This is a genomic window from Agrococcus sp. AC640b (genome assembly GCF_979255995.1).
The window spans coordinates 137,613-249,357 of sequence record NZ_CEEDMM010000020.1; the positions used below are offsets into that span (position 1 = coordinate 137,613).

Sequence of the window (111,745 nt, forward strand, 5' to 3'; positions counted from 1 at the left end):
GACCTGCCACGCGCGTGCGACTGCGGGATGCGGGGCCCTCGACGCCGCCGGAGGACCAGGTCGGCGTCGACGATCGCGAGCGCGCGGCAGACGACGCCGCACGCGACGACCTCGGCGCGTCGACCTCGCGCCCTCAGGCCGTCGGCTCCGGCTCCCAGGCCGGCAGCGGGTCGGCGTAGCCGGTCCACGCGCCGGGCCCCGCTGCGAGCTCGTCGTCGTCGAGCGCCGCCGCGGCGAGCGTCGCGGCGATCGCGGCATGGTCGAGGTCGACGCCGATGATCGCGAGCTCCTGCCCGAGCGCGACGGGGTCGTGGGGGTCGACGTCGAGCGCATGGAGCGCGAACGAGCCCGCCGCCTGATCCCACCAGCCGATGCGTCCCGGGCGCGTGGCGAGCGTCACGAACCCCGCCGAGCGCACGACGGCGCCGTGCGTGCCGCCGCCGAGGGCCTCGAGCGCCCGCACCAGGCGTACGGGGTGCAGCGGGCGCACGTGCTCGAACCGCAGCGCCGAGACGCGCGGATCGGTCATGTGGGGGTCGTGGTCGCCGTTCAGCACGCACGTCCATCCGGGGTGATCGTGCACGGCCTGGATGCGCCGGCCGGCGGGTGGGTCGACGACGCCGCGCTCGAGTCGCAGCCGCGCGCGCGGCGCGACGTGGGCGACGAGCGCCATCGCGACGCTGAGCGTGGGCGTGTCGAGCGCATGCCATCCGACGATCGTCGCGACGGTCGCCTGCTCGAGCTGCTCGACGAGGCGCTGGGCACGGCCGCACCCGCACGGCGGCGTGCCCGCGAGGCCGAGCAGCCGCAGCAGCGTGCGAGCATCCACGACGCACTCGATGGCGCCGGGCTGCTCGGCGTCGGCGAGCATGCCGACGACGTGCATGGGCTGCACGCCCGCGGGCACGTCGACGACCACGCCGACGCCGGGCAGGAGCGCCTCGGCGATGCCGTCGACGGCGGCGTGCTCGATCGCCGCCGCGGGCACGAGCGGTGCGCTCGTGGCCGCCGCGAGGCGTCGCGCATGCAGCGAGCGCTCGTGGTCGCTCACGCCCAGGACCATCGTCGCCACGGCCATCGTCTCCTCCATCTGCTTTACTGAGAACCGTTCTCATCATTACATGCGGCGACGCATGCGGAAGCCAGGAGGTCGCCATGAAGGTCCGCGCATCGCTCAAGTCCCTCGCCCGTCAGCCAGGAGCGCAGGTCGTGCGGCGTCGAGGCACGGTGTTCGTGATCAACACGCGCAACCCGCGCATGAAGGGCAGGCAGGGCTGAATCGCGGTGGCGAGGCGGCGCACCGCGCCGAGGGCGCGAGGCGCCACGAGCCGGAGCGGGTGGCGCCGCCGCCGCGTCCCTGCGCCTCCACCGCCGCGCCGCGTGCCACGATGAGCACGTGACGACATCGGGGTCGCTGACCGACCGCTCCGTGCCCATCGTGGCGCTGCGCACCGTCGTGCTGCTCGCGGGCGTCTTCGCCGAGGTCTGGAACCTCGTGACCGTCGCGGGGCAGGGCGACCGCGTCAGCGAGCACCTCGGCTACTTCACCGTGCAGTCGAACATGCTCGTGCTCGTCGTCGTCGCGTGGATGCTGCTGCGGCCAGACGGCCGGCCCCGCTGGTTCGACGCGCTGCGCGGCGCCGCGACGGCGTACATCGTGCTGACGGGGCTCGTGTGGGCCGTGCTGCTCGCCTCCCCCGCCGAGGCGCTCGGCTTCGACGTCGCCTACCCGAGCTTCGCGCAGCACCGGCTCATCCCGGTGCTCATGGCCGTCGACTGGCTGCTCGTGCCGACCGACCGGCCGCTGCGCGTGGGCCGCTGCATCGCCGCATGGATGGCGTACCCGATCGCGTACCTCGCGCTGTCGTGGGTGCGCGGCGGCCTCGGCGACGGCTGGATCCCGTACCCGTTCCTCGACCCTGCCGTGCACGGCGGGGTCGGCGGGCTCGTCGTGCCCACGGGGCAGGTGCTGCTCGCGTTCGTCGTGGGCATCGCGCTGGTCACGATCGTGGGCCGGATCCGTTGGCGGCCTCGCGCCGGAGCGTCACGCCCGCGCGTGCGGATCGGCGTCGCCGCCGACTGAGCGCGTCGCGGCGTCGGGCTCCCCCGCGTCCGCGGCGTCCGACTCCCCGGCCTCCGCGCCGGCCGTCGACAGGTCGCGCTGCACCGGCGCCGCCTGCGGAGCCCGCGCATCACGACGCACGGCGTCGGCGCGCAGCCGCGCATCCGACCGCAACCGAGACCAGTAGGGCACGGCCACGAGGTGCGGGTCGGCGCGCGCGGCCGCCCACGGCGCACCCGAGACGGCCACGACGGCGGCCGTCGCGAAGCCGGCGGCGACGACGAGCACCGGCTGCGTCGCCAGCACCGCGGCGCCCGTGACGGCCAGCACCGCCACCGCCACCCACACGACCATCGCCGTCGGCCCGGGCGCGAACGACCGGCCAGCCAGCAGCAGCGCGCCCAGCACGGCCCCCGACGCCACTGCGAGCAGCACCTCGACCCAGACCATGCGCGCCTCCCCTCGGCGCGCCAAGGCTAGCGAGGCGCGCTGGGCGCGCGCAGCGTCAGCGCGTCACGGCGCGAGGCCGCCGGCGCGCTCCTGCGCCCGCAGCGCCGCGTCGCGCTCGCGCACCGCGAGCCGCAGCGCCCGCTCGGCATCGAGCCCGTGCGCGCTCGCCTGCTCGACGATCGCCAGCAGCGTCGCACCCAGCTGCTGCTCCGTCTCCGGCGCGCCCGCATCGACGGCGGGCGCGGCGACGAGACCGCCCTTCCTGGCGCGCTGCAGCGTCTTCTGCGCCAGCGCGAGCGCTGGCAGGCCGGGCGGGATGCCGTCGAGGGCGCTGTCGCGCTCCGACTTCTCGGCCCGCTTCAGCGCATCCCACGACGCCACGACGTCGTCGACGCCCGACACCTGCGCGTCGCCGAACACGTGCGGATGCCGCGAGCGCATCTTCGCCGCCGCGTCGCGTGCGACGTCGTCGATGTCGAAGCCCTCCTCGACCGCGGCGATGTCGGCGTGGAACAGCACCTGGTAGAGCACGTCGCCGAGCTCCTCGCGGATGCCGACGACGTCGCCCGTCTCGATCGCATCGACGAGCTCGTACGTCTCCTCGACGAGGTAGGTCACGAGGCTCTCGTGCGTCTGCTCCGCATCCCACGGGCACCCGCCGGGCCTGCGCAGTCGCGCGACGACGGCGACGAGGTCGTGGAGCCCATCGGCGCGCGCGGCCTCGCCGGTCATGCCGCGCCGCCGTTCGCTGCATCCGAGACGGGCTCGCCGTCGGCGTCGAGCGTGACGGACCGCTCGGCAGGCGGCGGCGGGAACATCGCCGTCAGCAGCTGCGACACCCACGCGATGAGCTCGACGTCGGGCAGCGGCTGCGCCTGGGTTCCCGCGAGCCGGCCACCGCCCGCGGTCGGCGCAGGCACGAGCAGCGTGCGCGCCTGCTGGTTCCACTTCGCAGTCGGGTACATGCGCCGCAGCCGCAGCTGCAGCGACTCCGACAGGTCCGCGGGCCCGACGCGCAGGTTCGGACCCACGGCGATGACCTCGGACAGCCGCGAGCGCATCGCCTGCCTCCGAAGCCGCGCCATGGCCAGCAGCGTCTCGACCTGCTGCGGCGGCGGGCCGTAGCGGTCCTGCAGCTCGTCGGCGACGGTGTCGATGGCCGTGTCCGACGGCGACGACGCCGCAGCGGAGAGCTTCTGGTAGGCCTCGAGGCGCAGTCGCTCGGCGTCGAGGTACGACTCGGGGATGACGGCGTCGACGGGCAGCTCGAGTCGCAGCTCGCGCGGCGCATCCTCCGCATCGCCGCGGAACGTCGACACCGCCTCGCCGACCATCCGCAGGTACAGGTCGAACCCGACGCCTGCGATGTGGCCCGACTGCTCGCCACCGAGCAGGTTGCCGGCGCCGCGGATCTCGAGGTCCTTCATCGCCACCTGCATGCCGGCGCCGAGCTCGTTGTGCACCGCGATCGTCTCGAGTCGGTCGTGCGCCGTCTCCGACAGCGGCGTCTCGCCGTCGTACAGGAAGTACGCGTACGCGCGCTCGCGCCCACGGCCGACGCGCCCGCGCAGCTGGTGCAGCTGGCTGAGCCCGTATCGCTCGGCGCGGTCGACGATGAGCGTGTTCGCGTTCGGGATGTCGAGCCCCGTCTCGACGATCGTCGTCGACACGAGCACGTCGAACCTGCGCTCCCAGAAGTCGACGATGACCTGCTCGAGCTGGTGCTCGTTCATCTTGCCGTGGGCGATGGCGACGCGCGCCTCCGGCACGAGCTCCGAGATGCGCGCCGCCGTGCGGGCGATCGACGACACGCGGTTGTGCACGAAGAACACCTGCCCCTCGCGCAGCAGCTCGCGGCGGATCGCCGCACCCACCTGCTGGTCGGAGTAGGCGCCGACGAACGTGAGGATCGGATGCCGCGCCTCGGGGGCCGTCGCGAGCGTCGACATCTCGCGGATGCCCGTCACCGCCATCTCGAGCGTGCGCGGGATGGGCGTCGCCGACATCGACAGCACGTCGACGTTCGTCTTCATCTGCATCAGCGCGTCCTTGTGCTCGACGCCGAAGCGCTGCTCCTCGTCGATGATCACCAGGCCGAGATCCTTGAACGCGACGCCCTCGGTGAGGATGCGGTGGGTGCCGATGACCATGTCGACGGTGCCGTCGGCGAGCCCCTGCCGCGTCGCCTTCGCCTCCGCGTTCGACTGGAAGCGGCTGAGCGCCGCGACCTGCACCGGGAACCCGGCGAAGCGTGCAGCGAACGTCTCGTGGTGCTGCCGCACGAGCAGCGTCGTCGGCACGAGCATCGCGACCTGCTTGCCGTCCTGGATGGCCTTGAACGCGGCGCGCACGGCGACCTCGGTCTTGCCGAAGCCGACGTCGCCGGAGAGCAGGCGATCCATGGGCACCTCGCGCTCCATGTCGCGCTTGACCTCGTCGATCGTCGTCAGCTGGTCGGGCGTCTCGGCGTACGGGAAGGCATCCTCGAGCTCGTGCTGCCACGGGGTGTCGGCGCCGAAGGCGTGCCCCTTCGACGACATGCGCGCGGCGTAGAGCCGCACGAGCTCGACGGCGATGTCGCGCACGGCCTTGCGCGCCTTCGACTTCGCCGCCTGCCATTCGCTGCCCCCCATGCGCGACAGGGTCGGGCTCTCGCCGCCGACGTATCGCGAGAGCTGGTCGAGCTGGTCGGTGGGGATCGACAGCCGGTCGCCTGGCTGCCCGCGCTTCGACGGCGCGTACTCGAGCACGAGGTACTCGCGCACCGTCTGCGTCGCGTTGCGTCCACCGGAGGAGACGGTGCGCTGGGTGAGCTCGACGAAGCGTCCGATGCCGTGCGTCTCGTGCACGACGAGGTCGCCGGGCTTCAGCTGCAGCGGGTCGACGACGGTGCCGCGGCGCGTGGCGAGCCTGCGCGGGGCGCGCGCGTCGACGCCGACGGCGCGACCGAACAGCTCCGCCTCGCTCACGAGGGCCACACGGGCCTGCTCGACGCGGAACCCCAGCTCGACGTTCGCCTTCGCGACATGCACGACGCCCGCCTCGAGCGTCGCGGGCAGGTCGTCGGCCTGGCGCGCTGCGACGCCGCGCTCGGCGAGCACCTCGGTCGCGCGCTCTCCCGTGCCGTGGCCTGCGGCGGTCACGACGACGCGCCAGCCGTCGCGTGCGAGCGCGACGACGGCGTCGACCGCCGCCTCCGCGCCGTGCCCGACGGGGTTGGGGATGCTGGAGATCAGCTCGGCGCCGTCGTCGAGGAGGTCGGTGCCGAACGACGACAGCGCGTACCAGGGGCCGTCGGCCGCGTCGCGCAGCTCCTCGAGCTCGAGGAACCCGCCGCTGGCGAGGTCGACGGGCACCTGCGCACCTGCTGCCGCCGCCGACCACGCGGCCTCGAGGAACTCGCGGTTCGTGTCGTCGAGGATCGCGACACGGTCGCGCACCCGCTCGGGTCCGATGACGGCGACGGCGGCATCGGGCAGGTGGTGCGTCACGGGCACGAGGCCGGGCAGCAGCAGCGGTGCGAGCGACTCCATGCCCTCGACGGCGATGCCGTTCGCGACCTTCTCGAGCATCCCCTCCATGGCGGGCAGCTCCTGCTGCAGCGCGGCCGCGCGCTCCCGCACGTCGTCGGTGAGCAGCAGCTCGCGCGCAGGGGGCAGCTCGATCGACGGCACCGGCTCGGGGTCGGAGCGCTGGTCTGCGACGCGGAACCATCGCAGCTGCTCGACCTCGTCGCCGAACAGGTCGACGCGGATCGGATGCTCCTCTGCGGGGCTGAAGACGTCGAGGATGCCGCCGCGCACCGCGAACTCGCCGCGACGCGTGACCATGTCGACGCGCTGGTACGCGTGCTGCACGAGCGATCGGGTGAGGCCCGAGAGGTCGACGCCGCGCTGCCCCGACTCGAGCACGATCGCCTCGGCGTCGCCGAGCCCCGTCGGCGTCGGCTGCAGCGCAGCGCGTGCGGACGCGACGATGATCGCGGGCGTGCCCGCCGCTCGCGTGCGCACGTCGTGCAGCGCACGCCACCGCTGCCCGACGGTCTCGGCGCTCGGGCTCAGCCGCTCATGGGGCAGCGTCTCCCAGGCGGGGAACGCGACGACGATCGCGTGGGGCAGCCACGCCTCGAGCTCGTGCACGAGGGCATCGGCCTCGCGCTTCGTCGACGTGACGACGAGCAGCGGTCGTTCCGAGGATGCGATGGCAGCGAGCAGCGGTGCCCGCATGCCCTCGGCGACCGTGAAGGTGCCGCCGACGGCGATGCGTCGACGTGCGTCCGCGAGCACCGTCTCCTCGAGGACGGCCAGCAGTGGCGCGAGGCTCACTGCTGCCAGACGACCGCGCCCGAGGCGTCCGTGATCGTGAAGCCGAGCTGCAGCGTCGACGGGTCGACGGGCGTGCCTGCGCCGACGTAGATGCCGACCCCGCCCGCCGGGGTGCCCTCGACGACCGACATGGGGATGGGCTGACCGTTGAAGGCCATCTCCGCTGCGGTGCCCTGCGGTCCGAGGAACACGACGAACGGGTCGACCGCGGCGTCGCCGAGCACGCAGATCGTGCCGCTGGAGCCCAGGCACACGCCCAGCGGCTGCGACTGGCCGGAGCGCTCGAGGATCACGTCGACCGTGCCGGTCGTCTCGCTGACGTCCCACCAGACGCTGACGTCGTCGCCGACCGTCGCGCCCAGCTCGTAGCCGTTCGGGCCCGTCGGACCCCGGTCGTCGTCGCCGCCGACGCAGCCGGCGAGGGCGAGGACCATCGCGCTCGCCGCCGCTCCTGCGGCGATCCCGCGCAGCGCGCGCTGTCGGACGTGCATCCGATCCCCTCCCGGTCGACGTCCCATGCTAGCCGCGCCTCGACGTGCACGGCGTCGTCGCCGCTGGTCTACGGCGCGTGGAGCGCCTGCTGCGCGGGCACGAGGCCGTCGCGCAGCACCTGCTCGACCGCGTCGGCCGCCGTGTCGACCATGAACGGCAGCTCCTGCTGCTCGGTGCCGCCGAAGCGCTTCAGCACGAAGTCGGCAGGGTCCTGCCTGCCTGGCGGGCGCCCGATGCCGATGCGCACGCGGATGAAGTCCGCGCCACGGGCTGCGATGACGTCGCGCAGGCCGTTGTGGCCACCCGCACCGCCGCCGCGCTTGAGGCGCACGGTGCCGAAGGGCAGGTCGAGCTCGTCGTGCACGACGACGACCTGCTCGATGGGCACGGAGTAGTAGTCCATGAGCGATGCGACGGGCCCGCCGGATCGGTTCATGTACGTCTCGGGAAAGGCGAAGACGACCTTCGGCCCGCCCACGATGCGACGCTCGCCCACGCTCGCGGCGGCCTTGCGGTGCCGGGAGCGCGTGACGCCCGCCCGCGAGCACAGCTCGTCGAGCACGTCGACGCCGACGTTGTGACGGGTGCGCTGGTAGTCGGGCCCGGGGTTGCCGAGCCCGACCACCAGCCACGCGTCGGTCATGCGCTGCGAGGAGCCGTGCGACTACTCGTCGTCGTCGCTGGACTCGTCGGCGCCCTCGGTGCCCTCGGCGTCCTCGACGGTCTCGTCGCCCTCTGCGGCGACGGCGTCCTCGTCCTCGAGCACGGGGGCCGGCGGCACGGAGATGCCGACGACGAGCGTCTCGGGGTCGGTCACGAGCGCCGCGCCCTTCGGCAGCGTCACCTCGGAGGCGAGCACCTGCGCACCCTCCTCGAGGTCCTCGATCGACACGACGACGCTCTCGGGGATGTGCAGCGCCTCGACCTCGAGCAGCAGGGTCGTGTTCTCGAGGTTGTGGATCGTGCCGGGAGCGCTCTCGCCCTCGACGTGCACGGGCACGTCGACCTGGACCTTCTCGCCGCGGCGCACGACGATGAGGTCGAGGTGCTCGAGCGCGGGGATGCCCTGGAGGACCGGGTTGCGCTGGATGTCCTTCACGAGCGCCAGCTGCGACTCGCCCTCGATCTGCAGGTCGAGCACGGCGTTCGCCTTGCGCACGAGGAGGAAGACCGAGTGGCCGTCGAGCGTCAGGTGACGCGGCTCGGTGCCGTGGCCGTAGAGGACCGCGGGGATCTTGCCGGCGGCGCGGAGGCGGCGGGCCGCTCCCTTGCCGAACTCGGATCGGATCTCGGTGGTGAGCGTGTTGTCGTCGCTGCTCATGGTGATGCTCCCTGTCAGGGCCGGATGGGCCCGGGTGGTCGTCTGGTCTCGACACGCACGCGGGAGGGAGCCTGAGGCTCGCCACCGCGTCGATCACGGGCGCGTCGCGCCCCTCGCCGAGGTCTCGACCGTCGACACTACCAGGCCTCGCACTCCGGGCGTGTCGCGGTCGAGCGGTCGAGCGCGCGGCGGCGGCGACTCGGGCGCTCAGGCGGCGAAGGTCTGCTCGATCGAGCGTGCCGGCCTGCCGGTGACGGCCTCGACGTCGGGCGAGACGGTCGCGAGGGATCCGTCGGCGATGGCCGTGTACGTCGACACCCAGGCGTCGAGCTGCCACTGCTCGGCGCCCCACTGCTCGCGGCGCCACGCGTAGGCCTCCTCGATCGTCTCGTCCTCGTACCGCAGCGGCCGACCGGTCGCGGCGCTCGCGCGGGCGACGACCTCCGCGATCGTGGGCGCGTCCGGGCCCGTGAGCGTGTACGTGCGCCCCGCGTGCGATGCGGGCTCGCGGAGCACGGCGGCTGCGACGTCGGCGACGTCGAGCTGCGAGACCGGCGCGAGCCTGCCGTCGCCCGCCGGGCCGCGCACGACGCCATCGGCGTCGGCGAAGCGCACGAGCGCCTCCTGGTAGAGGCCGTCGCGCAGGAACGTCCAGCGCATGCCCGAGGCACGCAGCGCCTCCTCGGCGGCGGCGTGGTCGCGGCCGAGCGTGAAGGTCGCGTCGCGGGCTGCACCCTGGAACGACGTGTAGACGACGTGCCCGACGCCGGCGGCGGCCGCCGCGGCGATGGCGCTCGCGTGCTCGTCGCGGCGCGTCGGCGACTCCGAGCCCGACACGAGCAGCAGCGTGTCGACGCCTGCGAACGCGGCGCGGCACGCGTCGCCGTCTGCGTACGTCGCCACGCGCGCCGCGAAGCCCGCCGGCGCTCGGGCGGCATCGCGCACGACGACGACCGGGTCGAGGTCCGCGAGCCGTGCGAGCACGAGGCCTCCGAGCGTGCCGGTGACGCCCGTGAGGGCGAGGGGGCTGCGGGGGTGGGTCATGTCGCCATCCTCTCCCCCGGCACGCCGCCTAGCCCAGCACCCCGCCGAGCATGTAGATCACGAGCGACAGGACGAAGCCGAGCACGGCCATGAGGCCCTGCAGCAGCGTCCACGTCGACAGGGTCTGCTTCATGTCCATGCCGAAGAAGCGGCTCACGAGCCAGAACCCGGAGTCGTTGACGTGGCTGAAGCCGACCGAGCCCGCGGCGGTCGCGAGCACGATCGCGGCGACCTCCACCGCGTTGTAGTCGCCCGCCGCGACGACGCCCGTCATGAGCGATGCCGCCGTCGTGAGCGCGACGGTCGCCGAGCCCTGCGCGAGGCGCACGATCTGGGCGATGAGGAAGGCGGCGACGATCGTGGGCAGACCGATGCCGTTCAGCGACTCCGCCACGGCGTCGCCGATGCCGGTCGCGCGCAGCACGCCGCCGAACATGCCGCCTGCGCCCGTGACGAGCACGACGGAGCAGATGGGGCCGAGCGCCGAGTCGGAGATCCTCTCGATGAGGGATCCCGACTTGCCCATGCCCCAGCCGAGCACGAACATCGACACCAAGACCGTGATGAGCAGCGCGACGGGCGTCTCGCCGAGCGATCGCAGGATCGCGACCCACGGCTCCGCCTTGAAGGCGTCGGGGTCGGGCTGGAACGACGCGGCCATGTTGAGGCCCGTGTTCAGCAGGATGAGCACGAGCGGCAGCACCAGCAGCGCGACGATGCGCCCGACCGACGGGTTCGAGCGGAACGCCTCGGCGTCGTCGTCGCCCTTGCCCGAGAGGATCGTGGGCACCGGGATGTCGAACCGACGCCCGATGCGGGAGCCCACGAGGTTGCCGGCGACGTACCAGACCGGCAGCGCCACGACGAGGCCGAGGACGAGCACGAGGCCGACGTCGGCACCGTAGATGGCGGAGGCGGAGACGGGGCCGGGGTGCGGCGGCACGAAGATGTGCATCGCGGAGAAGGCGATCGCGGCGGGGAAGGCGATCGAGAGGAACGACCCTCCGACGCGGCGCGAGACGGCGTAGATGATGGGCATCATCACGACGAGGCCTGCGTCGAAGAAGATGGGGAAGCCCATGAGCAGGCTCGCCATCGACAGCGCGAAGCCGGCGCGCTGCTCGCCGAAGCGCGCGATCATCGCGTCCGAGAGCACCTTCGCGCCACCGGATGCCTCGATCATGCGGCCGAGCATCGCGCCGAGCGCGACGAGCAGCATCACGCTCCCGAGCGTGGAGTTGAACCCGAACCCGAGCGCCTCGACGAGCCGCGAGAACGGGATGCCCGCTGCGATGGCCGTGAGGATGCTCGTGAGCATGAGGGCGAGGAAGGCGTGCACCTTGAACGCCATGATGAGCACGAGGAGCAGCGCGACGGCACCCGTCGCCAGCAGCAGGAGCCCTCCCGTGCCGAGGTCCCACTGCAGCACCAGATCTTCCATGACGTCCTCGTCTCGTTCGCGGTGTCGGTGTCGGGCCGGGCGGTCGCTACGCGCTGCGCGAGCGGCGCTGCAGCAGTCGTTGGAGCTCGTCGACGATCTGCTCGGGCGTGCGATGGATGTCGACCCGCACGCCAGCCTCCCATGCCGCGAGCGGCTCGAGCGTCTCGAGCTGGCTCTGCAGCAGCGTCGTGGGCATGTACTCGTGGTCGCGGCCCGCGAGCCGCTGCTCGAGCAGGTCCTGCTCGCCTGCGAGGTGCACGAACAGCAGGTCGGGCACGTTCGAGCGCAGCAGCTCGCGGTACCAGCGCTTCAGCGCCGAGCACGCGACGATCACGATGCGCCCCGCCTCGCGCTCCTGCGCGATGCGCTCGCCGATGACCTTGAGCCACGGCACGCGGTCCTCGTCGGTGAGCGGCGTGCCGCCCGCCATCTTCAGCTTGTTCGCGGCCGGGTGCAGGTCGTCGCCATCGATGAACGCGACGTTGAGCCGTGCGGCGAGCGCCGCGCCGATCGTCGACTTCCCCGTCCCCTGCGCGCCCATCATGATCATCGGCGGATACGTGACCGGCATCGCTCAGCCCCTCGTGTCGTCGGCATCGTCGGCGGCGCCGAAGCGCAGCAGCACCTTCGACGATACCGATGCGTCGCTCGCGATCCCCAGCGCCTCGAGGGCGTCGGCTGCGTCGAGCACGTGCGTCACGACCGGTGCGACGTGCAGCGACCCGTCGGCGAGGGCGACGACGACGTCGTCGATCTCGTCGCGGAAGCGGAACGAGCCCACGAGGCGCAGCTCGCGCGTGATGGCCGCCGCGATGGGCACCGCGACCTCGCCGGAGCGCTGCAGGCCGAGCATGACGACGGTGCCGCCTCGGCGTGCGGAGCGGATGGCCGTGGCGAGCCCTGGCAGCGTGCCGGAGGACTCGACGACGACGTCGGCCTCGACCGCCGCGAGCGCGTCGGCGTCGCGCGCGTCGATCGTGCGGTGCGCGCCGACCTCGCGGGCGACGCGCATCGGCAGCTCGTGGAGGTCGCTCGCCACGATCTCGGAGGCGCCGTGGTGGCGCAGCACGGCGACGGCGAGGGCTCCGATGGGGCCGGAGCCGATCACGAGCGCGCGCTGGCCGCGCACGTCGCCCGCCTGGCCGACGCCGTGCCATGCGACGGCGGCGGGCTCGGCGAGCGCCGCCCTGCGCAGGTCGAGCCCCGCCGGGAGCGCGCGCAGCATGCGCGACGGCAGGGCGACGCTCGTGGCGAAGGCGCCGTCCTGGTGCGGCTGGCGCGCCGCCGACCCGAGGTAGCTCTCGGGGGTCGCGGGATGCACCGTCACCGGCGTGCCCGCCGCGGGCCCCGAGCCGTCGGCGGCGGCGACGGCCACGACGCCGGAGACCTCATGGCCGAGCACCATGGGCTCCCGCAGGATCGACTCGCCTGCTGCGCCGTGGCTCCAGTAGTGCAGGTCGGAGCCGCAGATGCCGCCGTAGGCGATCGCGACGACGGCCTCGTCGGCCGCGGGCTGCGGGGTGGGCACGGGCTCGACGCGCACGTCGTGCGCCGCGTGGGCGACGACGGCGATGGATGCGTGGGTCACGGCGATGCTCCTGGAGTCGTGGATCGGTCGGGGCGGGTCGGCGGCGCCGCTCAGCGCAGCGGGGTCGTGAGGGTCATCGGGCCGATGCCGATCTCGACCACGTCGCCTGCGCGGGCGGGCGCGTTCGAGAACGGCGCACCCGTCATGACGACGTCGCCGGGACCGAGCGGCATCCAGTGCGCGACGTAGGCCACGGCCTCCGCGATCGACACGGGCAGCGCGTCGCTGGAGGTGTCGACGACGAGCTCGCCCGCCACGTGCATCGTCATGGGCACGTCGCCGATCGGGCCCGTCTCGATCCATGGCCCCAGCGGCGTGTAGCCGATGCCGCCCTTCGCCTCGAAGTTGCGCTGGTCGACCGCGCTGCGCTCGGGTTGCGACACGTCGTTCACGGCCGTGTAGCCGAGCACGTGCTGCATGATGCGCGAGGCGGGCACCTGGTAGGTGGGTGCGCCGATGACGATCGCCACCTCCGCCTCGACGACCGTGCCGCCCGCGTCGCGCCGCAGGGGCACGTCGGCGCCGCTCGGCACGACGGTGCGCGGCGACTTGAGCCATGCCTGCACGGGCAGGGGGTGGTCGTTCTGCCCGCGGTTCTGCGCGATGCCGGCGACGACGAGCGGCTCGCACGGCGCGAGCAGCACGGGGTCCGCGAGGGCCTCCCCCTCGACGGCGGGGTCGTCGCCGGTCGCGAACGCCGCGAACGGGTCGGCGATGGGATGCCAGGCGCCTGCGCCCTCGCCGGCACCCTCGTCGCCTGCGGCGACCCAGCCGATCCAGGTCGCGACGCCGTCGACGTCGGCGCGCGCGACGCGCATCAGACGACCGCCGTCATGCCGCCGTCGACGTGCAGCGTCTGCCCGTTGACGAACGCGGACGCGTCGGAGGCGAGGAAGACCGCGGCGCCGACGAGGTCGCGCACGTCGCCCCACCTGCCCGCTGGCGTGCGACCGCGCACCCACGCCGAGAACTGCTCGTCGGCGACGAGCGCAGCGGTGAGCTCGGTCGCGAAGTAGCCGGGGGCGATCGCGTTCGCCGTGATGCCGTGGGGCGCGAGGTCGGCGCACAGGCCCTTCGTGAGCATGACGATCGCGCCCTTCGTCGCCGAGTACGGCGCGATCGAGGGCCGCGCGAGCTGCGACTGCACCGATCCGATCGACACGATGCGTCCCGAGCCGCGCGCGATCATGCCGCGCGCGACGCGTCGCGACAGCAGGAACGCGCTCGTGAGGTTCGTGGCGAGCAGGTCGTGCCAGTCCTCGTCGGTGAACTCGGCGATCGCGCCTCGCCGCTGGATGCCCGCGTTGTTCACGAGCACGTCTGGGGTGCCGAGCTCATCCTCGAGCGCGCCGATGCCAGCGTCGACCGCGGCCGCGTCGGTGACGTCGAACGTCGACACGTGCGTCGCAGACCCGGTCGCCGCGGCGATCTCGCCCGCGGCTCGCTCGGCCTTCGCGCGGTCGCGGCCGTGCACGACGACCGTGGCGCCCGCGCCCGCGAGCCCCTCGGCGAGCGCGCGTCCGATGCCCTGGCTCGAGCCCGTCACGAGCGCGACGCGCCCCGTGAGGTCGAAGGCGGCGAGCCCGGCCGGTCGTGCGGAGTCGATGTCGGTCATGTGCGTGCCTCCGTGATGATGATGCCCGTGTGCTCCTCCTCGGTCGAGATGCGCACGGCATCCTCGGTGCGGAGGAGATCCCTGCCTCGAGTCTCGGGCACGAGGAAGGTCGCCGCGGTCGTGATGGCCGCGATGACGGCGACGTAGAGCCCCATGACCTGCCACGTGCCGTCGGTGAGCGTGAGCAGCCAGACGCCGAGCACACCGGCGAGGCCGCCAGCGAGCACCGCGGAGAGCTCGCGCGCCATCGCGACGCCGAGGTAGCGGTGCCGGTTGCCGAAGAGCTCGGGCAGCATGGCGCACTGCGGGCCCAGCATGGAGTTGACGGCGACGCCGATGCCGATCGCGATGACCGCGACGGCGAGCCAGCCGATGCCGAGCGACAGCGCGTACCAGGCGGGGAAGGCGTACGCCAGCATGAAGACGGCACCGAAGCGGTAGATCGCCTTGCGTCCGAAGCGGTCGGAGAGGTGACCGGACAGCGGCACGGAGAAGATGCCGATGAGCGAGCCGAGCGTGACGCCCCATGTGGCGACGCCGCGGTCGATGGGGCTCGCGATGAACGCGCCTGCACCTGCGGTCGCGACGAAGGCGAGCGTCACGTTCTGGAAGATGTACGACCCGCCGTTCTCCGCCATGCGCAGGCCGATGCCGGTGACGACGCCTGGCAGGCCGCGCGTGAAGATCTCGCGCAGCGGCCGCTCGGCGACCTGGTCGTGCTTCTCGAGCTCGACGAACGTGGGCGTCTCGCGCAGGCGAAGGCGGATGAAGAGGGCGACGAGGATGAGCACGAACGACGCGAGGAACGGCACGCGCCAGCCCCAGGAGAGCAGCTGGTCCTCCGGCAGCAGCGCGATGCCCGAGAAGACGAGCGCTGCGAGCAGCGTGCCGGCCTGGATGCCCACGAACGGCAGCGCCGAGAAGAAGCCGCGGCGCTGCACGGGGGCGTACTCGGCCATGAGCACCGTCGCGCCCGCCTGCTCGGCGCCGGCGCCGAAGCCCTGCAGGACGCGCATGAGCACGAGCAGCATGGGGGCGAGGATGCCGACCTGCTCGTACGTGGGCAGCAGGCCGATGGCGGTGGAGGCGCCGCCCATGAGCACGATCGTGACGACGAGCACCCACTTGCGGCCGAGGCGGTCGCCGAGCACGCCGAAGACGAGGCCGCCGATGGGACGGGCGACGAAGCCGACGCCGTAGATGGCGAAGGCGCCGACGAGGCCGATGGCGGGGTCGGACTGGTCGAAGAACAGCACGTTGAACACGAGTGCCGTCATGAGGCCGTAGAGCGCGAAGTCGAAGTACTCGAGTGCGCTGCCGACGCTGGATGCGAGCGTCGCCCTGCGCAGGTTGGCGGCGTACTCGGGGTCGTCGCTGGGGCGTGCGTTCGGGTTCGCCTGGACGTCGGTCACGGTCTCTCCTTCGAGCTGCGCTCGCGTCGTCGCGTGCGCTCGTGCAGGTCACGGTAGCAGCGTGTTGAACTGCGTTCAACCAGTTGAACGCATGACGGGTCCGTTCACGCGCGGGGATCGCGCCCGAGGGGATTCGTGAGCGCCACCGCGGCGTCCTGCAGCGCCGCACCGACCGCGGCGACGTGCTCGGCCGTCGCCACCTCGGCTGGCAGGGCGACGCCGATCGCGAGCGCGGGATCGCTCGGCGTCCAGGCGGGCAGCGGCACGGCCACGCCGACGATGCCGTCGAACGACTGCCCCTCGTCGAGCGCGAAGCCGCGCGTGCGCGTCTGCGCGAGGCGCTCGAGCACGGCGCCCGGATCGCCCGCCGAGCGAGCCGTGAGCCTCGGCGCCGGGTGCGCAGCCAGCAGCGCTCGCACCTCGTCGTCGTCGAGCGCCGACAGCAGCGCGTTGCCGGCGGCCGCGAGCGCCGCGTGCAGCCGCGATCCGATCGGCGTGCCGATGCGCCCGTGCGCGCGACCCTCGTGCCTGGCGAGGTACAGCGCATCCGCATCCGCGAGCATCGCGATCTGCACGACCTCACGGCGCAGGATCGGGGAGGCCTCGCAGACGGCGAAGAGCTCGCGCACCTGGTTGAACTGGAACGCGTACGCCGCACCGAGCTCCGCCGAGCGTCTGCCGAGGCGGAAGCCGAGCGGCACGCGCTCGACCATGCCGCCCGCCTCGAGCGCGAGGCACAGGTTCGACGCCGACGACTTCGCGATGCCGAGCGCCTTCGCGACCTCCGTGAGCGTCATGGGCCCGTCGGCATCGGCGAGCAGGCCGAGGATGCCGATGCCGCGCGTGACCGCGGGGGCCGGATCGCGCTGGTCGGCGCCGTTCGCGCCCGCCTGCGGCAGCTCGTGCCCTGCCATCAGTAGAACTCGACCGTGTCGACGACGTTGCGCAGCGGCTCGCCGTCGAGCAGCCTGCGCGCGTTGTCGGCGAAGAGCGCGACGATGCGGGCAGGCTCCTGCTCGTGCAGCGCAGCCGTGTGCGGGCTCAGCAGCACGCGCTCGTGGCTCCACAGCGGGCTCTGGGCAGGCAGCGGCTCGACGGCGGTGACGTCGAGCGCCGCGTAGCCGATGCGGCCGTCGTCGAGCGCGCGCAGCAGCGCATCCTCGTCGACGACCGTGCCACGGCCGACGTTGACGAGGATCGTGCCCTGGCGCGCGTCGGCGAGCACCGCGTCGTCGACGAGGCGCTCGGTGAGGGCCGTGCCCGGCAGGGTCAGCACGACGGCGTCGACGTGCGCGATGGCGGTCGCGAGCTCGTCGGCGGGCACGAGGCGGTCGACGTTGGCGACGGGCTGCCCTGTGCGCGTCGTGCCCCACACCGTGGCGCCGAGCGCCGAGAGCCTCGCGGCGACCTGCTGCCCGATGCCGCCGAGGCCGACGACGAGCACGGTCATGTCCTCCACGTGCCGCATGGCCCAGCCGTCGTCCCAGCTGCGCTCGCGCCGCTGCCGCTCGAGGCGGGGCACGTCCTTCGCGCCCGCGAGCACGCCGAGCACGGCCCACTCGGCCAGCGGCGCGCCGTGCACGCCCGCGCTCGTCGTGAACGTCACGCGCTCGAGGGTCTCGGCGTCGAGGCCCGCGGCCTTCACCTGGCCGCCGCCGCCCGCCGCCATCGTGTGCACCCAGCGGATGCGGCTCGATGCGCCGAGGATGCGGGCGAGCGTCGCGGGCGAGTCGGGGATGCCGAAGAGCGCGTCGGCATCGGCGTGCATGGCCTCCCACGCCTCCTGGTCGCTCGCGCTGCGCTGCGGCCAGCGCGGACGCGCCCACTCGGCGATCGAGGCTGCTGGCGGCGCGAGGCGCACGTCGCGGACGACGTCGATGCGCGGCTCGAGCTCGGTGAGGCGCTTGCACAGCGCGTCCGGCAGTCCGGTGGCGATCGCGACTCGCAGTCGTGCCATGGCCCATCTCCTTCGATCGGTGTCGGCAGCAGCCTAGCCGCCGATCCAGCAGGCTGGACCTGGTTCGACGGTGTGGACAGGCGCTAGCCTGACGCCATGAGCCAGCACGACGCCGTGATCGGCGTGATCGGGCTCGGCGCGATGGGGCGACCCATGGCCGAGCATCTCCTCCGCGCCCACGGCGCCCTGCACATCGCAGGGCGCACGCGCAGGCACGAGGACCTCGAGGCGCTCGGCGCCGTCTGGGCCGACACGCCTCGCGACCTCGCCGCCCGTACCGACGTCGTGCTCTCGATGCTGCCCGACCTCCCCCAGCTCGAGGCTGCGCTCGACGGGCCCGACGGCCTGCTCGCGGCCGAGCGCCCCCTGCTGCTGCTCATCGGCTCCACGTCGTCGTCCACGCAGGTGCGTGCGCTCGCCGAGCGGCTCGCCGCCGAGACCGACGGCCGCGTGCGCGTCGTCGACTGCCCCGTCTCCGGCGGCGTCGACGGTGCGAGCGCCGGCACGCTCTCGATCATGCTCGGCGGCACGGAGGCCGACGCCGCCGAGGCCTCCGCCGTGCTCGCGCCCTGCGGCACGCCCGTGCACCTCGGCCCCCTCGGCGCCGGCCAGGTCGCGAAGGCCGCCAACCAGCTCGTCGTCGGTGCGACGATGCTCGCGATCGCCGAGGCGACGGTGCTCGCCGAGCGCTCCGGCATCGACGTCGACCGCCTGTGGACCCTGCTGCAGGGCGGCTACGCGGGGTCGAACCTGCTGCGCTCGAACCACCGCAGGCTCGTCGAGGAGGACTACGCGCCGGGTGGCCTCGCCAGGTACATGGTGAAGGACCTCGGCTTCGCGACCGACGTCGCCGACGCGACGAGCACGAACGCGACGCTGCTGCCCGCGCTGCGCGCCGCGTACGTCGAGCTCGTCGACGCGGGCCTCGGCGACGACGACCTGTCGGTCGCGCGCCGCTTCGTCGCCGAGCGCTGAGCGGCCCGAGGTCCCCTCACCCGAGGGCGCGCAGGCGCGGCCCCAGCTCGTCGGCGAAGAACGCCATGAACGCGTCCGAGTCCTCGCTCGCATCCATGAGCGCGATGTGGTCGAACCCCGCCTCGACGTACGGCGTCACGACCTCGACGTGCCGTTCGACGTCGGGGCCGCACGCGAACGCCGACTCCATGTCCTCGACGCGGATCGACTGGGTGGCCTGGTCGAACGCCGCGGGATCCGGCAGCTCGGCGAGCACCTTCCACCCCAGGGCGCCGAACCGGAAGCGCCGGTGGGCGGCCTCGGCCCCGGCGCGCGCGTCGGGCGCGAAGGCCGTCGGCGCCTCGGCGTAGCGCGGCCCGCTGCCGCCCGCGGCCGTCCACGCCTCCACGAGCGACGCCTCGGGGTCCGTGGAGAAGATGCCGTCGCCGAGCTCTGCGGCGAGCGAGGCGGCCTGCGGCCCGCCCGCTGCCACGACGATCTCGGGCAGACGCTCCGGCAGGTCGTAGACGCGTGCGTCCTCGAGCCGCAGGTGCTCGCCACGATACGAGCGCGTGCCGCCCGACCACAGCAGCCGGATGATCTCGAGCGCCTCCCGCAGCCGTGCGTGGCGGTCGCCCACCTCCGGCCACCCCTGCCCCACGATCCGCTCGCTCAGCCGTTCGCCCGCGCCGACGCCGAGCGTGAAGCGGCCGTCGGAGAGGATCTGCAGCGTCGCCGCGGCCTGGGCGACGATCGCCGGGTGGTAGCGGATCGACGGGCACGTGACGCCCGTGGCGATGCGCAGCGACTCCGTCTTCGCCGCGATCGTCGCGAGCACCGCCCACGCGAACGACGAATGCGCATGCTCGGGCAGCCACGGGTGGAAGTGGTCGCTGATCTCGACGAAGTCGAATCCAGCGCGCTCGGCCTCGACGGCTCGGCGCACGAGCTCCTTCGGGCCGACGTCCTCTGCGAAGAGCTTGTATCCGATCTGCATGCCGCCACGGTGGCAGCGCCTGCGAGTGCGCGCGAGCGGGTGGACGCAGGCGCTCCCGCTCGCTACGCGGGGCGCGTCGCCGTGCGCACGCGGTAGACGCTCGTCGTCGCCGCGATCCACAGCCAGCCGTCGTCGCCGAACGTCACGTTCGCGACCGTCTCGGGCACCGGCACGAACGCGACGCGCTCGCCGTCCGGGGCGAAGACGTGCACGCCGTCGCCGCTCGACGACCACACGCGGCCGTCGACGTCGATCGCGACGCCATCCGGCGTGCCACCCTCGACGCGCACGAGACGACGACCGTCGACGGCGCGCGCCTCGGCGCCGGCGCCCTCGACCCGGTAGGCGCGGATCGTCGCGACCTCGTCGGTCACGTCGGCGTCGGCCGACTCGGTGACGTAGAGGGTCGCGTGGTCGGGGCTGAAGGCGATGCCGTTCGGCTTCGCCATGTCGGTCACGACCGGATGGATGCCGTCCGCCTCGCTCCACCGGAACACGAAGCAGCCGCCGTACTCCCGCTCGCCGGCGTGTCCCTCCTTCGGCTGCTCGATGCCGTACGGCGGATCCGTGAACCAGATCGAGCCGTCGGGATGCTCGACGAGGTCGTTCGGCGAGTTGAGGCGGTGCTCACCGAAGCGGTCGACGAGCACCGTCACCTCGCCGTCGCGCTCGAGCTCGACCGCTCGCCGGCCATGCGAGCACTGCACGACGCCGCCGCGCGAGTGGATGCGCGCGTTCGTGAACTCCACGCCCGTGCGGTGCACGCGCATCGCGCCCGCCTCGTCGACCTCGAGGATGCGGTCGCCGTGGATGTCCGACCATCGCAGCACGCGCGTCTCGGGCATCCACAGCGGTCCCTCGCTCCATCCTGCGCCGGTCGCCATGCGCTCGACGGCGGCGTCGGGGGCAAGGAGCCCGATGGGGTCGTGCACGGCTGCGTCGGACTGCGTCGTCATGCCTCGATGCAAGCAGAGCCGCGTGGCGGCTGCCAGGGCCTGCGCGCCGCATGCGCGACCGCATAGCCTGGGAGCGACCCGCAGTGTGTCGAGGAACTGGAGCCGCATGCCCACCGCCAACATCGCCGTCGTCGGACTCGCCGTCATGGGCTCGAACCTCGCGAGGAACCTCGCCAGCCGCGAAGGCAACACCGTCGCCGTCTACAACCGCACGACGGCGAAGACGGATGCGCTCATCGAGGCGCACCCCGAGGCCGGCTTCGTGAAGGCCGAGTCGTACGAGGAGCTCGCGGCGAGCCTGCAGACGCCGCGTGCCGCGATCATCATGGTCAAGGCCGGCCGCCCCACCGACGCCGTCATCGACGAGCTCGTGCGCGTGTTCGAGCCCGGCGACATCATCGTCGACGGCGGCAACGCCCTCTTCACCGACACGATCGCGCGCGAGGCGAAGGTGCGCGAGACCGGCATCCACTTCGTCGGCTGCGGCATCTCCGGCGGCGAGGAGGGCGCGCTCAACGGCCCCTCGCTCATGCCGGGCGGCACGAAGGAGTCGTACGCGACGCTCGGCCCGATCCTCGAGCGCATCGCCGCCGTCGCAGAGGGCGAGGCGTGCGTGACGCACGTCGGCGCCGACGGCGCCGGCCACTTCGTGAAGATGATCCACAACGGCATCGAGTACGCCGACATGCAGCTCATCGCCGAGGCCTACGACCTCATCCGCCACGCCACCGGCAAGAGCCCGGCCGAGATCGCCGACATCTTCACCGAGTGGAACGAGGGCGAGCTCGAGTCGTACCTCATCGAGATCACCGCCGAGGTGCTGCGCCAGGTGGATGCGAAGACGGGCCAGCCGCTCGTCGACGTCATCCTCGACGCCGCCGGCGCGAAGGGCACCGGCGCGTGGACGGTGCAGACCGCACTCGACCTCGGCGTGCCCGTCTCGGGCATCGCCGAGGCCGTCTTCGCCCGCTCGCTGTCGTCGAAGCCGCAGCAGCGCGCCGCGGGCGCCGCGCTGCCCGGGCCGACGTCGCCATGGTCGGTGCAGGACCCCGACGCGTTCGTCGAGGACGTGCGCCTCGCGCTCTACGCGTCGAAGGTCATCGCGTACTCGCAGGGCTTCGACGCGATCGTGCAGGGCGCGATCGACCACGACTGGCAGATCGACAAGGGCGAGGTCGCGAAGATCTGGCGTGGCGGCTGCATCATCCGCGCTCGCTTCCTCAACCGCATCACCGAGGCGTACGCGGCCGACCCGGGCCTCGTCGCCCTCGTCACGGCACCGTTCTTCAGCGACGTCATGGCAGCCGCGCAGGACTCGTGGCGTCGCATCGTCGCCGGCGCGGCGCAGTCGGGCATCCCCGTGCCCGCGTTCGCGTCGTCGCTCGCGTACTACGACGGCCTGCGCGCACCGCGCCTGCCCGCAGCGCTCGTGCAGGGCCAGCGCGACTTCTTCGGCGCGCACACGTACAAGCGCATCGACGCCGAGGGCACCTTCCACACCCTGTGGTCGGGCGACCGCTCGGAGATCGAGGCCGAGGACACGCACTGAGCGCCTGACGCTCGAGACGACGAACGGCGCGTCGCCCCTCGCGGGCGGCGCGCCGTTCGTCGTCGCGGGCGCGTGGCACGATCGAGGCATGAGCGCCTTCCACGCCGACGCATCCGACCTCGCGGAGCCCGACAAGGAGGTGCTCACGTGGCAGGGGTTCGGGGATGCCGGCCGCGAGCTCGCCACGACGATCGCCGCCGACGGCTACGAGCCCGAGATCGTCATCGCCATCGCACGCGGCGGCCTGCTGCCCGCCGGGCACCTCGCGTACGCGCTCGGTCTCAAGCTCGCCGACGCCATCAACGTGGAGTTCTACACCGACGTGCACGAGACGCTGCCCGACCCCGTGCTGCTCGCGCCCCTGCTCGACGGCGACGCCATCCACGGTCGCAGGCTGCTCGTCGTCGACGACGTGGCCGACTCGGGCCGCACGCTCGCGCTCGTGCTCGACCTGCTGCGCGGCATGGGCGCCGAGGCGCGCTCGGCCGTGCTCTACGCGAAGCCGACGTCGGTCGTCGACCCCGACTTCGTGTGGCGCCGCACCGACCGGTGGATCGTGTTCCCCTGGTCGGCGCAGCCGCCCGTCACCGCCGCGCCCGCCCTCTAGCGCCGGCGCGGGTCGTCGGGTGCGATGACGTCGATCGGATGCGTGAACGACTCGCGCCGCGCATCCGCCTCCGCGTCACCCGTGAACAGCCCTGGCGGCGTCGCGACGGGGCCCGTCGACTCCCGCGTCCGCGCCGCGCCCGTCGCGCGCGGTGCCCCCGCGTCGCCCATCTGCACGCGCTGCACGGGCAGCGCCTCCGGATGCTCGGTGCGCAGCCACGTCACGAGCCGCTCCCGCACCCCGTGCCGCAGATCCGCGAGCGTCGGCCCGTCCTCCGCCGTCACGAGCACCCGCACGCGCACGAATCCGCCGACCGCATCGGTGATCTGCAGCACCTGCACCCGCTCGTCCCAGATGGGGGTGTCGGCGAGGATCCGCTCGAGCTCGACCCGCATGGCATCGACGGGCACGCGCCAGTCGAGGTCGAGCTCGATCGAGCCCATGACCTCGCTCGACGTGCGCGTCCAGTTCTGGAACGGCGTCGTCGTGAAGTACGTCGAGGGCAGCACGAGCCTGCGCTCGTCCCAGACGCGCACGACGATGTACGTCAGCGTGATCTCCTCGATCGTGCCCCACTCGTCCTCGACGACGACGACGTCGTCGACGCGGATCGCGTCGGAGCCCACGAGCTGGATGCCCGCGAACACGTTGCCGAGCACCGACTGCGCCGCGAGGCCCGCGACGACGGATGCGACGCCCGCCGACGCCAGCAGGCCCGTGCCCGCCACGCGCGCCCCCTCGAACGTGAACAGCGCCGCGCCGCAGGCGATGACGACGATCACGACGACGAGCACGCGCCGCAGCACCGCCACCTGCGTGTGCACCTTGCGACGATGCCGATCGCCCTGCGTCGCGCCGTAGCGGTCGAGCACCGCGTCGCCCGCGACCCGCAGGATGCGCACCACGAGCCACGCACCCACGCCGATCTGCGCGATGAGCAGGGCGTGCGCGAGCATCGCCCCACCGTCGCCGAGGTCGCGCACGAGCCCGAGCGACGCGATGGCGATCGCGAACGCGATGAGGAAGGCGAGCACGAACACGGGCCAGCGCAGCGGCCTGCGCGCGGCGGCCAGGCGCGTCTTCGATCGCGTGATCGCGGCGACGACGGCGACGAGCACGACGCTCGCGACGATGCCGGCGCCCACGGCGATCGCGAGCGCGATGCCCGCGGTCATGAGCAGGTGGATCGGTTCGGGCACGGTGCTCCTCTCGGTCGGAGCGGGCCACGATACGGCGCGCACCTCTCCATCGCACGTCGCGTCGCCCTCACGCCGCCGGCGCCGCGTCGCCGGCGGCGGCGCGATGCGCCGTGACGCGCCGGGCAGCGCTCAGCCGCGCCTGCGGTACTCGAGCTCGGGGCGCCCGCGCGTGCCGTAGCGGGGACTGCGCTCGGCGACTCCCGAGTCGGCGAGGTGCTCGAGGTAGCGCCGTGCCGTGACGCGCGACAGGCCGAGGTCGCCACCCACCTCGGTCGCCGAGCGAGCGTCGCCGACCGCGAGCAGCGTCGAGACCGCCTCGAGCGTCTCGGCAGACAGCCCCTTCGCGAGGCCGGGCGTGTTCGTGGTGCGCAGCGCCGCGATCGCCCGATCGACCTCCTGCTGCGTGAGGCGCGAGGAGCCCTCGAGCTCGTCGCGGTACGCGCGGTACTGCCGCATCCGCTCGGCGAACACCGCGAAGCCGAAGGGCTTGATGAGGTACTGCACGACCCCGACCGCGACGGCCTCGCGCACGATGTCGAGCTCGCGCACGGCCGTGACGGCGACGACGTCGACGACGAGGCCCGCCGAACGCAGCTCGCGGCACACCTGCAGGCCGTGGCCGTCGGGCAGGTTCATGTCGAGCAGCAGCAGGTCGATGCGCTCCGAGCCCTGCTGCGCCTGCCGCAGCGCACGGATGGCGGCGGTCGCGGAGTGCGCGAGCCCCACCACCTCGAAGCCGTCGCAGCGCCCGACGTAGGCGGCGTGCGCGTCGGCGGTGCCAGGATCGTCCTCGACGACGAGCACGCGGATCACGACGCACCTCGCAGGTGCGCGTCGGCATCGGCTGGTGGCTCGCTCGCGGGCCTGGGCAGCACGACCGTCACGACCGCGCCGAGCTCCTGCCCCAGCTCGATCGTGCCCCCGAGGCGCTCGACGGCCTGGCGCACCAGCGCGAGCCCGAAGCCGCGACCTGCGACGCCGTGCTCCTTCGTCGTCCACCCCTGCTCGAACGCGAGCTCGCGCGCGTCGTCAGGCACGCCGTGGCCCGAGTCCGACACCTGCATCACGATCGCGCCATCGTCATCCGACCCGAGGTAGACGGCCACCCAGCGCTGCCCGAGCTCGCGCGACGTCGCGCCTGTGCGCGCCCTCGCGGTGGCGGCCGCGTCGATGGCGTTGTCGACGAGGTTGCCGAGGATCGTCACGAAGTCGATGGGGTCGACCCAATGCGTGCCGGGATCCAGGCGCGTCTCGAAGTGCAGCTCGACCGCGCGCTCGCGCGCCTGCGCCGTCTTGCCGAGCAGCAGCGCCGCGATGACCGGCTCCTCCCCCGCCCCGACGACCCGATCCGCGAGCCGCTGCTCCAGGTCGCGCTCCGACGCGGCGACCTCGAGCGCACGCTCGGGCTCGCCGAGCGACAGCAGCGAGGCGATCGTGTGCATGCGGTTGCCGAACTCGTGCGTCTGCGCCCGCAGCGCCGTCGCGAGCGTGCGCACGGCGTCGAGCTCGCGCGACACGCGCGACAGCTCGGTGCGGTCGCGGATCGTGAAGATCGTCGCGGCGCCCGTCGCGACCTCGACGCTCTCGCGCTCCACGACGAGCGACCGCGTGCCGACGAGCACGGGCGCGACGGCGTCGTCGGGCTGCTCGAGCACGCCTCGCACCGCTCGAGGCAGGACCGAGACGTCGAGGTCGAGCGGCAGCGCGACGTCGCCGATGCCCAGCAGCGTGCGCGCACGATCGTTCGCGAGGACCACGCGTCGACCCTCGACGAGCACCACGCCGTCGTCGACCGAGTGCAGCACCGCCTCGTGCGCTGCGAACAGGTGCGCGAGCTCCTCGACCCTGCGCCCACCCGTCGCTCGCCGCATGCTGCGCGCGAGCACTCCGGCTGCGAGCGCCGCGACCACGACGGCGCCGACGAGCACGAGCGCGACGACCACGAGACGAGCGACGACCTCGCTCGAGACCTTGCTGATCGCCACGCCGCCCGAGACGAGCCCCACGACCTCGCCCCCGACGACGACGGGGGCGACGGCGCGCGCCGACGGCCCCAGGGTGCCCTCGAACGTCTCGGTGACGATCTCGCCCGCGACGGCGGGCGCGATCGTGCCGAGGAACGGCTCGCCGATCTCGTCGGGGTCGGGATGCGTGTACCGGATGCCCGTGGGATGCATGATCGTGACGTAGTCGAGCCGCGTGCCATCGACGACCTCGATCGCGTACGGCTGCAGCGCCGCGGATGCAACCTCCACCGTCGCGTCCTCGTCGCCGTCGAACGTCGCGAACGCCTCGACGAGCGCTGCCTCGACCGTGGGATCCGACGCGAGCGTCATCACGACGTCGCGGCTCAGCACCGTCGCCTCGTGCTCGGCGTCGGCGCGCGCGTCCAACGCGAGCAGCACGAACGCGACGATCGCGCTCGCCACGAGCATCGCCGTCGACTGCACGAACAGCCGCGTCGCGATGCTCGCGTCGCGCCAGCGTCGACGCATGCGCTCCTCCTCGTCGCGGACCCCGCCCGCTGCGAACACTATGCACGAAACACGGCTTCGCTGCGTGCGAGCCGAGAGGCTCGCATCCGAAGCAGCGTCGCATCGTGGCGGCGCGCCCAGGAGGAAGCCCATGGCGACGACGCCCACCACCAGCACCCCGAAGCGCCGTTCGCGCTTCGCAACCCACGGACTCTACGTCGCGGTCATCATCGCGGTCGTGCTCGGCGCCGCGGTCGGCCTCATCTGGCCAGAGGTCGGCGTCGCCCTCAAGCCGATCGGCACCGCGTTCGTCGCGCTGATCAAGATGATGATCGCACCCGTCATCTTCTGCACGATCGTGCTCGGCATCGGCTCGATCGCGAAGGCCGCGACCGTCGGCAAGGTCGGCGGCCTCGCGCTGGGCTACTTCATCGTCATGTCGACGTTCGCGCTCGCGATCGGCCTCGTCGTCGGCAACTTCGTGCACCCCGGCGAGGGGCTCAACATCTCCAGCGCCGAGTACGAGGCGCCCGCGGAGGAGACCGGCGGCCCGCTGTTCGGCATCATCCCCACGACGCTCGTGTCGGCCTTCACCGGCCAGCACGTGCTGCCGGTGCTGTTCGTCGCCCTGCTCGTCGGCTTCGCGCTGCAGCGCATGGGCGCACGCGGCAAGCCGCTGCTCGAGGGCCTCGCGCTCGTGCAGACGCTCGTGTTCCGCATCCTCACGATGATCCTGTGGCTCGCACCCATCGGCGCGTTCGGTGCGATCGCCGGCGTCGTCGGCGAGACGGGCTGGGCGGCGATCGGCGCGCTCGCGACCCTCATGCTCGCGTTCTACGCCACGTGCGTCGTGTTCATCGTCGGCGTGCTCGGCACGCTCCTGTGGCTCGTCGCCCGCGTGAACATCTTCAAGCTCATGGCGTACCTGGGCAAGGAGTACCTGCTCATCGTCTCGACGTCGTCGTCCGAGTCGGCGCTGCCGCGTCTCATGGCGAAGCTCGAGCACCTCGGCGTCTCGAAGCCCGTCGTGGGCATCACGGTGCCGACGGGCTACTCGTTCAACCTCGACGGCACGGCGATCTACCTCACGATGGCGTCGCTGTTCATCGCGACCGGCATGGGCATGCCCATGTCGATCGGAGAGCAGATCGGTCTGCTCGCGTTCATGATCATCGCGTCGAAGGGCGCGGCGGGCGTCACGGGCGCCGGGCTCGCGACCCTCGCTGCCGGGCTGCAGACGTACCGCCCCGACCTCGTCGACGGCGTCGGCGTCATCGTCGGCATCGACCGCTTCATGTCCGAGGCGCGTGCGCTCACGAACTTCACCGGCAACGCCGTCGCGACCGTCCTCATCGGCACCTGGACCAAGCAGGTCGACCGCGGCCAGCTCACCGAGGTGCTCGCGAAGCGGCTGCCGTTCGACGAGGCCACGATGGAGGATCACCACGGCTCGGGCACCGATATCCCCGAGACGCACACGGAGGCCGTGCGCGTGAGCGCTGGGGTCAAGCGCTGACGCGACGGGCGTGACACGAGGGGCTCGGCGGGCGACCGCCGGGCCCCGTGCGCACGTCTGGCCTCGGCGGGCGACCGCCGCCTGCACCCCGAGGGGAATTGCGGGTGCGCGGAGCCGGTCGCCCGAAGGCATGACGGATGCGCCGACGGCTCCCGAGGATCGGCTGCTCGACGCTGCGTGGCGCGTCGAGGAGGCAGCGGCGCGCGATCTGCCAGCGGGCGCCGGCATGCGCGCCGTCGCCGCCGACGCGACGCTCGTCTATGCGCTCTCCGGCACCGTGCACGTGCGGCCGGACGCGGCCGCCGGAACGACGGCCGACCTCGCAGCCGGCGACCTGCTGCTCGTGCTCGGCGGCGCGGCAGGCATCCGCGCGGTCGACGACGCCCGCCTCGTCGTTGCCTCCGTCTCGACCGTGCGCGGCGCGCTCGGGCTCGCCGCGCTCCCCGCGACCATCGTCGTGCCCGCGTTCGCCTCGGTCGAGCCCGCGATCGCGCACCTCGCGGCCGCGCTCGGCTGCCACGACGCGGATCGCGCGCCCAGCCCCTCCGACGGGATCGTCTGCGCGCACATGGCGACGACGATCCTCGCCGCCGCCCTGCGCTCGTGGTCGCGGTGCGACGCGGCCGCACGCGACTGGCGCGCCCGCGCGGGCGACCCGTACCTCGGCCGGGCGCTCGACGCCATCCGCGACGATCCAGGTCGCGCGTGGACCGTCGGCGACCTCGCGACGCTCGCGACCATGAGCCGCTCGTCGTTCGCGCTGCGCTTCCGCGCCGCGGTGGGCATGCCGCCGCTGCAGTACCTGACGCAGGTGCGCATCGCCGCGGCGAAGCAGCACCTCGCGACCGACGGCCTCAGCGTCGCCCAGACGGCGAGGATGCTCGGCTACGCCTCCGAGGACGGCTTCTCGCGCGCGTTCCGCCGCGCCACGGGCGCGTCGCCGTCGTCGTGGCGGTCGACGGCGTCAGCGGGCGTCGCAGCCTAGAGGGATGCTCGCTGCGGTGCGACGCCCGGCACGCTCGCGCGGCGGGCCGTGCCGAACAGCACGAGCCCGACGACGACGACGGCGCCTGCCAGGCGCATCTCCGCCTCGATGCCGATCGTGTCGACGAGCAGCCCGCCGAGGCCCGCGCCGAGCGTGATCGCCAGCTGGAAGCCTGCGACGACGAGCCCGCCCGACTCCTCGAGCCGATCGGGCACCTGCCTGGCGGCCCAGGTGTTGAGCACCGTGAGCCAGCCGCCGAAGCCGAACCCCCACGCCGCGACGGCGATCCACGCCACCCACGCGACGTGCGGCCACAGCGCCAACGCGAGCACGGCGCCCGCGATGAGCCCCGGCACGACGAACCGCAGCGCATCGAGCATGCGGTCGGCGACCGCGCCGATCGCGAAGTTGCCGACGAAGCCCGCGATGCCGAACGCGAGCAGCATCGTCGCGATCGACGCCTCGTCAGCGCCCGGCATGCGCGCGAACGCGACGCTCGCGTACGCGTACACCGCCATGTGGCCGAGGACGACGAGCACATGGCCTGCGAGCCCCGGTCGCATGCCGACGCGCTGCAGCGTCGAGCCGAGCGAGCGCAGGCTCACCCCTTCGGAGGCGGGCACGCGCGGCAGCAGGAGCGCGAGCGCGATCGCCGTGAGCACGGTGAGCACGCTCGCGGCGACGAACACGGCTCGCCAGCCGACCGCTGCGGTCGCGAGCACGCCGAGCGGCACGCCCAGCACGGTCGCGAGCGTCGTGCCCGCGCCGACGAACATCAGCGAGCGCGCGATGCGGTCGCGGCCGCCGATGCGGGCGGCGACGGTGAGCGACATCGACCAGAAGCCGCTGAGGGCCGCTCCCAGCAGCACGCGGCCGAGCAGCAGCAGCCACAGCGACGGTGCGATCGCGACGACGAGGTTCGAGACCGTCGCGGCGAGCGCGAGCAGCACGAGCAGCGTGCGCCGGTCGAGGCCCGGCGTCAGCACGCCCGCGAGCGGCGCGACGACGAAGCCGACGAGCGCCGTGATCGTGACGGTCTGGCCCGCCTGGCCCGGCGTGACGCCGAGGTCGGCGGCGAGCGTCGTCACGATGCCGCCTGGCAGGAACTCGGCGGTCACGAGCGACAGGCTCGTGAGCATCATCGCGCCGAGCGCCGCGATCACCCTCCGGCGCGGCAGGGCGCCCTCGTCGGCCGATGCGCCGGGCGCGGTGGGGATGGAGGCGGTGTCGATCGTCACGCTCCGAGCATGGCCGCGTGCGAGGCGGCGCGGCCGACCGTGCGTCCCGGCGACCCGACCGCGCATCCACCGTGCGCGGCCGGCTCGGCGCGAGGGGAGCCGCGTCAGCCGCGTGCGCGACGCGCGCGGATGGCGCGCACGCCGAGGGCGACGCCGACCCACAGCGCCGAGGCGAGCACGCCGTACCAGGGCAGCGTCACCACGAGCAGCGCGCACAGCGCCAGGCCCAGCACCGACACCCACGCGGGCACCCACGCCTCGGAGCGCTCCGCGGACGGCAGCGTGCGCCGCATCCGCAGCGCCGCGACGTGCCCGATCGCGTAGTAGGCGAGCACCGACGTCGACGACAGCGCCACGAGCACCACGGGCGGCGCGACGAGCACGAGCACGATCGCCAGCACCGCCATCGCACCCTCCGCCACCGCGGGCGCCTTCGTGCGCGGCGAGATGCGAGCCAGGACGCCAGGCAGCTCGCCATCGCGCGCCATCGCGAGGCTCGTGCGCGACAGGCCGGCGAGGATGCCCATGAGCGAGCCGAGGCATGCGATCGCCGCGACGACGAGCAGCGCGACGTGCAGCACCGGCTGCCCCACGAGGTCGGCGACGGGCGTGTCCGGCCAGACGAGCGCATCGGCGTACGCGTGCTGCGTCGCCCACGCGAGCAGGCCGTAGAGCGCGAGCACGACGCCGAGCGCGACGAGGATCGCGATCGGCAGCGTGCGGCGAGGGTCGCGCACCTCCTCGCCGAGCGTCGCCATGCGCGCGTACCCTGCGAAGGCGAAGAACAGCAGGCCCGCGGCCTGCAGCACCGAGAGCGGGCCGGGCGGCGTCGCGAGCGCGCCGGTGTCGCCGCACGCGGCGGCCGCGGCCTGCTGCGAGCCACCGATGAACCCGAAGTCGCACGCCTCGCCGCTCGAGAGGAGCACGGTCTCCGACAGCGGAGCGACCGCGACGACGCTGCCCCACGTCGGCAGCCCCGCCGCCGTCCACACGAGGGCGAGCGCGATGCCCGCCAGGGCGAGCGACACGACCACCCACGTGACCCACGCCGTGGCCCGGATGCCCTGCGCGTTGACGAGCGCGAGCGCCACGATCGCGACGATCGCGACCGGCTGCTGCACGCCAGGCAGCAGATGGCTCGCCGCGACGAGCGCGATCGCAGCCGCCGAGCAGGTCTTGCCCGTGAGGAACAGCCAACCCGCCGCGAAGCCCGCGGTCGGCGACAGCTCGGCGCGCGCGTACGCGTACCCGCCGCCGGAGACGGGATGCCGCATCGACAGCTGCGCCGTCGACAGCGCGTTCGCGATCGCGACGACGGCTGCGACGAGCAGCGCGACCCACAGCCACTCCCCCGCGACGGCGACCGCGGGCGTCCACACGAAGAAGACGCCGGCGCCGAGCATGGCGCACAGGCCCACGACGATCGCGCCCGGCACCCCGAGGCGGCGGTCGAGGGCGGTCACGATGCGATCGGCGTGGTCGGCACGGGCGCACGGTACCAGGGTCGGGTGACGCGACGGCCACAGGCATCCGCGGGGGCACGGGGGGCTACCCCCACTCGTCCGGGAGGCGAACCGCATGTTGAGTCCATGGCACGAGCACTCCTCGGGCTTCGCAGCGGTCGACCTCGTCGTCGACGGCGACGTGACGCTCGAGCTCGCATCCGGCGAGCTCGACGTGCTGCTCGAGCACGCAGGCGACCTCGAGATCGACGTCGCCTCCGGCAGCCTCGAGGCCGAGCTCGACGGTGGGCCCTACGACGTCACGGTCGATGCAGCGCTCGGCGAGGCCCTCGTCGACGTGCCGCAGGCATCCGACGCCGAGCAGTCGATCGCGGTCGACGTCGCCGTGGGCTCCGTGCGGCTCAGCGAGCGCTGACGCGCTCGAGCAGCACGAGCACCTCGGCGTGATCGTTGTGCGGGAACATGTCGAGCATGCGCGCCCGCACGGGGCGCAGCGACGGCATGGCCTGCAGGTCGCGCGCGAGCGTCGCGGGGTTGCAGCTCGAGTACACGACGTGCCGAGCCCGCGACGTCTCGAGGCGCGCGGCGAGCGTGCCGATGCCGCGCCTCGGCGGATTCACGACCACGAGGTCGGCATCGACGGCCGTGTCGTCCACGGCGGTCGCGTCGCCGACGACGAAGCGGGCGCTCGACCCGATCGTCTCCGCCGTCCGGATCGCACCCGCGATGGCCTCCGCGCTCGTCTCGACGCCGACGACGTCGCGCCCCTCCCGCGCCGCGTGCAGCGCGAAGCCGCCCACGCCGCAGTACAGGTCGGCGACCGAGCGGGGGTCGACGTCGTCGATCCACGCCGACGCCTCGCGGTACAGCGCTGCGGCGACGGTCGAGTTCGTCTGGAAGAAGCCGCCGGGGCGCAGCGCGAGCGGGATGCCGTTCAGCCGCATCGTGAGCGTCTGCTCGTCGGTGAGCGGCAGCTCCACCTCGCCCTCGACGGCGGCACGGTGCTCCGGCAGGATGCTCGCCGACGCGACGACGAGGCCGGGGATGCGCTCGCGCAGCCACGGCAGCCGCTTCGCGATGCGCGGCACCGACTCCGTCGACCGCAGCACGAACCGCACCATGAGCTCGGCGTCGGGACTCGACGTCACGAGCACGTGCTTGAGCTCGCCACGCCGATCCGGCACCGAGTACGGCGGGATGCTCGCCTCGGCGACGAGCTCGGCGAGATGCGGCAGCGCGTCGCGGATGGGCTGCTCGTGCAGCGGGCACGCGCGCAGGTCGACGCCGCGGCGCTCGCCGTCGAGGATGCCGAGCGTCGGCGCGTCGAGCGTGCCGCCCGCGACCATCTTCGCCTTGTTGCGGAACCCCTCCACGGCCGAGCCCCTCGGCGGCAGCCACGCCGCGCCGGGCACCGCGGCGCGCGCGGCGGCATCCTTCGCCGCGAGCTGCTCGGCGTACGGCACGTCGATGCGCGTGCACGAGAAGCAGATGCCAGCCCGGTGGTAGCCGCAGTCGAGCGCGGCCGTCGAGCTCATCGGCGCGACCTCCCCGCGCGCTGCGGCGCTGCGACGACGCGGTCCAGGGGGTCGGCGTCGACGAGCGGGTGGATGCGCGATCGCCACGCCCGCGTCGCCAGCACGCCGGCGGTGCCCACGACGAGCGCGCCTGCCGACAGCGCAGCCACGAGCGGACCGAGCGCCACCCAGTCGCGGAGGCCGGCGACGACGCCGGGCTCGACGTCGAGGAAGTCGGTCGAGACGCCCGACGCGATCCACGGTGCGGCGACCACGGCCGCGGCCACGCCGAGCGCCCTGCCGAGCAGCTCGACCGAGCGCGGCTCGGCGAGCGCGCGATCGAGCCACGCGGTGCGCTCCAGCGGGCCGCGGCGGGCACGGACGAGCGTCGCGACCTCCAGCCCTGCGTGCACGAGCCAGGTCACGACCGCGCGCACGATCCACGCCGCCGCGGCGAGCATGACGAAGGCGAGTCCCACGGTGGCGACGCCGTCGACGACGGACTCGCCGAACGGGTCGTAGGCGACCGGCGCGCACGTGCGGCACTGCTGCCGCAGGAGCACGCCGGCGAAGGCGACGAGCACGGCTCCGACCGTCACGACCATCAACGCGCGATCGAGCCGCGACATGCGCCGCGCGGCCACGAGGCGCTCGTCGCGCGGTCGGCGGCCGGGCGTGCGCGTGCGGGCGACGCCGGTGGCGACGTCGCTCGCGCCGAATCGAGGCCACGCCGCACGCACGGTGCCGAGCCTGCCGCTCCACCACGACCGAGCGCGGCCCAGCCGGTGCGCGCCGACTGCGCACGCCGCGGCGACCGCGAGGGCCGCGAGCCCGCCGAGCGCCATCGCGCCCTCGCCCTCCGACAGTCCGGCGCCCCCGACGACGAGGCCGCACAGGCCCGTGACCGACGCGACGCCGACGAGCAGGCCGCGCAGCACCCCGATCGGGCCGCGCGCGAGCGCGTCGCGCTCCACGGCCGGTGGCATCGTCGCACCGTCGCGCGCGAGGGCGAGCGCGGTGCGCATGCGCAGCATGCGCTCGGCGGCGACGCGCAGCGCCTCGCCGGCGCCGCCGAGCGCTGCGAGCGCCACGAGACCCACGATCGTCGCCCGCACGGCCACGTCGACCCGGGCGCTGGGCGCCCCCAGCACCTCCTCGACGCCCACCGCGACGATGACGACTCCGACGACGCCCACGCCCGCGACCATGAGCGCCCCCTGCGTCAGCGCGGCGGCGCCCGCGACGAGCGCCGTCGCGGGACCGACGGGAGCCGGCGCGACCGGCGCGACCGGCGACGACGCGACGGTCGCGCTCGCCCTGCCCGGCTCGCTGCGGCTCATGCGGGCGCGGTGCCGCGCCTAGGCGGCGCCGTCGAACATCGACGTGACGGAGCCGTCCTCGAAGACCTCGCGGATCGCGCGCGCGAGCAACGGGGCGATCGAGAGCACCTCGAGGCACTCGAAGCGCTGCTCGTCTGCGAGCGGGATGGAGTCGGTGACGACGACCTTGTCGATGACGCCCGAGCCGAGCAGCTCGGCAGCGGGCTGGGAGAAGATCGCGTGCGTCGCAGCGACGATGACGTTCGTCGCGCCGTTGGCCTTGAGCGCCTCGGCGGCCTTGAGGATCGTGCGACCCGTGTCGATCATGTCGTCGACGAGCAGGCAGGTGCGGCCAGCGACGTTGCCCACGATCTCGTGCACCGACACCTGGTTCGGCACGAGCGGGTCGCGACGCTTGTGGATGATCGCGAGCGGCGCACCCAGCTTGTCGCTCCACACGTCGGCGACGCGCACGCGCCCCATGTCGGGCGAGACGACCGTGAGGTTCGACGCGTCGAGCGTGTCGCGGAAGTGCTCGAGCAGCACGGGCATCGCGAAGAGGTGGTCGAACGGGCCGTCGAAGAAGCCCTGGATCTGCGACGCGTGGATGTCGACCGACATGATGCGGTCGGCGCCCGCCGTCTTGAACAGGTCGGCCACGAGACGCGCCGAGATGGGCTCGCGGCCGCGACCCTTCTTGTCCTGCCTGGAGTACGGGTAGTACGGCATGACGACCGTGATGCGCTTCGCGGAGGCGCGCTTGAGCGCGTCGACCATGATGAGCTGCTCCATGAGCCACTCGTTCACCGGCTTGCCGTACGACTGCAGCACGAACACGTCGGCGCCGCGCACCGAGTCGAGCATGCGGGCGTAGATCTCGCCGTTCGCGAACGTCCTGGCATCCATGCCTGCGAGCTCGGTGCCGAGCTCGTGTGCGACCGCCTCCGCGAGAGCCGGGTGCGAGCGACCGGAGATGAGCACGAGGTGCTTCCGGTTCTTGGCGACGATCGAGGACACGGTGCTCCTACTGCTGGTGTGCGTCGGTGGGGTCGGCGGGATCTGCCGAGGTCTGCTGGGTCTGCTGCGCCTGATCGGACGGGTCGGACGCGTCTGCGAGGGCGCGCTCGGCGGCCGCGGCGGCTGCGGTGCCCGCCCTGCGCTCCTGCACCCATCCGCCGACGTTGCGCTGCGGCGCGACCGTCATGGCCAGGGCACCAGGCGGCACGTCCTTGCGCACGACGGCGCCCGCGCCGGTCTTGGCACCGGCGCCGAGGGTGACGGGGGCGACGAACACGTTGTGCGAGCCGGTGTGCACCTGGTCGCCGAAGACCGTGCGGTGCTTGTGCACGTCGTCGTAGTTCGCGGTGATGCCGCCTGCACCGATGTTGACGCCCTCGCCGATCTCGGCGTCGCCGATGTACGACAGGTGCGGCACCTTCGAGCCCGCACCGATGACGGCGTTCTTCGTCTCCACCGCGGTGCCGATCTTGCCGCCGGCGCCGAGGATCGTGCCCGGCCGCACGTACGCGAACGGGCCGACGCTCGCACCCGCACCGATGACGGCGAGCGTCACGTCGGCGCGGCGGATGACGGCGCCCTCGCCCACCTCGGTGTCGGCGACGGTCGTGTCGGGGCCGATGGTCGCGCCGCGGGCGATGCTCGTCGCGCCGTGCAGCTGCGTGCCGGGCAGGATCGTGACGTCCTCGTCGAGCGACACGTCGGCGTCGATCCACGTCGAGGCGGGGTCGACGATCGTCGCACCCGCGAGCTGCCACCTGCGCACGATGCGGCGGTTGAGCTCGAGGGAGATGTCGCTGAGCTGGGCGCGGTCGTTGACCCCTGCGACGAGCCAGTGGTCGTCGATCGGCACGGCCTCGATGCGGCCGCCCGTCGCCTGGATGCGCAGCGCGGCGTCGGTGAGGTACTTCTCGCCCTGGTCGTTGTCGGTGTCGAGCTCGGCGAGCGCGGTGCGCAGCTCGACGGCCCCGAAGACGTAGATGCCGCCGTTGACCTCGTCGATGGCGCGCGTGGCCTCGTCGGCGTCGCGATGCTCGACGATCGCCTCGAAGTGCCCGCCGCGGTTGCGGATGATGCGGCCGAACCCCGTGGGGTCGGGCAGCCTGGTCGACAGCACGGTCAGCGCGTTCTGCGCGCCCTCGTGCTCGGCGATGAGCTCGCGCAGCGTCGTGGCGTCGATGAGGGGCACGTCGCCGGAGAGCACGACGACGAGGCCGTCGAAGTCGTCGGGCAGCTGCGCGACCGCGACCTCGACGGCGCGGCCGGTGCCAGGCACGTCGTCCTGGTCGGCGATGCGGGCGCTGGGCGCGTGGTGCGCGATCTCCTCGACGAGGCGGTCGCGCTCGTGCCGCACGACGGCGACGAGGTGGGCGGGCTCGAGCTCGTGCGCGGTGTGGAGCACGTGCGCGATGAGCGAGCGTCCCGCGAGGGCGTGCAGCGGCTTCGGGGTGGCGCTGCGCATCCTCGTGCCTGCACCGGCCGCGAGCACGACGACGGCGATCTGGGGCATCGATACCTTCCCTCGACTGAGCGCTCCCACCGTACCGTCCCGACGCGCACCCGGCCGCACGCGGTGGGCGCCTGGTCGTTCGCCCTCGACTGGTCACCGTTCGCCCTCGACTGGTCACGGTTGCACCTGTCGAACGGATCTCAGGTGCAACCGTGACCAGTCCAACTCGCGGGAGGTGCAACCGTGACCAGTCCCACGCTCGGAGGTGGCCCCGCACGTCAGGCACCCCGCGGCGGATGCTCCAGCAGCTCGAGCTGGTCGGCGAGGTACGCGTCGAGCCGGGTGCGCTCGGCCGCCGTGCGACCCCATCGCACCCAGGCGACGCCGTCGCGGATGGCGAGGACGGCATCGGAGGGTGCGTCGACGAGGGACGCGTCGATCGGGATGGCCTCGGTCGCGTGGTTCACGACGTCGCCGATCGCGAATCCGCCTGCGAGCGCCGCAGCGCGCTCGGCGCGACGCAGCTCGACCGACGCCGTGAGCCCCTGCGGCCTGCCGGGGTCGGTGACGCGCGTGATCGTGCCGGTCGTCCGCACGGCGCCGTCGCGCGTGAGCAGCAGCGCGCCCACGCGCCACACGGTGCCGCGCCGGTCGATGCGCGGCGGTCGCCCCACCCCGAGCACGCGACGCGGGATCACGACCTCCCCGAGCCACTCCTCGCGCGCACCTGCGGAGGCGAGACGCTGTACGGCGCCGTCGATCGCCGCGCGCACGTGCGCGACGGGGTCGTCGCCCATCACGACCGCTGCGCCTGCGGAGCGACGGTCCCGGACTCCCCCACGATGCGCATGCAGCGAGGCTAGCGGGGCTGTGGATGGCTCGCGGCGCCCGATCCGCCGACGCGACAGAGTGATGCGAAGGAGGTGCGCATGAACTGGATGGAGATCCTGATCGGGTTGGCGTCGACGATCGTGGGGGGTGTGGTCGTGGCGTTGGTCACGTCGCGGCTCAGCCGGCCGACGACGGTGATCGACGTCGAACGCGGCGGCGCCGTCGACGCCCGCACCGACCAGTCGAGGCACGCCAACGTCACGGTGACGATCGTGCAGGGGGCTGCGGGCCGCTCGACCGAGCGACGCGCGGCGACGCCGACGTCCGACGGCGACGCGGGCGGGCAGATCGTGCTCATGGTGCTCGGCGTGCTGGTGGGCACGGCGGCGTTCTCGTATGTCGCTCCAGCAGCGGGCGCCGTCCTCGTGACGACCGCGCTCATCCTCGCGGTCGCGCTCGCGGCAGCGCTCGTGTCGCTGCGCCGGCGGGCCGTCTCGGCGCCGACCCTGCGCGCGACGATCGCGGCCGGCGTCGCGATCGTCGGGATCGCCGGCGTCGGCGTCGCCGTGCTCGTCGGCACCCCTGGCGGCATGACGCTCGCCGAGCGCGTCGCCGAGCTGCACGGCGCTGCTGCGGTCTCGGCGGGCCACGCGCCGAGCCTCGCCGACGTCGTCGCGGCCATGGTCGGCGGCGGACCTCGAGCGTGGATCGAGCTCGCGGGAGCGGGGCTCGCGTTCCTCGTGGCCCTCATGCTCGCCTGGCTCGCCGCCTCGCTCGTGGTCTCGTTCGTCGCGTTGCGGCTGCTCGCGTCGCACGCGTCGGCCTTCGTGTCCCGGCTCGCGACGCCCTCGGTGACGACGCCCTGGGCACTCGTCGTCGCGATCGCCGTCGTCGGCACGCTCGGCATCGTCCTCGGCGGAGCCGGCCTGGGCTGGATGCTGCCCGGCGACGATCTCTGAGCGGGGCACGAGCGCTCCGCCACCAGGATTCGAACCTGGACTGCACGGCACCAAAGGCCGGCGTGCTGCCGTTACACCATGGCGGATCGCGTCCTCCAGCCTACGAGGCCGCAGCACGCGATCGCGCCCACGTCAGCCGGTCGCGACGGCGAGGATGCCGGAGGCGAGGGCGACGATGAGCGTCGTCCACAGCACGATGGCGATCGCCTGCCACAGCAGCACCCAGCCCTTCGGCACGCCGGACGCGACGAACGTCGCCGCCGTGAGGTGCGTCGGCAGCGCGATGGGTGCGAGCAGGCTCGCGCCTGGCACGCCGAAGCGCGTCAGCCACCGCTGCACGCGCAGCCGTCCCTTCGAGGGCGCCTTCGCGGGCTCCTCGCCCGCCTCGTCCGCGACCGAGCCGTCGCCGACGAGGGAGGCGTCGCCGGCGCCGACGAGCGCATCCTCGCGCACCGCGGCGGTGCGACGGCGCCGAGCGACGGCGGCCTCGCGGATGCGCGAGCCCAGCAGCACGACGACGGTGACGGCGAGCATGTTGCCGATGGCACCCGCGAGCCCTGCGACCACGGGGTGCAGGCCGCCGATGACGCCGATGGCGCCCGACCCCTCCCCCTCGATGAACGGCACCGTGCCCGCGAGCGCGACGATGAGCGGCTGCACCGCGTCGGGCACCTGCGCGACGAGCGACTGGAAGCCTGCGACGAGGTCGTCGATGGGCGTGGACATGGATGCTCCTCCTGCTGCGGGGTGCGGTCGCACCCGATGCATCCATCACAGACCGTGCCCTCGGGGCACGGTCAAGCGGCCGTCGACGCTCGCGCATCTCAGCATCCACGCCGTCCGCGTGCGGCTGCTGCGGCGCCTCCGGCAGCCGCCCGCGCGAGGCGCTGAGCAGCGGCTCGCCGCCGTCGACGAACGGCAGCTCGTCGACGTGCAGCGCGTGCAGCAGCAGCCTCACGCCGAAGAAGCGCCTGCCGTCGATCGTCGTCGTGAGGCAGTCGCCGTCGTAGGCGTCGGAGATGGGCAGCACACGGCGCACGAGCCGCATCGCACGGCTGTCGGTCGGGTCGGAGTCGTGCGAGGCGAACGCCTGCCGCCATGCGACGAACAGCAGCAGCGCGCCGAAGACGGAGAAGATCCACGAGAGGTTCTCGATGAGCGCCGCGCCGATGGCGATGAACCCGCCGCGCAGCGCGAGCGCGATGACGATGCCGATGAGCAGCACCTTCTGCTGGGACTCCCTCGGCACCGCGAAGGCGCTCATGACGAGCAGGAGCACGAAGATGTCGTCGACCGACAGCGCCTTCTCGGTGAGGTGGCCCGCGAAGCACTCCCCGCCGAAGCCCACCCGGACACCATCCCGGCGCCGACGCCGAACAGCAGCGCGAGACCGATGGAGAACGCCGACCAGCGCGCGGCCTCCCCGATGGAGGGCTCGTGCGGCTTGCGCACGTGCGCGAAGAACGCGAACACGAACAACGCGATCGTGACGGCGATCGTGATGACGGCCATGGCAGCGGGCGACGCCGGCGCGGGGTGCGAGACTCGGGTGCATGCCAGCCCATGACGAGGTCGACGAGATCATCGCGCAGTGGGTGCGCGTGCGCCCCGACGCCGACGTCGCCCCGTTCGCGGTGCTGTCGAGGCTCACGCGCCTCGCGCGCAGGCTGCAGCGCGTGCGCGCCGCAGCGTTCGCCGACGCGGGCCTCGAGGCGTGGGAGTGGGACGTGCTGGCGGCGCTGCGCCGTGCCGACGCCGCGCTCACCCCGAAGGAGCTCATCGCGCAGACGATGGTGACGAGCGGCACGATGACGAACCGCATCGACGGCCTCGTGAGCCGCGGCCTCGTCGAGCGCATCGCGAACGACGCCGACCGCCGCTCGACGCGCATCCGCCTCACCGACGACGGGCTCGACCGCGTCGACTCGGCCCTCGACGCGCTGCTCGACGCCGAGCATCGGCTGCTGGGCGACATGAGCCACGACGACCGCAGCCGCCTCGCCGAGCTGCTGCGGGTCATCGGCGAGCGGCTCCAACCGGTCGCCGACGTGCCGTAGTGGAGCGCGCAGCGCGCAGGCTGCGACGGACGTCCGGCGACGGATGCGATGCTGGCGGCGTGGATCGTCCGGCATTCGAGGCCCGAGGCTCGTTCCGCGAGGTCTTCGCGTCGCGGTTCGCCTTCGTGCTCGCCATGCTCGGCGCCGTCGTGCTGGGCGTCGGCATCCTCGTCGGGCCCGTCGGCGCGGTCCTCGGCATCGGCAGCACGTGGGTGCTGACCTGGCAGTGGCTGCGCCTGCGTCGGCTGCGCCTCGTCGTCGACGCACCCGGACCCGCAGCGTGCCTGCGACACGGTCGCGACGGCACGCAGACGGTGCCGCTCGCCGACGTCGCCGGTGGCGTCGTGCATCGCACGGCCGGCACGACCCACCGCGGCATGCGCACGGGCGCCGACATCGAGCGCTGGCTCGTCGTCGATCACGACGGACGAGCGCTGCTCCACCTCGACGGGCGTGGGTTCTCGGCAGCAGACCTCGCCGCCGCGAGATCGAGCATCGGCGGCGCGTGGATGTCCGACCACGAGGCGCTCGCGCGCAGGCTGCTGCCCGACGACGCGCCCGGGTACATGCGACGTCCGCGGGCGGCCGCGACGGCCGCGCTCGTCGCCGTGCCCGTCACGATCGCCGTGCTCGTCGGGATCGGCGTGCTGCTGGCGCAGGTCGGCACGCCCGCCTTCGTCTGGCCGTGGTGGTGAGCGTCGCGAGGTGACGCAGAGCGGGCCGCCGAGGGAGCATTCCCCTCGACGGCCCGCTCTGCGTCATCCCGCGCCCGCGTGGCGCGCGTCAGTAGCGGTAGTGGTCGGGCTTGAACGGGCCCTCGACCGGCACGCCGATGTAGCGCGCCTGACGGTCGGTGAGCGTCGTCAGGCGCACGCCGAGCGCATCGAGGTGCAGTCGGGCGACCTCCTCGTCGAGCGCCTTCGGCAGCACGTGCACGTCGGTGGCGTACTCGGCGGAGCGCTGCGCGAGCTCGATCTGCGCGAGCACCTGGTTCGAGAACGAGTTCGACATCACGAACGACGGGTGGCCGGTCGCGTTGCCGAGGTTCATGAGGCGCCCCTCGGAGAGCACGAGGATCGACCTGCCGGTCGGCAGTCGCCACTCGTGCACCTGCGGCTTGATCTCGACGCGCTCGGCGCCCGTGGCCGCGAGGCCCGCGATGTCGATCTCGTTGTCGAAGTGGCCGACGTTGGAGACGATCGCGAGGTGCTTCATGCCGAGCATGTGGTCGGTGGTGAGCACGTGCTCGTTGCCGGTCGTCGTGACCCAGATGTCGACCTCGCCGAGCACGTCCTCGACGCGGGCGACCTGGTAGCCGTCCATCGCCGCCTGCAGCGCGCAGATCGGGTCGATCTCGCTCACGATCACGCGCGCGCCCTGGCCGCGCAGCGACTCCGCCGCACCCTTGCCGACGTCGCCGTAGCCGACGACGAAGGCGACCTTGCCGCCGATGAGCACGTCGGTGGCGCGGTTGAGGCCGTCCGGCAGCGAGTGGCGGATGCCGTAGCGGTTGTCGAACTTCGACTTCGTCACGGCGTCGTTGACGTTGATGGCGGGGAACAGCAGCTGCCCGTCGCGCGCGAGCTCGTACAGGCGGTGCACGCCCGTGGTGGTCTCCTCGGTGACGCCGAGCAGGCCGTCGGCGATGCGCGTCCAGCGTCGGTCGTCGGCGGTGATGGAGGCCGTGAGCACGGCGTCGACGACGCGCTCCTCGTCGCTCGCGTCGTCGGGCGTGACGGGCAGGCGTCCCTCCTGCTCGAGCGTGCGGCCGCGGTGCACGAGCAGCGTCGCGTCGCCGCCGTCGTCGAGGATGAGCGTCGGGCCGTCGTCGAAGGCGAAGATCTGCTGCGTGCAGGCCCAGTACTCCTCGAGCGTCTCGCCCTTCCAGGCGAACACGGGCACGCCTGCGGGCGCGTCGACCGTGCCGGTCGGGCCGACGACGACGGCGGCCGCCGCCTCGTCCTGCGTGGAGAAGATGTTGCACGACGCCCAGCGCACGTCGGCGCCGAGCGCGACGAGCGTCTCGATGAGCACCGCCGTCTGCACCGTCATGTGCAGGCTGCCCGCGATGCGCTGGCCCGCGAGGGGCTGCTCGGTGGCGTAGCGCTCGCGCAGCGCCATGAGGCCCGGCATCTCGTGCTCGGCGAGGCGGATCTGGTGACGTCCGGCCTCGGCGAGCGCGAGGTCGCGCACCTGGAAGTCGAGTCGGCTGGCTGCATCCACGGTCATGCACCCATCCTCCCACCGCGCCATCGTCCGCCACGACCCCGTGGCGGTGCGGGCGGACTCGTGCGTGGGTCGCGTGGCCTCGCCCTATGCGCGGATGATGCCCAGCGCCGCGTCGCGGACGCGCTCCATCGTCTCCGCCTCCTCCGCCTCGACGTTGAGCCGCAGCAGCGGCTCGGTGTTCGACGGGCGCACGGAGAGCCACCACGAGCGGTCGTGGGCGGTGATGCCGAGGCCGTCGAGCTCGTCGAGCTCGCCCTGGTGCGCGAACGCCTCGACAACGCGCGCGTACGCGGCGGGCACGTCGGCGACGGTCGAGTTGATCTCGCCGGAGGCGTGGTACGGCGTGAAGCGGCCGGCGAGGCTCGACATGGTCTCGCCGGACGCGCCGAGCTGGGCGAGCACGTGCATCGCAGCGAGCATGCCGTTGTCGGCGCCCCAGAAGTCGCGGAAGTAGTAGTGGGCGCTGTGCTCGCCGCCGAACACGGCGTTCGTGCGCGCCATCTCGGCCTTGATGAGGGAGTGCCCGACGCGCGTGCGCACCGGCGTCGCACCCGCGCCCGCGATCGTCTCGGGCACGATGCGCGACGAGATGAGGTTGTGCAGCACGACGACGTCGGTCTCGCCTGCCGCCTGGACGCGACGGATCTCGCGAAGCGCGACGATCGCGGAGATGGCAGACGGCGACACGGCGGCGCCGTGCTCGTCGACGACGAAGCAGCGATCGGCGTCGCCGTCGAACGCGAGACCGAGGTCGGCGTCGTGCTGCACGACGGCGGCCTGCAGATCGACGAGGTTCGCAGGCTCCAGCGGGTTCGCCTCGTGGTTCGGGAAGGTGCCGTCGAGCTCGAAGTACATCGGCACGATCTCGAGCGGCAGCGCCGCGAGCCCCGCGTCGGTGCCGAGCACGGCGGGCACGGTCATGCCTGCCATGCCGTTCGCGGCGTCGACGACGATCTTCAGCGGACGGATGCCCGAGAGGTCCACGAGCGAGCGCAGGTGGGCGGCGTAGTCGGCGAGCACGTCGCGTTCGACGAGCGAGCCCGGTGCGTCGACCTGCGCGATGCCGCCCTCGAGGAAGGCCGCGGCGCGGTCGCGCACGGCGGCGAGGCCCGTGTCGAGGCTCATGGACTGGGCACCCGCACGCGAGAGCTTGAGGCCGTTGTAGGCGGCGGGGTTGTGCGAGGCGGTGAACATGATCGCGGGCGCTGCGAGCGTGCCGGAGGCGAAGTACGACTCGTCGGTCGAGCACAGCCCGATGAGCACGACGTCGCCGCCGCGCGCACGGATGCCGTCGGCGGCGGCCGCAGCGAGCGCAGGCGACGATGGCCGCATGTCGTGGCCGACGACGATGGGGCTGCCGGTGCCGACCTCGTCGGCGAAGCCGGCGCCGAGGGCGCGAACGACGTCGGGCGTGAGCTGCCCGTCGACGAGCCCGCGCACGTCGTACGCCTTGACGATGCCGTGGAGGGTCGAAGCGTCGGTCATGATCGGTCCTTCGGGCGTCGTCGGGCTCGGGCGAGCAGGTGCGTCGCGGCGCTCACGCGTCGCTGCGGTGCTGCACGATCGTCCACCCGGCAGGCGGCTGGATGCGGGCCGCGTGCATGTCGCACAGGTCGTAGCCGCCGTCCTGACGCGCATCGAGCAACGGGCCGATCGCCATCATCCGGTCATCGTAGTCGTACGTGAGGGTGCGATCTGCGTAGCCCCGGCACGTGGGTCGCGAGCACAGCCTGCCGTCCATCCGGTCCACGCTACTCGTAGGATCGAGGCATGGCCCGACTCCGCTCCCGACGACGCCACGACCGCGGCCCACGGTCGTCGCTCGCTGGGCCGGTGCTGCCGCTGCTGGAGTCGCGGCAGACGCGGTTCGAGGACGTCGCGGCCGACGCGGCCGAGCATCTGCTGGGACTGTGGCCGGACGAGCTCGCCGGCGTGCGGTTCCGCTGGGCCGACATGCCGCCGTCGGAGACCGCACCCGTCGTGCAGGAGGTGCCGCAGTGGTCGGTCGACCACCGCGAGCGGACCATCACTGTGTTCCGGCTGCCGATCCAGCGACTCGTGCACCTGCACGTCGACGACGACTGGCATCGCAGGGTCGCGATCGAGTCGTGCGTGTTCCGGGCCGCCGCGGAGATCATCGGCCGCGAGCCGTGGGAGGTCGCGCCCGATCGGTACCGGCACCACTGAGGCGGCGGTCCGCGCGCGCATGGCGAGCGGTCAGAGCAGGACGTCGAGGCCGCTGCGGGCCGCTGCCGGTGGCGTGATGCCGTAGCCGGCGATGCCGTCGGACCCCGAGGAGGTGACGGCTGCGACGATCCCGTCGCCGACGATCGTCGTGATCCCCTCCTGCACGGGCAGCGTGCGCAGGCCGTTCGGCTCCAGCTCGATCTCCTCGCCGGCGACGACGACGGTCGCTGGCTCGTCGGTGACGTTGAGCACGTGGAGGCTGGTGCCCTGCCCGGGCGCGATCGCCACGGCCGTCTCCCCCTCCAGCGGCGTCGTCGCCGCGGCGACCCAGTCGAGGTCGACGGCGTCGCCGTCGACGCGCACCTGCCTGGCGCCTGCGACGATCGGCACGTCGGACTCGATGCGGAACGCGTAGGTGCCGGCTGCGAGGCCGGACAGGTCGATCTCCTGCACCTCGCCGCCGACGAGGTCGAGCGTGGAGTCGATCGGCTCGTCGCCGTCGGCGATGGTCGTGATGGTCGCCTGCGTCGACTCTCCTGCGAGCACCCGCAGCGACGGGACCGCGTCGGCGAAGCCCTCCTGCGTCTGCACCCCGGAGGGCTCGCCGACGACGACGCCGGGGATCGCGACGCTCGTCGCGGCCTGCGTGGGGTCGACGAGATCGACGCCACCGGGCTGCAGCGTGCGCACGACGGTGTGCTGGAGGTGCGCGGAGACGGGGCCGCCGGACGCGGCGACGTGCACGACGGGCGCGGCGATGCCGGGTGCGAGCGACGCGAGGTCGAGCGTCTCGACGCTGCCCGCCGCGATCGCGACGCCCGTGGAGCCGACGGCCTGCACCTCGCCGTCGACGCCGAAGATGCGCACGTCGACGGTCGTGGCGGCCCTGCCCGGGTTCGCGATGGTCAGCAGGGAGGTGCGACCCGTCGTCGTCGCGCCACCGACGAGCCACTGCGAGGTCGACGGCGCCGTGCACTCGCTGGCGGCGGCGCCGCGCGCGACGTCGCTCGCGACCGTGAGGGACTCGGCACCGGCGGCGTCGAGGCCGCGCAGCACGGTGGCCGCGGCGTCGACCGCGTCGACCGCGAGGTCCTCGCGCTCGTCGGCTGCGGTGACGAGCGTCGGCTCGGCGAGCACGCCCACGGCGGCCGCGTCGCCGCTCGCGTCGCCGATGCCCAGCAGCGGACCGGCGCAGATGCGCGTGTCGTCGGGCGCGTCCGGCACGACGGACTCGACGCGCGGCGACGCCGTCACGCCGGGCAACGACGGCCCCGCCAGCACGGCGAGCACCCCGATCGCGATCGTCGCGATGCCTGCTGCCGCACGGACGCCCCACAGCCCCACGGTGCGCGGCTGCAGCGCGCGAGCGCGTTCGGCGGCCTCGTTCGCCGCAGCCTCGCGGTCGGTGGCGGTGACGTCGGTGGCGAGGTCGACTGGCTCGGCGGTGGTCTCGTCGACGGGCTCGTGAGCCGAGGCAGCCGCATCCGTCGACGCCGGCTCCTGCGCGTCGATCTCGGGGTCGTGTGCCGTGCGATCGTCGTCGCGGTCGTCGCTCATGCCCAGTCCTTCACGATCTTCGCGCGCCGCGACCGCCCGCGCGCCCCGCGCCGCGCGGACGGCAGGGCGAGCACGATGGCGGTGGCGAGCGCGAGCAGCTGACCGCCGAGCAGCACCCATGCGGCGGGCGTCGTCGCGGCGGGCTCTGCGACGTCCGCGTCGCGCTGCCACAGCAGGCCGACGGTCGTCTCGCCGATCTCATCGAGCTCGTCGCGCTCGGCGAGGCTCGAGTCGGCGACGTCGGCGAGCGACGCGTCGCCGTCCGCCAGCAGCACGTAGCGCACCGACCAGTCGTCGAGCTCGGCGGCGACGTCGCCCCCGCCTGCCACGAGGTCCGCGGCGACGATCGCGAGCTCGGCGGCGCCGGGGCCGACGCCGGAGGTCGACACGAGGGTGGATGCGTCGGTGAGCGTCGCACCGCCTCCGCGCTCGATGCGCGCCGCGATGACATCCTCGCCGACCGGCGTCACGACGAGCGTGCCGACGCCGGGGTCGACGAGCGCGTCGGCGACGACGAACGCGGGCAGCGCCCGCTCCGGCGCTGCGACGAGCACGGGCGAGAGCATGCCGAGCACGACGAGCGGCGCGGCACCGAGCGCGGCCGCGAGCGTCACGAGCGACGTCGGCACGCCGGCGCGCACGTCGAGCACCGATGCGGTGCGGGTCGCGGCGGCGACGAGGCCGAGCAGCATGACGCTGACGCCCGAGCCCGCCCAGAGCGCCACGGCCGCGGCGCCCGACGAGGCCACGGCGACGTGCGACTGCCAGACGGCGGTCGCGAGGCCGAGGGCGGCGAGCGCGATCGGCACGAGCGCACGAAGACGCAGGAAGGGTGCCGCGACGGCCATGAGCAGCAGCGGCGCGGCGAGGCCGATCGCGAGCCACCGTGCCTCGATGCCGAGCGCGTCGCCGACGAACCCGATGCCGCCCAGGTCGCCGGAGGGCATGCCCAGCAGCAGCTGCAGCGGCGTCGGCTGATCGCTCGCCAGCGGCACGCCGGGGTCGGCGAGGGCGGCGAGGGGCGTGCCCGCGAGCCACTGCCACACGAGCGTCGGACCGGTGACGAGCAGCGTCGGCACGATCGCGGCGAGGATGCGCGGCGAGCGCCAGTCGCGGACCACGAGGGCGAACCAGCCCACGAGCACGACCGGCAGCAACGACGGCGCACCCGCGACGACCGCTGCGGTCGCGAGCGCCGCGCCGCCCGTCGCCCGCCAGGAGCCTGCGGCGCCGAGCGCGCACATGGCGGCGACCGGCAGCAGCACGTGCGCGACCACGGCACCGAGCCTGCCCTCGTGCACCGATGCGAGGAGCGTCGGCGCGAACGCCCACACGGCGGCCGCGACCGTTGGCATCCACCTGCTGGTCGTCAGCGACCGCACGAACGCCCAGCCCGCGACGGCCGACAGCGGCGCGGCCGCCAGCAGCAGCAGGATCACCGCGGTCGACGGCGCCCACGGCGTGAGCGATCCGAGCACCGCCAGCAGCAGCGTGAAGCCGTCTGCCGGGCCGACGACGTCGCCGACGCCGTCGCGCACGCCCCACGTCGCATCTGCCCAGAGCCCGGCGACCGACGCGTCGAGCGGCAGCAGCGCACCCCCGGCGAGGGCGCCGGACCCGATGAGCGGCGCGAGCACGAGCACCGAGACGACGGCTGCGAGCGCCGCGACCCACAGCGCGGCGCCCTCGACGAAGCCGACACGCTCGTCGGCGACGCGGGCGTTGTGGTCGACGTCGTCGCCGATGCGCTGGCGGTGCTCGCGCAGCGCCCGCCACGACACTCGCAAGCCTCGCAGGTCGCGCCACGAGGCCACCTTCGCCCGCCGGATCCGCGTGCGCGCACGTGCGACGCGGTCGACCCGCGCGGCGGCGGAGGCCGCGGCCACCCACTCGGCGGGGATGCTGCCGGGGCGCTTGGCGAGCACGTGGGCGATGGAGCGCACGAGCGCGAGCGGCAGCAACGCGAGCCAGTGCAGCGGCAGCAGCACCGGGCCCGCGTAGGCGAGCCTGCGGTGCAGCTGCGCCGAGCGGGCGATGCGGGTGCGGCGTGCGTCCGACACGCGACGCAGCCGGAAGTGCTCGGGGCCGCCTGCCCTGCGCACGCGAGCGGCGGGCTGCAGCGCGACGCGGTGGCCCGCGAGCCTGGCGCGGACGCCGAGGTCGAGGCCTGCGTCGATGCTCGGGAGGGCAGGCTCGAGGCCGCCGAGGGCGTCGTAGACGTCACGTCGCACGAGCACGCCGGACTCGGCCACGCCGAGCGCGTCGGCGTCGCCGTCGTGCTGGCCCTGGTCGAGCTCGCCGTCGTGCAGGCGCACGCTGCGGCCCAGCGGCGTCATGGTCTGCCCGTACTCGGCGAAGGTGTCGGGCTCGGCGGCGCGCATGACCTTCGGGCCGACGACCGCGACGCTCGGGCTCGTCTCGACCGTGCCCAGCAGCGCCTCGAGGGCGCCCGGGTGCGGCAGCGCGTCGTGCGCGAGCAGCCAGAGCCAGTCGCCCTCCTGCGCTGCCGGCAGCGCGCGCACGCCTGCGGCGATGGCCTCGCCGTACGACGCGGTGGCCGGGGCGTCGACGAGCTGCATGTCGGCGGCGGTCAGCAGGGTGCGCGACGCGTCGCCGCTGCGCGCGTCGACCGCCACGACGCAGTGGGGCGTCGTGCGCTGGGCCGCGAGGGCGTCGAGGGTCCGGGGAAGGTAGTCGGCCCCGTTCCTGACGGCGAGCACGACGAGGACACGCTGACGCACCCGGCAAGGCTAGGCACCGTCGGCGCATGTTGGCGGGAGGGCGTGCGGTGCGGCGCGAAGTCGGCCGCGACGGCCGGGCGCGGAGCGTCGTGGAGCGGGTGTCAGCCGCGACGCAGGGCGCGCGCTGCAGCGCGGCTCGCGCGCACGATGGGCTCGCGCTCGACGTCCTCGAGCCTGGCCTCGGCGGCCACGGCCCGCTCGTGCGCGCTGGCGGCCTGCTCCTGCGCGTCGGCCACGGCTCCGTCGAGCGCGAGCCGCTCCCGCCGCGCGTCCTCGCGCGCATCGTCGAGCGCCTCCTCGAGCTGCGCGATCCGCTGCTGCGCAGCGTAGAGGCGGGTGTTGCGGTCATCGACCTCGTCGCGCAGCGCCACGATGTCGTGCTGCGCCTCGACGTCGAGGGGCGAGAGCAGGGTCGCCGTCTCGCGCAGCCGTGCGATCTCCGCGTCGTCGAACGGCTCCGCGTCGGCGAGGGCGGCCGCGAGCAGCTCGGGTCGCACGGGGTCGATCGCGAGCGCGGTGGCGACGGCGTCGTCCGCGGTGAAGCCCTCGGCATCCAGGTCGGCGCTCGTCGGCATCCGCAGCGCGAGGAACGGCAGCAGCACGCCAGCGCGCAGACGCCGCCAGTCGCGCATGCCGTGGTGGTTGGCGCTGGGTCGCAGCTGCGGGTTCGCCTCGTAGCCGCGCCCCATGTTCTCGGTCTTGCGCACCGCCTGCGCCGCGGAGCGCCACGGCAGGTGCAGCACCTCGAGCGCGAGCCCCTCCGGCACCTCGCCCCGCTGCTCGATCGAGGTGAAGTGGTTGCCCTGCGCGACCTCGACGCCCGGGTCGCCGACGTGGATGGCGTTGGGTGTGGGATGCGCGAGCACGCCCGCCGCCTGCAGCGCCTCGAGCGTGCGCTCGTCGCGCAGCCGCAGCCTGCGGATGCCTGCGCCGGAGGCGGCGATGGGCCCGACCATGTTCACGACGGGCACGGTGAACGCGCCCAGCGACGTCGGCATCTCGGCGAGCACCTGGGCGACCGTCGCGGAGCGGTCGACGGGCAGCAGGAACTCGTCCGCGTCGCCGTTGACGACCCAGGTGGCGCCCATGCGTGCGGCATCGCGCGCCATGCCGGTGACGACGCTGGCCTGCTGCTTGCGGTGCTCGGGGTCGTGGCGCACCGTGATGGGTGCGTGCCGCGCGTACTCGTCGAGGATCTCGCGCGTGCCGTCGACCGAGGCGTTGTCGGTGACGATGAGGTGGTCGAACCCCTGGGCGAGGTGGTGCTCGATCGTGGCGGCGATGATGTCCGCCTCGTCGCGCACCATCATGGTCATGACGAGCATGCGCTCAGCCTAGAGCCGCGGATCGCTCCACGACGATCCGACGCCGCGTCACGCAGAGCGGCGCAGCTTGCGGCGCTCGCGCTCCGACAGCCCGCCCCAGATGCCGAAGCGCTCGTCGTTCTGCAGCGCGTACTCGAGGCACTGGGCGCGCACGTCGCAGCCCTCGCAGATGCGCTTGGCGTCGCGCGTCGAGCCACCCTTCTCAGGGAAGAAGGCCTCGGGGTCGGTCTGCGCGCACAGCGCGTCGACCTGCCACGACAGCTGCCCCTCGTCCTCGACCTCGATCGGTGCGGTGCGTCGCAGCGGGGATCCCGGGACGCCGAGCTCGACGGGATCGACGAACCAGTCGTCGGGAACGATGCGGCGGTTCGAGTCGCGCATGCGGTGCTCCAGTTCCCTGATGACGCCGCTCGGCCTGCGGCGCGTTGGGGACAATTACACCGTTGTGATTCGCTCGCGTCAAGTCGCGGACTCTACAACTCTCCACCCACGCTGGAGGGACGCCACGCTCACGGCGTGTCGCGCAGCTCCATCGCGAGCCATGCATCCACGCCCTCGACGCGGATCGCCTCGGGCGCGTCGGCGTACGCCGCCTCGCCGCGAGCGAGGGTCAGCCGCTCGCCTGCGACCTCGACGACGGTCGGTGCGGCGGCGAGCACGATCGCGCACGCCGCGGGGCCGGACTCGTGGGCACCCTCGACGTGCCGCAGCTCGAACGGCGCGGCAGGCCGGTACGCCGTCGCCCCCTGCAGGGCCAGCGGATGCAGCATCGGGTCGTCGACGGGCGTGACGTCGACGACGCGCAGCAGCTCGTCGACGTCGACGTGCTTCGGCGTGAGGCCGCCGCGCAGCACGTTGTCGCTCGCCTCCATGAGCTCGATGCCGAGACCGGAGAGGTAGGCGTGGAGGTTGCCTGCCGGCAGGAAGACGCCCTCGCCCGGCGCGAGCGAGACGCGGTGCAGCATGAGCGCCGTCGCGATGCCTGCGTCGCCCGGGTAGTCGGCGTGCAGGCGTGCGACGGTGTCGGCGGCGCCCGCGTGCTCCGGCGGCAGCGACCCCGCGGCGTCGACCACGCCTGCCACGACCGCGTCGACCGCCTCGCCGCCTGCGAGCAGCCACGCGAGCGCGTCGCGGGTGGAGCGGCGCACGAGCATCGCGAACGGGCCCACGCGCTGATCGATCGTGGCGAGGGCGTCGAGCACCGCGAGCGTGGCCTCGGTCGGACGGAAGCCGGAGAGCGCCTCGAAGGGCGTGACCGCGACGATGAGCTCGGGCTTCGAGCGCGGGTCCTTGTAGGAGCGGTGCGAGGCGTCGAGCGACACGCCCGCAGCCTCCTCCTGCGCGAAGCCCGCCTGCGCCTGCGCCGTCGACGGGTGCACCTGCAGCGACAGCGCATGGGCCGCCGCGAGCACCTTGAGCAGGATGCCGGGCTGCGCGGCGCCCGCTGCGGCGAGCGCGGCGTCGAGGGGCGTGCCGTCGTCGAGACGGGCGGGCCACGCGGGGTGGGCGCCGAGCCACAGCTCGGCCTCGGGCGCGCCAGAGGCCGCCGTGCCGAGGTAGTCGGCGAGGAGCGTCTCGCTGCCCCACGCGTAGTCGCGCACCACGTTGGCGATGCGCGCCAAACGGACCGTCGGCGTGCCGTCGCTCATGGGGCCGACGCTACAACACCACGGTGGACGCATGGCGGCGATGCGTAGGCTGCGATCCGTTCGTGCGCCGAAGGAGACCCATGACGCTCACCCCGCTGCCCAGCGACTTCTACGGGATGGAGGCCGACCTCACCCCGCAGGAGCAGTCCTCGATCGCGCATCTGCGCGAGACCGTGGAGGCGATGCGCCCCCTCATCGCCGAGCACTGGCATGAGGACCGCTTCCCGATGGAGGTCATCCCCGCGCTCGCCGAGACCGGCGTGCTCGGTCACTCGTGGCCCGAGACCCGCGGCTTCGAGAACTCCGCCGTCTACCGCGGCTGGGCCGCGCTGGAGATGAGCAGGGTCGACGCGTCCATCTCGACGTTCGTCGGCGTGCAGAACGGCCTGGCGTCCGGCTCGATCGCGGTGTGCGGCTCCGACGAGCAGCGCGCGCAGTGGCTGCCAAGGCTCGCCTCGGCCGAGGTGCTCGGCGCGTTCGGGCTCACCGAGCCACTCTCCGGCAGCGACTCGGCACGCGGGCTGCGCACGACGGCGCGGCGCGATGGCGACGAGTGGGTGCTCGACGGCGCCAAGCGGTGGATCGGCAACGCCACGTTCGCCGACATCGTGATCGTCTGGGCCAAGGACGTCGAGGACGGCCAGGTCAAGGGCTTCATCGTGCCCACCGACTCCGCCGGGTTCAGCGCGTCGAAGATCGAGCGGAAGATCGCGCTGCGCATGGTCGAGAACGCCGACATCGTGCTCGAGGGCGTCCGCGTCCCCGAGTCGCTGCGTCTGCAGCGGGCAGCGTCGTTCCGCGACACCGCGAAGGTGCTGCGCCTCACGCGAGCCGAGGTGGCATGGTCGGCCGTCGGCGTCATGGCAGGTGCCTACGAGGCGGCCGTCGCGTACACGCAGGAGCGCGAGCAGTTCGGCCAGCCCATCGCCGGCCACCAGCTCGTGCAGGATCTGCTCGCGAGGTCGCTCGGCGCCATCACCGCGTCGATCGCGCTGTGCGTGCAGGTGTCGAGGATGCTCGACGAGGAGCGGCAGGAGGATGCCCACTCCGCCCTCGCGAAGGCGTACACGACGGCACGCATGCGCGAGGTCGTCGGCTGGTGCCGCGAGGTGTGCGGCGGCAACGGCATCGTCACCGACTACGACGTCGCACGGTTCTTCGCAGACGCCGAGGCGCTGTACTCGTACGAGGGCACGTTCCAGATGAACCAGCTCATCGTGGGTCGGGCGATCACGGGGCGGGCCGCGTTCGCCTGAGCACGTAGGCTCGAACGCATGAGCGAGTCGGAGCTGGCGTCCCTGCGCGCCGAGAATGCGGCCCTGCGAGCCGAGCTGTCGCGCCTCGAGCGCGACCGGGCCACGGAGCGGGCGACGCTCCGCAGCGCGCAGGCGCGCACCCTCGCGCTCCAGGCCGATCTCGACGAGGCGCACGCGCACCTGGGTGCGCGCGTGCGCCTCCCGGTCCGCGTGTACCGCAAGGGACGCAGGACCGCCGGTGCCGTGCTGCGTCGCGTCGGCCTGCGGAGGGGTTGATGCGGCTGTCGAACGTCGACGCGGTGCGCCGCACCGGCGTCTTCTTCTTCTACGACGCCGACGGCGTCGCCGACGAGACGGTCTTCACGCTGCTCGACGGCGTCCTGCCGCACCTGACCAGGCTCGTCGTGGTCGTGAACGGCGCGCTCGGCGACGCCTCGCGCGCCAGGTTCGAGTCGCTCGGCGCCGACGTCGTCGTGCGCTCGAACGAGGGCTTCGACTCGTGGGCGTACAAGACGGCCATCGAGCACGTCGGCTGGGACGAGCTCGCCGAGACCGACGAGCTCGTGATGTTCAACTTCACGATCCTCGGCCCCGTCGCCTCGTTCGCCGACATGTTCGTCGACATGGATGCGCGCGACCTCGACTACTGGGGCATCACCGTGCATCACGGCGCCCCGTTCGACCCGTGGGGACTGCTCGACCAGCCGTTCCTGCCGTTGCATCTGCAGTCGCACTGGATCGCCGTGCGCCGGTCGATGCTCGCGTCGGAGGTGTTCCGGGCCTACTGGGACGACCTGCCCGCCATCCCCGACTACGCGCACGCCGTCGCGAAGCACGAGGCACGCTTCACGCAGCACTTCGAGCGCATCGGGTTCACGTGGGACGTGTTCGTCGACACGACCGACCTGCTGACCACGACGCTCTACCCGCTCAACTCGCTGCCGGTCGAGATGATCAGGCGCGGCTCGCCGATCGTGAAGCGCAAGACGCTCTTCGCGGGCGTCGCGAGCGTGCTCGACGAGCACGCGACGACGAACGCCCGCGAGCTCTACGACCATCTGCGCGCGACGGGCGCCTACGACGTCGCCGTGCTCGACGCGCACCTGGCGCGCTCCGCCGACCAGCGCGAGACCCTCGAGACGATGCACGACTGGATCGTGCTGCCCGATGCGCCGCCGTCGGCGTCGCGCACGGTCGCGATCGTCGAGATCGGCGACCGGCTGCCCGAGCGCATCGCGCTCGCGCGCGCGAGCGCACATCGCGTGGTCGTCGCCGGGTCGCGCGGTCGCGTCGAGCAGGTGCGGGGCCGCGCGGATGCCGCCGAGCTGCTCGACGGCGTCGACGTGCTGCGCGTCGTGCACCACCACGTCGAGGCCGTCGCGCTCGTCGACGAGCCGATCGTGCTGCTGCTCGGCGTCGACGGGTTCCCCATGGATGCGCCGCTGGGCATCGATGCGAGCTCGCGACGCGACGCGATCGCCGCCTCGCTCGCGCTCGGCCGCGGCGGCGCGCCCGCCGCGTTCGACGACGAGCCTGCGCTCGGCATGCTCGTCGCCCCGCCCGCGCTGCACCGCGGATGGTTCGGCAGGCTCGGCCACGAGGGCGCCGCGACCGGCGAGCAGCTCTTCGCGCTCGGCATCCGCAGCCGGTCGTCGGCGCCGGTGCGTCCGGAGGGGGCGACGGCGTGGGTGCGGCGCGACGGGCTCGCGACCCTCGCAGGCAGCATCGCGGGCTCGCGCGAGCGGCTCTCGATCGACGCGTGGGGCGACGCGATCGCCCTCGCGGTGCAGGATGCCGGGCTGCGTCCGCGCATCGCCACCACGACGGCGAGGGCGCAGACCGACCTCGCGGTCATGCACGCGACGCTGCGGCGCATCGTCGGCGCCCTCGGCGCCGGCGACGACGAGGCGCTCTCGCAGCTGCTCGCACGGCTCGCCGACTAGGGCAGCAGCGCTGCGAGCTCGCGCGACCACAGCGGTGCGAGCAGCGTCGACATCGTCGTGGTGAGGTGCGACGACGGCGAGTCCTGGTACACGACGACGTTGCCGAGCACGCTCGCGCACGCGTCGGCGTCGCAGAACGGCGCCGCGAGGTCGATCGTCGGCACGTCGTGCTCCGGCCCCCACGTCAGCTGCGTCGACGGCAGCGCGTCGAGCGCCTCGGCACGGGGCGTCGTGCACGCCGCCGCGGCGACGGGGTCGCCTGCGGAGGCGTCGACGCACGCGAACGTCGACGGCGGATGGAAGGGCACGTCGGCGGCGAGCACGAGCGGCAGGCCCGCATCGAGCATCGCCTGCCACGAGTCGGCCACCACGGCGGGCTCGAGGTACGTGTCGCGGAAGCCGGAGGCGACGACGAGGTCGTAGTCGCCTGCGACGAGGTCGGCGAGGATCTGCTCGCCACCCGTGCAGCCCTCCACGAGCACGGCGTCGCAGCTGCGCCCCACGAACGTCTCGACGCGCCACCCCTCCTGCTCCCCCGCCTCGACGATGCCGGGGATGAGGTGCGCGGCGTGGGAGTCGCCGACGACGGCGATGCGCACGTCGGCGTCGTCCGCGCCGTAGGTGCACGACCGCGGCCCCAGGTGCTCGTTGTCGAAGCAGTCGTACATGAGCGAGCGATCGTCGCCGCGGCCGGCGATGGTCGGCACGAGCGGCACGTCGGGGTCGGCGGGTGGGAGCGCGTCGAGCGCCGTGCCGTCGACGCCGCCCGCCGCGAGCGCGTCGTCCGCGGCCGCCGCTGCCTCGGCATCGGCCCTGTCGATCGCGACGAGGCTCGAGCCGGCGAGGCCGACGACCACGACGACGCACGCGGCCCCCAGCGCGAACGCCCGCCACGAGCTGACCCTCCACACGCGGCCGTGTCGGAAGGGACGCTCGACGAGCACGGCGCCGACCCCGGCGAGCGCGAGCGTCGCCGCCACGATCGCGACCTTCGTCGACGCCGTCAGCTCGGATCCGATCGCGAACGGCACGAGCACGATGAGCGGCCAGTGCCACAGGTAGATCCCGTACGAGACGTCGCCAGCCCACACGACAGGCCGCAGCCTGCCGAGCGCCGCAGGCGACCACCAGCGGTCGTGCTCGCCGCCCACGAGCCACAGCATCGCGGCGGCGACCGGGAGCACGGCGGCGACGCCGGGGAACGGCGTGCCCTCCGGCAGCCACAGCGTCGTCGCGACGACGATGAGGAGCGCCGCCCACGACGCCGCCGCGCGCCACGCACGCGCGCGGGTCGTCGCCGGCATCGCCCCGCCGTCGTACGCGACGACCGCGAGCGCAGCCCCGGCCGCGAGCTCCCACGCACGAGTCGTCGTCGCGAAGTACGCGGGCCCCGGCGCGAGCCAGGTCTGCAGGATGCTCGCGGCGAACGACGCGACGAGCACGACGGCGATCACGACGCGCACCGCGTCGCGCGCGACCAGCGGTCGGGCGCTCGCGCGTCGACCGCGGACGCGCGTCGCGATCGCCACGGCAGCGAGCAGCAGCAGCGGCCACGCGAGGTAGAACTGCTCCTCCACCGAGAGCGACCAGAAGTGCTGCGTCGGCAGCGGCTGCTGGTCGCGCGCGAGGTAGTCGACGGCATCGGATGCGAGCATCCAGTTCTCGACGGACAGGATCGATGCGATCGCGTGCCGCATCGCGGGCGCCACCTGCGACGCTGGCGCCCAGGCCAGCACCGCGAGGATCGTCGCGACCAGCACGACGACCGCGAGCGGCAGCAGCCGCCGCACGCGGTTCGCCCAGAACTCGACGGGGCGGATGCCCTCCGGCGACTCCGCCTGCCGCAGCAGGTGGGTCGTGATGAGCAGGCCGGAGACGACGAAGAACACGTCGACGCCCACGTAGCCGCCGGGGAAGCGGTTCGGCCACAGGTGGTAGAGCAGCACGACGCCGACGGCGACGGCGCGCAGCACCTGGATGTCCCGGCGCAGGGGCCGGGGCGCGTGGGACGTCACCGCCTCATGCTCTCATCGCGGCAGCGCCGGAGGCTGCGCGCGCCCACCGCCCGGCCGGGCCCGTCAGGCCCGCAGGATGCGGCGCACCCGAGCCATCGCACGGCCGACGCCCCACCCCGCGACCTTCGTGAAGGCCTCGCCGATGATCGCGCCCGACATCTTCGACACCCCGGCCTCACGCTCTCGGAACGCGATCGGCACCTCCACGATGCGCCCACCGACATCGAGCGCCTGCAGCGTCATCTCGACCTGGAAGCCGTAGCCCTGGCTCGCCACGTCGCCGAGGGGGATCCGGCGCAGCAGGTCGGCGCGGTAGGCGCGGAATCCGGCCGTCATGTCGCGCACGCCCGTGGCCAGCACGACACGCGCGTACAGGTTGGCGCCGCGGCTCAGCAGCTCGCGTCGCCACGGCCAGCCGACGACGGAGCCGCCGCGCATCCACCGCGAGCCGATCACGAGGTCGGCGCCCGACTCGATGTGCGCGAGCATCGCGAGCAGCCGCTCCGGCGGGTGGGAGCCGTCGGCATCCATCTCGACGAGCACGTCGAAGCCGCGCGCGAGCCCCTCGGCGAAGCCCGCGAGGTATGCGGCGCCGAGACCGTCCTTGCTCGTGCGATGCAGCACCCGGATCCGCGGGTCGCTCGCGGCCATGGCGTCGGCGAGCGCCCCCGTGCCGTCCGGGCTCGCGTCGTCGACGACGAGCACGTGCACGTCGGGGGCCGCGGCGAGCAGACGCTCGACGGTGCGCGGCAGCGACTCGACCTCGTCGTAGGTCGGGATGAGCACGAGCGTCGTCACCGATGGGCTCCTTCTGGGCGGACCGCTGCACCGTACACGACGGAGGTGTCCACTCGGCCACGCCGGGACGAGCATGCCGTGCCCGCATGCCACGATGGTGCGATGAGCGAGCGGACGGGCACGGTGCTGTCGCTCGTCGCCGTCACCGTCCTCGCGCTCGGCGACGGCATCCGCTACCTCATCGGCTACCCCGCGTGGGGCGTGCTGTGCGGCGTGGCCGCGGTCGTCGTCATCGTCGCGCTCGTGCGCGCCCGCGTCCGCGTGCTCGCGCTGCCCGTGCCGCTGCTGGCCCTCGTCGTGCTCATGCCGCTCTCGGCGGCGTGGGCGATCTCGGCGCCTGCGACGCTGCTGGGCTCGGCGATCCAGCTCGCCTTGATCGCCGCGGGTCTCCTGCTGGCGACGCTCGAGCGCGACCGCATGCTCGCGCTCGTGCACGGCGTCCTGCAGGGCGTGCTCGCGGCATCGATCGTCTTCGAGCTCGCCGTCGCGACGCTCGTGCGCGGCCGGCTCTATCCGCTCGCACCGCCCCCGGGCGCCGACTACGCGGACGATCCGCCCGCCGCGCTCGCGTGGTCCAGAGGGCTGCTGCTCGACGGCGGCCGCATCCAGGGCCTGCCAGGCAACGCGAACCTGCTCGCGATGCTGGCGCTCGTCGCCCTGATCGTCGCGTGCGGCCTCGCCATCGCCGGGCGCCTGCGCGCATGGCCCGCCTGGATCGCGCTCCCCCTCGTCACGCTCGCGCTCACCCGATCGGCGACCGTGCTCGCCGCGGCCGCGGTCGTCGGCGCTGCCGCGCTCGTGCTGCTCGCATGGCGCAGGCTCCACGCGCATCGACGCATCCTCGTCGTCTCGCTCGTCGGGCTCGTCGTCGTGGGCGTCGGCGTCGTCGCCGTCGCGCGCACGACGCTGCTGTCGCTCGTCGGTCGGGATGCCGACCTCACGGGCAGGCTGGACATCTGGAGCGCCGTGCTCGACCTGTGGTCGTCGAGTCCCGTCGTCGGCGTCGGATGGCTCGGCTACTGGCAGCCGTGGGTGCCGCCGTTCGACCGCCTCGCGGTGATCGACGGCGTGCCGTACCTGCAGGCGCACTCCGTCGTGCTCGACGTGCTCATGCAGCTCGGCATCGTCGGCCTGCTCGTGTGGATCGCGCTGCAGGTGGTCGCCTTCTCGCGCGCCGGGAAGGCGCTCGCGGCGACGCAGGGCCGCGAGGCCGCGCTCGCCGCCGTGCCCGTGCTGCTGCTCGTCGCCCTCGTCGCGCAGGGGCTCGCCGAGTCGCGGCCGCTCATCGAGCTCGGCTTCGTGCTGCTCGTGGCGATCGTCGTGCGCAGCGCGCCCGTGCACAGCGCACCCGTGCGTGCGAGGGTCGAGGCGAGCCCGTGAGCCGTCTCGTCGACGCGGTCGAGCACGTCCTGGGTCAGGCGCGCGTCATCCAGGCGCTCGCGACCGTCGTCCTCGGCACGGCCGTGCTCGCGCCGTTCATCGTGCGCGCGTCCGGCTGGGCGGGGCTGGCGGGCATCCTCGCGGTGCTGCTGCTGCTGTGCGCCGGCTCGCTGTGGTCGATGCGCCTCGAGCTCGAGGTCCGGCACGTGCCCTTGACGCTCGCGGCGTTCGTGGCGTTCGCCGTGCTCACCATCGCGTGGTCGCGCTACCCGCTGGCGGCGCTCGGCGGCGTGCTCGAGCTCGTCGCGTTCGCGCTGCTGGGCGCGTACGTGGCCCTCACGCGCGACATCTCGCAGATCGTCCGCGCGTTCGGCGGCGTGCTGCGCGTCGTGCTGCTCGGATCGTTCGCGATCGAGATGCTGCTCGGCGTCGTGCTCGACATGCCGCTGCAGGCCATCGGCGTGCACGGCAACCTGCTGCGCCTCGGCCCCATCCAGGGTCTGATGGGCAACGCCGAGCTGCTCGGGCTCGTCGCCGTGCTCGCGATCGTCACGTTCGTCGTCGAGCTGCGCATGCGGTCGCTGCCGCTCGTGCCCGCCCTGACGTGGATCGCAGGCGCCGTCGGCACGCTGCTGCTCACGGGGTCGTCGATGGCGCTGGCGCTGGCGATCGTCGCCGCCGCCGCGTACGGCGCGCTCGCGTTCATCCGCGCGGCGCCACCTGCGCTGCGCACGAGCAGGCAGGTCGCCGTCGTCATCGCCGCCGTCGTCGCCGGCATCGCCGTGTACGCGGCTCGCTGGCCGATCGTCACGGCGCTGGGCGGCACGACGGAGGCCTTCTACCGCCTCGACGTGTGGCGCCAGGTGCTCGCGCTGCAGCGCCTGCAGTCGCAGTGGCTCGAGGGTCGCGGCTTCGTCGGCAGATGGAACCTCGACGTCGCCCCCTACAGCGAGATCGCGAACGTGCAGTCGCGGCAGGTCGTCGACGCCTCGAGCGCGTGGATCGACGCGCTCGTGCAGGTCGGCGCCGTCGGCTTCGCGCTGCTGCTGCTCGCGCTCGTCGCGGCAGCGGGACGGTCGTGGCTGCTCGCGTCGCGCAAGCGCTCCGTCGTCTACGTGTGGCCTGCGCTCGTGCTCGCGATCATGATCGTCTCGGGGTTCGCCTCGAGCGTGCTGCTCTACGAGCTCGGCTGGCTGCTCGTCGTCGTGTGCGCCGTGAAGGCATCGCACCAGATCTCCTGGCGGCACGCGCTCGACCCCGGCCGCTGACGGTCGGCCGCGAGCGGTCTAGGATGGGAATCCATGACTGCGCAGCATGTGATCGTGACGGGAGCCGCCGGCTACGTCGGCCGGCACGTCGTGACCGCCCTCCTCGACGCGGGGGCCTTCGTCACCGCGGTCGTGCGGCCGGGTCGCGGCGGCCGGGTCGACGAGCGGGCGAGCATCGTCGAGCTCGATCTCCTCGATCCCGCGACCGACCTCTCCGAGCTGCTCGAGCCACCGGCCGACGCGCTCGTGCACCTGGCGTGGGAGGCGGGCTTCGCGCACGACGCACCCCAGCACCTGCTGCGCCTGTCCGACCACTTCCGCGTGCTCGACGCGTTCTCGCGCGCAGGCGTCGGCCGCATCGCCGCGCTCGGCACCATGCACGAGGTCGGCAGGCACGAGGGCGCCATCACGGCGGACACCCCCACCGACCCGCTGTCGCTGTACGGCATCGCGAAGGACGCCCTGCGTCGTGCCGTGCTCGCCCACATCGCGCCGACGACGACGGTGCAGTGGCTGCGCGCCTTCTACATCCTCGGCGACGACCGCGAGAACCAGTCGATCTTCACGAAGCTGCTCGAGACGGCCGCGGCAGGCAAGACGACGTTCCCGTTCACGAGCGGCGCGGCGCAGTTCGACTTCATCCAGGTCGACGAGCTCGGACGGCAGATCGCGACGGTCGCGCTGCAGGACGAGGTGCACGGCGTGCTCAACGTGTGCTCGGGCGAGCCGGTCGCGCTGGGCACGCAGGTCGAGCGCTTCATCGAGAGCCACGGGCTCGACATCACGCTGCAGTACGGCGCGTACCCGGATCGCCCGTACGACTCGAAGGTCGTCTACGGCGACGCGACCGAGATCCGAGCGCTCATGGCGGCCGCCTCCTCCTGACCCGCAGGCGACGCACGACGAAGGGGCCAGCAGCCACCGGCTGCTGGCCCCTTCGTCATGCGTGCGCTACTGCGTCCAGGTCGCCCCCGCGGGGATCGCGGCGAGCACGGTGGCGTCGACCGACGTGATCTGCGGGTTCGCACCGCCGAGACGCTGGAGCGCGGCGCCGCCGAGCCAGTGCCGCTGGCCGGCCTCGACCCAGTAGACGCGACCGTCGGCGCCGCGGATGATCTGCGTCGCAGCCTGACCGGTCGGCACGACGCTGCAGGCCCCCGTGAGCTGCGTGAACGCGGCCGCGGGGAACTGCGCGCGCACCTGCGCCGACATCGGCAGCAGCCTGCCTCCGGAGGCGACGTAGCCGGTGGATCCGCACACGACGAGCGACGACGGCAGCGTGCCGGGCGTCGGGAACGCGGCGATCGCCTGGTTCGGCACCTGCGTGCTCGCCGTGCCCAGACCCATCGACGTCGACGTGGCGAAGCTGCCCAGGTGCAGCAGTCGCGTGCCGTCGACGATCCACACCTCGCCGCGACCCGGCGTCGACAGCAGCCTGCCGGACGGGTACACGGGCTGCACCCACGGCCCCTGCCCGATCGCGGCGGGCGCACCCGCCGTGAGGCGCACGCGATCGTTCGTGCCGCCGACGGACGCGTACGTCGCGCCAGAGTCGATGTAGCGCAGACGGCCGTCGTCGGCCATGTACGTGCGGCCGGACGGGTCGTATGCGAAGACGCCGGCGGCCTGCTGCGAGATCGTCAGGCGCGAGCAGAGGGACCCGAGCGCGAGGTGCGTGCGACCCCACTCGGTGCGCACGCTCGCCGAGGCGTACGGCATGAGCTGCCCGCTCGCGGCGAGGTACGACGTGCCGTTGCACTGCACCCCGTAGTCGTTCAGCACGCCCGTGCGGCTCGCGAGCCCGTTCACGATGCTCTGCGACACCTCGGTGATCGACGTCGACAGCCCGAGCGCCGTGACGATGTCGAGGCTCGCGACGTGGATGCCGTTGCCGCCGGACATCAGGTAGACCGCGCCGCTCGGGCCGCGCACGAGCGTGCCGTCGGCGTAGCTCGACCGCTCGGGGATGCCGTCGAGGACGCCGCGGGCGACGATCCACACCGTCGACGGCACGCCCTGCTGCGCCTGGATCTGCCGGTAGTGGTCCTGGTTCTGCACGTGGAGCCGCGTGCCGTTCGCGACGAGGAACCACTGCGAGGCGCCGTACTCGGTCGCGAAGTGCGGCGCGGTCGCGGTCGCGCCCGCGGAGGGCAGCGAGGCCGCGGTGCCGTCGGGGACTCGCGTGAACGGCAGTCCGCCGTACTCCGACTCGCGCACCCGCAGCATCCCGCCGTCGGCGATGACGTACGCGCCGGACGAGTCGGTGAACCGCACAGGCAGCGTGCCGGCCGTCGCAGGCAGCAGCCGGAGCGACTCGGCGGTGAAGGCGGGTGCGAACCACAGGAACCGCAGGCCGATCGTGGCGCCGGGCGCGCCCCACACGCCCGACGACGTCTGCAGCCTGTACGTGGAGTAGTCGGCGCTGCGCACGACGTCGCCCTGACCCATCACGGGGGCTCCGACGGGGAGGTGGTCGATCGCGCCCGAGCTCAGGGCCGTCGTCGACGTCGAGTACCCGAACTGCGGGGGCACGTCGAGGTCCGACAGCTGCCTGCGCGTCGCGCCCTGGATGAGCCAGTTCGAGCCGTCGGCGATGCGCACGGTCGCCTCCGCGTAGCCGCCGCCCGTGAGCCGCGTCCACTGGTCGGCGCTCACCTCGGGGAAGTCGCCGCAGCCGTACCCCCACGTCTGCAGGTCCGCGCACGTGCGGAACCAGTAGCGCGTGCCGGCGTCGACGAACGCGACGGCGCCCCCTGGACCGCGCACGACCCGGCCGAGGTCGGGGCCGGACGGGATGCCGTTCATCGTCGCCGACGTCTGGTTCTGCACGCCGCCCAGCGGGTGGTACTGCGCGAGCATCGTCGTCGAGGGCACGTAGAACTTGCGCCCGTTGGCGACGAGGTAGATCTGACCGGTCGCGGCGTTGCGCATGAACGCGGGCGCCTGCGCCTGCGTCGGGTCGCCGAACCAGTCGGTCCACATCCGCCACGTGTTGCGGTTGCCGTACGACGAGCACGCGTCGCCCGTGCCGTACAGGTTGCCGAGCGCGGCTCCGTTGGGCTGGTACGGCGTGTAGTTGTAGAGGCCCGCGGTCGCCGCGTTGCGGATGTACACCCTGCCGGTGCCGCAGGCTGCGTTCGGGTGATAGAGCACGTTGTTCCACGCGCTCGGCTGGTGGTTGTAGCTCGTGGGGAAGCGCGCGTAGACGTTGAACTGCCGCGCTGCGTAGTACACCTGGTAGAAGAACCCGCCGTACGACGAGTCGCACGGCGCGGTGTCTGGGCACGCGAAGCCCGTGGCGCGGTCGAACTGGCGCTGCGTCGGGTTCGGGTCGGTGACGAGCGACTGCTCCTTCTGCAGCAGCACGAGGAGGTAGCGCTGCGAGATGTTGCACGCAGCGCCGATGCGGGCGAGGATGCTCGCCGCCGACTCGTTCGCCTGTCCCTGGATGCCCTGGCAGTAGGCGTTCGCCGCCATCGTCGGCGTGTTCTGCCGGTAGCCGGGCAGGCACGTGTAGCCCGAGTCGCAGCGCGACAGCTGGCCGTCGAGGAACGACTGCACCTGCTGGGCGTTCATCGCGTCGCCGTCGTAGAAGTTCTCGTCGCTGATGATGTGGCCGGCCTGGAAGGCCGACCCGTCTGCGGCGACCGCCTCCTCCGTCGCGGGGCTCCCCACGACCATGAGGACCGAGGCGAGCGTCGCGAAGACGGCCATGGCGGCGATGGCGATGCGGGGCGCCCGGACATGGCCGTGCTGGCGGCTCCTGCGCATGATGCGGTCCTCCCCGTCACCCATTCAGGTCAGGTTCAGGGTACAGATGGCTGGCGCCGAGGCGCGAACGGCGCGCGGCGCGCGCTCAGTCGACGATCGGGGCGAGCATGCGCGCGTCGAGGACGATCGATCCGCCCGACGCCTTCTCGTGCCCGCTGAGCACCGCGAAGCGCAGGGCACGCTGGTGGTTGTCGATCACGCGCGTCTTGTGGAAGTCGGTGACGGACACCGACACGTCCCACAGGTCGGGCATGAGCATCAGGCGGTCGATGGCGACGTCGACGTGCCCCGAGCCGGCTGGCAGCCGCTCCGGCACCGTCTCGGACACGCGACTGTCCTGGCTCCACACGTGCTTGCCGCCCGCCGTGGCGACGCTGACGCCGAAGATCGGTCGCTCGACCGCCTCGGATGCCGCGTAGTGCAGCCGCAGGCGCACGGCCTCGCCCGTACGGGCCTCCTCGACGACCCTGCCGTCGTCGGCGACGAGCTCGACGTGGTCGATGCGCACCTCGCCGGAGCCGAAGCGCGTGCCGCCACCGTCGACCTGCTCGGCCTCATGGCTGACGTCGGTGTACTTCTCGACGACCTTCGTCGCGTCGCCCACCTCCTGCAGCGTGCCGTGGTCGAGCCACGCCACCTGGTCGCAGAACGTCTTCATCTGCTCGACGCCGTGGCTCACGACGACGACCGTGCGGCCCTCGTCGCGGAACTGCGCGAACTTGTCGAGGCACTTGTCCTGGAACTCCATGTCGCCGACGGCGAGCACCTCGTCGACGAGCAGCACGTCGGGCTCGACGTGGATCGACACCGCGAAGCCCAGGCGCACGTACATGCCGGACGAGTAGTTCTTCACCGGCTGGTCGATGAAGGCCTCGACACCCGAGAAGTCGACGATCTGGTCGAACTTGCGGTCGACCTCCTGCCGAGACATGCCGAGGATCGACGCGTTGAGGTACACGTTCTCCCGGCCGGACAGCTCGGGGTGGAATCCGGAGCCGACCTCGAGCATCGCCGCGACGCGGCCGCGCGTGGCGATGCTGCCGGAGGTGGGGCGCAGGATGCGGGCCATGACCTTCAGCAGCGTCGACTTGCCGGAGCCGTTGTGGCCCAGCAGCCCGAACGTCGTGCCCTCCGGCACCTCGAACGACACGCCCTTGAGCGCCTCGAACACCTCGAACTGCGCACGGCGGCGCTGCAGCACGGTGGCCTTCAGCGACTGGTTGCGGTCGCGGTAGATGCGGAAGGACTTCGAGACGTCGTCGACGCTCACGGCGGCGGTGGTCATCAGATCTCCTCGACGATGTCGCGGGCCAGCCGGCGGAACACGAGCATGCCGCCGGCGAGGGCGATCGCCGACCACAGGATGAGCGTGATCCACGTGTCAATCGGCGGCACCTGGAAGTCGTACAGCACGTTGCGGTAGGCCGAGAGGAACCGCTCGGCCGGGTTCGCCTCGAAGACGGCGACGAGCGGCAGCGAGATGCCCTGCTCCTCGGCGATGCGCTCCTGCGCGTTGCGCACGAGCGCGACGGGGAACATGACGCCCGAGCCGTACATCCACACCTGCGTGAAGATGCCCCACAGGTGCCGCAGGTCGCGGAAGTACACGCTCGCGACCGACAGCAGCAACGCGATGCCGAGCACGAAGCAGACGGTGAGGGCCAGCAGCGGCACGAGCAGCAGCACGTACAGCAGCACCTGCGGTCCGCCGATGACGACGACGACGGCGACGAGCACGAGCAGCTCGGTCGCGTACGTGAAGGCGCTCGAGAGGATGCTCGAGGTCACGAGCACGGATCGGGGGAAGTAGACCTTCGTCAGCAGACCCGCGTTGTCGACGAGGCTGCCCATGCCGGCCGAGATCGCACCCGAGATGAAGCCCCAGGTGATGACGCCGATGCCGATCCACACGGGGAAGACCTGCAGGCCGGAGTTCGTGCCGACGGGCGCCGTGATCTGGAACAGGAACCCGAAGACGAGCGAGAAGATCGCGATCTGCGCGAGCGGGTTGATCAGCGACCACACGCGACCGAGCGCCGTGCGCTTGTACTGCGAGCGGATCTCGCGCAGCGTGAGGTTCTTCAGCAGATTGAGCGTGACTGCGCGTTCGGCAGCCCGCTCCTGTCTCGTCGACGTCATGATCCCCCGTCTGCGTCGTGCGACGCCGATCAGCCAGCCTCCGACGGTACCACCGAGCCTCGGCCCGGTCGCACCGTCACGGCGCGGCGCCCACCCCTGGCACGATGTCGAGGTAGCGCTCGGTGAGCAGCAGGATCGCGACGTCGGCCTCCGAGTCGGTCGCCGCCTGCACGACGTCCGGCATGTTCGCCGGCTCGTCGAGGTAGTGCCGGATCTGCGTCGTCTCCGTGAACGCATCCTGCAGCAGCGGCCCCATGGCGTTGCCCGTCGAGTCGCGCACGACCAGTGCAGACAGGTCGGACTGCGCACCGGGGTTCTGCGTCGTCGCCGGCAGCTGCAGCATGTCGAGCGGCGACTCGACCGGCAGCTGCTGCACCGAGCCGTCGCCGAGCGTCGCGGTCATCTCGCCGCGCGGCTCCGAGTAGATCGGCGTCGTCCAGTCCTCGCCGGGCTGCACGGGCATGCCCAGCGGCCCGAACTCGTCGAAGTCGGTCGTGAACGTCACGCCGTCGATCGTCGGAGGCGCGAGCTGCGAGAGGCGATCGTCGGTCGCGCCGAGGCACTCGGCCACCGTGCGGAAGGCGGCGTAGGCCCCGAACGGCGTCCAGTGGCTGTTGAGCGGCGTGTAGGTGTCGGTCTCCTGCTGCGCCGACGCCATCGCGGCGCGCACGTCGACGAACGGCAGGTCGGGATGCGCGGCCATGAGCTGGTCGAAGCGCACCTCGTCGCGCAGCGGCTGCGCCCACTCCGGCAGCGCGCCCGGCAGGATCTCCCACTTCGCGGGTGCGACGACGACGTACAGCGGCACGTCGACGGCGGCGAGCTCGGCGCGCATGTTGTTGAGGTACGCGTACCAGGCATCGATGCGCTCGTCGGAGAGCGGCTCCCTGCCGATCGACTGCGAGAAGTCGTGCCAGTTCGCGTCGCCGAACAGCCACTGGCCGTCCTGCCCCTCGACCGCTGCACCCTCGACCTCTGCGGCGTGGCTCTGGAACACGGCCTCCGACGCATCCGCGTCCGCACCCCATGCGTCGCCGGAGAGACCGCGATCGAACGCGGGCGTGCACGCGTCCGGCAGCCCGACGCCCGGCTCGGCGGTCGACACGGGTGCGCCGCTGCCGAGCGGATGCTGCAGGTTCCAGACGCCGCCCGCCGTCGCGGCGGCGACCGAGAGCACCACGAGCGCGACGAGCGGCACGAGCCGCAGCCTGCGCCACCTGCTCGTGCGGATCTCCTGGTCGGGAGGCAGCTCCCGCAGGCCCTCGCTCATGCCGCCGTCTCCTTCCGCATCGCCGCGGCGCGACGCGTCGACGAGAAGCGCGGATCGATGACGCGATCGACGACGACGTCCCACGTCGGCAGCACCCCGCGGTCCCAGACGAACGCGAGCCACCTCGGCGTCCACCCCTTGAGGCTCATCGCGGGCTTCTCGATGCCGTGCCACGACAGGAACGCGAGCACGTGCACGGCGACGACGACGACGACGTGGTAGACGAGCCAGCCTGCGCCCTGCAGGCCGAAGTAGGCGGAGAACTGCATGATCGGCCAGGCGAAGATGTAGACGCCGTACGAGAAGTCGCCGTACCGCTCCCAGTGCTGCAGCCGCGTCATGCGGACCGCGAACCACATGAGCACGTAGCAGAAGGCGTAGACGCCCCAGACGTTCCAGCCGCCGAACGCGTACGTCGCGCCGGCGATGAGCACGCCCGCGATCGCGAGTCGATCGTCGATCGGGATCTTGTCCTGCCACACCGCGAAGAGCATGCCCAGCGCGAACGGCGACAGGAACATGAGCATGAACGGGTCCTCGAAGATCCGGAAGAAGCCCGAGACCTGGCCGGCGCCGAGCCACTGCATCGCGTTCAGGACGATGATGATGCCCGCGACGGCCGTCGTGAGCCAGCGGTAGGCGAGCACGCCGACGAGCCCGAGGATGCCGACGAGGATGTACGCGCGGAACTCGTACCGCAGCGTCCACGCCGAGCCGTTCCAGTCGAAGCCGCCGTGCGAGGCGAGCGGCAGCGACGAGCCCATCTCGGCGATGTTGCGCTGGCCGAGCTCGAGCCACATGTTGCTCGAGAAGTAGGTCCACGGCGAGTCGGTCGTCGCGCTCCAGAACCCCGTGAACGAGCCGGTCTCGCGCCACCAGGCGATGGGCGCGAGCACGAAGCCCGTGAGCAGCAGCGCCGCCCAGAACGCGGGGAAGATGCGCAGCACGCGACGCCAGAAGTACCGGAAGATCGACGAGCGGCCCATGCGCGACTGCGTGATGAGGAAGCCGGAGAAGAAGAAGAAGCCTGCGACGGCGACGCCGCCGATCGACTGCTCGCTCGAGATCTGCACGCCGAGGTCGGCGCCGCCGTAGAAGCCGGCGAGCGGGCCGGCGTGGCTGAAGATGACGAGGAACGCCATGAGCCAGCGCAGGAACCCGATGCTGTTCGCCCGCGGATCGAACACGTCGGCGAGCGTGCTCGCCGTCGGTGGCGCAGCAGCCCTCATCGGCCGCGTACCTTGCGCGCCACCGAGCGGGCGACGCCGTATGCGGGCTTGAGCAGACGCGCGGCGACGGGGCTGCGCTGCACGATCGCCGCCTTGACGGTCGCGACGCCGATGCGGCCGGCGACGCGATCCTGCACCCACGCGATCTGCTCGCGCTGCTCGCCGGGGACGCCCTCGTCCATCGCGTTGAGCTTGTACTCGAGCATCGTGTGCGAGATCGCGGCGTTGCGCGTCGTCATGACGGTCCGCACGTGATGCCCGGAGCCGATCGCCGAGTACGCGAACATCCGCTCGAGCACGTGGGCGAGGCCGCCGTCGCCGTAGCCGCCCTCGTCGGGGAACTCGTCCCACTGGAAGTCGGCGTCGAGCAGCGGACGCAGCGCCTCCGGGCGCGCGACGAGCATCGAGCCGAACGGCGCGAGCGGGCTCACCTCGTCGAGCGGCACCCGCAGGTCGAGGCGCTCGAGCATCGCCTTCGCGGGCTCGCGGTTCGCGAACCACGCGCGGCCCATCGTGGGCAGGCCGATGTGGATCATCGGCGGGAACACCATGCCGAGCGTCTCGTGCCGCACGAACAGACGCAGCAGGTTCTCTGCGTAGCCGGGCGAGCCGAGCAGGTTCTCGTACAGATGCCGCTTGAAGTGCTGGCCGACGCCGTGGCCGTTCTGCGGGCTGCGCTTGGAGTGCAGCTTGACGACGACGTCGAGCTCGCCGGAGAGCAGCACGTCGCGGCAGCCGATGAGGAAGGCCGAGATGTCGCGCCCGCGGTTCGAGGCGAGCACGCGCACGTCGGCCTCGCGACCGCGTGCGGCGAGGCGCTCCTCGATGCGCTCCTTGCGCCCCTCGTCTGCCGTCGTGATGACGAGGCGGGCCTGCGGCAGGGCGTCCGCGAGGTCGGCGATCTCGTCGATCATGTCGTCGTAGAAGACGTGCGCGAGGATGCCGACGCGCAGCTGCGAGACGTCCTCGTCGCCGACGGGCACGTCCGGCATGATCTCGAGCATCGACAGCACGGCGTTGAGGTCGCGCGGGCGTGCAGAGCGCGAGAGGTCGTCGTACAGCAGGTGCATGGGGTAGCCGGCTGCGCGCATGCGGTCCTCGACGTCGCGAGCGACGATCGCGTGGGCATCGTGGTACATCGGGTCGTGGAAGAAGAGCCGGCGCTTGATGATCGGCAGGCCGTCGTCGATGAGCCGGGACGGCAGGTCGAAGATCGGATGCACCGCCGGGTACTCGGCTGCGGGGAACGCCGTCGCCGACGAGAACCCCGCCTGCTCGAAGTGGTGCGTGAACCGCGACTCGTGCAGCTGGATCGAGTCGGCGTACGAGCGCACGGGCGGCATCTCGTCCCAGTAGGCGCGCCACGCCTCGCTGCGCACCATGCGCCTGCGCACGGCGATCCAGTGCGACTGGATGTGGCGGTGCATCACGCCCGTGAGCGTGTACGGGTTCGGTCGGATCTCGGCGTGGTCGGTGACGCCCCAGAAGTCGACCTGCGTCGCATCCATGCGGTCGAACAGCTCGTCGTACGAGCCGATCGGCCCGTAGAACGTGTAGTTCATGAGGATGATCTCGTCGAAGTCCTCGAGCCGCTGCTGCCCGAAGCGCTGCAGCGCGTCGCGGTAGGCGTACACGTCGAAGCCGACGTTCTCGCGCTCCCAGACCGTGTCGGCGACGCTCTCGAGCTCGACGCGGGAGTCCGGGGTCAGCGGCGAGTTCGAGACCACGAAGATGTGATCGGCGCGATCACGCAGCGCGCGCAGGTGGTGCAGCGCATAGCCGCCGACCTCGCCCGCCCCGTCGTAGACGAGATAGAAGACGGCTCGACGCATCCGTGCTGTCCCTTCGCTGCTCGACCACGTCCGCGATCGCGAGCGTGCCCGCGACCGCGCCCCACCCTACCCGCCTGCCGCGCGCCGCCCTCCGCCCGAGGTAGCCTGGACCGTCGTCGAGTGGAGGATGCGTGACCGATCGGCCCGTGGTCGCCGTGCTCATGGCGACCCGTGATGGCGCGCGATTCCTCGACGCCCAGGTCGACTCGATCCTCGACCAGACGGGCGTCGACGTGCGGCTGATCGTCTCCGACGACGGGTCGACCGACGACACGCTCGCGATGCTGCAGCAGCGCGCTGCCGTCGACGAGCGCGTCGTGATCCTGCCGCCGCAGCGCTCCGGCAGCGCACAGGCCAACTTCCTGCGCCTCGTGCGCGATGCGCCGGTCGGGGGCGCGGACGCAGTCGGCTTCTCGGACCAGGACGACGTGTGGATGCCGGGCAGGCTCGCGCGGCAGCTCGAGCAGCTGCAGCGGTTCGACGCGGTCTCCGGCAACGTGACGGCCGTGTTCGAGTCGCGACGCGTGCGCATTCACAAGGCGCAGCCGCAGCGCGCATACGACTTCGTCTTCGAGTCGGCGGGACCGGGATCGACGTTCGTGCTGTCCGCTGCCACGTTCGCCTTCGTGCGCGACGTGGTGGAGCGCGAGCCTGCGGTGCACGAGGCAGCGATGCACGACTGGCTCATCTACGCGATCGTGCGCGCCAGCGGCCGCTCGTGGCACATCGACGCGACCTCGCTCGTCGACTACCGCCAGCACGGCGGCAACGTGCGCGGTGCGAACGTCGGCATGCGCGAGGCGTCGACGAGGCTCGGCGAGCTGCGCAGCGGCGAGTTCCGCAGGCACTGCGCGCGGATGGCCGACATCGCTGCGCTCGTCGCCGACGACGGGATGCGCGACGACCTCGTCGAGCTCTCGCGGCTGCTGCACGACCCGTCGGGGCCGTCGCGTCGCGCGCTCGCCGCACGCTTGCCGCAGCTGCGGCGCAGCGCGCGCGATCGGCTCGCGCTGGGCGCGCTGCTGCTCACCGGCGGCTGGTAGCCGTCCGCCGCAGGCGATCGGCGGGCGCCGCAGCCTCGCCGGTCAGCTCGCGAGCAGCCCCTGCAGGTACGCGCCGTAGCCGCTCTTCACGAGCGGTGCGGCGAGCGCCGCGAGCTGGGCGTCGTCGATCCAGCCTGCACGCCAGGCGATCTCCTCGATGCAGCCGATCTTGAAGCCCTGGCGATCCTCGATGACGCGCACGTACTCGCTCGCCTGCATCATCGACTCGAAGGTGCCGGTGTCGAGCCAGGCGACGCCGCGGTCGAGCACCTGCACCTGCAGGCGGCCTGCGGCGAGGTAGCGCTCGTTGACCGTGGAGATCTCGAGCTCGCCGCGTGCGCTGGGCGTGATGGTCTTCGCGATCTCGATGACGTCGTTGTCGTAGAAGTAGAGCCCTGGCACCGCGTAGTTGCTCTTCGGCTGCTGCGGCTTCTCCTCGATCGACACCGCGCGCATCTCGGCGTCGAACTCGACGACGCCGTAGGACCTCGGGTTCGCGACGTGGTAGGCGAACACGAGCCCGCCATCGATCTCCTCGTGCGCCCGCAGGCTGGAGCCGAGGCCCACGCCGTGGAAGATGTTGTCGCCGAGGACGAGGGCGACCGACTCGTCGCCGATGAACTCCTCGCCGATGATGAAGGCCTGCGCGAGGCCGTCCGGGCTGGGCTGCACGGCGTACTGGATGTCCATGCCGAGCTCGCTGCCGTCGCCGAGCAGCGCACGGAACTGCTCGTTGTACTCGGGCGTCGTGATGACGAGGACCTCGCGGATGCCCGCCATCATGAGCGTCGACAGCGGGTAGTAGACCATCGGCTTGTCGTAGATGGGCATGAGCTGCTTCGAGATGCCCTTGGTGATCGGCCACAGCCGCGTGCCCGATCCACCGGCCAGGATGATGCCGCGCATGGTCCCTCGCATTCCTCGTCGCTTGCGGACGCCTCGTCGACGTTCCGCGCCGACCGCACAGTCTAGGCGAGCCTCGCCGCGCTGCGGCTCAGGCGCCTGCGTGCAGTCGCTCGAGGGCGAGGCCGTCGTACGTGGCCGCGATCTGCACGTCGTTGCGACCGCCCATGACGTTGACCTGGTAGAGCCCGCGATCCTGGGTGCCCGGCACGAACGGGTAGTTCGCGGGCGCCGTCGTCACCTGCCGCACCTGCGCGCCCGCCTCGAGGGCCGACCGGTGCAGCCAGACGTCGTCTGCGGTGGGAGCGACCTCGAGGAAGCGCGTGCCGGATGCGAGGGCCGTGCGCACGACCTCGATGGGCAGCAGCTGACCGGAGACCGAGGTGCCGAAGTGCCGCGTGCTGGGCTCCGTCGTGGTGCACGGCATCCAGTGGGTGTACGCCACGAGCGAGCCGTCGTCGATCCCGACGCGGTGCGCGCGGTGGGCGACGACGTCGTCGGGGTGGGCGCGATGCACGCGCACGAGCTCCGCGAGCCATTCGCGCGGGTAGACCTGGTCGTCGTCGCTCGTCACGAGCGGACCGTCGAGCCCGTGCGCGACGGGATACCACTTGGTGTGGACGCCGAGCTCGGCGTCGACGGGAAGGATCTCGAGGCCGCGGCGCTGCAGCCTGCGGATGCGGCGCGGCAGCCGCGCGGCGTCGGCGCGGGAGAGCGCGAGCACGAGCCTGCCTGGCAGCACGTCGCCGTCGGCGATCGACTCGAGCGCGGTCCACGTCCTCCGCAGACGACGACCGTAGGTCGTCATGGTCACGGTGACGTCGGACGCGGGGTCGACGACGGAGTCGCCGGAGGAGCGGTTGCGACCCTCCAGCCATCGGATGCGTGCGACGACGGCGTCGCTCGGTGCGTCGTCGTACACGACGCCGCCTCGTCTGCCCAGGGCGCGGAGGCGGGCTCGAAGAGGACGCGCGACGCGCGACGCGACGCGGACGACGCGGTCGATCGGCTGCACGGCGCCAGCCTACCCAGGGCTTGACCTGTACCCCGACCGTCCGGATGATGGGGGACAGAAGCTCCGCTCGATCCCCCGGCCGGATGCTGACGGCCTGGGAGGACGCAGTGCACCAGCGCACGCACTACCGCCCCCGACGACTCGCCGCCATCGTCGTCGGCATCGCGAGCCTCGCCACCGCGCTCGTCGCGGTGACGCCGCCCACGACCGCCGATGCGGCGCTCGACCGCCTCGCTGGAGACGACCGCTTCGCGACGTCCGTGCAGGTCTCGCGCGCGCTCCCGTCGAGCACCGGCGGCGTCGTCTTCCTCGCGAGCGGCCTGTCGTTCCCCGACGCGCTCGCCGCCGCTCCCGTCGCCACCGCCGAGCAGGGCAGGCTCCTGCTGACGCGGCAGGACGACATCCCCGACTCGATCGTGTCCGAGATCCGCCGCCTCGCCCCGCGCGAGATCGTGCTCGTCGGCGGCGACCCGACCCTCGCGGCAGCCGTCTGGTACGAGGCAGCCGGACTCGCACCCGTCGTCACGAGGATCGCGGGGGCGAACCGCATCGAGACGTCGATGCTGCTGCTCGATCGCATGCGCCTCACGACGCAACCCACGCACGTGTGGATCGTCAGCGCCTCCTCCTACCCCGACGCGCTCTCTGCAGGTGCCGTCGCGGCGCGACTGCGGCACGGCATCGTGCTCACGAACGGCGCGACGCCCGAGTTCGCGCAGATGCTCTCCGCACGCCTCGGCGGCGTGAACCGCATCGACATCGCAGGGGGCACGGGCTCGGTCGGCGCCGACGTCGAGCAGCTCGCCAGGAGCCTCGTCTCCACGCAGCGCTACGCGGGCGCCGACCGCTTCGCGACCTCCGTCGTCATCAACAGCGCCTTCACCGCATGGGCGACCGACGGTCGCATGCTGCTCGCCAGCGGCGAGTCGTTCCCGGACGGCCTCGTCGCGAGCGTGCTCGCCGGCACGCGCGGCTACCCCCTCTACCTCGTGCCCCGCGCGTGCCAGCGCGACGGCGGCGTCGCGTCCGAGGCGTCGAGGCTCGGCATCCGAGACACGACGGTCGTCGGTGGCGTCCCCTCCGTCACGAACGTGTCGGCACGGCTCGAGCGCTGTCCCGACGTGGGGGCCATCCAATGGGAGCTCATCTCCCTCGTGAACCAGCAGCGTGCGAACGCGGGCGTCGGCCCGCTCACCGCGCACGGCGGACTCATGACCATGGCGCAGTCGTGGAGCCAGAGCATGGCCTCACGACAGCAGATGGTGCATTCCACGACGTTCTGCGACCAGACGTTCCAGATGGGCTTCCGCCGCTGCGCCGAGAACATCGCGCGCACGGGATCCACGAGCGCGAGCAGCGTCATGACGACGTGGATGAACTCCGAGGGCCACCGCAACAACATCCTCAGTCCGAACGTGACGTACATCGGCGTCGGGCTCGCGCAGGGCGGCGACGGCCGGTGGTACTGGACCCAGAACTTCGGAGGCTGACCGTCTCGCCAGGCACGAGTCGCGCAGATCGGTAGACTCGCCTGGCGCGCCGATACCGCGCGATTCGTGGAACGAAAGAGACCAGCAGCAGTGAAGATCCTCGTGACCGGCGGCGCCGGGTTCATCGGCTCGAACTTCGTCCGTCGCACGCTCCAGGACGCGTACGAGGGCCTCGAGGGCGCCGAGGTCGTCGTCCTCGACGCCCTGACGTACTCCGGCAACCCCGCGAACCTCGCACCCGTCGCCGACAGCCCGCGCTACGAGTTCGTGCACGGCGACATCCGCGACAACGCACTCCTCGACCGCCTCATCCCGACGGTCGACGCCGTCGTGCACTTCGCGGCCGAGAGCCACGTCGACCGCTCCGTGCGCGACGCCTCGGTGTTCGTCGAGACGAACGTCGTGGGCACGCAGCGACTGCTCGACGCAGCGCTGCGGCACGACCTGCAGCGCTTCGTGCACGTCTCGACCGACGAGGTCTACGGCTCGATCGCCGAGGGCTCGTGGGACGAGGAGCGCCCGCTCGAGCCCAACAGCCCCTACTCGGCGTCGAAGGCGGGCTCCGACCTGCTCGCACGCTCGTACCACCGCACGCACGGCCTGAACGTGTCGATCACGCGCTGCAGCAACAACTACGGGCCCTACCACTTCCCCGAGAAGGTCATCCCGCTGTTCGTCACGAACCTCATCGACGACGTGCACGTGCCGCTCTACGGCGAGGGCAACAACATCCGCGACTGGCTGCACGTCGACGACCACTGCCGCGGCATCGCGATGGTGCTCACGCGCGGCCGCGCAGGCGAGATCTACAACATCGGCGGCGGCACCGAGCTGACGAACAAGGAGCTCACCGAGCTGCTGCTCGAGAAGACCGGCAAGGACTGGTCGTACGTCGACCGCGTCGCCGACCGCCTCGGCCACGACCTGCGGTACTCGGTCGACATCTCGAAGATCCAGGCCGAGCTCGGCTATGAGCCGCAGGTGCCGTTCGAGCAAGGCCTCGCCGACGTCGTGCAGTGGTACCGCGACAACCGCGCATGGTGGGAGCCGCTCAAGGAGCGGGCGGCTCTGTAGCCATGCGGATCCTGCTCGTCGGCGCGAGCGGCATGCTCGGCCATGACCTCGTGGATGCGCTCGCGCACCACGAGGTGACCGGCGTGCGCAGCCGCGAGCTCGACGTGCGCGACGCGGACGCGTGCATCGCCGCGGCCCGCGGCTACGACGTCATCGTGAACGCGAGCGCCGAGAACGGCGTCGACGCCGCCGAGGCCGACGATGCGCTCGCGCGTGCCGTGAACGGCGACGGCCCCGAGCACCTGGCGCTCGCGGCGAAGGCGGCTGGCGCGCGGCTCGTGCACGTCTCGACCGACTACGTCTTCGACGGGCGTGCGACGACGCCGTACGCCGAGGACGCGCCGCGCACCCCGCTGTCGGCATACGGCCGCTCGAAGGCCGACGGCGAGGAGCGCGCGCTCGCCGCCCACGACGCCACGGTCGTCGTGCGCACCGCGTGGCTGTACGGCAGCAACGGCTCGAGCTTCGCCAGCACGATGGTGCGACTCGCGGGCGAGCGGGAGACGGTGCAGGTCGTCGACGACCAGCGCGGCCAGCCCACGTACACCCGCGACCTCGCGACGCAGATCGCCCTCGTCGTCGACGCGGGCATCGAGCGTGCGATCCTGCACGGCACGTCGTCGGGCGAGACGACGTGGTTCGGGTTCGCCCGCGCCATCTTCGCCGAGCTCGGGCTCGACCCCGAGCGCGTGCAGCCGACCGACTCGGCCGCGTTCCAGCGTCCCGCCCCGCGTCCCGCGTACTCGGTCCTCGGACACGACGCGTGGGCTGCGAACGGCCTCGCCCCCATCCGCGACTGGCGTGCGGCGCTCGCCGACGCCGTCGCACGCGGGGACCTGCACGCGTGACGACGCTGCGGGTCATCCTCGACGGCGTCGGCGAGCAGTCCACGAACGTCGGTCGGTACGGCCTCGAGCTCGCACGCGCCCTGCACGCGTCGGCTCCCGCAGGGATCGACGTCACCGCCTTCGCAGCGGGTGCGGACGCGGCTGCACGCGCGAGCGTCGAGGCCAGCCTCGGTGCGCTCGACGGCGTCGAGTTCGCGCGCATGCCGCGGCGCGAGCTGCGCGAGGCATGGCTGCACTCGTTCACGACGACGACGTTCGAGGGCCTGCTGCACGGCTCGAGCCTCCTCGCGCCCATGCGCTCCGACGACGAGGACGCCGGCAGGCAGGTGGTCGTGACGGTGCACGGGCTCGAGGCGCTCGAGCGCGACTCCCGCACCGCACGCTGGTTCCGCCGCGCCCTGCGGCGCGCATGGCGTCACGCCGACGCGGTCGTCGTGCCGACGCACGCGACGGCCGCACGCCTGCAGGAGCTGCACGACTTCGGCGACCGCGTGCGCGTCGTGGGAGCCGGCATCGACCCCGCGTCGAGCGTTCCCGCCGACGCCGACGCCCGAGCGCGGCGCCTCGGCCTCCCGCAGCGGTACGTGCTCGCCACGACCGACCGCGGACGACGCGCCCGCGCCGACCGGCTCGTCGCGACCGTCGCGAGCGGCGCGATGCCCGACATGCCGGTCGTCGTCGCCGGTCCCGTGTCGTGGGGAGACGTCACGCTCGCACAGCTCGCCGTCGAGGCCGGGCTGCCTCCGTCGCGCATCGTGCCGGTTGGCGAGCTCGACGCCGCCGACCGCGCCGTGGTCGTCTCGCGCGCCGATGCGCTCGTGCTGATGGCCGACGAGCTCGGCTTCGCCCTGCCGATGCTCGAGGCGTTCGCGCACGGCACCGCCGTCGTGCACCCCTCCTCCCCCTCCTCCGACGAGATCGCCGCCGAGGCGGGGCTCGCCGTGGCGCTCGCGGGCGACGCCTCCGACGCCGACCGTCTCGCCCACGCGATCTCGCAGGCCGTCACGCACGACGCCATGCGCGAGCGGCTCGCCCTGCTGGGCCAGGACCGCGCCCGCGCGTTCGACTGGTCGACGACGGCCGCGCAGCTCTGGCGCCTGCACGCAGACCTGTGATCCGCGTCAGCGTGGCCCTGTGCACCCACAGGGGCGAGCGGTACCTCGAGGAGCAGCTGCGCAGCATCCTCGCGCAGTCGAGGCCCGTCGACGAGATCGTCGTCGGCGACGATGCCTCCGACGACGCGACGCTCGCGATCGTCGCACGCGTCGCAGCCGGCACCGACGTGCCCTTCGTCGTCGCGGCGCACGACCCGGCGCTGGGCTTCGTCGCCAACTTCTCGGACGCGATCGCGAGGACGAGCGGCGACGTCGTCGCGCTCTGCGACCAGGACGACGTGTGGCAGCCGGATCGGATCGCCCGCATGCTGGACGCGCTCGACGGCGTCGACCTCGTGCACTCCGACGCGCGCCTCATCGACGCGGACGGCGCCGATCTCGGTGCGACGCTGCTGGACTCGCTCGACGCCTCGCCCTGGGAGCGCGAGCGCATGCGCGACGGCCGAGCGCTGGAGGCGCTGCTGCGTCGCAACCTCGTCACGGGTGCGACGGTGCTCGTGCGTCGCGACGCCGCCGTCGCAGCGCTCCCGGTGCCCCAGGGCTGGATCCACGACGAGTGGATCGCGATGACGTGCGCGCTCGGCGGCGGCGTGCGACTCGTCGAGGAGCCGACAATCGGGTACCGGCAGCACGGCGGCAACCAGATCGGCGTTCGCAGGCTCACGCTGCGCGAGCGTCTCGGCAGGCTCGTGGAGGACGACGCCGGCGCGCACGCGCGCAAGGCGACCAGGGCCGCCTCGCTCGCCCGCGAGGCGCACGCGCGCGGCCTCGGCACGGCCGCGCAGCGACGCGTGCTCGACGCGAAGGCCGCGCACGAGCGCGCGCGCGAAGCCCTGCCCGTCGCTCGGCCGCTGCGCGTGCCCGCCGTGCTCGCCGGCATCGCGCGGGGACGCTACGGACGCTTCTCACGAGGCTCGCTCGACGTCGGCCGCGACCTGCTGGAACGCAGACGCCGTCCAGACGCCGCTGGGTAGGGTACCGGGATGGCCACCTTGCCCGCGCGTCGCTGCGCGGCGACGATCGTCGCCCGCAACTACCTCGGACAGGCGAGAGTCCTCGCGCGCTCCTTCCAGGAGCACCATCCGGACATCGCGTTCTCGACGCTCGTCATCGACGGCGACGAGTCCGATCGCGTGCTCGAGGGCGTCGGCGGCGTGCTGCTGCCCAGCGACCTCGGCCTCGACGCGCACGAGCTCGAGCTCATGCAGACGATCTACGACGTCATGGAGCTCGCGACGGCACTCAAGCCCTCGATGCTGCGCATGCTGCTGCGCCGCGGCGCCCGCTCCGCCGCCTACATCGACCCCGACATCCGCTTCTACGCGCCGATCCACGACGTGTTCGACGCCGCCGAGCGCGACGGCGTCGCGCTCACGCCGCACACGCTCGACCCGATGCCGCGCGACGGCAGGCGGCTCGACGAGCGCGACATCATGGTGTCCGGCATCTACAACCTCGGCTTCGCGTGCATCGGCGCCCGCGCCATCGCCGCGACGACGTGGTGGCACGAGCGCCTGCGCACCGACGCCGTCGTCGACCTCGCGAACGCGCTCTTCACCGACCAGCGCTGGATGGACTGGGCGCCGTCGCTCTTCCCGCACGTCATCCTCAAGGATCGTGGGCTCAACGCCGCCTACTGGAACGTGCACGAGCGCCCCATCCACCGCGTCGACGGCGTCTGGCACGCAGGGCCGGATCCACTGCGCTTCTACCACTTCAGCGGCTACGACCCCACGAAGCCGTGGATGCTCTCGAAGCACATGGGCGACAGGCCGCGGACGCTGCTGAGCGAGCATCCCGAGCTGCACGAGCTGTGCGCGAGCTACGGCGACGAGCTGCGCGAGCTCGGCCACCTCGAGACGCGAAGGTCGCCGTACGGCCTCGACGCGACCCCGGACGGGCTGCAGCTCGACGTCAGCGTGCGTCGTCTCGTGCGCGATGCGTGGATCGACGCGATCGCACGCGACGATCCCTACGACGTGCCGAAGCCCTTCAGCGACCCCGTCGGCTTCCGCGCGTGGCTCGTGGAGCCCGAGCTGGGCGACGGCGCCGCTCGGCTCTCGCGCATCGCGTACGCCGTGTGGCGGTCGCGCATCGACCTGCGACAGGCGTTCCCCGACGTGCTCGGCGAGCACCTCGAGGCGTTCGCGAGCTGGTGCAGGCACGACCCGACGACCGCGAGTCGTCTCGCCGACCTCGCCCCGGGCGGCGTGCCCGTGGTCGAGCGCGCCGCGCCGCGCCGCTTCGGCTGGAGCGTCGTCGCCTACGCGGCATCCGAGCTCGGCGTCGGCGAGGCCGGACGTCGCATGTACGCGACGGTCCGCGCCACCGGCCTGCCGACGGAGCTCATCTCGACGTCGATCGGCAGCATGTCGCGGCAGCAGCACGTCCCGCGCGCCACCGTCCGCCGCGACCGCCGCTTCGAGCACGTCATCTCCTGCGTCAACGCCGACCAGGTGCCCTCGCTCACGAGCCGGCTGCAGCTCGACCGCATCGAGGGCAAGCACATCGGCTACTGGTTCTGGGAGCTCTCGGAGTTCCCCGCCGACGCTCCCGGCCTGCGCACGGTCGACGAGATCTGGACCGCGACGACGTTCACGCGCGACGCGATCGCCGCCGTCGCCGACGTGCCCGTGCGCGTGGCACCGCTCGCCATCCCCATCCCCGACGAGCCCACGTCGTTCACCAGACGCGTGCTCGGCATGCCGGACGACCGCTTCGTGATGCTCGCGAGCTTCGACTACCTCTCGGTGCCGGAGCGCAAGAACCCCACCGCGGTCATCGACGCGTACGTCGATGCGTTCGGCCCCGACGACGGCGCCGCCCTCATCGTGAAGTCGATCAACGGCGCCCTCCGCCCGGAGGCCGCCGAGCGCATCCGTGCGCACGCACGCGGACGCGAGGACGTGCTCTTCGTCGACGGCTACGTGTCGTCGGCGCAGATGCTCGGCATGCTCGAGCTCGCGGACGCGTACGTCTCGCTGCACCGAGCGGAGGGGTACGGGCTCAACCTCGCCGACGCCATGTCGCGCGGCACGCCCGTGATCTCGACGGCCTACTCGGGCAACCTCGACTTCCAGACGCCGGAGACCGCGATGCTCATCCCGTACGAGCTGTGCGAGGTCGGGCCCGACGCGCGCCCGTACGCGCCGACGTCCGTGTGGGCCGACCCCGACAGGCACGCGGCGTCGACCGCGATGCGTCGACTGTTCGACGACCAGGAGCTGCCTGCACGGATCGCCGGTCGCGCCCTCGCCGACCTGCGGGCGAACCACGGACTCGAGCGCAGCGCCGCGGTGGTCGCGGACCTGCTGCTCGGGGAGGAGACGACATGAGGGTTCTGATCATCGGCGACGTGGGCGTGCAGGATGGCGCGCTGCACGCGGGCGACGAGGCGATGCTCGGCGAGGCGGTGCGGCAGCTGCGCGCTCGCGGCGCGACCGAGATCGTCGCGGTGTCGTCGACGCCGGCCGAGACCGCTGCCCGCTATGGCGTCGAGGCGATCGAGCGTCTCGGGTTCCCGCTGGCGCGACGGGCAGACGAGGCCGAGCTCGAGGCGCGGCTCGATGCCATCACGCGTGCCGCCGCGGGCGAGCCCGGCGCGCTCGCGCGCGACGATCGCGCCCACGCCGTCGTCGATGCCGTGGCCGCCGCCGACCTCGTCGTGATCGCCGGTGCAGGCAACCTGTCGTCGCTGTGGCCGCACCACGTCTACGAGCGTGCGGCGATCGTGCGGCTCGCGTCGGCCCTGTCGCGACCGGTCGTCGTCTCGGGCCAGACCGTCGGCCCCACGCTCTCCGCCCGCCACGGCGCCCTCGTCCGCGAGATGCTCGCCGCCGCAGCGCTCGTGGGCGTGCGGGAGGCGGCATCTGCCGACCTCGTCGCGCGACTCGGCTCGGAGATCCGTGCCGTGCGCACGTACGACGACGCCGTCGCGCTCACCGGCGACCCCGTGCCCGGGCTGCCGCAGCGCTACTGCGCCGCGACCGTGCCGCCGAGCACGGGCCTGTGGCCGACGGACCGCGTCGTCGAGGGCATGGCGTCGCTCCTCGACCACGTCGCCGAGCAGCACGACCTCGACATCGTGCTCGTGCCGCACGTCGCTCCGCTCGACGGCTCCAGCGACGCCGACGTCGCGATGCACGCCGCCGTCCACGCCGCGATGACCCACGCCGACCGCGTCACGACCCTCGGCGCCGTCGAGCCTGCGCAGACCGCCTCGGTCGTCGCGACCTCGTCGCTCGTCGTGTCGTCGCGCTACCACCCCGTCGTGTTCGCGCTGGCCGCCGGCGTGCCTGCCGTCGGCGTCTCGGTCGACGAGTACACGGAGACGAAGATCGCAGGAGCGCTCGAGGCGCACGGCCTGCGGGCGCTCGCCGTGCCGGTCGTGGCGACCGCGACGGGCGATGCGGCCGCGATCGTCGACGCCGCGATGGCGATCGACCGCTCCATGCTCGACGAGGTGGGCGCGCGTGCGCGCGACGAGATGGAGCGCTGGTGGGATGCCGTCGTCGCCGTCGCGGACGGCAGCGACGACGATGCGCTCCCCTCGCTCGCGTTCGGCACCGAGCGCGAGGTCGTCGACGCGTCGCTGCGCGCCCGCGTCGAGCGGCTCTCCGGCTGGCAGCGCGAGCAGTCGCGCTCGCTCGTCGGATCGATCATCATCGCCGACGACGTCGAACGGCTCGCGGCCTCCCACGCCGATCGCGTGCGCGAGCTCGAGCATGCGCTCGGCGAGGCGCAGGCGGCACGTGCCGAGGCGGTGCTGCGCGCCAGCGAGCACGAGCAGGCGCTCGAGGCCGCGCACGCGCGCATCGGCGAGCTCGCCGAGCCCGTCATCGAGCGCATGTGGCGCGAGACGCGGTCGCGCAGGCACCTGCCTGGCGACGAGCTGCTGTATGCGCAGGCGCAGCGCGACGAGGCGCTCGCGCAGCGCGAGGCGGCCCTGCTGCAGCGCGAGGTCATGGAGGCGGAGCTCGCGGGACTGCTGCAGACGCGCCTCATGCGGTGGACTCGCCCGCTGCGCTCCGGCTACCGCGACCTGCGCCACCGCTGACACGCGTCCGCGTCGGCACCGACGCGGACGCGGCGCCGGCCGCGTCTAGGGCGACGGCGCCGGGTCGTCGACGGTGTCGGCGGTCGCGATCGCCTCGGCGACCAGCGCATGCACCTGCTCGAAGTCGGGCGCGGCCGTGTTCACGACCGGTGGCACGAGCTCGAGGTTCGTGATCGGCAGGTCGCGCGTGCGCTCGGCGAGGTCGGCGAGCGACCCGATCATCGACTGCGGGATGTCGGTCTGCACGAGATCCTGCCCCGCCGACGACAGCGACGCGTACTGCGTGAGCAGCACCTGCGGCGTGAACTGCGCGATCACGGCCTCCTGCACGACCCGCTGCCGCTCCATGCGCTCGTAGTCGTTCGACCCCGCGCGGCTGCGGGCGTACCAGAGCGCCTCGTAGCCCATGAGCGTCACGTCGTCGCCCGCCCGGATCCACGACTCCACCGGGCCGCCCTCGATCGCGATCGGCACGTCGGCGGGGATGTCGATCGTGATGCCGCCGAGCGCGTCGATGAGGTCGTCGAAGCCCTGCATGTCGATGATGACGAAGAACTGGATGGGGATGCCCGTGGCGCCCTCGACCGCGTCGCGCGTCGCCTCGATGCCCGGGCTCGATCCCGCAGCCTCGGCATCCGGGTAGAGGTCCGGGTTGTTGTCGCCGTACGTGTAGGCCGCGTTGATGAGGCAGTCGGCCGTGCCGCAGTCGAACCCGTCGGGCCACTCGGCCGCCATGGGCGAGTCGGCGGGGAACGGCACGTTCGCGAGGTTGCGCGGCACGCCGATCATCGTCGCCGCGCCGGTGTCGGCGTTCACGGACACCACGGTGATGGAGTCGGGGCGCAGGCCCACGCGGTCGGCTCCCGCGTCGCCGCCGAGCAGCATGAACGTGTACTGGCCGTCGATCGCGTCGACGGGCGGCCCTGCGAAGTCGAACACGTTCGACACGAGCCCGCGGCCCGCGTCGATGAGCGTGGCCGAGTAGCCGGCGGCGACCGCGGGCGCGACGGTGGCGAGCACCGCGACCGCGGCGACGACGGCACGGGCGCGCGGCGCGGCCTTCGCGACGCGCGTCAGGCGCAGGGTGTCGAACCCGAGCACGAGCCACAGCACGCCGTACGCGACGGCGAGCACCTCGAGCACGAGCAGGCCGATCGCATTGCCGACGACCGTGAGCAGCACCGAGCGCGCCGTGAGCCACAGGATGCCTGCGACCACGAGCAGCACGACCAGCACGAGCGTCGCGACGATCCCGACCCGGCCGAGGCGTCTGCTGCCGGCGAGCACCTGCGCGCTGCCCGGCAGCACGAATCCGGCCGCGACGAGCCACCACGCGCGCCGCGTCATGACGCGCTCGGAGCCCACGTCGGGGCTCCGCAGCGACATGCGGGGCGCGAGCAGCACCGTCATGCGCGCTCCTCGCCGGAGGCGACGCGCGCCTGCAGCGCCTGCGCCTTGCGCTCGACCGTCTCCTCGAGCGCAGCCGCGAACGCGTCGAGGCGCGCTGCGAGCTCGGGGTCGGTCGTGCCGAGGATGCGGGCGGCGAGCAGGCCCGCGTTGCGGGCTCCACCGATCGACACGGTCGCGACGGGGATGCCTGCAGGCATCTGCACGATCGACAGCAGCGAGTCGAGGCCCTCGAGGCGCTCGAGCGGCACGGGCACGCCGACGACGGGCAGCCGCGTCATGGATGCGACCATGCCGGGCAGGTGGGCCGCGCCGCCCGCGCCCGCGATGATCACGCGCACGCCGCGCTCGGCGGCGCCGCGCGCGAACGCCGCCATCTTGTCGGGCGTCCGATGCGCGGACACGACGTCGACCTCGTAGGCGATGCCGAGCTCGTCGAGCGCGGTCGCCGCATCCTGCATCACTCGCCAGTCCGAGTCGGACCCCATGATGACGCTCACCTGCACTGCCACGGGGTCCAGGGTAGGCGTGCCAGCCATGGACGGCGTGTGCGCGCGCGGCGCGCCGCCGGTCAGTCGAACGCCGCCGCCGCGGCCCTCGCCTCGTATGCGACCTCGTCGAGCTCGTCGCCCACGACCGTCACGTGGCCGACCTTGCGCCCCGGCCTCGCCGTCTTGCCGTACGAGTGGATCTTCGCGCTGCGCTGCGCACCCAGCGCCGCCTCGTAGCGCGCCTCCATGCGGCCCTCCGCGGGTCCGCCGATGACGTTGACCATCACGGCAGCGGGTGCGAGCATCGCGCTCGAGCCGAGCGGAAGGTCGAGCACGGCCCGCAGATGCTGCTCGAACTGGCTCGTGATGGAGCCGTCGATCGACCAGTGGCCCGAGTTGTGCGGCCGCATCGCGAGCTCGTTGACGAGCAGGCGACCGTCGTCGGTCTCGAACAGCTCGACCGCGAGGGCGCCCGTCACGCCCAGGCCCTCGGCGATGCGCACCGCCATCTCCTCCGCCACCGCGCCGATCCGCCCGGCGTGCGGCGCGGGCACGACGACCTCGGCGCAGATGCCGTCGCGCTGCACCGTCTGCGCCAGCGGCCACGCGACGACCTGGCCGGACGGGCGGCGCGCGACCTGCTGCGCGAGCTCGCGTCGGAACGGCACGAGCTCCTCGGCGAGCAGCTGCGGCCCGCCGTCGGCTGCGCCCGCGATCCAGTCGGCCACGTCGTCGACGGCGCGCACGACGCGCACGCCCTTGCCGTCGTAGCCACCCGTCGCGGTCTTCACGATCGCGACGCCGCCGTGGTCGTCGAGGAACGTCCGCAGCGCCTCGGCGTCGTCGATGGGTGCCCAGTCGGGCTGCGCGACGCCGAGCTCGGCCATGCGCTGGCGCATCTGCCGCTTGTCCTGCGCGAACCGCAGCGCGTGCGGGCCGGGATGCACGGCGACGCCGGCGTCCACGAGCCGCTGCAGCACCTCCTGCGGCACGTGCTCGTGGTCGAAGGTGACGACGTCGACGCCCCGCGCGAACGCGAGCACCGTCTCGGCGTCGCGGTAGTCGCCGACGGCCGTCGCCGCGAGCGCCGCCGACATGCCCTCGGACTCCGCGAGCACGCGCAGCTCGATGCCGAGCGCGATGGCAGGGGGGATCATCATGCGGGCGAGCTGCCCGCCTCCGACGACGCCGACGATCATGCGCGGGTCTCCTCTTCGATCGATGCCGACTGCGGTGCGACGGCTGCCACGGGATCGCGGTCGGGCCTGCCGATCGCGACGACGCGGAAGCCGGCTGCGCTCCACGCCTCACGGTCGAGCGCGTTGCGACCGTCGACGACGACGCGCGCGCTCGTGCGACGTGCGACGTCCACGGGGTCGAGCTGGCGGAACTCGGCCCACTCGGTGCCGAGCGCGAGCACGGCGGCGCCCGCGATGGCGGCGTCGAGCGAGTCGGCCACGCGCAGCTCGGGCACGCGCCGCATCGCCGGCGCCGCAGCCTGCGGGTCGTACGCGACGAGGTCGTGCGTGCTCGCGAGCCGCGTCGCGACCTCGAGCGCAGGCGAGTCGCGCACGTCGTCGCTGTCGGGCTTGAACGCGAGCCCCAGCATCGCGATCGCTCCCCCGCCCGCCGCGGCGAGCTCGCGCTCCACGAGCGCGACCATCCGGTCGCGGCGGCGCTGGTTCACGCGATCCACCTCGTCGAGGAACCCGAGCGCGTCGCCCGCGCCGATCTCGATCGACCGCGCGCGGAAGGCGCGGATGTCCTTCGGCAGGCAACCGCCGCCGAAGCCGATGCCCGAGTTCAGGAAGCGGCGACCGATGCGCGCGTCGATGCCGATGGCGTCGGCGAGCTGCACGACGTCGGCACCGGCCTGCTCTGCGACCTCCGCCATGGCGTTCACGAACGAGATCTTCGTCGCGAGGAACGCGTTCGCGCTCGTCTTCACGAGCTCCGACGTCGCGAAGTCGGTGACGATGCGCGGCGTCTCGCGGGCGATGATCGACGCGTACACGGCGTCGAGCGCCGCGACCGAGGCGTCGTCGCCGTCGCGCACGCCGTAGACGAGCCGATCGGGTGCGAGCGTGTCGGTGACGGCGAGGCCCTCGCGCAGGAACTCGGGATTCCACGCGAGCCGCGCGCCCGTGGGCTCGACGAGGCCCGCGAGCCGCTCCGCGGTGCCGACGGGCACCGTCGACTTGCCGACGACGAGCATCCCCTCGCGCAGCCGCGGCACGAGCGCCTCGATCGCCGCGTCGACGAACGTGAGGTCGGCGGCGCCGGAGCCCGCGCGCGACGGCGTGCCCACGCACAGGAACCAGACGTCGGCGTCGACGCCAGACGCGTCGGTCGTGAAGCGCAGCGTGCCCGCGTCGATCGCCGAGCCCAGCATCGCGTCGAGACCGGGCTCGAAGAACGGCGCCGACCCGGCCTGCAGCGCCTCGACGCGCGCGGCGTCCACGTCGATGCCGATCGTCTCGAAGCCGAGCGAGGCCATGCCTGCTGCATGCACGGCGCCGAGGTAGCCGCAGCCGACGACGGCGATGCGGGGTGCGGTCATGCGAGGTCCTCCCGTCGGGGCGCGTCGTCGACGCGCAGGGCGTTCGGGTGCTGCAGCGGCGACTCGGGGTGCTGCTGCGCCTGCATCGCGGGGGTCTGCGCCACGAGGTCGGTGAGGGTGCGCTGCACGAGCGACGCGCTCGGCACGTCCGCGAGGGTCACCGGCTGCTCGCCGCCCGTCGACAGCAGCACGTCGCCGGAGCCCAGCAGCGCCTGGATGCCGTGCCTGCGCAGCGTGACGTCGTGGATGCGCGCGAGCGGCACGTCGCGCTTCTGGCCGCCGAACGCGCTGCGCACGATGACCCGGCGCGACGTCACGACGACGCGCCGCGACAGCCACGCGAGCGTCGGCACGACGCACAGGGCGACGGTCAGCACGATCGCGACCGTGACGACGACGACGTCCCACAGCTCCCACGCGACGCGGTCGAGCGCGAACGTCGTGCCGAACGCGATGGCGCACAGCAGCACGGCGGGCAGCAGGAGCGCACGCCCATGGGATCGCAGGCGCACGACGATGCGCTCCGGATCGCTCATGGCCCCATCCTCCCAGCAGTCATCGCACGTGCGTGACGTCGCCGGCCGACACCCGCTCGCGTGCCCCGTCGACGTCCACGTCGAGCTCGCCGGCGGGCCCGAGGCCCGTCGCGGTGCCCACGAGCGTGCGATCGCCGGGCAGCAGCACCCGCACGTGCTCGCCGATCGTCGAGCAGCGGCGAGCGATGCGCGCGTGCAGCGCCGCATCGGCGAGGTCGGCGTGCGCGGCGAGGCCACGCAGCACGCCTGCCAGCACGGCGTCGGCGAGCGCGTCGGCGTCGCCGGTCGCGCCAGCGATGCGCAGCGACGTCGCACGATCCGTCGGCAGCTCATGGGGCTCGAGCACGAGGTTGACGCCCACGCCCACCACGACGGCGTCGCCGCGACGCTCGCAGAGGATGCCCGCGACCTTCTGGCCGTCGACGAGCACGTCGTTCGGCCACTTCACGCCGACGCGAGCGCCGGGGACGAGCGGGTCGATCGTCTCGGCGAGCGCGAGGCCCACCGCCAGCGGCAGCCACCCCCACGACGCCTCGGCCGTCGTCGGCCGAACCAGGATGCTCGCCGCGAGGCACCTGCCCGCCGGCGCGACCCACTGCCTGCCGAGTCTCCCCCGGCCGGCGCGCTGGTCGAGCGTCGCCCACGCGCTGAGCGTCGGCGCAGACGAGTCGACGACGTCGAAGGTGCTGCCGACCGAGGGCAGCGCCGTGACCGTCGCGACCCGGCGCGCGGACTCGAAGGGCATGGGCACGCGCCCACGCTACCCGCGCGACGCGCACGCGCGAGGCGTTGGAGGATTCCACGACGGATCGGCCGAGGACGTCGTGGGATGCCGCCAGGCCGAGGCATCCGCCGCCGTCTAGTGTGGACGGGTGACCAACCCCGAGACGACCACCGCGGCCCGGATCGAGCACCTGCGTCAGCGCAACCAGGAGGCCGTCGTCGCGAAGGAGCGCGCGGCCAGGGAGCGCCAGCACGCCAAGGGCAAGAAGTCGGCGCGCGAGCGCATCGAGGCGTTCGTCGACCCCGGCACGTTCGTCGAGTTCGACGCGTACGTGCGGCACCGCTCGACCTCGTTCGGCATGGACGCCAAGCGGCCGTACGGCGACGCCGTCGTCACGGGCATCGCCACGATCCACGGCCGCCGCATCGCCGTCTACTCGCAGGACTTCACGACGTTCGGCGGCTCGCTCGGCGAGGTCGCCGGCGAGAAGATCGTGAAGATCATGGACTACGCCGTGAAGGTGGGCGTGCCCATCGTCGGCATGCTCGACTCCGGCGGCGCCCGCATCCAGGAGGGCGTCGTCGCCCTCGGCAAGTACGGCGAGATCTTCAAGCGCAACACCGCCGCCTCCGGCGTCATCCCGCAGATCTCCATCATCATGGGCCCGGCTGCAGGCGGCGCCGTCTACGGCCCCGCGCTCACCGACTTCGTCATCATGGTCGACAAGTCGAGCCACATGTTCGTCACGGGCCCCGACGTCATCAAGACGGTCACGGGCGAGGAGGTCGGCTTCGAGGAGCTCGGCGGCGGCCTCACCCACAACTCCATCTCCGGCGTCAGCCACTACCTCGCCTCCGACGAGGACGACGCGCTCGACTACGTGCGCGCGCTGCTGGCGTTCCTGCCCGACAACAACCAGTCGGAGGTGCCCGCGTACGACCATCAGGCGCACCGCGTCGTCAACGACCTCGACCGCACGCTCGACCGCGTCATCCCCGACTCCCCGAACCAGCCGTACGACGTGCTCGACATCATCGAGGTGCTCGTCGACGACCGCGAGTTCCTCGAGGTGCAGCCGCTGTACGCGCCGAACATCGTCATCGGCTTCGGTCGGCTCGAGGGCCGCACGGTCGGCGTCATCGCCAACCAGCCGAAGCAGCGTGCGGGCACGCTCAACATCGAGGCGGGCGAGAAGGCCGCTCGCTTCGTGCGCTTCTGCGACTCCTTCTCCATCCCGATCCTCACGCTCGTCGACGTGCCCGGCTACCTGCCGGGCACCGACCAGGAGTGGACGGGCGTCATCCGCCGCGGCGCGAAGCTCATCTACGCGTACGCCGAGGCGACGGTGCCGATGGTCACGGTCATCACGCGCAAGGCCTACGGCGGCGCGTACATCGTCATGGGCTCGAAGCAGCTCGGCGCCGACATCAACATCGCGTGGCCGACGGCCGAGATCGCCGTCATGGGCGGCCAGGGCGCCGTGAACATCCTCTACCGGGCCGAGCTGAAGCAGGCCGAGGAGGAGGGGCGCGACGTCGCCGCCGTGCGCCAGCAGCTCGCGAACGACTACACCTACAACGTGACGAGCCCGTTCCTGGCCGCCGAGCGCGGCGAGCTCGACGGCATCATCGAGCCGTCCGAGACGCGCGTCGCCATCACGAAGGCCTTCCGCGCGCTGCGCACGAAGAAGGTCGCCCGCCCCGAGCGCAAGCACGGCAACATCCCCTTGTAGGGGCGCGAGACGACGGGGACGATGACAGCATGACGGAGACCTGGAAGCCGACGCCCGCCGACACCGACATGGTGGTGCTGCAGGGCTCGCCCACCGCCGAGGAGCAGGCCGCGGTGCACGCGGTGCTCACCGAGCTCGGCACCGACTGGGCGCAGACGAAGCATCGCAAGGTGCTCGACGCTCCCACGGGGTGGCTCGCAGGCACGCGCCCCGGCGACGGCTCGCTCGCGGCGACCTCGGGCTTCTGAGCGACGCGGCCGGCACGGGAGCCTGACGATGGCGAGGCTGCGACGCGCGCACCCCGGCGACGACCCCGGCATCCGGCGCCGCCGGGCCGGCACGGGCTGGACGTATGCGCACGACAACGGCAGGAAGGTGTCGGCCGCCGATCGCGAGCGCTGCGCGGCGCTCGTGCTGCCGCCTGCTTGGAAGGACGTGTGGATCGCGGCCGACCCGCTCGCCCACATCCAGGCCACGGGCGTCGACGACGCGGGCCGCACCCAGTACCGGTACCACGAGGACTGGTCGGCGAAGCGCGAGCGCGTGAAGTTCGAGCGCGCCCTCGACCTCGCCGAGGCGCTGCCGGCCGCGAGGCGCCGCATCACGGCCGACCTCGGCGCGGACGGCCTGACGCGCGAGCGCGTGCTCGCCGCCGCGATGCGACTGCTCGACGTCGTCGCGATCCGGGCGGGCGGCGACGCGTACGCCGAGGAGCACGGCAGCCGCGGCCTCATGACCCTGCTCGTGCGGCACGTCACCGTCGACGGCCACGCCGTGCGCCTGCGCTTCCCCGGCAAGAGCGCGCAGCGCTTCGACGTGACGATCGAGGATGCGCCGCTCGCGGCATGCGTCGCCGAGCTCACGGCGCGCTCTGCGCGCTCGCGCCTGTTCGCGTGGCGCGACGCCGGCGGGTGGCGCGTGCTGCGCGACGCCGACCTGAACGCGGCGGTGCGCGAGGCGACGGGCGGCGAGTTCACCGCGAAGGACTTCCGCACGCTGCACGGCACGATCGTCGCCGCAGACGCGCTCGCCCGCGCCCGCGACGTCGGCACGCAGCGCGAGCGTGCGAAGCGCGTGCGCGAGGCGGTCGTGGAGGTGTCGGAGGCGCTCGGCAACACCCCGTCGGTCGCCAGGTCGTCGTACATCGACCCCGAGGTGATCGAGCGGTTCGAGGCCGGCGAGACCGTGGGCACGAAGGGCTCGCGCGAGCGGGCGCTGCTGGCGCTGCTGCGCTGAGGCGGGCGGTCAGTCGAGGGCGTCGCGCGCCTGCGCCGCACGCTCCTTCGCCTCGGCGACCGCGCGCTCGGCCGCTGCTCGCGCCTCGGCGGCGTCGCGCTCGTCGCCGCGGGCCGCATCGACCTCGCGGGTCAGCTGCGCGACGTCGCGCTGCAGCTCGGCGATGCGCTGCTCGAGATGCTCGGCACGCTCCCTCGCCGTCGTCTCCGCCGCCTCGATGCGCCGCAGCTCGCGCTCCGCCTCGCTCGCCGCCTGCTGGGCTTCGTCGGCCGCACGCTCCACAGCCCTGCGCGCCCGGCGCTCGGCGAGCTCGTCGCGACTCGCCCGCGGCGCCGCAGGCGGCGGATCGCCTCCTGCGAGCGCACCGGAGAGGTCGACGCCGTCGAGCCCGACCGCCTCGAGCGCACGCACGAGCCTGCCGCTGGCGACCGCCCGCCCTGCCGCCTCATCGAGCATGGCGGCGGTGAGGGTGCGCTCGACCTCCTCGCGCACCGACGGGCTCACGCGCACGCCAGCCGCCTCGGCGACGGCGACCGCCTCCGCCGCGAGCCGTGCCACGAGGGTGCGGCGCTGTGCGGACAGGGCGCGCAGCTCGGCGCCGTCGAGGTCGTCGTGCGCTGCGCGCAGCGACTCGGCGAGCGCGAGCATCCGCTCGACCTCCTCCGTCCGCTCGCGCGCGAACGCGTCGACGACCCACGCAGCCACGGAGGGTCGGCGCAAGGCGCGGATGCCACGGGCGAGCCCGCGATCCTCCTCGACCTTGGCGCGGGCGTCGCGCGCGGCGATGAACGCGCCAGGCGGCTCCGCCAGCAGCGCTGCCGCGACGTCGTCGAGCTCGCTCACGCGTCCATCCTCCCGCGGGTGGCACCGCGGCGCGCAGATCGCGCCGAAGCGGGGTCTCGACTGCGCATGACGCTCGACGGCCCGCTCAGGCGTGATCTGGGCGGGATCCCAGGACTACGCCCGCGTGAACCGTGCCACGCACTCGACGTGGTGGGTGTGCGGGAAGAGGTCGTACGCCTGGATGGGACCCAGGTCGTAGCCGCCGTCCACCAGCAGCCTCGCGTCTCGTGCGAAGGCGACCGGGTCGCATGCGACGTAGACGACCTGCTTGGGGGCCAGCTCGACGAGCGAGGCGATCGTCTCGCCACCGGCACCGGCGCGCGGCGGGTCGAGCACGACCGTCGCGGCGCGCAGCCGATCGCGCTCCACCGCCGACGCGTCCTGCAGCGCATCCCGCAGGAAGCGATCGACACGGGCCGTGATCGCGAGCGCACCGAGCCACTCCGCGAGGTTCTCGCTCGCGTGGTCGGTCGCCGTCTCGTCGGACTCGACGCTCATCATGCGCGCCTGCGGACCCAGCACGTCGCCGAGCGCCGTGGCGAGCAGCCCGACGCCGCCGTACAGGTCGAGGTTCGCGGCCTTCGGGTCGATCAGATCCGTGTCGATCGCACGGCGCACCGCGTCGACCAGCACGCTCGGCGCCTCGCGGTGCACCTGCCAGAACCCTGCGCGGTCGACGCGCAGCTCGCGATCGCCGACGCGCTCGAGGATCGTGTCGGTGCGGCCGCGCACCGCCTCGCCCTCGGTCGCCATGACGTCGACCGAGCCGTCGGCGCGCTGCACGTAGTCGACGCGCGACGCGCCGGGCAGGCGCATGTCGAGCTGCGCCTGCTCCTGGATGCCGTCGGTCGCGAGCGGCAGGGACGCCACGGGCACCACGGTGTGGCTGCGGGCCGCGAACGGCCCCTGCCTGCCCTGCTCGTCGACCTGCAGCGTGACGCGCGTGCGCCAGCCGAGCCCTCCGCGCGCGTCGTCGCCAGGGGCCGGCCGAACCTTCACGTCGCGCTCGATGCGACCCGTGCGGCGCAGCGCATCCTCGATGACGCGCTGCTTGAGGGCGCGCTGCGCCGGCAGGCGCACGTGGCCGAGGTCGGCGCCGCCCGCGCGGCGCTCGGGAGCCCGGTCGATGTCGGCCTCCGGCCACACGTGCGTCACGCGGTCGGGCGACGCCTCGAGCACCTCGAGCGTCTCGGCGCGGCCGAACGACTTCTTCAGGTCGGTGACGCGCACCCGCACCGTCTCGCCGGGCACGGTGTCGGGCGTGAACAGCACGCGCCCCTCGTGCCTGCCGACGAAGACGCCGCCGTGGGCGACGTTGTCGATGGTGAGGACGAGCTCGTCTCCGCGCTGGATGGGCATCCCACGATCCTCCCACGCTCGGCACGGGCGCGCCCGCAGGCGCCGAGGCGTCAGCCTCGGCGCTGGCTGCGGAGGTCCTCGACGACGCGCAGCCAGATCTCGCTCGCCGTCGGGTAGGCGGGCACCGCGTGCCACAGGCGCGCGATGGGCACGCGCGCCGCGACCGCGACCGTCGCGGCGTGCAGCAGCTCGGCGACGCCATGGCCGACGAGCGTCGCACCCACGAGCACGTCGCGGTCGGCGTCGACGATCGCGATGACGCGGCCGCCCGCGTCGTCGCGCGCGAGTGCGGTGCCCGCGACGGCCAGGTCGATCGCGACGCGCTCGACGCGGATGCCGCGATCGAGCGCCTCCGCATGCGTCAGGCCCACGGCCGCGACCTCCGGATCCGTGAACACGACCTGCGTGAGCGGATCGTCGTCGACGCCGACGACGTCGTGCGCCGCGCCGCCGCCCGTGACGTGCCCGATGACCTCGCCGGCGATGCGCGCCTCGTGCTTGCCCATGTGGGTCAGCTGCCACCTGCCCGCGACGTCGCCAGCGGCGTACAGCCAGCCCTCGCCACCTGCGACGCGCTGCCTGCCGTCGACCGCGACGCTCTCGAGGCCGACGGTCTCGAGCCCGAGACCGTCGGTCGCCGGACGCCTGCCGGTCGCGACGAGGATCTCGTCGGTCGTGACCTCGACGCCGTCGATCGTCGTCGTCACCGCGCCACCGTGGACGTGACCGACGCCCGTGTCGCGCGCGTCGTCGCGTCGCACCGCCTGCACGTCGGCGTGCAGCCGCACGTCGACGCCTGCCGCGCGCAACCCCTCCTCGACCGCCTCCCCAGCCACCGGCTCGAGTCGCGACAGCAGTCCGCCGCGCACGGCGAGCGTCACGTGCGCGCCGAGCGCCGCGAGCCACGTCGCCGCCTCGCACGCCACGACCCCGCCGCCGACGACGAGGATCGAGCCGGGCACCTCGTGCATCGCCGTCGCATCGCGCGAGCCCCACGGCAGCGCAGCCTCCAGCCCGTCGATGGGCGCCGTCACAGGCACCGACCCCGTCGCGAGCACCACCGCGTGCCTCGCCACGAGCGTGCGATCGCCGACGACGACCGTCCGCTCACCGGCGAGCCTGCCGTGCCCGCGCACGACCTCCATGCCCGCGCCCTCCGCCCACTGCACCTGGCCGGCGTCGTCCCATCCCGAGGTGAAGGAGTCGCGGCGGGCCAGCACCGCCTCGACGTCGAGCGGCCCCTGCGGCCGCAGCCCCGGCATGTGCTGCGCGAGCGAGCGCACCGCGGCGGGCACGAGCAGCGCCTTCGAGGGCATGCACGCCCAGTACGAGCACTCACCGCCCACGAGCTCGGCCTCGACGAGGGCCACGGTGCGATCCGAGCCCTGGATGGCGTACTGGGCGGCGTTCTCGCCGACCGGCCCACCGCCGATCACGATGACGTCGTGGGTGGGCTCGTGCGCTGCTGCTGCCATGCCCCCACGCTACGAGGATGCATCGCCTCGCGGCGACGCCTTGCGCGGCTAGCCTGTCGACCGATGCGCTTCCATCTCGCCTCCACCTCCCCCGCCCGCCTCATGCTCATGCGCCAGGCGGGCATCGAGCCCGTGCTGCTCGCGAGCGACGTCGACGAGGACCTCGCGGTCGCCGCCCACGAGGCCGAGCACGGGCCGGCCTCGACCGCGCAGGTCGTGCAGCTGCTCGCGCGGGCGAAGGCCGAGGCGGTGCTCGGCCGCGAGCCCGAGGGCCGCCCCATGGAGGGGCTGCTGTTCGGTGGCGACTCGGCGCTCGAGCTCGGCGGCGTCACGCTCGGCAAGCCCCACACCGCAGAGCGCGCCCGCGAGCGCTGGCTCGCGCAGCGCGGGCGCGAGGCCGTGCTGCACTCGGGGCACTGGCTCGTGCGGCTCGACGAGGGCCGCGTCGTCGGCGCCGTCGGCGCGACCGTGGCGGCGCGGCTGCGCTTCGCCGACCTCGCCGACGACGAGATCGACGCCTACGTCGCCACCGGCGAGCCGCTCGAGGTCGCGGGTGCCTTCACGATCGACTCGCTCGGCTCGGCGTTCGTCGACGAGATCCACGGCGACCCGTCGACGGTCATCGGCATGAGCATCCCCACGGTGCGCCGCCTCGCCCGCGAGCTCGGCGTCGCCTGGCACTCGCTCTGGAACCGCTGACGGCGTCGCCCGCGCCGCCGGCACGACGAGCGGCGGCCCGGCCGGAGCCGGACCACCGCCATCACGAGCAGGTCAGGTCTGGGGATGCGTCGGCGTCGAGCCCGTGGGTGCGCCCGCGCCGACCGCGTCGGCGTCGAGGTCGACGGCGGCCTGCTGGAACTGCGCGTCGTAGAGCCTGCGGTAGGCGCCCCGAGCCACGAGCAGCTCCTCGTGCGAGCCCTGCTCGACGATGTCGCCGTGCTCCATCACGAGGATGACGTCGGCGTCGCGGATCGTCGAGAGGCGGTGCGCGATGACGAACGAGGTGCGGTCGCGTCGCAGCGCGGCCATCGCCTGCTGCAGCAGCAGCTCGGTGCGGGTGTCGACCGATGACGTCGCCTCGTCGAGGATGAGCACCGACGGCTGTGCGAGGAACGCTCGCGCGATCGTCACGAGCTGCTTCTCGCCTGCCGAGAGGTTCGAGGCCTCCTCGTCGAGCACGGTGTCGTACCCGTCGGGCAGCGACTGCACGAACCGGTCGACGAACGTCGCCTTCGCGGCCTCGTGGATCTGCTCCTCGGTCGCATCGGGCCTGCCGTAGGCGATGTTGTCGCGGATCGTGCCACCGAAGAGCCACGTGTCCTGCAGCACCATGCCGGTCTGCTCGCGCAGCGCGTCGCGCGTGAGGGTGCGCGTGTCGACGCCGTCGAGCGTGATGCGACCGCCGTCGATCTCGTAGAACCGCATGAGCAGGTTCACGAGCGTCGTCTTGCCGGCACCCGTCGGGCCCACGATCGCGACCGTCTGGCCGGGCTCGACCGACAGCGACAGGTCGCTGATGAGCGGCTGCCCCGTGCCGTCCTCGCCGCGGTCGTACGAGAACTCGACGTGCTCGAACGCCACGGCGCCCGTCGTCGACGCGATCGTGCCGCCGTCGGCGTCGGACTCCTCGTCGTCGGCGTCGAGCAGCTCGAACACGCGCTCGGCGCTCGCAGCACCCGACTGCACCATCGTGAACGTCTGGCCCAGCTGGCCGAGGTTCTGCGAGAACTGCTGCGAGTACTGGATGAACGCCTGCACGTCGCCGATGCGGATCGAGCCGTTCGCGACGAACAGGCCGCCCGCGACGGCGACGAGCACGTAGCCGACGTTGCCGACGAACGTCATGAGCGGGAAGACGAGGCCCGAGAGGAACTGCGCCTTGAACGACGCCTGGAAGACGGCCTCGTTCTCGACCTGGAACTGCTCGCGCACCTCGCGCTCCTTGCCGAAGACCTTCACGAGGGCATGGCCCGTGAACGACTCCTCGACGAGGCCGTTGAGGCGGCCGGTGCGCTTCCACTGCTCGGCGAACAGCCCCTGCGCGCGTCCCATGACGAGCCCGAGGATGATGCCGGTGAGCGGCACCGAGATGAGCGCGATGAGCGCGAGCCACACGTTGATCGTGAGCATCATGACGAGCACGCCGACGATCGTCAGCACGCCCGTGACGATCTGCGACAGCGTCTGGCTCATCGACTGGCCCACGTTGTCGAGGTCGTTCGTGACGCGCGAGAGCAGCTCGCCGCGCTGCATGCCGTCGTAGTACCGCAGCGGCAGGCGGTGGACCTTGTCCTCGACGTCGGAGCGCAGACGCGCGACGGTGCGCTGCACGACGCGGTTGACGAAGTAGCCCTGCACCCACTGGAACAGGCTTGCGACCACGTAGAGGGCCAGCACGAGCATGAGCACCTGGCTCAGCGCCGCGAAGTCGATGCCGGCACCGACCTGGAAGCCCTGCATGTTCTCGATGATGTTCGCGAAGTCGCCCTGGTCGGACTGCCGCAGCAGCGCGACGACGTCGTCCTGCGACGTGCCGGCAGGCACGCCCTGCGCGCCCAGCTGCAGCTGCACGAGGCCCTGCACGATGAGGTTCGTCGCCTCGGCGAGCACGCGCGGCGCGATGACGTTGAGCACGATGCCGGCCGTGCCGACGACGAACACGATCGCGAGCAGCACCTTGTAGGGCGCGAACATGCCCAGCAGTCGCTTGAGCGTGGGGATGAGGGCGCGCGCCTTGCCTGGCGGCGGCGCGTCCCAGTCGCCTGCCTCGCGTCGCGCCGCCTCGGCGAGCTCGGCCTCGAGCAGCTCCTCCTCGGTGGGCTCGCGCTCCACGCTGGGCTCCTGTGCGTTCCTCTGCCTGGCCATCGTCAGACCTCCACGGCCATCTGCGAGTCGACGATCTCGCGATACGTGTCGTTGGATGCGAGCAGCTCGTCGTGGGTGCCGAGGCCCACGACGCGGCCCTCGTCGAGCACGACGATGCGGTCGGCGTCGACGATCGTCGACACGCGCTGGGCGACGACGAGCCTCGTCGTGCCGACGACGTCGGTCGCCAGCGCCGCGCGCAGGCGGGCGTCGGTGCCGAGGTCGAGGGCGCTGAAGGAGTCGTCGAAGACGAGGATCGGTGGCCGCTTCACGATGGCCCTCGCGATCGCGAGCCGCTGCCGCTGCCCGCCCGAGACGTTCGTGCCGCCCTGCGAGACGAGGCTCTCGAGCCCCTGCTCCTTCGCGCGCACGAAGTCGGCGGCCTGCGCCGTCTCGAGCGCCGTCCAGAGCTCCTCGTCGGTGGCGTCCTCCTTGCCGTAGCGGAGGTTCGAGGCGATCGTGCCGGAGAACAGGTAGGGCTTCTGCGGCACGAGGCCGATCGACGCCCACAACGACTGCTCGTCGGCGTCGCGCACGTCGACGCCGCCGACCGTGACCGAGCCGCTCGTGACGTCGAACAGGCGCGGCACGAGGTTGACGATCGTCGTCTTGCCCGCACCGGTCGAGCCGATGATCGCGACCGTCTCGCCGGGCGCCGCCGAGAACGAGACGCCCTGCAGCACGGGCGTCTCGGCGCCCGGATAGGTGAAGGTGACGTCGTCGAAGACGATCGCGCCCGGCGTCGGCTGCTCGGTGCGCGCCGCGGTCGAGACCGCGACGGTCGGCTGCGTCTCGAGCACCTCGGTGATGCGGCGAGCGCCGACGGCGGCCCTCGGGATCATCATCGTGAGGAACGTCGCCATCATCACGCCGAACAGGATCTGCATGAGGTACTGCAGGAACGCCATCATCGTGCCGACCTCGAGCGTGCCCTGGTCGACGAGCTGCGCGCCGAACCAGATGACGGCGACGCTCGACGCGTTCACGATCAGCATGACGAGCGGGAAGGTGAGCACGAAGAGGTTGCCGGTGCGCAGCATCGCGTCGGTCACGCCGTCGTTGGCCTGCTGGAAGCGGGCGCGCTCGCGACGCTCCTGCACGAAGGCGCGCACGACGCGGATGCCCGTGAGCTGCTCGCGCATGACCTGGTTGATGCGGTCGATGCGCTCCTGCAGCAGCACGAAGATCGGCACGAGCCGCGACACGATCACGGCCATGACGAGCACCATGAGCGGCACGATGACCCAGATGAGTCGCGAGAGCTCGGCGTCGGCGCGCACGGCCATGACCACGCCGCCGATCGCGAGCATCGGCGCCGACATGAGCATCGTGCAGCCCATGAGCACGAGCATCTGCACCTGCTGCACGTCGTTCGTGTTGCGGGTGATGAGGCTCGCGGCGCCGAAGCGCTGCACGTCGCGCTCGGAGAACGACGACACGCGCGCGAAGATGCGCGCGCGGAGGTCGCGGCCGGCCGTCATGGCCAGGCGAGCACCGAACAGGATCGCGAGCGAGTTCGCGATCACCTGCCCGAGGCTCATGAGCAGCATCTCGCCGCCGAGCCTCCAGATGGTGCCCGTGTCGCCCTGCAGCACGCCCTCGTCGATGATGTCGGCGTTGATCGTGGGCAGCATGAGCGACAGCAGCGCCTGCGTGAGCTGGAACACGACGACGAGGATGAAGGCGACCCACGAGGTGCGGATCGCGGCGGTGATGAGCCTCCACAGCTTCATGCGCGGCTCTCCTTCCGGGTATCGGCACGGGCGATCCCGTGCAGCAGGATGCCGGTGACGTCTGACATGTCCATGGCGCTGCGGTCTCCCCAGCCGGTCGCCGCGGCGAACGTCAGGGTGCGCAGCGCATCGGCTGCGACGAGCGGCGCGACCGCCAGCTCGTCCTCGTGCTCGGCGAGCAGCGCAGCGATGCGGTCGCGCAGCTCGTCGAAGCGGGGATCGTCCCTGCGCCCCTCGGCGAGCAGGACGGGACCGAGCGCGATCGCCATCTGGAAGATGGTCGAGAAGCGCACGGTGAGCACGCCCGCGATCGCGCGGACGGTGGCCTCGAGGCCCGCGTCGGCGAGATCGTCGAGGTCGTCGAGCTCGTAGGCGACCTCGGCCGTGCGGTCGAAGAGGGCGCGCAGCAGCGAGTCCTTGTCGCCGAACGAGCGGAAGAGGGTGCCCTCGGCGACGCCGGCGGCATCGGCGAGCTGCCGGGAGGTGATGGCCGCGCCGTGCTCGAGCACGACGGGGACGATCGCGTCGAGGATCTGCACCTGGCGGTCCTCGAGCGTCATGCGGGTCGGTGGTGCCACGATCGAACACCGTACTGAGTGAGCACTCACTCCGCAAGATGCGACGGCATCGCCGTCCCCCTTTCCCCGACCGCGCATCCTGACGACGCTGTGGGGATCGGCAACGGCACCCCGCTCGCCGTTGTCGACGTCCTCCGAGAGGCGGCATCGCCCGTCGCGTAGGCTCGATGCTCATGCCACGCATCACGAAGGTCCTCGTCGCCAACCGTGGCGAGATCGCCGTCCGAGTCGTCCGAGCCGCGAGGGATGCGGGGATCGGCAGCGTCGCCGTCTACGCGGAGCCCGACCGCGACGCCCAGCACGTGCAGCTCGCCGACGAGGCGTACTCGCTGCACGGGTCGACGAGCGCCGAGTCGTACCTCGTCATCGAGAAGATCCTGTCGGTCGCCCGCCGCTCGGGCGCCGACGCCGTGCACCCCGGCTACGGCTTCCTCGCCGAGAACGCCGACTTCGCGCGCGCCGTGATCGACGCGGGGATCACGTGGATCGGGCCGAGCCCCGACGCCATCGAGCAGCTCGGCGACAAGGTCTCGGCGCGCCACATCGCCGAGAAGGTGGGAGCGCCGCTCGCACCCGGCACCCTCAACCCCGTCGAGACGGCCGACGAGGTCGTCGCGTTCGCCGACGAGGTCGGGCTGCCCGTCGCGATCAAGGCGGCGTTCGGCGGCGGGGGCCGCGGCCTCAAGGTGGCGCGCACCCGCGAGGAGATCCCCGAGCTGTTCGACTCCGCCACGCGCGAGGCCGTCGCGGCGTTCGGCCGCGGAGAGTGCTTCGTCGAGAAGTACCTCGACCGCCCGCGCCACGTCGAGACGCAGTGCCTCGCGGATGCGCACGGCAACGTCGTCGTCGTCTCGACGCGCGACTGCTCGCTGCAGCGCCGCCACCAGAAGCTCGTCGAGGAGGCTCCCGCGCCGTTCCTGTCCGACGAGCAGGTCGCCCGCCTCTACGACTCGTCGAAGGCCATCCTGCGCGAGGTCGGCTACGTCGGCGCCGGCACGTGCGAGTTCCTCGTGGGCCGCGACGGCACGATCTCGTTCCTCGAGGTCAACACGCGTCTGCAGGTCGAGCACCCCGTGTCCGAGGAGGTCACGGGCATCGACCTCGTGCGCGAGCAGCTCCGCATCGCCGAGGGCGGCGTGCTCGACTACCCGGATCCCGAGGTGCGCGGCCACTCGTTCGAGTTCCGCATCAACGGCGAGGACGCAGGCGCCGGCTTCATCCCAGCCCCCGGCCCCGTGCAGGTCTTCTCCCCCGCGACGGGCCCCGGCGTGCGCGTCGACTCCGGCGTCGTCTCCGGCGACGTCATCGGCGGGCAGTTCGACTCGCTGCTTGCGAAGCTCGTCGTGACGGGCGCGACGCGCGAGGAGGCGCTCGAGCGCTCCCGCCGCGCGCTCGCCGAGTTCCGTGTCGAGGGCCTGCCGACGGTGCTGCCGTTCCACCGCGTCGTCGTCGACGATCCCGCCTTCGCGCCTGCGGCCGGCGAGCCGTTCTCGATCTACACCTCGTGGATCGAGACCGAGTTCGCGAACGACATCCCCCGCTGGGGTGGCGAGGCCGGCGCGATCGGCGGCCCGGAGGCGCGTCGCGAGGTGGTCGTCGAGGCCGACGGCAAGCGCATCGCGGTGTCGATGCCTGCGCGCCTGTTCCCCGAGACGGTCGCGACGAAGGGCCCGGCTCCTCGCCGTACCCGCATCGCAGCGGCCGGCGGCGCCTCGGGCGGCACGATCGTGTCGCCCATGCAGGCGACGGTCGTGAAGGTCGCCGTCGAGGAGGGGCAGCACGTCGTCGCGGGCGACCTGCTCGTCGTGCTCGAGGCGATGAAGATGGAGCAGCCGCTGCAGGCGCCGCGCGACGGCGTCGTGACGGGTCTCGACGCGCAGGTCGGCACCACGATCGGGAGCGGCCACCGTCTCCTGACGATCGAGGAGCCGGCGGGGGCCTGACCTCTCCTCACCCCCCCCCACTCCATGTGCGTTTCGCAGGCGATCGCGGGGGTCCGAGGGAACATACCCCTCGACCACCCCTGATCGCCTGCGAAACGCGACAGTCGACTCGCGGTCAGCGGGCGCGGCGCGTGCGGTGGCGGTCGTCGCGCACCATGCGCAGGATGTCGCCGAGCACGCGATCCCAGTCGTGCAGGACCTCGGCGTACGTGAACCGCAGCACGTCGTAGCCACGCAGCTGCAGCTCGCGGTCGAGCCATCGGTCTCGTGCGAAGCCCGCGACGAGGGCGTGGTGCTCGCGGCCGTCGATCTCGACGATGAGCCGGTCGCCGACGAGGAAGTCCCGGGGTCCGAGCCCTGGCACGACGAACTGCGTCACGACCCGGACCCCGGCCGTCCGCAAGCGCCAGCGGACGATGCTCTCGCCGCCTGCGCCCGCCCCAGGGCCGACCGCAGCCGCGAGCATCCTGCCCTGCACGGTGTCGTCGAGCGCGTCGCGGTGATGCACGTCGCCTGCTGCGGATGCGCACCGCCGCGACGACCTCGGCGTCCGCCGTGCGCAGCGCGCACCATCCGCGACGGACCTTCATCACGCGACCGCGGCGTCGAGCGGCGAGCACGTCGGCGCGATCGATGCCGCGCGCACGCAGCTGCCCGAGGCTCGCGATGCCGCCGAGCCCGGCGAGCGCTGCCTCCACATCCATGGCGCGAAGGATGGCGGCCGCACGCGCCCGCCGTCGAGGTCGCAGCGGCGTCTGTGGATGGCGAGGCATCCGCGCCGGCTGTGGACACCGCGCGATCCTCACCGCCGCCGTGTGCGTTTCGCAGGCGATCACGGGGGTCCGAGGGAAGATACCCCTCGAGCACCCCTGATCGCCTGCGAAACGCACACCACCAACGGGGAGGGGGCGGGTCAGCGCGGGTCGCGCACGTCGCGCGCCACCTGCCGCGTGAGGCGCAGCGCGAGGCCCGAGTGCGCGCGCGAGACGAACGCGAGCACGATCGCCGCGATCGCCCAGACGGCGGCGACGGACTGCAGCACCGGATCGAGCGCGAGCCCCGACAGCAGGGTCCAGCCGCCGATGCCCAGCGCCCAGCGCGCGACGCGGCGGCCGACGCCCGGCAGCGGATCGGATGCTCGTGCCGACTGGGCACGCGCGGCCCGCTCCGCCGTCGAGTCGGCATCCCACGCCGAGCCGATCGTGGTCGGCACGCCGCGGCTCGTGTCGGCCGCCGTGCGCTGCGGCCACCATGCGCGCCGCCGTGCCGCGGCGGACGTCTCGTCCTCGACGCGCGCCGGGGTGCCCTCGTTCGCAGCGCCTGGCTCGACCGTGGCCTGCACGCGCGTGTCGAGCCGCACGGTGAGCTCGCCGACCGTGCGGCCGGTGCGGAGCACGACGAGCAGGTGCACGATGGCGGCGGCGATGGCGCCCGACGCACCCACGACGACCGCGATCTGGGTCACGAGGGCGACGGGCGCCTCGCGCTCGGGGCTCGAGCCGAGCAGCACGACGAGGCCGACCCCTCCGATGCCGAGGACCATGACGGCGCCGCCGACGCCGATCGAGACGGCGACGTCGATCGCCATCGCGCCGAGGCGTCGCCACGGCGTGAGCGTTCGCGGCAGCACCTGCCTGCCCGCCTCGCGCTGACCGGGCAGGCGCCACACGAGCGGCGCCGCGAGCGCGCCGAGGAGCGCACCGACGCCGCTCAGCAGCACGTCGTCGACGTCGGCGAGTCGGTACTGGCAGGCGGCGAGACCGAACGTGCCGGTGAGCTGCGTCGCCTCGAGCACCACGGCGAGGGCGAGCGCGAGCACCGACGTCAGCAGGAGCCCCGGCCGGCCGCGTCTGCGCACGAGCATGCCGAACGGCACGAACAGCAGCACGGTGAGCAGCGTCTGCCGCAGCGCCGCGTTCGACAACGCCACGCCGCCTGCGTCGAGCACGTCGCCGACGAAGGATCCAGGCACGAACCGGCCGGTGAGCGGCGGGTAGCACATGCCCGTCGGCAGCAGCGTGGCGACGACGATGGCGCACGCGTACGCGAGCGCCGCGAGCGACAGCAGTGCCGGCCCCCACGTGAGGCGGCCGAGGCGGCGCAGCAGCACGATGGCCGTCGGCACCCACACGAGCACCGTCGCGGCGACCACGACGGCGATCACGGCGAGCGTCGGCGTCGCTCCGAGCCCCATGCGCATCCCCTCCCCCTCGACGCTATCGAGGCTCGGCGATGCGGGCTGCTCACGACGCCGCGCGTCGCTCGCAGAACGCCCGGATGGGCGCGGAGGCGATGGCGTCGTCGCCGAGCAGCGCGGCGAGGGCGGCGTATCGGGCTGCGGCGTCGGATGCGGACGTGCGCCAGGCGACGTCGGCGAGCACGAGCGCCACGTCGCGTCGGGTCGCGCGTGCGGCACCGTCGCCGTGGTCGAGCTCGGCGACGGCGTCGAGGATCTGGTCGATGCCGGGCGGCGCGGCGGCGAGCCTGCCGCCTGGCGCGTGGGCGACGCCTGCCTCGACGAGCAGCGCGTACGCCTCGGCGACGAGACGGGAGAGCGTCGCAGACGGTGCCGGCCATCGCGCCTCGACGGCGCCGTGCAGTCGGGCGACCTGCGACCACGGCACGTCCCATGCGGTCGGGGCTGCGGAGTGGAGCGCGGCGATGCGCGCCTCGAGCGCGAACCTGCCGGGTGCGTCGCCCGCGAGGCCGGCTGCGGCGAGCGCGTCGCCGACGCCCAGGCCGATGCGACGCGCATCCCACCGGCTGCGATCGACGTCCTCCGGGGCGAGCGCGACGCCGTCGACGACGCGGCCGGGGCGTCTGGCGAGCGCGAGGCGCGCGATGGCGAGCAGCGCGCGAGCCTCGGGGTCGCGAGGCCGCTCGCGCACGACTGCCTCCGCGAGGCGCTCGGCGTGGCCGACGAGGTCGCCGAGCGCGTCGTGCGGGTCGAGCACGAGCCGCTGCCCGATCGCGACGAGACCGTGGATGCACTCGAGCACGACGGGCATGCGGCGCTCGCGCTCCGCGTGCGCGGGCACGACGAACGTGCCGCGCTGCTGGGCGAGCGTCCGCTTCGCCCTCGTGAGACGTGCGGCGGCAGCGCCGCGCTCGAGCCCGAGGTGCGCAGCGATGGCGTCAACGTCGGCGCCGAGCACGAGCCGCATCGCGAGCACCATGCGCGACACGGGCGGCAGCAGGTCGTCGCACGCCACGACGAGGAGGGCGACGCGATCGTCGGCGACCGACGCAGCTCCCCCGTCCCCGTCGCGAGCGGCATGCCGACGCAGCGCCTGCTCGTGCAGCGCCGGCTGCGCCGCCCGCTCGGTGGCGCGACGGCGCGCCGCGTCGATCGCCGCACGCCTGCCGACGGCGACGCACCAGCCCACGAGGGATGCCGGCTGCTGGGCCAGCGCCGCCGCACGCGCGAAGGCCTCCGCGGCGAGCTCCTCGCCCTCGTCGATCGAGCCGGTCGCAGCGGCGAGGGCGCGCACGACCTGCGGCCACGCGTCGCGGAACTCGGCGGGCTCGATCGTCACGAACGGCATCCTCTCGGATGCGGCGGCCGCCGGGTAGGCTGGCGGCATGCACCTCGTCGCCGAAGCCTCGCACCTCGACGCCACCGTGTCGCCCGCCGACCCGTTCACGGCGATCGTGCTCGTCGCGTGCGCCATCGTGACCGTCGCGATGGTCGCGCTCGTCGGCTCGGCGCTGCTGACGCTCTTCGGCCGCGCCGACTGACGCCGCGCCGCGCGCGTCACCCCATGGGGAAGACGCGCCGCCACTCGATGGAGCCGCCGGTGGGCACGTGCGCTGCGATGCGCCTGGCGACGGCCTCGTCGTCGACGTCGATGACGTAGAACCCCGTCACGACCTCCGTGAGCTCGGGGTTCGCGCCGTCGGTGAACACGGCGTCCTCCTCGCGGCGCCCCTCGCCTCCCGGCGTGACCCGGCCGCCGTACCCGGCGTTCTGCAGCGCCTGTCCGCCGACGATGGTGCCGCCCAGCTCGCGGACCTTCTCCTCGAACGCGCCGAACTCGCCGAACTCCTCGCTGAGCCCATCGGCCCGCTCGCCCTCGGCAGGCAGGTGGGCGTCGCTGTCCCAGTCGGCCTCGTGGATGAAGTACGCGTACGTCGTCATGGTGTCCTCTCCTGGTGGCACCGTGCCACATCCAGGAGACGGATGACCAGCGCCGGATTCGACATGCGTGGTGCCCGAGGTGCCGTGCGCGGCACACTGGACGCATGACCTCGGCCAGCGTGGTGTCCGTCAGCAGCGACGACCGGCACCGCTTCTCCAAGCCTCGGCGTGCCGCGATCGTGCTCGTCGAGGGCCTCGGCGTCGAGGGCGATGCGCACGCGGGCACGACGGTGCAGCATCGCTCTCGCGTGCGCCGCGACCCCGCGCAGCCGAACCTGCGACAGGTGCACCTCCTCCACCGCGAGCTGCTCGACGAGGTCGACGCGGCCGTCGAGCCTGGCGATCTGGGCGAGAACGTCACGACCGAGGGCGTCGCGCTGCTCGAGCTGCCTCGCGGCACGCGCCTGCACCTGGGCGCCGACGCGATCGTGGAGCTCACGGGCCTGCGCAACCCGTGCACGCAGATCGACGCGTTCTCCGACGGGCTGCTCGCGCAGGTCGTCGGCAGGGATGCCGAGGGGCGCGTCGTGCGCAAGGCGGGCGTCATGGGCGTCGTCGTGGCCGGCGGCACGGTGCAACCGAGCGACGCGATCGTCGTCGAGCTGCCCGCGGGCGACCACGAGCCGCTGCAGCCGGTCTGAGCGGACGGGCCCGGGCGCGGATGGGCGTCCTCGGCTCCGTGCGTCTCCGCGGCTCAGTGCGTCTGCGTCGGGTCGTCGGCCATCGGCGGGCATCCGCTCGTGGGCGCCTGCTCGCGCAGCTCGAAGTGCCACGACTCGTTGGCGTACGTCTGGCACAGGCCGAACGCCCAGCCGTTCGCGCTCAGCCACGCGGCGGCATCCCAGCCGCCGACGTCGACGGCGTCGCCGGTGACGTGCGCGGAGTCCTCGGGCGTCGACACCCATCGCAGGGCCTCCTCGCGCGACCCGTAGGTCTCGATGGCGTCGTCGAGCATGGTCTGCTGCAGCGCCTCGGAGCGCCAGCCGGAGTTGATCATGAGCGTGATGCCCTCTGCCGCGGCCGCGTCGGCTGCGCGTCGCACGGCGTCGAGCAGCGCCGCATCGAGGCCCGCGATGGCGGGCACGTCGGCGTGCGGCGCGACGGGGCCGTCTGGCAGGGCGCCGTCGGCGACGCCGGGCGGCTGCGCGCCCGTGAGGATGCCGGGCACCTGCACCTTCGACGGCTCGGCTGCGAGCGCATGCACGGCGACCGGCACGACGACGGCCGCGAGCGCGACGACGATCGCGAGGCCGACGATGCGGCGGCGGGAGGTGCGGGCGGTGGTGGCGTGCATGCGTCCAGGCAAACGAGCACTGCGTTGCGAGGGCGTCTCGGATTCTCGATACGCCCGCGACATCCGCCGCTCCGTAGCATCGGTGGCGTGCGCGTCATGATCCTCGAGGACGAGCCGTACCTGGCGGAGGCGATCCGCGACGGGCTGCGGCTCGAGGCGATCGCGGCCGATCTCGCGGGCGACGGCGACGCCGCGCTCGAGCTGCTGCGGCTCACCGCCTACGACGTGGCGGTGCTCGATCGCGACGTGCCCGGCCCGTCGGGCGACGCGGTGGCGCGCAGCATCGTCGCCGGCGGCAGCGGCACCCCCATCCTCATGCTCACGGCCGCCGATCGCCTCGACGACAAGGCGTCGGGGTTCGAGCTCGGCGCCGACGACTACCTCACGAAGCCGTTCGCCATGCAGGAGCTCGTGCTGCGGCTGCGCGCGCTCGATCGCCGCCGCGCGCGGCCTCGCCCGCCCGTGCGCGAGATCGCCGGGCTGCGACTCGACCCGTTCCGGCGCGAGGTGCATCGCGACGGCCGGTACGTAGCGCTCACGCGCAAGCAGTTCGCGGTGCTCGAGGTGCTCATGGATGCCGGCGGAGGCGTCGTGAGCGCCGAGACGCTGCTGGAGCGGGCGTGGGACGAGCACGCCGACCCGTTCACGAACGCCGTGCGCATCACGGTCTCGACGTTGCGCAAGCGGCTCGGGGAGCCGTGGGTCGTGCGCACGGTGCCCGGCGTGGGCTATCGCGTGGCAGCGTCGGACGAGCCGGGAGCGTCGGATGCCGCTGGCGGTTGAGACGCCGGTCGATCCGCGGCGGCCCCGCAGGCGGGGCGTGCCCGTGCGGGCGCGGCTCGCGCTGTCGTACGCCGCGGCCGTCGTCGTGGCTGGCGCCTTGCTGCTCGCCGTCGTGTGGCTGTTCCTGCTGCGCTACGTGCCCGAGGGCCCCATCGACACGTCGGCGGGGTTCGTGCCGAGCCGCGGCGACCTGCAGCGCGCGTTCGTGCCCGCTGCGGCGCTCGCGATGGTGGCGATGCTCATGCTGGGACTCGTGGGCGGCTGGCTGCTCGCCGGCCGCATGCTCGCGCCGCTCACGCGCATCGGCGATGCCGCTCGGCTCGCGGCGCAGGGGTCGCTGTCGCACCGCATCGACCTCGCGGGTCGCGGCGACGAGCTGCGCGACCTCGCCGACGTGTTCGACGCGATGCTCGCGCGGCTCGAGGCGCACGTCGACGAGCAGCAGCGCTTCGCCGCCAACGCGTCGCACGAGCTGCGCACGCCGCTCGCGACGACGCGTGCGCTGCTCGACGTCGCCCGCGCGACGCCGCCTGCCGACGTGCCAGCGCTGCTCGCACGCCTGCACGACGTCAACGGCCGAGCGATCGACCTCACGGCGTCGCTGCTGCTGCTCGCTCGGGCCGACGGCCGCGCGTTCGCCCGCGAACGCGTCGACCTGTCGCTCGCGGCCGAGGAGGCCGTGGAGACGCTGCTGCCCGCCGCCGAGGCTCGCGGCATCGTCGTGGAGGCGAGCACGGATGCCGCCCCCGTCGTGGGGTCGCCGTCGTTGCTGCACCAGCTCGCGACGAACCTCGTCGACAACGCGATCGTGCACAACCTGCCCGCCGGTGGGCGCATCCACGTCGCCACGCAGGTGCGGGACGGGGTGGCGACGCTCGCCGTCGAGAGCACGGGCGCCGTCGTGCCGCCCGAGCTCGTGCCGACGCTCACGGAGCCGTTCCGTCGCGGCGCGGTGCGCGTGCACGACCGCGATCGGCCGGGCGTGGGGCTCGGCCTGGCGATCGTGCGCAGCATCGTCGCGGCGCACGACGGCGTGCTCGTGCTGCGGGCGCGGCCAGACGGTGGGCTGCGGGTCACGGTCGAGCTGCCGCTCGCCCCCGACTGAGCCGGGCGCCGCAGCATCGAGCCGCTGCGAGCCTCAGCCGGCGCGACGCACGCTCGCGGCGGCAGCGTCGAGCTCGAGCATCGCGAGCCCGACGGCGTCGCGCGGGGCGCGCTCGAGCCGCAGGAGCACGACGGCGCGCTCGAGGCGCACCGCGTAGGCGACCGAGGTCGTCTCGGCGGGCACGCCACCCTCGAAGCACGGCACGAACGAGCGGACCTCCACGGCGTGCCTGCTCGCGATCTCGCGCACGAGCACGTCGGACTCGCCATCGAGCTGCGCAGGCACGAGCGGGTCGATGGGCGCGGCGCCGTCGACGGCGCGCACGACCGACACCCGCACGCGCAGGGGTGCCCCGCCACCGGCGGCGCGTCGTACGACGGTGCCCACCGTGCGCTCCTCGTCGCCGACGGACGACGTCGAGGGCGCCTCTGGCGTCGAGGCCGACGCATCCTCCGCCGTCCACGTGCGCGGCCAGTCGATCGCGACCCTCATCGCACGATCCTCGCAGCGTCGGCGATCGCGCACGTCGCCGCGACGCAGACGCGCAGCGTCGCCGCGTCGAGGCCGGCGAGCGCGACGGTGCCGTGCACGAGCAGCGCGCGCGTCGAGGAGCGGTCGTCTGGCGTGACGAGCGACCAGATCGACGCGTGCTGCTCGTCGGTCTCGCTCCAGCGCAGGATGCGCGTGCTCGGGTCGGCGCGGTGGGCGGCCCGGTGCGCGACGAGCTCGCCGCACCATGCCACGACGGCGGCGGCCGTCGGGGCGTGCACGACGGAGGCGGCGACGGCGACGACGCCTGCGATCGGGCTCGAGGCGTCGGGCTGCAGCGTCTGGAACGGCACGACGCGGATGCCGTGGGCGTCGGCGCCCACGGTCGCGGCCTCGCCTGCGCCGTCGGTGGCCTCAGCCGCCATCGCGGTCCACCCTGCCGGATGCGGCACGCGCACCCCGGTCACGGCACCTCGTAGAGCGACGCCTCGGGATCGACGATCTCGAAGTCCGGCGGCGTGTAGGGGGC

General features: G+C 73.1%; 103 protein-coding genes, 1 tRNA gene and 1 pseudogene (2 of these 105 only partly in view). 36 read left to right on the forward strand and 69 right to left on the reverse strand.

Annotated features, from left to right (window positions below; translation table 11 throughout):
• Positions 1-179 carry the end of a Pr6Pr family membrane protein gene (locus tag ACZ6H8_RS09315; RefSeq protein ID WP_464146491.1) on the forward strand. Its footprint begins 634 nt before the window's first position, so only the last 179 of its 813 coding nucleotides appear in the window; the start codon falls outside the window, past its left edge; its stop codon occupies positions 177-179.
• On the opposite strand, the gene ACZ6H8_RS09320 is transcribed toward ACZ6H8_RS09315, so the two are convergent.
• A complete protein-coding gene (locus ACZ6H8_RS09320; RefSeq protein ID WP_464146492.1) occupies positions 134-1,051 on the reverse strand; it encodes a GTP-binding protein in 918 nt (305 codons plus the stop codon). The two genes, ACZ6H8_RS09315 and ACZ6H8_RS09320, sit on opposite strands and share 46 nt — an antisense overlap.
• Positions 1,052-1,155: 104 nt before the next feature.
• Between ACZ6H8_RS09320 and rpmJ the strand changes: the two genes are divergently transcribed.
• The gene (gene rpmJ / locus ACZ6H8_RS09325; RefSeq protein WP_464146493.1) at positions 1,156-1,278 is read left to right on the forward strand and encodes a 50S ribosomal protein L36; all 123 of its coding nucleotides are present in this window, start codon (positions 1,156-1,158) and stop codon (positions 1,276-1,278) included.
• A 118-nt stretch (positions 1,279-1,396) separates the two neighbouring features.
• Positions 1,397-2,083 carry a Pr6Pr family membrane protein gene (locus ACZ6H8_RS09330; RefSeq protein ID WP_464146494.1) on the forward strand — a complete coding sequence of 229 codons (687 nt, stop codon included), beginning with the start codon at positions 1,397-1,399 and terminating at the stop codon, positions 2,081-2,083.
• Here the strand turns inward: ACZ6H8_RS09330 and ACZ6H8_RS09335 are convergent.
• From ACZ6H8_RS09335 to ACZ6H8_RS09405, 15 genes are all read right to left on the reverse strand, one after another.
• Positions 2,045-2,512 carry a hypothetical protein gene (locus ACZ6H8_RS09335; RefSeq protein ID WP_464146495.1) on the reverse strand — a complete coding sequence of 156 codons (468 nt, stop codon included), beginning with the start codon at positions 2,510-2,512 and terminating at the stop codon, positions 2,045-2,047. The genes ACZ6H8_RS09330 and ACZ6H8_RS09335 overlap by 39 nt on opposite strands.
• Positions 2,513-2,575: 63 nt before the next feature.
• Entirely contained in the window at positions 2,576-3,244 is a 669-nt protein-coding gene (locus ACZ6H8_RS09340; protein WP_464146496.1) for a MazG family protein, read from the reverse strand.
• Positions 3,241-6,837 carry a transcription-repair coupling factor gene (gene mfd, locus ACZ6H8_RS09345; protein WP_464146497.1) on the reverse strand — a complete coding sequence of 1,199 codons (3,597 nt, stop codon included), beginning with the start codon at positions 6,835-6,837 and terminating at the stop codon, positions 3,241-3,243. Before mfd ends, ACZ6H8_RS09340 begins: the two co-directional genes overlap by 4 nt.
• On the reverse strand, positions 6,834-7,328 hold the full coding sequence (locus ACZ6H8_RS09350) for a hypothetical protein (protein ID WP_464146498.1): 495 nt from the start codon (positions 7,326-7,328) through the stop codon (positions 6,834-6,836). The genes mfd and ACZ6H8_RS09350 overlap by 4 nt, the downstream gene beginning before the upstream one ends.
• A 68-nt stretch (positions 7,329-7,396) precedes the next feature.
• A complete protein-coding gene (gene pth / locus ACZ6H8_RS09355; RefSeq protein WP_464146499.1) occupies positions 7,397-7,972 on the reverse strand; it encodes an aminoacyl-tRNA hydrolase in 576 nt (191 codons plus the stop codon).
• A gap of 21 nt (positions 7,973-7,993) precedes the next feature.
• On the reverse strand, positions 7,994-8,650 hold the full coding sequence (locus ACZ6H8_RS09360; RefSeq protein ID WP_464146500.1) for a 50S ribosomal protein L25/general stress protein Ctc: 657 nt from the start codon (positions 8,648-8,650) through the stop codon (positions 7,994-7,996).
• A 207-nt stretch (positions 8,651-8,857) separates the two neighbouring features.
• Entirely contained in the window at positions 8,858-9,694 is an 837-nt protein-coding gene (locus ACZ6H8_RS09365) for an SDR family oxidoreductase (RefSeq protein ID WP_464146501.1), read from the reverse strand.
• A gap of 28 nt (positions 9,695-9,722) precedes the next feature.
• Complete coding sequence (locus ACZ6H8_RS09370) at positions 9,723-11,135, reverse strand: GntP family permease (RefSeq protein WP_464146502.1); 1,413 nt, start codon at positions 11,133-11,135, stop codon at positions 9,723-9,725.
• 46 nt (positions 11,136-11,181) lie between these two features.
• A complete protein-coding gene (locus ACZ6H8_RS09375) occupies positions 11,182-11,706 on the reverse strand; it encodes a gluconokinase (protein ID WP_464146504.1) in 525 nt (174 codons plus the stop codon).
• A 3-nt stretch (positions 11,707-11,709) separates the two neighbouring features.
• On the reverse strand, positions 11,710-12,723 hold the full coding sequence (locus ACZ6H8_RS09380) for a zinc-binding dehydrogenase (RefSeq protein WP_464146505.1): 1,014 nt from the start codon (positions 12,721-12,723) through the stop codon (positions 11,710-11,712).
• 50 nt (positions 12,724-12,773) lie between these two features.
• Entirely contained in the window at positions 12,774-13,541 is a 768-nt protein-coding gene (locus ACZ6H8_RS09385; protein WP_464146506.1) for a fumarylacetoacetate hydrolase family protein, read from the reverse strand.
• Positions 13,541-14,338, reverse strand: coding sequence for an SDR family oxidoreductase (locus tag ACZ6H8_RS09390; RefSeq protein WP_464146508.1), 798 nt, complete (start codon positions 14,336-14,338; stop codon positions 13,541-13,543). Before ACZ6H8_RS09390 ends, ACZ6H8_RS09385 begins: the two co-directional genes overlap by 1 nt.
• A complete protein-coding gene (locus ACZ6H8_RS09395; RefSeq protein WP_464146509.1) occupies positions 14,335-15,750 on the reverse strand; it encodes an MFS transporter in 1,416 nt (471 codons plus the stop codon). Before ACZ6H8_RS09395 ends, ACZ6H8_RS09390 begins: the two co-directional genes overlap by 4 nt.
• A 104-nt stretch (positions 15,751-15,854) precedes the next feature.
• Complete coding sequence (locus ACZ6H8_RS09400) at positions 15,855-16,664, reverse strand: IclR family transcriptional regulator (protein WP_464146510.1); 810 nt, start codon at positions 16,662-16,664, stop codon at positions 15,855-15,857.
• On the reverse strand, positions 16,664-17,707 hold the full coding sequence (locus tag ACZ6H8_RS09405) for a D-2-hydroxyacid dehydrogenase (RefSeq protein ID WP_464146511.1): 1,044 nt from the start codon (positions 17,705-17,707) through the stop codon (positions 16,664-16,666). The genes ACZ6H8_RS09400 and ACZ6H8_RS09405 overlap by 1 nt, the downstream gene beginning before the upstream one ends.
• Positions 17,708-17,803: 96 nt before the next feature.
• Between ACZ6H8_RS09405 and ACZ6H8_RS09410 the strand changes: the two genes are divergently transcribed.
• Positions 17,804-18,682 (forward strand): NAD(P)-dependent oxidoreductase, encoded by an 879-nt coding sequence (locus tag ACZ6H8_RS09410; protein ID WP_464146512.1) that lies wholly within the window; start codon positions 17,804-17,806, stop codon positions 18,680-18,682.
• 16 nt (positions 18,683-18,698) lie between these two features.
• On the opposite strand, the gene ACZ6H8_RS09415 is transcribed toward ACZ6H8_RS09410, so the two are convergent.
• Both ACZ6H8_RS09415 and ACZ6H8_RS09420 read right to left on the reverse strand, forming a co-directional pair.
• The gene (locus ACZ6H8_RS09415) at positions 18,699-19,658 is read right to left on the reverse strand and encodes a TIGR03557 family F420-dependent LLM class oxidoreductase (protein ID WP_464146513.1); all 960 of its coding nucleotides are present in this window, start codon (positions 19,656-19,658) and stop codon (positions 18,699-18,701) included.
• A 62-nt stretch (positions 19,659-19,720) separates the two neighbouring features.
• Positions 19,721-20,614, reverse strand: coding sequence for an SMP-30/gluconolactonase/LRE family protein (locus tag ACZ6H8_RS09420; RefSeq protein ID WP_464146515.1), 894 nt, complete (start codon positions 20,612-20,614; stop codon positions 19,721-19,723).
• A 106-nt stretch (positions 20,615-20,720) separates the two neighbouring features.
• Between ACZ6H8_RS09420 and gndA the strand changes: the two genes are divergently transcribed.
• Both gndA and ACZ6H8_RS09430 read left to right on the forward strand, forming a co-directional pair.
• Positions 20,721-22,163 (forward strand): NADP-dependent phosphogluconate dehydrogenase, encoded by a 1,443-nt coding sequence (gndA, locus tag ACZ6H8_RS09425; RefSeq protein WP_464146516.1) that lies wholly within the window; start codon positions 20,721-20,723, stop codon positions 22,161-22,163.
• An 88-nt stretch (positions 22,164-22,251) separates the two neighbouring features.
• Positions 22,252-22,770: a phosphoribosyltransferase gene (locus ACZ6H8_RS09430; RefSeq protein ID WP_464146517.1), complete on the forward strand. Its 519-nt coding sequence runs from the start codon at positions 22,252-22,254 to the stop codon at positions 22,768-22,770.
• Here ACZ6H8_RS09430 and ACZ6H8_RS09435 read toward each other — a convergent pair.
• From ACZ6H8_RS09435 to ACZ6H8_RS09445, 3 genes are all read right to left on the reverse strand, one after another.
• Positions 22,767-23,969 (reverse strand): mechanosensitive ion channel family protein, encoded by a 1,203-nt coding sequence (locus ACZ6H8_RS09435; RefSeq protein WP_464146518.1) that lies wholly within the window; start codon positions 23,967-23,969, stop codon positions 22,767-22,769. The two genes, ACZ6H8_RS09430 and ACZ6H8_RS09435, sit on opposite strands and share 4 nt — an antisense overlap.
• A gap of 129 nt (positions 23,970-24,098) precedes the next feature.
• Entirely contained in the window at positions 24,099-24,782 is a 684-nt protein-coding gene (locus tag ACZ6H8_RS09440) for a response regulator (protein ID WP_464146519.1), read from the reverse strand.
• The gene (locus ACZ6H8_RS09445; RefSeq protein WP_464146520.1) at positions 24,779-26,464 is read right to left on the reverse strand and encodes a sensor histidine kinase; all 1,686 of its coding nucleotides are present in this window, start codon (positions 26,462-26,464) and stop codon (positions 24,779-24,781) included. Before ACZ6H8_RS09445 ends, ACZ6H8_RS09440 begins: the two co-directional genes overlap by 4 nt.
• A 130-nt stretch (positions 26,465-26,594) precedes the next feature.
• Between ACZ6H8_RS09445 and ACZ6H8_RS09450 the strand changes: the two genes are divergently transcribed.
• Both ACZ6H8_RS09450 and ACZ6H8_RS09455 read left to right on the forward strand, forming a co-directional pair.
• Positions 26,595-27,959 (forward strand): cation:dicarboxylate symporter family transporter, encoded by a 1,365-nt coding sequence (locus tag ACZ6H8_RS09450; RefSeq protein WP_464146521.1) that lies wholly within the window; start codon positions 26,595-26,597, stop codon positions 27,957-27,959.
• Between the two features lie 130 nt (positions 27,960-28,089).
• The gene (locus tag ACZ6H8_RS09455) at positions 28,090-28,944 is read left to right on the forward strand and encodes a helix-turn-helix domain-containing protein (protein WP_464146522.1); all 855 of its coding nucleotides are present in this window, start codon (positions 28,090-28,092) and stop codon (positions 28,942-28,944) included.
• Here the strand turns inward: ACZ6H8_RS09455 and ACZ6H8_RS09460 are convergent.
• Positions 28,941-30,182, reverse strand: coding sequence for an MFS transporter (locus tag ACZ6H8_RS09460; protein WP_464146524.1), 1,242 nt, complete (start codon positions 30,180-30,182; stop codon positions 28,941-28,943). The genes ACZ6H8_RS09455 and ACZ6H8_RS09460 overlap by 4 nt on opposite strands.
• Before the next feature lie 104 nt (positions 30,183-30,286).
• On the reverse strand, positions 30,287-31,645 hold the full coding sequence (locus tag ACZ6H8_RS09465) for an APC family permease (protein ID WP_464146525.1): 1,359 nt from the start codon (positions 31,643-31,645) through the stop codon (positions 30,287-30,289).
• A 115-nt stretch (positions 31,646-31,760) separates the two neighbouring features.
• Between ACZ6H8_RS09465 and ACZ6H8_RS09470 the strand changes: the two genes are divergently transcribed.
• Entirely contained in the window at positions 31,761-32,060 is a 300-nt protein-coding gene (locus tag ACZ6H8_RS09470; RefSeq protein ID WP_464146527.1) for a hypothetical protein, read from the forward strand.
• Here ACZ6H8_RS09470 and ACZ6H8_RS09475 read toward each other — a convergent pair.
• The 5 genes from ACZ6H8_RS09475 to ACZ6H8_RS09495 all read right to left on the reverse strand — a co-directional run bounded on the left by ACZ6H8_RS09475 (position 32,047) and on the right by ACZ6H8_RS09495 (position 37,745).
• On the reverse strand, positions 32,047-33,180 hold the full coding sequence (locus ACZ6H8_RS09475) for a methyltransferase domain-containing protein (protein ID WP_464146528.1): 1,134 nt from the start codon (positions 33,178-33,180) through the stop codon (positions 32,047-32,049). The genes ACZ6H8_RS09470 and ACZ6H8_RS09475 overlap by 14 nt on opposite strands.
• Entirely contained in the window at positions 33,177-34,499 is a 1,323-nt protein-coding gene (locus tag ACZ6H8_RS09480; protein ID WP_464146529.1) for a hypothetical protein, read from the reverse strand. Before ACZ6H8_RS09480 ends, ACZ6H8_RS09475 begins: the two co-directional genes overlap by 4 nt.
• Before the next feature lie 18 nt (positions 34,500-34,517).
• A complete protein-coding gene (locus tag ACZ6H8_RS09485) occupies positions 34,518-35,495 on the reverse strand; it encodes a ribose-phosphate diphosphokinase (RefSeq protein ID WP_464146530.1) in 978 nt (325 codons plus the stop codon).
• Positions 35,496-35,502: 7 nt separating this feature from the next.
• Complete coding sequence (gene glmU, locus ACZ6H8_RS09490; protein WP_464146531.1) at positions 35,503-37,005, reverse strand: bifunctional UDP-N-acetylglucosamine diphosphorylase/glucosamine-1-phosphate N-acetyltransferase GlmU; 1,503 nt, start codon at positions 37,003-37,005, stop codon at positions 35,503-35,505.
• 218 nt (positions 37,006-37,223) lie between these two features.
• The gene (locus ACZ6H8_RS09495; RefSeq protein ID WP_464146532.1) at positions 37,224-37,745 is read right to left on the reverse strand and encodes a hypothetical protein; all 522 of its coding nucleotides are present in this window, start codon (positions 37,743-37,745) and stop codon (positions 37,224-37,226) included.
• A 129-nt stretch (positions 37,746-37,874) separates the two neighbouring features.
• Here ACZ6H8_RS09495 and ACZ6H8_RS09500 point away from each other — a divergent pair, with 129 nt between their 5' ends.
• The gene (locus ACZ6H8_RS09500) at positions 37,875-38,735 is read left to right on the forward strand and encodes a hypothetical protein (RefSeq protein WP_464146533.1); all 861 of its coding nucleotides are present in this window, start codon (positions 37,875-37,877) and stop codon (positions 38,733-38,735) included.
• 14 nt (positions 38,736-38,749) lie between these two features.
• On the opposite strand, the gene ACZ6H8_RS09505 is transcribed toward ACZ6H8_RS09500, so the two are convergent.
• The 3 genes and pseudogenes from ACZ6H8_RS09505 to ACZ6H8_RS09515 form a co-directional block, all read right to left on the reverse strand.
• Positions 38,750-38,821, reverse strand: a tRNA-Gln gene (locus ACZ6H8_RS09505).
• Between the two features lie 46 nt (positions 38,822-38,867).
• Positions 38,868-39,461: a small multidrug efflux protein gene (locus ACZ6H8_RS09510; protein WP_464146535.1), complete on the reverse strand. Its 594-nt coding sequence runs from the start codon at positions 39,459-39,461 to the stop codon at positions 38,868-38,870.
• 163 nt (positions 39,462-39,624) lie between these two features.
• A pseudogene (locus tag ACZ6H8_RS09515) lies at positions 39,625-40,247 on the reverse strand (TerC family protein); the annotation flags it as partial.
• A 41-nt stretch (positions 40,248-40,288) separates the two neighbouring features.
• On the opposite strand from ACZ6H8_RS09515, the gene ACZ6H8_RS09520 reads away from it, so the two are divergent.
• Complete coding sequence (locus ACZ6H8_RS09520; protein WP_464146536.1) at positions 40,289-40,792, forward strand: MarR family winged helix-turn-helix transcriptional regulator; 504 nt, start codon at positions 40,289-40,291, stop codon at positions 40,790-40,792.
• Between the two features lie 59 nt (positions 40,793-40,851).
• Positions 40,852-41,487, forward strand: a complete 636-nt coding sequence (locus tag ACZ6H8_RS09525; RefSeq protein WP_464146537.1) for a hypothetical protein — start codon at positions 40,852-40,854, stop codon at positions 41,485-41,487.
• Positions 41,488-41,575: 88 nt separating this feature from the next.
• Here ACZ6H8_RS09525 and ahcY read toward each other — a convergent pair whose 3' ends face one another.
• The 3 genes from ahcY to ACZ6H8_RS09540 form a co-directional block, all read right to left on the reverse strand.
• Entirely contained in the window at positions 41,576-43,021 is a 1,446-nt protein-coding gene (gene ahcY / locus ACZ6H8_RS09530) for an adenosylhomocysteinase (RefSeq protein ID WP_464146538.1), read from the reverse strand.
• Positions 43,022-43,105: 84 nt separating this feature from the next.
• Positions 43,106-44,506: a phosphomannomutase/phosphoglucomutase gene (locus tag ACZ6H8_RS09535; RefSeq protein ID WP_464146539.1), complete on the reverse strand. Its 1,401-nt coding sequence runs from the start codon at positions 44,504-44,506 to the stop codon at positions 43,106-43,108.
• 52 nt (positions 44,507-44,558) lie between these two features.
• Complete coding sequence (locus tag ACZ6H8_RS09540) at positions 44,559-44,762, reverse strand: DUF3499 family protein (protein WP_464146541.1); 204 nt, start codon at positions 44,760-44,762, stop codon at positions 44,559-44,561.
• A 29-nt stretch (positions 44,763-44,791) separates the two neighbouring features.
• Here ACZ6H8_RS09540 and ACZ6H8_RS09545 point away from each other — a divergent pair, with 29 nt between their 5' ends.
• Entirely contained in the window at positions 44,792-45,208 is a 417-nt protein-coding gene (locus tag ACZ6H8_RS09545) for a metallopeptidase family protein (protein WP_464146543.1), read from the forward strand.
• Positions 45,209-45,238: 30 nt separating this feature from the next.
• Here the strand turns inward: ACZ6H8_RS09545 and ACZ6H8_RS09550 are convergent, their stop codons facing one another.
• The 5 genes from ACZ6H8_RS09550 to manA form a co-directional block, all read right to left on the reverse strand.
• A complete protein-coding gene (locus ACZ6H8_RS09550) occupies positions 45,239-46,765 on the reverse strand; it encodes a DUF5719 family protein (protein ID WP_464146544.1) in 1,527 nt (508 codons plus the stop codon).
• Entirely contained in the window at positions 46,762-49,506 is a 2,745-nt protein-coding gene (locus ACZ6H8_RS09555; protein WP_464146546.1) for a glycosyltransferase, read from the reverse strand. Before ACZ6H8_RS09555 ends, ACZ6H8_RS09550 begins: the two co-directional genes overlap by 4 nt.
• A gap of 101 nt (positions 49,507-49,607) precedes the next feature.
• On the reverse strand, positions 49,608-50,831 hold the full coding sequence (locus ACZ6H8_RS09560) for a glycosyltransferase family 2 protein (RefSeq protein ID WP_464146547.1): 1,224 nt from the start codon (positions 50,829-50,831) through the stop codon (positions 49,608-49,610).
• A gap of 48 nt (positions 50,832-50,879) precedes the next feature.
• On the reverse strand, positions 50,880-51,212 hold the full coding sequence (locus ACZ6H8_RS09565) for a WhiB family transcriptional regulator (RefSeq protein ID WP_464146548.1): 333 nt from the start codon (positions 51,210-51,212) through the stop codon (positions 50,880-50,882).
• Positions 51,213-51,340: 128 nt separating this feature from the next.
• Entirely contained in the window at positions 51,341-52,480 is a 1,140-nt protein-coding gene (gene manA, locus ACZ6H8_RS09570; RefSeq protein WP_464146550.1) for a mannose-6-phosphate isomerase, class I, read from the reverse strand.
• An 80-nt stretch (positions 52,481-52,560) separates the two neighbouring features.
• Between manA and ACZ6H8_RS09575 the strand changes: the two genes are divergently transcribed.
• From ACZ6H8_RS09575 to ACZ6H8_RS09585, 3 genes are read left to right on the forward strand one after another with little or no spacing between them, the layout of a single operon-like run.
• A complete protein-coding gene (locus tag ACZ6H8_RS09575; protein ID WP_464146551.1) occupies positions 52,561-53,736 on the forward strand; it encodes an acyl-CoA dehydrogenase family protein in 1,176 nt (391 codons plus the stop codon).
• 18 nt (positions 53,737-53,754) lie between these two features.
• A complete protein-coding gene (locus ACZ6H8_RS09580; protein WP_464146552.1) occupies positions 53,755-54,012 on the forward strand; it encodes a hypothetical protein in 258 nt (85 codons plus the stop codon).
• Complete coding sequence (locus ACZ6H8_RS09585) at positions 54,012-55,679, forward strand: rhamnan synthesis F family protein (RefSeq protein WP_464146553.1); 1,668 nt, start codon at positions 54,012-54,014, stop codon at positions 55,677-55,679. Before ACZ6H8_RS09580 ends, ACZ6H8_RS09585 begins: the two co-directional genes overlap by 1 nt.
• Here the strand turns inward: ACZ6H8_RS09585 and ACZ6H8_RS09590 are convergent.
• Together ACZ6H8_RS09590 and ACZ6H8_RS09595 are read right to left on the reverse strand one after the other, a co-directional pair.
• The gene (locus ACZ6H8_RS09590; RefSeq protein WP_464146554.1) at positions 55,676-57,694 is read right to left on the reverse strand and encodes an acyltransferase family protein; all 2,019 of its coding nucleotides are present in this window, start codon (positions 57,692-57,694) and stop codon (positions 55,676-55,678) included. The genes ACZ6H8_RS09585 and ACZ6H8_RS09590 overlap by 4 nt on opposite strands.
• 63 nt (positions 57,695-57,757) lie before the next feature.
• A complete protein-coding gene (locus tag ACZ6H8_RS09595; RefSeq protein ID WP_464146555.1) occupies positions 57,758-58,492 on the reverse strand; it encodes a polyprenol monophosphomannose synthase in 735 nt (244 codons plus the stop codon).
• A 102-nt stretch (positions 58,493-58,594) separates the two neighbouring features.
• Between ACZ6H8_RS09595 and ACZ6H8_RS09600 the strand changes: the two genes are divergently transcribed.
• The 3 genes from ACZ6H8_RS09600 to ACZ6H8_RS09610 are packed head-to-tail and all read left to right on the forward strand — an operon-like array spanning position 58,595 to position 62,025.
• Positions 58,595-59,872, forward strand: a complete 1,278-nt coding sequence (locus ACZ6H8_RS09600) for an O-antigen ligase family protein (protein WP_464146556.1) — start codon at positions 58,595-58,597, stop codon at positions 59,870-59,872.
• On the forward strand, positions 59,869-61,140 hold the full coding sequence (locus tag ACZ6H8_RS09605) for an O-antigen ligase family protein (protein WP_464146557.1): 1,272 nt from the start codon (positions 59,869-59,871) through the stop codon (positions 61,138-61,140). The genes ACZ6H8_RS09600 and ACZ6H8_RS09605 overlap by 4 nt, the downstream gene beginning before the upstream one ends.
• A 33-nt stretch (positions 61,141-61,173) precedes the next feature.
• Positions 61,174-62,025, forward strand: coding sequence for an NAD-dependent epimerase/dehydratase family protein (locus tag ACZ6H8_RS09610; RefSeq protein WP_464146558.1), 852 nt, complete (start codon positions 61,174-61,176; stop codon positions 62,023-62,025).
• A 66-nt stretch (positions 62,026-62,091) separates the two neighbouring features.
• Here the strand turns inward: ACZ6H8_RS09610 and ACZ6H8_RS09615 are convergent, their stop codons facing one another.
• The 6 genes from ACZ6H8_RS09615 to ACZ6H8_RS09640 all read right to left on the reverse strand — a co-directional run bounded on the left by ACZ6H8_RS09615 (position 62,092) and on the right by ACZ6H8_RS09640 (position 71,381).
• Positions 62,092-64,911: a hypothetical protein gene (locus ACZ6H8_RS09615; protein WP_464146559.1), complete on the reverse strand. Its 2,820-nt coding sequence runs from the start codon at positions 64,909-64,911 to the stop codon at positions 62,092-62,094.
• A gap of 85 nt (positions 64,912-64,996) precedes the next feature.
• Entirely contained in the window at positions 64,997-66,196 is a 1,200-nt protein-coding gene (locus ACZ6H8_RS09620; protein ID WP_464146560.1) for an ABC transporter ATP-binding protein, read from the reverse strand.
• Positions 66,196-67,050 (reverse strand): ABC transporter permease, encoded by an 855-nt coding sequence (locus ACZ6H8_RS09625; RefSeq protein WP_464146561.1) that lies wholly within the window; start codon positions 67,048-67,050, stop codon positions 66,196-66,198. Before ACZ6H8_RS09625 ends, ACZ6H8_RS09620 begins: the two co-directional genes overlap by 1 nt.
• 76 nt (positions 67,051-67,126) lie before the next feature.
• Positions 67,127-68,320, reverse strand: coding sequence for an alginate O-acetyltransferase AlgX-related protein (locus tag ACZ6H8_RS09630; RefSeq protein WP_464146562.1), 1,194 nt, complete (start codon positions 68,318-68,320; stop codon positions 67,127-67,129).
• Entirely contained in the window at positions 68,317-69,507 is a 1,191-nt protein-coding gene (locus tag ACZ6H8_RS09635; RefSeq protein WP_464146563.1) for an acyltransferase family protein, read from the reverse strand. The genes ACZ6H8_RS09630 and ACZ6H8_RS09635 overlap by 4 nt, the downstream gene beginning before the upstream one ends.
• Before the next feature lie 38 nt (positions 69,508-69,545).
• Entirely contained in the window at positions 69,546-71,381 is a 1,836-nt protein-coding gene (locus ACZ6H8_RS09640; protein WP_464146564.1) for a rhamnan synthesis F family protein, read from the reverse strand.
• A gap of 131 nt (positions 71,382-71,512) precedes the next feature.
• On the opposite strand from ACZ6H8_RS09640, the gene ACZ6H8_RS09645 reads away from it, so the two are divergent.
• Complete coding sequence (locus ACZ6H8_RS09645; protein WP_464146565.1) at positions 71,513-72,424, forward strand: glycosyltransferase; 912 nt, start codon at positions 71,513-71,515, stop codon at positions 72,422-72,424.
• A gap of 42 nt (positions 72,425-72,466) precedes the next feature.
• Here the strand turns inward: ACZ6H8_RS09645 and rfbA are convergent, their stop codons facing one another.
• Complete coding sequence (gene rfbA / locus ACZ6H8_RS09650; protein WP_464146567.1) at positions 72,467-73,330, reverse strand: glucose-1-phosphate thymidylyltransferase RfbA; 864 nt, start codon at positions 73,328-73,330, stop codon at positions 72,467-72,469.
• Between the two features lie 88 nt (positions 73,331-73,418).
• On the reverse strand, positions 73,419-74,342 hold the full coding sequence (locus tag ACZ6H8_RS09655) for a hypothetical protein (protein ID WP_464146568.1): 924 nt from the start codon (positions 74,340-74,342) through the stop codon (positions 73,419-73,421).
• A 107-nt stretch (positions 74,343-74,449) separates the two neighbouring features.
• On the opposite strand from ACZ6H8_RS09655, the gene ACZ6H8_RS09660 reads away from it, so the two are divergent.
• The 7 genes from ACZ6H8_RS09660 (at position 74,450) to ACZ6H8_RS09690 (ending at position 83,925) form a co-directional block, all read left to right on the forward strand.
• Positions 74,450-75,832, forward strand: coding sequence for a cell wall-binding repeat-containing protein (locus ACZ6H8_RS09660; protein ID WP_464146569.1), 1,383 nt, complete (start codon positions 74,450-74,452; stop codon positions 75,830-75,832).
• Positions 75,833-75,922: 90 nt separating this feature from the next.
• Positions 75,923-76,906, forward strand: coding sequence for a dTDP-glucose 4,6-dehydratase (rfbB, locus tag ACZ6H8_RS09665; RefSeq protein ID WP_464146655.1), 984 nt, complete (start codon positions 75,923-75,925; stop codon positions 76,904-76,906).
• A 2-nt stretch (positions 76,907-76,908) separates the two neighbouring features.
• On the forward strand, positions 76,909-77,754 hold the full coding sequence (gene rfbD, locus ACZ6H8_RS09670) for a dTDP-4-dehydrorhamnose reductase (RefSeq protein WP_464146570.1): 846 nt from the start codon (positions 76,909-76,911) through the stop codon (positions 77,752-77,754).
• Positions 77,751-78,869: a glycosyltransferase gene (locus ACZ6H8_RS09675; protein ID WP_464146571.1), complete on the forward strand. Its 1,119-nt coding sequence runs from the start codon at positions 77,751-77,753 to the stop codon at positions 78,867-78,869. Before rfbD ends, ACZ6H8_RS09675 begins: the two co-directional genes overlap by 4 nt.
• An 11-nt stretch (positions 78,870-78,880) precedes the next feature.
• Positions 78,881-79,843 (forward strand): glycosyltransferase family 2 protein, encoded by a 963-nt coding sequence (locus ACZ6H8_RS09680; protein ID WP_464146572.1) that lies wholly within the window; start codon positions 78,881-78,883, stop codon positions 79,841-79,843.
• Positions 79,844-79,852: 9 nt separating this feature from the next.
• Complete coding sequence (locus ACZ6H8_RS09685; protein WP_464146573.1) at positions 79,853-82,204, forward strand: glycosyltransferase; 2,352 nt, start codon at positions 79,853-79,855, stop codon at positions 82,202-82,204.
• On the forward strand, positions 82,201-83,925 hold the full coding sequence (locus ACZ6H8_RS09690) for a polysaccharide pyruvyl transferase family protein (protein ID WP_464146574.1): 1,725 nt from the start codon (positions 82,201-82,203) through the stop codon (positions 83,923-83,925). Before ACZ6H8_RS09685 ends, ACZ6H8_RS09690 begins: the two co-directional genes overlap by 4 nt.
• A gap of 45 nt (positions 83,926-83,970) precedes the next feature.
• Here ACZ6H8_RS09690 and ACZ6H8_RS09695 read toward each other — a convergent pair whose 3' ends face one another.
• The 6 genes from ACZ6H8_RS09695 to ACZ6H8_RS09720 are packed head-to-tail and all read right to left on the reverse strand — an operon-like array spanning position 83,971 to position 89,664.
• On the reverse strand, positions 83,971-85,335 hold the full coding sequence (locus ACZ6H8_RS09695) for an LCP family protein (protein WP_464146575.1): 1,365 nt from the start codon (positions 85,333-85,335) through the stop codon (positions 83,971-83,973).
• Positions 85,332-85,871, reverse strand: coding sequence for a 5-(carboxyamino)imidazole ribonucleotide mutase (gene purE, locus ACZ6H8_RS09700; protein WP_464146577.1), 540 nt, complete (start codon positions 85,869-85,871; stop codon positions 85,332-85,334). The genes ACZ6H8_RS09695 and purE overlap by 4 nt, the downstream gene beginning before the upstream one ends.
• A gap of 32 nt (positions 85,872-85,903) precedes the next feature.
• Complete coding sequence (locus ACZ6H8_RS09705) at positions 85,904-87,022, reverse strand: 5-(carboxyamino)imidazole ribonucleotide synthase (protein ID WP_464146578.1); 1,119 nt, start codon at positions 87,020-87,022, stop codon at positions 85,904-85,906.
• Positions 87,019-88,383 carry a UDP-glucose dehydrogenase family protein gene (locus tag ACZ6H8_RS09710; protein ID WP_464146579.1) on the reverse strand — a complete coding sequence of 455 codons (1,365 nt, stop codon included), beginning with the start codon at positions 88,381-88,383 and terminating at the stop codon, positions 87,019-87,021. The genes ACZ6H8_RS09705 and ACZ6H8_RS09710 overlap by 4 nt, the downstream gene beginning before the upstream one ends.
• Entirely contained in the window at positions 88,380-88,919 is a 540-nt protein-coding gene (locus tag ACZ6H8_RS09715) for a PH domain-containing protein (protein WP_464146580.1), read from the reverse strand. The genes ACZ6H8_RS09710 and ACZ6H8_RS09715 overlap by 4 nt, the downstream gene beginning before the upstream one ends.
• A gap of 19 nt (positions 88,920-88,938) precedes the next feature.
• Positions 88,939-89,664 carry a biotin--[acetyl-CoA-carboxylase] ligase gene (locus ACZ6H8_RS09720; RefSeq protein ID WP_464146656.1) on the reverse strand — a complete coding sequence of 242 codons (726 nt, stop codon included), beginning with the start codon at positions 89,662-89,664 and terminating at the stop codon, positions 88,939-88,941.
• A 127-nt stretch (positions 89,665-89,791) separates the two neighbouring features.
• On the opposite strand from ACZ6H8_RS09720, the gene ACZ6H8_RS09725 reads away from it, so the two are divergent.
• The 3 genes from ACZ6H8_RS09725 to ACZ6H8_RS09735 are packed head-to-tail and all read left to right on the forward strand — an operon-like array spanning position 89,792 to position 92,611.
• On the forward strand, positions 89,792-91,375 hold the full coding sequence (locus ACZ6H8_RS09725; RefSeq protein WP_464146581.1) for an acyl-CoA carboxylase subunit beta: 1,584 nt from the start codon (positions 89,792-89,794) through the stop codon (positions 91,373-91,375).
• A gap of 29 nt (positions 91,376-91,404) precedes the next feature.
• On the forward strand, positions 91,405-91,623 hold the full coding sequence (locus ACZ6H8_RS09730; RefSeq protein WP_464146582.1) for a hypothetical protein: 219 nt from the start codon (positions 91,405-91,407) through the stop codon (positions 91,621-91,623).
• Positions 91,624-91,651: 28 nt separating this feature from the next.
• On the forward strand, positions 91,652-92,611 hold the full coding sequence (locus tag ACZ6H8_RS09735; RefSeq protein WP_464146583.1) for a DNA topoisomerase IB: 960 nt from the start codon (positions 91,652-91,654) through the stop codon (positions 92,609-92,611).
• A 9-nt stretch (positions 92,612-92,620) separates the two neighbouring features.
• Here ACZ6H8_RS09735 and ACZ6H8_RS09740 read toward each other — a convergent pair whose 3' ends face one another.
• From ACZ6H8_RS09740 to ACZ6H8_RS09750, 3 genes are all read right to left on the reverse strand, one after another.
• Complete coding sequence (locus ACZ6H8_RS09740; protein WP_464146584.1) at positions 92,621-93,454, reverse strand: transposase; 834 nt, start codon at positions 93,452-93,454, stop codon at positions 92,621-92,623.
• Positions 93,455-93,568: 114 nt separating this feature from the next.
• Complete coding sequence (locus ACZ6H8_RS09745; RefSeq protein WP_464146585.1) at positions 93,569-94,813, reverse strand: class I SAM-dependent RNA methyltransferase; 1,245 nt, start codon at positions 94,811-94,813, stop codon at positions 93,569-93,571.
• Positions 94,814-94,863: 50 nt separating this feature from the next.
• Complete coding sequence (locus ACZ6H8_RS09750) at positions 94,864-96,288, reverse strand: dihydrolipoyl dehydrogenase family protein (protein WP_464146586.1); 1,425 nt, start codon at positions 96,286-96,288, stop codon at positions 94,864-94,866.
• Positions 96,289-96,351: 63 nt separating this feature from the next.
• Here ACZ6H8_RS09750 and ACZ6H8_RS09755 point away from each other — a divergent pair, with 63 nt between their 5' ends.
• Positions 96,352-96,987 carry a Maf family protein gene (locus ACZ6H8_RS09755; protein ID WP_464146587.1) on the forward strand — a complete coding sequence of 212 codons (636 nt, stop codon included), beginning with the start codon at positions 96,352-96,354 and terminating at the stop codon, positions 96,985-96,987.
• Positions 96,988-97,059: 72 nt separating this feature from the next.
• Here the strand turns inward: ACZ6H8_RS09755 and ACZ6H8_RS09760 are convergent, their stop codons facing one another.
• From ACZ6H8_RS09760 to ACZ6H8_RS09770, 3 genes are read right to left on the reverse strand one after another with little or no spacing between them, the layout of a single operon-like run.
• Positions 97,060-99,153: an ABC transporter ATP-binding protein gene (locus ACZ6H8_RS09760; protein ID WP_464146588.1), complete on the reverse strand. Its 2,094-nt coding sequence runs from the start codon at positions 99,151-99,153 to the stop codon at positions 97,060-97,062.
• Positions 99,154-99,155: 2 nt separating this feature from the next.
• Positions 99,156-100,886 carry an ABC transporter ATP-binding protein gene (locus ACZ6H8_RS09765; protein ID WP_464146589.1) on the reverse strand — a complete coding sequence of 577 codons (1,731 nt, stop codon included), beginning with the start codon at positions 100,884-100,886 and terminating at the stop codon, positions 99,156-99,158.
• On the reverse strand, positions 100,883-101,464 hold the full coding sequence (locus ACZ6H8_RS09770; protein ID WP_464146590.1) for a TetR/AcrR family transcriptional regulator: 582 nt from the start codon (positions 101,462-101,464) through the stop codon (positions 100,883-100,885). Before ACZ6H8_RS09770 ends, ACZ6H8_RS09765 begins: the two co-directional genes overlap by 4 nt.
• Positions 101,465-101,637: 173 nt before the next feature.
• Between ACZ6H8_RS09770 and ACZ6H8_RS09775 the strand changes: the two genes are divergently transcribed.
• Positions 101,638-103,407, forward strand: coding sequence for an acetyl/propionyl/methylcrotonyl-CoA carboxylase subunit alpha (locus ACZ6H8_RS09775; RefSeq protein WP_464146591.1), 1,770 nt, complete (start codon positions 101,638-101,640; stop codon positions 103,405-103,407).
• A 115-nt stretch (positions 103,408-103,522) separates the two neighbouring features.
• On the opposite strand, the gene ACZ6H8_RS09780 is transcribed toward ACZ6H8_RS09775, so the two are convergent.
• The 3 genes from ACZ6H8_RS09780 to ACZ6H8_RS09790 form a co-directional block, all read right to left on the reverse strand.
• Positions 103,523-103,915, reverse strand: coding sequence for an endonuclease domain-containing protein (locus tag ACZ6H8_RS09780; RefSeq protein WP_464146592.1), 393 nt, complete (start codon positions 103,913-103,915; stop codon positions 103,523-103,525).
• A gap of 405 nt (positions 103,916-104,320) precedes the next feature.
• A complete protein-coding gene (locus tag ACZ6H8_RS09785; protein WP_464146593.1) occupies positions 104,321-105,601 on the reverse strand; it encodes a VanZ family protein in 1,281 nt (426 codons plus the stop codon).
• Positions 105,602-105,650: 49 nt separating this feature from the next.
• Positions 105,651-106,952, reverse strand: coding sequence for a DUF6596 domain-containing protein (locus ACZ6H8_RS09790; protein WP_464146657.1), 1,302 nt, complete (start codon positions 106,950-106,952; stop codon positions 105,651-105,653).
• A 37-nt stretch (positions 106,953-106,989) separates the two neighbouring features.
• Between ACZ6H8_RS09790 and ACZ6H8_RS09795 the strand changes: the two genes are divergently transcribed.
• Complete coding sequence (locus tag ACZ6H8_RS09795; RefSeq protein ID WP_464146594.1) at positions 106,990-107,145, forward strand: hypothetical protein; 156 nt, start codon at positions 106,990-106,992, stop codon at positions 107,143-107,145.
• A gap of 16 nt (positions 107,146-107,161) precedes the next feature.
• On the opposite strand, the gene ACZ6H8_RS09800 is transcribed toward ACZ6H8_RS09795, so the two are convergent.
• Positions 107,162-107,545 (reverse strand): YciI family protein, encoded by a 384-nt coding sequence (locus ACZ6H8_RS09800; protein WP_464146595.1) that lies wholly within the window; start codon positions 107,543-107,545, stop codon positions 107,162-107,164.
• 104 nt (positions 107,546-107,649) lie between these two features.
• Here ACZ6H8_RS09800 and ACZ6H8_RS09805 point away from each other — a divergent pair, with 104 nt between their 5' ends.
• Entirely contained in the window at positions 107,650-108,186 is a 537-nt protein-coding gene (locus ACZ6H8_RS09805) for an MOSC domain-containing protein (RefSeq protein ID WP_464146596.1), read from the forward strand.
• 53 nt (positions 108,187-108,239) lie between these two features.
• On the opposite strand, the gene ACZ6H8_RS09810 is transcribed toward ACZ6H8_RS09805, so the two are convergent.
• Positions 108,240-108,839: a M15 family metallopeptidase gene (locus ACZ6H8_RS09810; RefSeq protein ID WP_464146597.1), complete on the reverse strand. Its 600-nt coding sequence runs from the start codon at positions 108,837-108,839 to the stop codon at positions 108,240-108,242.
• 87 nt (positions 108,840-108,926) lie between these two features.
• On the opposite strand from ACZ6H8_RS09810, the gene ACZ6H8_RS09815 reads away from it, so the two are divergent.
• A complete protein-coding gene (locus ACZ6H8_RS09815) occupies positions 108,927-109,622 on the forward strand; it encodes a response regulator transcription factor (RefSeq protein WP_464146598.1) in 696 nt (231 codons plus the stop codon).
• A 37-nt stretch (positions 109,623-109,659) separates the two neighbouring features.
• Entirely contained in the window at positions 109,660-110,727 is a 1,068-nt protein-coding gene (locus ACZ6H8_RS09820) for a sensor histidine kinase (protein WP_464146599.1), read from the forward strand.
• A 33-nt stretch (positions 110,728-110,760) separates the two neighbouring features.
• Here the strand turns inward: ACZ6H8_RS09820 and ACZ6H8_RS09825 are convergent, their stop codons facing one another.
• The 3 genes in view from ACZ6H8_RS09825 to ACZ6H8_RS09835 are tightly spaced (each overlapping or abutting the next) and all read right to left on the reverse strand, a layout consistent with a single transcriptional unit that may run on beyond the window.
• Positions 110,761-111,219 carry a hypothetical protein gene (locus ACZ6H8_RS09825; RefSeq protein WP_464146600.1) on the reverse strand — a complete coding sequence of 153 codons (459 nt, stop codon included), beginning with the start codon at positions 111,217-111,219 and terminating at the stop codon, positions 110,761-110,763.
• Entirely contained in the window at positions 111,216-111,683 is a 468-nt protein-coding gene (locus ACZ6H8_RS09830) for a hypothetical protein (protein WP_464146601.1), read from the reverse strand. The genes ACZ6H8_RS09825 and ACZ6H8_RS09830 overlap by 4 nt, the downstream gene beginning before the upstream one ends.
• Positions 111,680-111,745 carry the 3' portion of a hypothetical protein gene (locus ACZ6H8_RS09835; protein ID WP_464146602.1) on the reverse strand. It continues 1,065 nt past the right edge of the window, so the window shows 66 of its 1,131 coding nt (coding positions 1,066-1,131); its start codon lies off the right edge, out of view; its stop codon occupies positions 111,680-111,682. The genes ACZ6H8_RS09830 and ACZ6H8_RS09835 overlap by 4 nt, the downstream gene beginning before the upstream one ends.

What these genes read in the sequence shown, in the direction of transcription:
- ACZ6H8_RS09615 (WP_464146559.1), bottom strand. Translation starts at nt 64,911, where the DNA reads ATGCGCAGGAGCCGCCAGCACGGCCATGTCCGGGCGCCCCGCATCGCC.
- ACZ6H8_RS09350 (WP_464146498.1), bottom strand. Translation starts at nt 7,328, where the DNA reads ATGCACGTCCGACAGCGCGCGCTGCGCGGGATCGCCGCAGGAGCGGCG.
- ACZ6H8_RS09585 (WP_464146553.1), top strand. Translation starts at nt 54,012, where the DNA reads ATGCGGCTGTCGAACGTCGACGCGGTGCGCCGCACCGGCGTCTTCTTC.
- ACZ6H8_RS09550 (WP_464146544.1), bottom strand. Translation starts at nt 46,765, where the DNA reads ATGAGCGACGACCGCGACGACGATCGCACGGCACACGACCCCGAGATC.
- ACZ6H8_RS09800 (WP_464146595.1), bottom strand. Translation starts at nt 107,545, where the DNA reads ATGACGACGTACGCGTACTTCATCCACGAGGCCGACTGGGACAGCGAC.
- ACZ6H8_RS09415 (WP_464146513.1), bottom strand. Translation starts at nt 19,658, where the DNA reads ATGCAGATCGGATACAAGCTCTTCGCAGAGGACGTCGGCCCGAAGGAG.
- ACZ6H8_RS09445 (WP_464146520.1), bottom strand. Translation starts at nt 26,464, where the DNA reads ATGCGTCGACGCTGGCGCGACGCGAGCATCGCGACGCGGCTGTTCGTG.
- ACZ6H8_RS09690 (WP_464146574.1), top strand. Translation starts at nt 82,201, where the DNA reads ATGAGGGTTCTGATCATCGGCGACGTGGGCGTGCAGGATGGCGCGCTG.
- glmU (WP_464146531.1), bottom strand. Translation starts at nt 37,005, where the DNA reads ATGCCCCAGATCGCCGTCGTCGTGCTCGCGGCCGGTGCAGGCACGAGG.
- ACZ6H8_RS09620 (WP_464146560.1), bottom strand. Translation starts at nt 66,196, where the DNA reads ATGACCACCGCCGCCGTGAGCGTCGACGACGTCTCGAAGTCCTTCCGC.
- ACZ6H8_RS09760 (WP_464146588.1), bottom strand. Translation starts at nt 99,153, where the DNA reads ATGGCCAGGCAGAGGAACGCACAGGAGCCCAGCGTGGAGCGCGAGCCC.
- ACZ6H8_RS09535 (WP_464146539.1), bottom strand. Translation starts at nt 44,506, where the DNA reads ATGACCGACGCTTCGACCCTCCACGGCATCGTCAAGGCGTACGACGTG.
- ACZ6H8_RS09390 (WP_464146508.1), bottom strand. Translation starts at nt 14,338, where the DNA reads ATGACCGACATCGACTCCGCACGACCGGCCGGGCTCGCCGCCTTCGAC.
- ACZ6H8_RS09405 (WP_464146511.1), bottom strand. Translation starts at nt 17,707, where the DNA reads ATGGCACGACTGCGAGTCGCGATCGCCACCGGACTGCCGGACGCGCTG.
- ACZ6H8_RS09500 (WP_464146533.1), top strand. Translation starts at nt 37,875, where the DNA reads ATGAACTGGATGGAGATCCTGATCGGGTTGGCGTCGACGATCGTGGGG.
- ACZ6H8_RS09510 (WP_464146535.1), bottom strand. Translation starts at nt 39,461, where the DNA reads ATGTCCACGCCCATCGACGACCTCGTCGCAGGCTTCCAGTCGCTCGTC.
- ACZ6H8_RS09730 (WP_464146582.1), top strand. Translation starts at nt 91,405, where the DNA reads ATGACGGAGACCTGGAAGCCGACGCCCGCCGACACCGACATGGTGGTG.
- ACZ6H8_RS09710 (WP_464146579.1), bottom strand. Translation starts at nt 88,383, where the DNA reads ATGACCGCACCCCGCATCGCCGTCGTCGGCTGCGGCTACCTCGGCGCC.
- rfbD (WP_464146570.1), top strand. Translation starts at nt 76,909, where the DNA reads ATGCGGATCCTGCTCGTCGGCGCGAGCGGCATGCTCGGCCATGACCTC.
- ACZ6H8_RS09335 (WP_464146495.1), bottom strand. Translation starts at nt 2,512, where the DNA reads ATGGTCTGGGTCGAGGTGCTGCTCGCAGTGGCGTCGGGGGCCGTGCTG.
- ACZ6H8_RS09705 (WP_464146578.1), bottom strand. Translation starts at nt 87,022, where the DNA reads ATGATCGTCGGCGTCGTCGGAGGCGGGCAGCTCGCCCGCATGATGATC.
- ACZ6H8_RS09720 (WP_464146656.1), bottom strand. Translation starts at nt 89,664, where the DNA reads ATGCCCTTCGAGTCCGCGCGCCGGGTCGCGACGGTCACGGCGCTGCCC.
- ACZ6H8_RS09575 (WP_464146551.1), top strand. Translation starts at nt 52,561, where the DNA reads ATGACGCTCACCCCGCTGCCCAGCGACTTCTACGGGATGGAGGCCGAC.
- rpmJ (WP_464146493.1), top strand. Translation starts at nt 1,156, where the DNA reads ATGAAGGTCCGCGCATCGCTCAAGTCCCTCGCCCGTCAGCCAGGAGCG.
- ACZ6H8_RS09420 (WP_464146515.1), bottom strand. Translation starts at nt 20,614, where the DNA reads ATGACGACGCAGTCCGACGCAGCCGTGCACGACCCCATCGGGCTCCTT.
- ACZ6H8_RS09795 (WP_464146594.1), top strand. Translation starts at nt 106,990, where the DNA reads ATGCACCTCGTCGCCGAAGCCTCGCACCTCGACGCCACCGTGTCGCCC.
- ACZ6H8_RS09370 (WP_464146502.1), bottom strand. Translation starts at nt 11,135, where the DNA reads ATGGAAGATCTGGTGCTGCAGTGGGACCTCGGCACGGGAGGGCTCCTG.
- ACZ6H8_RS09750 (WP_464146586.1), bottom strand. Translation starts at nt 96,288, where the DNA reads ATGGCAGCAGCAGCGCACGAGCCCACCCACGACGTCATCGTGATCGGC.
- ACZ6H8_RS09685 (WP_464146573.1), top strand. Translation starts at nt 79,853, where the DNA reads ATGGCCACCTTGCCCGCGCGTCGCTGCGCGGCGACGATCGTCGCCCGC.
- ACZ6H8_RS09805 (WP_464146596.1), top strand. Translation starts at nt 107,650, where the DNA reads ATGACCTCGGCCAGCGTGGTGTCCGTCAGCAGCGACGACCGGCACCGC.
- ACZ6H8_RS09625 (WP_464146561.1), bottom strand. Translation starts at nt 67,050, where the DNA reads ATGACGTCGACGAGACAGGAGCGGGCTGCCGAACGCGCAGTCACGCTC.
- ACZ6H8_RS09340 (WP_464146496.1), bottom strand. Translation starts at nt 3,244, where the DNA reads ATGACCGGCGAGGCCGCGCGCGCCGATGGGCTCCACGACCTCGTCGCC.
- ACZ6H8_RS09450 (WP_464146521.1), top strand. Translation starts at nt 26,595, where the DNA reads ATGGCGACGACGCCCACCACCAGCACCCCGAAGCGCCGTTCGCGCTTC.
- ACZ6H8_RS09810 (WP_464146597.1), bottom strand. Translation starts at nt 108,839, where the DNA reads ATGCACGCCACCACCGCCCGCACCTCCCGCCGCCGCATCGTCGGCCTC.
- ahcY (WP_464146538.1), bottom strand. Translation starts at nt 43,021, where the DNA reads ATGACCGTGGATGCAGCCAGCCGACTCGACTTCCAGGTGCGCGACCTC.
- ACZ6H8_RS09785 (WP_464146593.1), bottom strand. Translation starts at nt 105,601, where the DNA reads ATGGGGCTCGGAGCGACGCCGACGCTCGCCGTGATCGCCGTCGTGGTC.
- ACZ6H8_RS09825 (WP_464146600.1), bottom strand. Translation starts at nt 111,219, where the DNA reads ATGAGGGTCGCGATCGACTGGCCGCGCACGTGGACGGCGGAGGATGCG.
- ACZ6H8_RS09540 (WP_464146541.1), bottom strand. Translation starts at nt 44,762, where the DNA reads ATGGACGGCAGGCTGTGCTCGCGACCCACGTGCCGGGGCTACGCAGAT.
- purE (WP_464146577.1), bottom strand. Translation starts at nt 85,871, where the DNA reads ATGGCTGGCACGCCTACCCTGGACCCCGTGGCAGTGCAGGTGAGCGTC.
- ACZ6H8_RS09735 (WP_464146583.1), top strand. Translation starts at nt 91,652, where the DNA reads ATGGCGAGGCTGCGACGCGCGCACCCCGGCGACGACCCCGGCATCCGG.
- ACZ6H8_RS09365 (WP_464146501.1), bottom strand. Translation starts at nt 9,694, where the DNA reads ATGACCCACCCCCGCAGCCCCCTCGCCCTCACGGGCGTCACCGGCACG.
- ACZ6H8_RS09790 (WP_464146657.1), bottom strand. Translation starts at nt 106,952, where the DNA reads ATGCCGTTCGTGACGATCGAGCCCGCCGAGTTCCGCGACGCGTGGCCG.
- pth (WP_464146499.1), bottom strand. Translation starts at nt 7,972, where the DNA reads ATGACCGACGCGTGGCTGGTGGTCGGGCTCGGCAACCCCGGGCCCGAC.
- ACZ6H8_RS09480 (WP_464146529.1), bottom strand. Translation starts at nt 34,499, where the DNA reads ATGAGCCGCAGCGAGCCGGGCAGGGCGAGCGCGACCGTCGCGTCGTCG.
- ACZ6H8_RS09600 (WP_464146556.1), top strand. Translation starts at nt 58,595, where the DNA reads ATGAGCGAGCGGACGGGCACGGTGCTGTCGCTCGTCGCCGTCACCGTC.
- ACZ6H8_RS09695 (WP_464146575.1), bottom strand. Translation starts at nt 85,335, where the DNA reads ATGACGGTGCTGCTCGCGCCCCGCATGTCGCTGCGGAGCCCCGACGTG.
- ACZ6H8_RS09755 (WP_464146587.1), top strand. Translation starts at nt 96,352, where the DNA reads ATGCGCTTCCATCTCGCCTCCACCTCCCCCGCCCGCCTCATGCTCATG.
- ACZ6H8_RS09455 (WP_464146522.1), top strand. Translation starts at nt 28,090, where the DNA reads ATGACGGATGCGCCGACGGCTCCCGAGGATCGGCTGCTCGACGCTGCG.
- ACZ6H8_RS09630 (WP_464146562.1), bottom strand. Translation starts at nt 68,320, where the DNA reads ATGAGCGAGGGCCTGCGGGAGCTGCCTCCCGACCAGGAGATCCGCACG.
- ACZ6H8_RS09470 (WP_464146527.1), top strand. Translation starts at nt 31,761, where the DNA reads ATGTTGAGTCCATGGCACGAGCACTCCTCGGGCTTCGCAGCGGTCGAC.
- ACZ6H8_RS09430 (WP_464146517.1), top strand. Translation starts at nt 22,252, where the DNA reads ATGAGCGCCTTCCACGCCGACGCATCCGACCTCGCGGAGCCCGACAAG.
- ACZ6H8_RS09410 (WP_464146512.1), top strand. Translation starts at nt 17,804, where the DNA reads ATGAGCCAGCACGACGCCGTGATCGGCGTGATCGGGCTCGGCGCGATG.
- ACZ6H8_RS09610 (WP_464146558.1), top strand. Translation starts at nt 61,174, where the DNA reads ATGACTGCGCAGCATGTGATCGTGACGGGAGCCGCCGGCTACGTCGGC.
- gndA (WP_464146516.1), top strand. Translation starts at nt 20,721, where the DNA reads ATGCCCACCGCCAACATCGCCGTCGTCGGACTCGCCGTCATGGGCTCG.
- ACZ6H8_RS09545 (WP_464146543.1), top strand. Translation starts at nt 44,792, where the DNA reads ATGGCCCGACTCCGCTCCCGACGACGCCACGACCGCGGCCCACGGTCG.
- ACZ6H8_RS09385 (WP_464146506.1), bottom strand. Translation starts at nt 13,541, where the DNA reads ATGCGCGTCGCGCGCGCCGACGTCGACGGCGTCGCGACCTGGATCGGC.
- ACZ6H8_RS09565 (WP_464146548.1), bottom strand. Translation starts at nt 51,212, where the DNA reads ATGCGCGACTCGAACCGCCGCATCGTTCCCGACGACTGGTTCGTCGAT.
- ACZ6H8_RS09775 (WP_464146591.1), top strand. Translation starts at nt 101,638, where the DNA reads ATGCCACGCATCACGAAGGTCCTCGTCGCCAACCGTGGCGAGATCGCC.
- ACZ6H8_RS09520 (WP_464146536.1), top strand. Translation starts at nt 40,289, where the DNA reads ATGCCAGCCCATGACGAGGTCGACGAGATCATCGCGCAGTGGGTGCGC.
- ACZ6H8_RS09745 (WP_464146585.1), bottom strand. Translation starts at nt 94,813, where the DNA reads ATGCCCATCCAGCGCGGAGACGAGCTCGTCCTCACCATCGACAACGTC.
- ACZ6H8_RS09475 (WP_464146528.1), bottom strand. Translation starts at nt 33,180, where the DNA reads ATGAGCTCGACGGCCGCGCTCGACTGCGGCTACCACCGGGCTGGCATC.
- ACZ6H8_RS09560 (WP_464146547.1), bottom strand. Translation starts at nt 50,831, where the DNA reads ATGCTCGTCATGACCATGATGGTGCGCGACGAGGCGGACATCATCGCC.
- ACZ6H8_RS09765 (WP_464146589.1), bottom strand. Translation starts at nt 100,886, where the DNA reads ATGAAGCTGTGGAGGCTCATCACCGCCGCGATCCGCACCTCGTGGGTC.
- ACZ6H8_RS09375 (WP_464146504.1), bottom strand. Translation starts at nt 11,706, where the DNA reads ATGCCGGTCACGTATCCGCCGATGATCATGATGGGCGCGCAGGGGACG.
- ACZ6H8_RS09580 (WP_464146552.1), top strand. Translation starts at nt 53,755, where the DNA reads ATGAGCGAGTCGGAGCTGGCGTCCCTGCGCGCCGAGAATGCGGCCCTG.
- ACZ6H8_RS09360 (WP_464146500.1), bottom strand. Translation starts at nt 8,650, where the DNA reads ATGAGCAGCGACGACAACACGCTCACCACCGAGATCCGATCCGAGTTC.
- ACZ6H8_RS09640 (WP_464146564.1), bottom strand. Translation starts at nt 71,381, where the DNA reads ATGCGTCGAGCCGTCTTCTATCTCGTCTACGACGGGGCGGGCGAGGTC.
- manA (WP_464146550.1), bottom strand. Translation starts at nt 52,480, where the DNA reads ATGAGCGACGGCACGCCGACGGTCCGTTTGGCGCGCATCGCCAACGTG.
- ACZ6H8_RS09400 (WP_464146510.1), bottom strand. Translation starts at nt 16,664, where the DNA reads ATGGCAGGGCACGAGCTGCCGCAGGCGGGCGCGAACGGCGCCGACCAG.
- rfbA (WP_464146567.1), bottom strand. Translation starts at nt 73,330, where the DNA reads ATGCGCGGCATCATCCTGGCCGGTGGATCGGGCACGCGGCTGTGGCCG.
- ACZ6H8_RS09715 (WP_464146580.1), bottom strand. Translation starts at nt 88,919, where the DNA reads ATGAGCGATCCGGAGCGCATCGTCGTGCGCCTGCGATCCCATGGGCGT.